This window comes from Klebsiella sp. PCX, assembly GCF_021869705.1.
In the GTDB taxonomy this organism is placed as follows: domain Bacteria; phylum Pseudomonadota; class Gammaproteobacteria; order Enterobacterales; family Enterobacteriaceae; genus Klebsiella; species Klebsiella quasipneumoniae.
The window spans coordinates 2518359-2632981 of sequence record NZ_CP091527.1 but is presented as its reverse complement, the minus strand read 5'-3'; the positions used below and the strand labels follow the sequence as shown (position 1 = coordinate 2632981).

Genomic DNA, 114623 nt, shown 5'->3' with positions numbered 1-114623 from the left:
ACTACCCTGGTCGAGACCGAGGACTGCGGCCCCTTACTGTTATTTGAAGCGGTGAAGCTGCTCGCGCAAAATCAGTCGATTCATACCGGCTCCCGCCGCTACCAGCGGCGTAACAATGGTTTTTTTGCCCGTTTTTTTATGACCAATACCGCGCCAATGCTGTTGATCGATCCTCAGAAAGAGGGCCTGATTGTCGATGCCAATATTGCCGCACTGCGCTTTTATCATTATTCCGATGAGGAAATGCGCAATAAACATACCTGGCAAATTAATACCCTGGGCCGGGATGTGATCCCTATTATGAATAACATTGCCAATATGCCCGGCGGGCATAAGCCGCTTAATTTTACTCATATTCTGGCTGACGGCTCGCTGCGCCATGTTCAAACCTATGCCGGGCCGGTGGTGCTATATAATATTCGGCTGATGTTATGCATCATTCACGATATCACCGAAGAAGTGCTTCTGAAAAAAGAGCTGGAATTTTCCGCCGCCCACGATCCCTTAACCGGACTGCTCAATCGCCGCGAATTTTACCGGCTCGTCGATGCGCCGTCGTTTATCGGCCATGGCTTTTGTCTGCTGTTAATCGATATCGATCATTTCAAAAGTATTAATGATATTCACGGTCATCAAAAAGGCGATGAAGTCCTGTTGGTGATCTCCCGCATTCTGGAAACCTCGGTGGACCGCGAAGATAAGATATATCGCTGGGGAGGCGAGGAGTTTCTGCTCTTTTTGCCTCATTCGCCGATCGCCCGCGCGCTGATGGTGGCGGAGGCTATCCGTCAGGCGATCAGCGAATATCAGACGCTGTCGGTCACCGTCAGCATTGGCGTTGCCGAGCATCATGATGGCGAAGCGATTGATCAGCTGTTTTACCGCGTCGATAAAGCGCTGTATGCGGCGAAAAATGACGGGCGCAACCGGGTAACGCGCTTGCCGTCGGAAAACGTAGCGGCCCATTCCGGGCGGTCAGAATAGAGGTGGCGCTATTTATCGCCGTCTGATGCGCAGGCAGACTCGCCGGCTATACTCAGGGGAGTCCTGCCTGCTGATTTGGGCGGTAATCTTGTTTGCCTGCGGCTGAGGTGGCATGCGACTCATGGTGCGTTTTCTCGTTGTCCTGTCGGTAGTTTTTCTTTCTGCGCCGGCGACGCTGGCGGCGAACGGTCACGCCATCAAGCAGCGTGCCGATGCTGTTCTGACCCTGATGAGCTATACCGTGGTCCCCGACGTGACCGCCAGCGATCTCAATATTGGCTCCGGGAGCAACGACAAACACAACCTGGCCATTACCCAGTTTGGCGGCGGGGCGACCCTGAGCGAGTCGTTTCCTCTCTATCTCGAAGGAACGATGGGCTACAGCCGTTACGACCCGCGTTTTGTGGTCAGCAATGGCGAACAGACGCGGAATGTGCCCACCAAGTGGAACAGCCTGACCACCACCGGCGGCGTCGGCTGGGATTTTTCGCTGCACCGGGATCGCTTTGGCGGCAACCTGGTGCTGCGGCCGATCGTCAATGTGATGCTCGGCACCTTGGCCAGCGATGCGCGCCTCGGCAGCTGGGTAATTGAACGAAAAACCAACGCCGAACTGCAGTTCCTCGACGGCGGTCGGTTCAATGCATTGGGGCTCGGCGGAGCGCTGATGCTGGATTATGAACGCTTCTCCGCCACCCAGGATATTGATGCCGAGCTGCGTTACTCCTATATGCATCTGCAAAGTTTCGGCAGCAGCGCTGAGGTGGTGCAGGGGGAGGCCAGCGCGGAGAATCTCGGTCTGTATCTGCGCCGCCGCGCGCCGATCGCTGACTGGACGCTGCTGGGCAACCCGCTGCGCTACGTGCTGGAAGGGGCGCATACTGCATATCTGGGCGAACAGCGAGGGGCGCTGGGCTTCTCCGGTTTAACGTCGCTGGGGATTGGACTCGAGCTGGACAGCAGTAAATACCCGGTCTTTATCACCCGCACCCGGCTGGTGGCGCGCTATATGTTCGGCAATAACACCACGGGCTATGGCGTTGGACTGGCGATGAGTTTTTGAAGGCCACTAACCCAGCAGCCGCCGGCCAGCGCCTTCTTCCTCCGGGAGAGGCCAGGGCGAAGGGGGTCCATAACCGTCCCCGCAGCCAGACGGTTTCCTCTCCCCCCAGTGTGAGGGCCAGGGTGAGGGTTAACCCTGACACCACACCCGCTCGCCGTTCACCCACGTCTCGCTGATATTGCGCTCATCACCCAGGGTCATCAGTACGAACAGCTGCTCATAAATATCATGGCAGCGGCCCATCCGCAGACGCTGCAGCGGAGTGACCGCCGGGTCAATCACCACAAAGTCGGCCTCTTTGCCCGGCTGAAAATTGCCAATCTTCTCTTCCAGCCGCAGGGCGCGCGCGCCGCCGAGGGTGGCGTGATAGAAGGCCTCGCTGGCGCGCAGGCGATAGCTCTGCAGTTGTCCTACCTTGTAGGCCTCGCCCAGCGTCCGCAGCATGCTGAAGGTGGTCCCGGCCCCGACATCGCTGCCGATACCCATCCGCACCTGGTGCTGCCAGCAGGCGGGCAGGCGAAACAACCCGCTGCCGAGAAACAGATTCGAAGTCGGACAGAAGGCGACTGCGGAACCGGTGTCATGCAGGCACTGCCACTCGGCATCATCAAGATGGATCCCGTGAGCAAATACGCTGCGTTCGCCGGTGAGCTGATAGTGATGATAGACATCCAGATAGCGCGCATGCTCCGGCCACAGCTGCTTAACCCAGGCGATCTCCTCGCGGTTTTCACTGAGATGCGTCTGCAGCCAGGTATCGGGAAACTCGGCCCGCAGGCGCTGCACCGCCTCCAGCAACGCCGGCGTCGAGGTGGGAGCAAAGCGCGGGGTGATGGCATATCCCAGCCTGCCGCGCTGATGCCAGCGGCGGATCAGCGCCCGGGTCTGCTCGTAGCTCTCTCCGGCAGTTTCGCACAGATAGTCGGGCACATGGCGATCCATCATCACTTTCCCGGCGATCAGGCGCATATTGAGGCGCAGCGCTTCGCTGAATAACGCCTCCACCGAGGCCGGATGCAGGGTACAAAACACCAGCGCGGTGGTGGTTCCATGGCTTATCAATTGATTTACAAAAAACTGCGCTATCTCCTGGGCATACTCCGCATTGGCAAACTGGCTCTCCACCGGGAAGGTGTAAGTGGTAAGCCACTCCAGTAGCTGTTCGCCAAAGGCGCCGATCATCTCGGTCTGCGGATAGTGGACGTGGGCATCGACGAACCCCGGCAACAGCAGCTTGCCCCGCAGGTCGACATAGCCCTTCAGCGGATGCAGAAAGGCTTCACCCTCCCGCCATGGCAGGAGCGCGACAATTTTCCCGTCCTGTAAGAACAACAGGCCATCATCGAGATAGCGGGCGTGGGCGGCCACCTCATCCGGGGTCTCCGCCACGCCGGCGATATCAAAAAATGCACCGCGCACCGCGGTCTGGTAATCCATCATCGAACCTGCCTTCTCTTAACGCTCTGGGAATAGTGATAAACAGCAAGATTGGTGCCAGTTTGCAGCCTGCCGCGGCCAGACGCCGCGGCAGAAGGGGAAGGTTACTCTTTTTGCGCCACCGCGCCGGAGCGGAAGGCGGCTTTCGCCTGCACTTCGCGCTCGTCGCGAGCCAGCCAGCGGTAGGTGGTCGCGCCGAGGAAGACGCCGATAAACCAGCTGAAGTTCGCCACTTCATGCAGGGCCGGAATAAAGCTGATAATCAGCCCCAGGCCCACCGATGGCAGCAGGGCGGCAATGGCTTTCGGGTTAAAGCCGTTGCGGTACCAGTATTTACCCTTCGGCGTATCGTCAAACAGGTCGTCCACCGACACCCGGCCGCGTTTGATCAGATAGAAGTCGGCGATCAGGATGCCAAACAGCGGGCCAATAAAGGCGCCCAGCACGTCGAGGGTATAGTGGATCAGCTCCGGTGAGTTAAACAGGTTCCACGGCGTCAGGAGTATCGAGCCCACCGCGGCGATCATCCCGCCGGCGCGGAAGCTGATTTTCTGCGGCGCGCAGTTGGAAAAATCGAAGGCTGGCGAGACGAAGTTAGCCACGATATTGATGCCGATAGTGGCGGTGATCATAGTCAGCAGGCCGATGGCCACCGCCAGATCGTTGCCCACGCGGCTGACGGTTTCAATTGGGTCGGTGATCATTTTGCCGAACAGCGACTGGGTGCCGGAGACTATCACCACGGTGACCACCGAGAACAGCAGGAAGTTGAACGGCAGCCCCCAGCGGTTGCCGCGGCGGATCTCGCCCATGCTTTTGCCGTAGCGGGAAAAGTCGCCGAAGTTAAGCAGCGGCCCGGAGAAGTAAGAGACGACCAGCGCCGTGGCGGTGATCATCTGCCAGGTCTGCTCGCCAGCGCTGAGGGATTTGCTGGCGAGGGTAAAGGAGATCCCATCCAGACCGGTCTTGTATACAATCCAGCCGGCCAGGGCCAGCATCACCACATACACCGCCGGACCGGCGATATCGATAAAACGCTTGATGGCGTTCATGCCGTGCCAGAACACCATCGCCTGCAGCAGCCACATGGTGGCGAAGCACAGCCAGCCGAGCGTCGACAGCCCGAGGAAACTGCTGCTGGTCAGCGCGGCAAGGGAGGGCCAGAACTTGAGCAGGACCAGCATCAGGGCGTTCGCCGCCAGATAGGTTTGAATACCGTACCAGGCGAAGGCGATTAGCCCGCGGATCACCGCGGGGATATTGGCGCCGAAGACACCGAACGCCTGACGACAGATCACCGCGTAAGGCACCCCGGCCATCTGGCTGGGCTTCGCCACCAGGTTAGCGCACAGCTGCACAATACAGATGCCCACCAGCAGGCAGAGCAGAACCTGCCAGCTGGCCAGGCCAAGCGTAAAAAAGCTTGCCGCCACCACGTAGCCGCCCATGCTGTGCACGTCCGACATCCAGAACGAAAAAATATTGTACCAGCTCCAGTTCTGGTCGCGGGTGGGCGCCAGATCGTCATTACATAGCCGCGGACTGTAGCCGGCGGCCGCCTCGTGAGTCTTCGTCTGCTGCGTGTGGGATGAATGTGGCATGAAACCTGCTCCTCTGAATGAAAACCCTTTTGATATGGATTGCTGAGGCTATTGCAGGATCCAGGCCAGAATGATGAATCTTGTATACAAAAAATAAATTTTATGTATACGATCTGCTATCAATAAGTGAAACCGGAGTGGGTTAATGAATAATGAACATCGTCTCCAGGCCGCGCCAGCGCTGCAGGATAAGGACGAAAGCATTTACCAGGCGCTGATGACGGCTATCGTCGAACATCAGCTGCCGCCGGGCAGCAAACTGCCGGAAGAGGCGCTGGCGGAAGTGTTCGCCGTGAGCCGCACCGGCATCAGAAAGGTGCTGCAACGACTCGCCGCTGTGCAACTGGTCACGTTAACGCCCAAACGTGGTGCACACGTCACCAGCCCGAGCGTGGAAGAGTCCCAGGCGATCTTTCGCACCCGGGCGCTGCTTGAGGTCGCGAATCTGCCCGATGTGATCGCGCGCTGTCAGCCGCCGCATCTGGCGGCGCTGGAGAACATTATTCAGCGTGAACAGCAGGCCCATGAGGCGCACGACGGCCCGGCGGCCATCCGCCACTCCGCTGACTTTCATATTCAGCTGCAGGCTATCTCCGGCAACCCGGTGCTCACCGAGATGGTGACCCGCCTCAGCCAGCGCTCCTCGTTAGTGATTGCCGCCTGGGGCGCACCCTGGCGCCAGGGCTGCCGCTGCGACGATCACCAGCAGCTGGTCGGTTTGCTGCGGGATAAAGCCCTGCAGCCGCTCAGCGAGGCGCTGATGCACCATTTTGATCATATTGTCGCCAGCCTGTGCTTCGAGCGCGATGGCGTCAGCCTGCCCGATTTTTCCCGGCTGTTCGCCGGCCACAAGGAGTCGTGATGTCTTCTGTTTGTATACAAGTGATCAACCCCAACACCAGCCTGGCGATGACCGAAACGATAGGCGCCGCCGCGCGCGCGGTCGCCGCGCCGGGCACCGAGATCCTTGCGGTCTGTCCCCGCGCCGGCGTGCCGTCAATTGAGGGCCATTTTGACGAAGCCATCGCGGCGGTCGGCGTGCTGGAGCAGATCAAGGCCGGACGCGAGCAGGGGGTGGATGGACATGTGATCGCCTGCTTCGGCGACCCGGGGCTGCTGGCGGCGCGCGAACTGGCCCAGGGGCCGGTGATCGGCATTGCGGAAGCGGCGATGCATATGGCGACGATGGTCGCCACCCGTTTCTCCATTGTGACCACGCTGCCGCGCACGCTGATCATCGCCCGCCATTTGCTGCACCAGTACGGATTTCATCAACACTGCGCGGCGCTGCACGCCATTGATTTGCCGGTGCTGGCGCTGGAAGACGGCAGCGGCCTGGCGCAGGAGAAAGTGCGCGAGCGCTGCATTCGCGCGCTGAAAGAGGATGGCTGCGGGGCGATAGTCCTTGGCTGCGGCGGGATGGCGACCCTGGCGCAGGAGCTGACCCGCGAGCTGCGGGTGCCGGTGATCGATGGCGTCAGCGCGGCGGTGAAGATGGTGGAGTCGCTGGTCGCGCTGGGCCTGGCGACCAGCAAGCACGGGGACTTAGCGTTCCCGGAGAAAAAAGCGTTAAGCGGACAGTTTCAGTCGTTAAATCCATTTTAAAAGGGGCAGGAGATGGTTGAGAACCAGGAACACTATCCTCGCGATCTGCGAGGTTATGCAGGGCAGCCGCCGCACGCGCGCTGGCCGGGCGCGGCGCGGATCGCGGTGCAGTTCGTCCTTAACTATGAGGAAGGTGCTGAGAACCACGTCCTGCATGGCGACGCGGGTTCGGAACAGTTCCTGTCCGATATCATCGGCGCCGCCAGCTATCCGGCGCGCCATATGTCGATGGATTCACTCTATGAGTACGGCAGCCGGGCCGGGTTCTGGCGCATCCATCGCGAATTCAGCCAGCGAGGGCTGCCGCTGACGGTTTTCGGCGTGGCGATGGCGCTGGCGCGTCATCCGGAGATTGTGGCGGCGATCAAGGCGGCGGATTACGATGTGGTCAGCCACGGCTGGCGCTGGATCCACTATCAGCACATGGATATCGCCGAGGAGCGCGAGCATCTGCACAAAGCGGTGCAGGTGCTGACCGACCTGTTCGGCAAGCCGCCCACCGGCTGGTATACCGGCCGCGACAGTCCCAACACCCGCCAGCTGGTGGTGGAGCACGGCGGCTTTGACTATGACAGTGATTATTACGGTGATGATTTACCCTTCTGGAGCGAAGTGGCCTGCAGCGGCGGCAGCCGCCGACCGCACCTGATCGTGCCTTATACCCTCGACGCCAACGACATGCGCTTTGCCACCGCCCAGGGGTTCAACACCGCGGAGCAGTTTTATACCTATCTGAAAGACAGCTTTGACGTACTGTACGCCGAGGGAGAAACCGCGCCGAAGATGATGTCCGTGGGGATGCACTGCCGGCTGCTTGGGCGTCCGGGGCGTTTCCGCGCGCTGCAGCGATTCCTCGACTATATCCAGCAGCACGACAAGGTGTGGGTCTGCACCCGGCAGCAGATCGCCGACCACTGGCGCGAGGTTCATCCGTATCGCGGGTAGCTTGCTGCCACTCACCAGGCCCTCTCCCCAGGGAGAGGGCATCGCCCGAACGCGGCTGTTGAACCGGTTCACCAGGATGTATTTTGATTATTGAATAAGCATGGCGAGGAGTACCAGGCACAACAGCAGCACATAGATGCGTGCATACCATACATCTGGTACTGCAGGGATAGCCCGGCGGCTAAACATTATCCCGGCCCAGCCGGTCAGGACGAGCAGGCCCAAAATTTTCAGGCTGATAAACCCAAGAAATCCGTTCAGCGGAATGCTGTGCCAGCCAATGACGGCATAGGTCACAGCCCCGCATAGCGCCACGGGCAAAGAAAGCGGGTTGGATGCGCTAACGCACTCCTGCATCGCATACCCGTGTCGCCGTAGCAGGGGCACCGTCATGACGCTGCCACCCACGCCCAGCAATGCGGCAATCATGCCGATAACCATACCGCCGCCAGTGACCACTGGCAGGGACAGCCGACGCCGAGCGCTGCCCGTGAAAAATCCCTTGCGCAACAAACAATCGCTGATGGTTGCCAGCATATAGAGAATAAACAGCGCGCGAACGATATTCTCGCTAAATATCCCCGCCAGACAGGAGCCTGCTACTGCCCCAATGGCAATAAACCATATCAACGGAAACAGCGTCTGTGCGGCAAGCTTGCCCGCCCGCCAGTTACGATAGCTGATCCAGCCGGCGTTAAATATCATCACCGCCGTTGAGGTAGCCACCGCGACGTGCATAGCGTTTTCCGTGAGTTCCGGCTGGCGGAGCATCAGTTGATAGACAAAGGGCACCACCACAAAGCCGCCCCCGAAGCCGAACAGCACCGTGGTAATACCGGTAGTAAAGCCTGCCATTGCAATAATAACGATATCATTCAACAGAATATCCCCGCCCTGAAAATGAGCGAGCAGCTTATACCGGTCGCGTACAGCTTCCCATTTGCACAGCGCTCAATTACCTTTGTAAATCGGTCAAAGGGAGACAGGTGTGCGCAACGTAAAAATTGACGAGGTCGATCGGCTCGATCGCGAAGTGGTGGCGTTAGGCAATGACTATGCGCAAGGGTATATTCTGCCCCCGCACCAGCATCGTCGCGCACAGCTGCTGTACGGCGCGACCGGACTGATGTATGTCACTACGCAGGACGGAGAATGGGTGGTTCCTCCGCAACATGCTGTCTGGATCCCCCCTGAAACCGTGCACGCCGTCAGATTTGCGGGGGTGACCACGCGCAGCTTGTATATTGAGCCAGATTGTGTGGCCGCTTGCATTAAACACCGGCGTTGCGAAGTGATCAGCGTCTCGCCGCTGTTGCGCCAGCTACTGCTGGAGGCTGTAGATTTACCACCGTTGTACGACAGCCCACGCGATCGCATGCTGATACAGTTGATGTTGCTGGAACTGGCCGCCATGCCGGTCCGCGAATTTGACATTCCGTTGCCACAGCATCCGGCGCTGCTGGCGCTTTGTCAGGCTTTTTTGCTTAACCCCACTATCCATGATCCTGCGGCGCGCTGGGCCAGGGCGCTGTTTATGAGTCCCAGTACCTTTCGCCGCCATTTCCTGAAGCAGCTGGGCCTGTCATTTTCCGCCTGGCGACAGCGAGCCTGCGTGGTGAGCGCCCTGGCATGGTTGATAGCAGGGAAACCGGTGAACGAAGTGGCATTATCCCTCGGATACGACAATGCGTCCTCTTTCGCCACCATGTTCCGCCGCGTGACCGGGCAACCGCCGTCGTTTTATCACCCAGCCTGATGCTCAGGGGAAGGGGACTCCGGCAGCATGTGTCGGCAATGAATGTCGCATTCATGGCGTTGATATGCATTAACGCAGCCATAAGACAGACACCTGGCTTGCGTCTTCAGGTACCCCAACATTTAGTGGTGGCTACCTCGATGCGGTTTATCTATTCTGCCTGTAACCGTGAGAAGACCGGAATCTCTCTTTGTGAACCATCTAATCTTTGAAAAAGTCATCATCATCTTCATTCTCGTCCTGTGGGTATTCGATACATTCAGAACCAGGAAAAGAAAACGTTTTGATCCTGCCATTGAAGCGGCTAATGCCAGAGAACGTTATCAATGGCGTTATTTCAGATGGGGTTTTCGGATCATACAAGTGGTAGCGGGAGTGTATATCTTCGTACAGCTGATTCAGGTTTTACTGAGATAGAGGCCGCCGGCAGGGGCTACTGAACATAATCCGTGTCAGCGACACGTGTTCCTGTTTTTCGTTGAGAGCTGAGAACTTGCCAGCATATAAACGGGGTGTTTTTAGTTTGTAACATTTTAAACAACAGCATATGTGACTCTTCAATGATGCAAGTAATACTGGTTCGACACGCGGAAACAGAGTGGAATGTAAAAGGTATTATTCAGGGACACAGTGATAGCGCCTTGACGCTTCGTGGGGAGCGTCAAACAGCAGCCTTGCTGGCAGCGTTTGTAGCGAGTGATTACCGGGTAGAATGTGTTTACGCTTCTCCGCTTGGCCGGGCCTGGCAAATGGGACAGCGCCTGGCTGAGCGTTTTTATTGTTCAGTGATATCTGAACCAGCGCTGAAAGAACAGGCTTTTGGTCAGTTTGAAGGTATGACAACCATAGAGCTCCTGCAGAATAATCCAGACGCCGCAGAAGCGTTATTCAACCTTGATGCAGAGTATTGTCCGCCAGAGGGTGAGTCTCTCTCACATGCTTCGCAGCGAATTATGCATTTTTTAACCAATCTGGAAAAAAAACGTCATCATCGAACAATATGTATTGTGTCTCACGGACAGGTCATTCAGGGTGTGCTTGCGATGCTAAAAAGTGGTGCTGTGGATGATTTTCACCGGTATGCACAACCCAACGCGAGTTACTCCGTGTTCGAACTGATTAATGGAAGATGTACCGCCCTAAAATGGGGGATCGCGACGCATTTACGTCACCTGGATTAAACAGTCCGACTTACCCCAGATTCCTGCTGTTCATGTTTGCTGTTCTTCCTCAGTTTGTCGTTCCCGTTGCGGGTCCTGTCTGGTTGCAATTGCTTGTTCTGGGGAGTATTCAAAAGCGGGCTGGAATGGTTTCCCTGGGTTCAGTCGCATTGGCATCAAGGACGTTTGGAAACGGCTCTTAACACCCGGGCGATATCAAATGGCAGGAACGGTGTACAGGCGTTGTCATCTGCATGATGTTTAGCGGGCCGGCATAGTATCGACATCAGCCCGTTAAGGTATACACAACCTGTAAACCCGCTGTCCGCTTTTCGCTCCGACTGGCTCTTAACCTCAGTTGGTTCATCCGCTCTGTGCCAGGAGCGGACGTTGCATAACATCAGTTATACCCAGGGTATCAGGCACACTCTATTACCGGAATGGATTCAATCTTGCGTAAAGTTCATTCATTATGCGTAATTGATTCTGATCTGCTCTTCCCGCCTGAGTACGAGCCCGGCGCCTGTATATGCCGCCAGAGATTCTCTGATATATAACCTCACATCGCACTCCTGATTAATAAACGTCAGTGATTATAAAAATGTCTGCCTGCCCCATAGGCAGGGGCAGGTTCTGCATTCTATTCCCGCGCGGAAATCGTCCTGCGGGAAGTAACCCGGAATGCCTGCCTGATGTCCCAGACGCTTTCCTCACGTCCCACGGCCAGGGCAAACAGTACTCCCCCCACGATTGAGAACAGACCCAGTACGCTCCATGCGAGCGTCATGTCAGTACCGCCCCCCAGGTGCTTCAGGTAGCCGGCAACAAGCGGTCCGCCAAACTGACCAATAAAGTTGCTGCATGCACCTACAAATGCCACCGCAGGGACCGCTTTCTTTGTCGGGAGGATTTCCGTCAACCGGACGTAAACCAACGGCACAAGCATCTTCATTGTCAGGCCGACAAACATGAACAGGGCTATCTGCACCCAGTAGTAAGACAGCGGAACAAAAGCCGCGGCTGACAACGCGATACCGCACAACACGGTGGGAATAGCGGCATGCAGCCGCCGTTCCTGGTTGTATTTATCTGACCGCCGGGTGATATACCAGATGCCCACCATGGTCATCAGGAAAGGCATTCCGCTGATTAGACCGACTATGAATTCACTGAGCGTTCCATACCCCTTAAGTGCCGTCGGCAGCCAGAGCGTAAAGCCGTATGCCAGCATGCTGTGCAGGGAATAGCCGATTAACATCAGCCAGAGTGCCGGTATTTTGATAATGGTCCACCAGGGGTCAGATTTCTCCTTCACATAGTTTGACTGCTCAGCCGCAAGGTCTTTCTGGATATGATCCCGGTCCTCGGCGCTGAGCCAGCTCGCAGCCTGAATACTTTTAGGTACCAGATAAAACCAGATGATGCAGAACAGCCACGCGGGTGCCCCCTCAATGACCATCATCATGCGCCAGTCATGATGTGCCAGGATCCAGCCCGATATTGGACCGGCCAGAAACGCACCGGCCCCCAGGCTGAGGTTCCAGATACCAAATGCGCGTCCCCTTTCTGGCTTCATAAACCATTGTGCCAGAAACATCGCCGTTGCTGCCTGAATCGGCCCTTCAGCAAGTCCCAAGAAGAAACGGATGGCAACCAGTTCACCAAAGTTACGCGTCAGACCCGTGAGCATGGCGCAGGCACCAAAAAGAAACAGGCTGACGCCAATTATTCTTCGCGATCCAAAGCGAAGCGCCAGCCAGCCAGCGGTAAACTGCGTCGCCACGTAGCCCCATGCAAATGCACCGCCAAGCCAGCCAGCTTCTACCGGGCTGAGCCCCATCTCGGCCGTAATATGGGGCAGCGCCATGCCTATATTCACCCGGTCGAAGAAAGAAATGGTATACATGATAAACACTGCAGGGAGTATTATTGTCCAGCGTTTTTTCCCGATAAGCGCATTACCTTTAAGAGCATTATCACTCATGATAACTTCCTCATTTAGAGCAGATGTAGGGGAGGAAATGCTGATTTCAGGTCCTTTTAAATATCAGTCAGATAAAATATTTTTATTATTTTGAAGCAGCAACGACGTAATTAGTCAGGCGACCAACTGACTCAATTTCGACTTCAATAACATCGCCGTCATTAAGAAATACCTGCGGATTACGTGAACGACCAACACCGCCTGGTGAGCCCGTCAAAATAACATCACCCGGGGATAGCTGTGTAAAGGTACTCATATAACTGATAATTTTGCTTATTGGATGAACCATATTAGCTGTACTGTCCTGCTGAACAATTTCACCATTAAGCCAGGTTTTTAGCTGAAGCTTTTGCGGATCGGGGACCTCATCACACGTAACCAGCCAGGGACCGAACCCACCTGTTTTGCTCCAATTTTTGCCGGCAGTGAACCAGGTATGCTGCCAGTCACGCACGGAGCCATCCATATAGCAGGAATAGCCCGCTATGTATTCTGCAGCGTCCTGCTCAGCGATGTTTATGCCGGATTTTCCGATTATGATTACAAGCTCACCCTCATAATCGAGCTGATCGCTCAGCGCAGGCTTCACGATGTTGCCCAGATGAGCGGTCTGAGAATCTGAGAACCGGATGAATATGGTAGGCGCATCCGAAGTAATACTAAACTCAGTGCGTTTGGCCTGATAATTCATGCCGACGCAAAGTATTTTGCCCGGATTATCAATAACAGGAAGGAAGGTAATATCAGAAAGCTGATAATCCGGCTCATAGCTGATATATCCGTCAGCTGCTGCGATCCCTTTTTCTCTGATAAAACTTTTCAAATCGGGAGTATCAATATCTGTCCGGCTTCTCAGGTCAATAACTCCCTCACCCTGTAAAATACCGTAACTTTTATATCCATCAGGCGTCAGATAACTTAAAAGCTTCATACATTTTTCCCGCTACGCCCTTCCGCATCGCAGAAGGGCGTTATTAAATTAAGCAAGACGAGATGTCAGCAGAGACTTATACAGCCAGCGCGCGCATTTCTTTGATAAGGTCTGATTTACCCTCAAAACCGATACCCGGCAGTTCCGGCATGATGATATGGCCATCTTCCACCTTCACCGAGTCAGGGAAACCGCCGTAAGGCTGGAACAGATCGGGATAGCTTTCATTGCCACCAAGGCCAAGGCCTGCGGCAATGTTCAGGGACATCTGGTGACCCCCATGAGGGACGCAGCGTGACGGTGACCAGCCAAATTGCTCAAGCACATCAAGCGTGCGCAGATATTCAACCAGACCATAAGAGAGTGCGCAGTCAAACTGCAGATAGTCTCGATCCGGGCGCATGCCGCCATAGCGCAGCAGATTTCGCGCATCCTGATGGGAGAAAAGGTTTTCACCCGTGGCCATTGAGCCGGGATAGAACTCTGACAGCGCGGCCTGCAGGGAGTAATCCAGTGGGTCACCGACCTCTTCGTACCAGAACAGCGGGTAGTCACGCAGCATTTTCGCATAGGCAATACCGGTTTCCAGATCGAAGCGGCCATTGGCGTCAACGGCGAGACGCGCTTCGCTGCCAATTTCCTCCAGGACGGCCTCAATACGGCGACGGTCCTCTTCCAGAGACGCTCCACCGATTTTCATCTTCACAACGTTATAGCCGCGATTAAGATAACCGCGCATCTCCTGACGCAGCGCGCTCAGATCTTTACCCGGGTAATAGTAACCGCCCGCCGCGTAGACAAAAACACGCGGGTTAGCCTCAACGCCCTTCATTTCTGCCAGCAGGCGGAACAGCGGCTTGTTAGCAATTTTTGCGGTTGCATCCCAGATGGCCATGTCCAGCGTACCTACCGCAACTGAACGTTCGCCGTGACCGCCCGGTTTTTCGTTGCTCATCATGACGTCCCAGATCTTATGCGGATCCAGATTGTCGCCTTTGGCATTCAGCAGGCTTTCTGGTTCGGCTTCGAGGATACGGTTGCGGAAGCGTTCACGGATCAGGCCGCCCTGACCGTAACGGCCGTTAGAGTTGAAGCCGTATCCCACTACGCGACGTCCGTCTACCTCAACGTCTGTCACAACGGCAACCAGGCTGGCCGTCATCTTGCTGAAATCGATGTAAGCATTACGGATAGGGGAAGCAATAGGCTTGGTAATTTCTACAACGTCAAGGATACGCATGTTCTCTCCGGCAGTTTCCAGTCAAATACGATCTAACTAAATTACCTACGCTATATTTTATGTCATGCCGTATATTTATCGGCATAATGCACTAACGTAGTGTTCAGGGACCTTGTTGTCCTGTCTGATACCATCCTAAGCAGTTAACAAATTTCGTTCTAATGCCAAAGAGGCAGGCTGTAATGCAAAATCGGCATCACTTGGAGTTAACTTGGCTTGAGGACTGTGTTGCGCTGGCACAGTCCCTGAATTTCTCCCGTGCGGCAGCTTCACGATATGTGACGCAGCCAGCATTCAGCCGGAGGATTGTCTCGCTGGAAGAGTGGCTTGGAACGCCGCTTTTTGAAAGAAATCGTCGGGGCGTCAGCCTGACGCGCGCCGGGGAAGTATTCGTTACGCAGATCCCTGAACTTATTCGCGCACTTTATACCTTGAGAAGTGAATCTATAGAGGCCGCAGGAGAAACCAGACCGGATGTTATTTTTTCCGCCACGCACTCTCTGTCATTTTCTTTTTTCCCGGCACTGATGCGTAATAACGAAAAAATCGCCCGCTTCGGTTCTTTTCGCCTGTTATCTGACACACTGAGTGCCTGTGAACGCATGATCGACAAAGGTGACGCGCAGTTTTTGCTTTGTTACTACCACCCTCATATGCGCATCAATCTTGAACAGTCGAAATACTTCAGTGTTCGGCTCGGGCGGGAAACATTATTGCCTTATTCCAGATGCGATCCGGCAACCCGCGAGCCAATGTGGTATGCATCGGGCGGCAAAAAGTTTCCTTTTCTGTCCTATTCGGCTGAATCCGGCCTTGGCCGGATCCTTTCCAACACCTCGCAGGTCAACCGTGCCAGACGCGGAATGGAAATCGCATTCACTGCCGATCTGGCTGCAACATTACTGGCCATGGTCAGGGCCGGTGACGGCATCGCATGGTTGCCGGAAACGCTGGCAGCGCCGGATGTTGATGCCGGTTCCATTGCCGTTGCGGCGAAGAAAGAGAGCGCGCTCTGGGTACCCATAGACATCAGGCTTTTCCGCCCAGCAGCAAAGATGTCCCGCGCTGTAGAAGAGTTGTGGGAAATTTTCGTAGAGGACCAGATCTGACAATCGGAAAATATTCACGCATTTCTTACTGCACCATCATAAGAAAAAAGTGAGAGAACATGAAGCCCATAAGACGTGGCATTGCATGCAGAGCTAGCACTATCCGATGGCCGCTTTTCGCTCATAGCGGACCTTCAACTCAGGTAGCTTGTCTGCTCTGTGCCAGGAGCGGAGACTAAAATCAAAACCGATGGCAAGCTTACCGAGCATGACATTATGCTTGCGCTGCTTTGTAACGTGCTTCCAGCTTATCCAAAAAGCCAAAAAGTACTTGATTCATTTCACTGTAATCGTGCGCCCGGAGCGCTTCAGGCGTGTCAACGAAACGATATTCTGCTGCACGGCTCAGGTCTTTCTCAGAATGAGCGATCAGCCGCTCTACAACGTCCAATGTGAGCTCCATGTGGCACTGGAAACCAAAGACGCGGTCTGAATAGGCAACGATCTGCCGCGGACAGCCTTCGCTGTAAGCAATAATTTTGGCCTCTGGCGTCAAACCCGGCATATCGTTATGCCAATGACCCACTGCCAGTGTTTTCCCAAAGTGAGAGAACATCTCATCCTTCCTCCCGTCTTCGGTCAATGTGATCGGGAATTTACCAATCTCTTTTTCCGGGCTATGAGAGAAGGGCGCGCCCAGCGCTTCACCGATTAGCTGTGAACCCAGGCAAATACCGATCACCGCCTTACCGGTTTTAACCGCGGAAGCAATCAGCGTCTGTTCCGCTTTAGCATTAAAGTGCGGGCACGCTTCAAGCGTTGTGTCCGGATCTTGCGGACCGCCCATAACGATAAGAAAATCGATGCCTTCGGCGTCAGCAGGTAGCCGATCGCCTGCATAGACGCGTGAGTAAGTTACATCATGACCCTGGTTTATTGCCCAGGTTGCATATGCGCCCGGGGCTTCAAAACTTTCATGTACGATAAAGTGTACACGCATGAGGTTAAGCTCCTGTAATATCTTTGATGATCAGAATGATAAGTCACGCACCCATTGCCTAAGGCTCTTCTACGGGTGGTTCCAGTTTCGATATGATAATGGCAGGGGCTAAATCTGAAATGCCAGGTAGTATAGATAAAGCGCCAAGACATGATGAGGCCACAGGCTGGTCCAGTACTGCGATAAGCTATCAGCGCGGCGAGGCAGATCCTCCCCATCATCATGTTGAGGGGCAGCTACTCTTCGCCACCAGAGGGGTTATGCTGGTGCAAACAGAGAGCGACCGGTGGGTGATCCCTCCTCAGCGGGCATTATGGCTACCGCCTCTGCATATCCATAGTTATCATCTGATTTCACAAACCGATCTGAGGGCGATCTATTTCAGCAGTAGCCTTATCGCAGAATGTACGAGCTTTACGAAGAGTCAGCAGGTGCATGTGATCACGGCTACGCCGTTAGTCAAAGAACTTATCGCTGGGCTGTTCAGTGAGGACTACGCCAGACCGAGTCAACGGAAGATAGCTTTGTTGCTTCTGGAAATTCTCAGCGAGGCTCCACCTTTAACGATGGCGCTTCCCATGCCGAATGATGAGCGATTATACAGCGCGGCCAGATCGCTACTGGTCACTCAGCGCTGGGAAGCATCGCTGAGCGAGCTGGCTTTTATGTCGGCCATGTCGGAACGGACCTTTTCCCGCTTGTTTATGAAGGATACAGGCTTTAGTTTTAGAACATGGAAGCAGAGAGCCAGAATTTGCGCTTCGTTGGATCTTCTTGCGAACGGCGTTCCAATCAAACAGGTCGCTTACCAGCTTGGTTTCTCATGCCCGGCGGCCTTTACCGCTGCTTTTCGCTGCATTTTGGGGGCAACGCCGCGCGATTATGTGCCTTAAACCGGGAAACCCTCAAAGCGGTCTTTGAGACTGTCATGGGCATATTACCAGACGCAGAAACCCTGCGAGGGTAGGCGTATCCCGCCTTTGCTGTTGAGAAAGGTAGTTTAATTTGCACCCGACACACTCTCATTGATTAAAGCACGGAGTGGAGATTACTGCGGTCCACAGTTCTGACAAACCGTGAAAGAGAAGGCCTGCGTCAAGAAAAAAGGTGTCGCGATACGTTATGAAATTACCTTATGACAGACCTTGCGGTGATTTACGGCACCGGGTGGATTCCGGACGCTGTGAACCGACTCATTGCTACGAAGCCTGATTCTGCTGTACCTCAGGCCATATGATAGCCTGCACAACAATCACATACCGCCCATTAGTGCGTCCAGGGGAGTACACCCGGGCCCTTGACGTCCCCTGTGTGCCAAAAGCGGAAGTAGGCTGAAGATAAATTAGCATTGCTGTTAGCCGTGGGTTCTGCAGATGGGTAGAAATTGATAACTTAGGATGCAAGTTCGTCCCGCTCTTTCTGCAGTTTTCATCGAGGGGATATTCTCCGGAATAATTGTGCCCATATACAAAGATAGTTCAGAATCGGAATGAGTTAATAATCGGTACAGCAGGCGTTGCGCTCGGGCTGACAATGATCGACCACGAAAAGCAGGAAGTATTACTTTGTCAGTAATACGATATCCTCTCAGAAAAGCGATGTTTCCTTTCTGGCATATTAGCAACCCGGCGCGAACGTCTTTTTCATAGATAATATATACTTCTCTCTCAGAAATATGGTCACACAACTCTTTGTCATCAACTGCTACCAAATTGTTTGCAGAAAGTTCGCGAACTGTCTGCCATGTATGCTTATAGGCATCGCCCAGAGCCTGACAACACCAGTCAAAATCTTCGTATGTCGCCACTTGCAAAGTAAGAGATTTATCATTGAATTCAGGGGGTTCAGAAAAAGAGGTGGCGTATATATACTGGTCGGGAATACCCTGTGGGAAGGACTGGCCGGGTACAAGAATGCGGACATACTGAGCTCTGAGTTGTGACCATTCCTTACTAATGAGTTCTAATGCAGTATGATTTAGGTCAGAATCCATACCTACAATATCAATAAAAGGTTTGTTAATATTTCCGCCCTGATAACGGGGGCCAGTAAGAAATTGCTTTCCATCAATTTTGAGTTTTCGTTGTAAAAAATATTCCTGACATAATCCAGTTTCTCTCCAGGGAAATCGCGCCGAGAAACTTCTGTCTGTACACCTCGATTCCTGCTCTGACAACCATTGTTTTAGCCATGAACGTAGGGTAAATTCAGGCACAGGTAGCCTGGCATATTGAGATAGCATGTAAGATAGCATAAAAAATATTTCGCCCTTGGATGTAAAAATGTTCTTTATAAACAAATCAGAATAGCTCTACTCTCATTTTATTACCAATTATAGCTGGCACGTCCGCTCCTTGCTCAATGCGGACCTTTAGCTCGATAGCTTGTCCGCTCCGCGCCAGAAGCGAACAGTGTTATCAGTGGCGATTGATAAAACGTCAGCCCGTAAACCTTGTCTCACAGCACCTCAACCACTTCAAATTCTTCTGCGATCAACTCCATATCCTCAGAAAAATGACCTTCGGAGCTGAAAAATCTCTGATGCTCTTTCTTCCAGTATTCAAGGCTTAAATCGCCTTCACCTTCTTTGCGGGCGAATGCTTCAGTCACATCACAAAAACGAACCAGCTGCATCGAAATCAGTCTGATCACGCAAACTGGAACATTCTGGCCATCAAGAATAATGTTATAACTCCCTATCCTCGGGGCAGCTTTTTCCTGCTGGTAAGAGGCAAAAGATCCGCAAGAGGCCGTTTTTATCCCTTTTTTGATCAGGTCAGCAAGCTCGTTAGCCAGCTCCGGACTGTCACCCATTTGCCAGGCATCTGCGCCGGGATACTTCTTTTTTATTTCCTCAACCTCAACCATGAAAATCCCTTCGTTATCGTCAATGAAAAGAAATGGCATACCTTTTTAACATGAGCGGTCCCAACATTATCAGCGATATCTTTCTTTAGATAGTGTGGTCCGTTTTTCGCTCAAAACGGACCTTAAGGGCATTGAACGCGTTTGCTCTGCGCCAGAAACGGCAGTTAACTTCAAGACGAACCATAAAGTCGCCTGTCTTATTCAGACTGCCAGTAAAGCGGTGAACCGAACGCGTCGATGTAGTAATCGATAATCGCCCGCACGTTCAGCGGAGGGTGGCGGGCATTCGGATAGATTGCCGCGATATGCTGTGGCTCCGTTTTTATGGACCTATCCAGCTCCGGCAGCAGTTCGATAAGTTCGCCGCTCTTTAGCCGGTCTCCAATCAGCCAGTCAGGAAACAGCACAATCCCCATCCCTCCGAGTGCGGCAATCAGCAGGGTTTCAGCATTATTCGATGACATCAGGGGTGAGACAGGGTAGTGCACCCATTCCTCACCGTGCCGGCGCAGCAGCCATTGGTTTGGTCCTGACGAACCGCGGTAGACCAGGCATTTATGCCGGGCGAGCTCTTCGGGCGATCCCAGCATGCCGTGCCGGCGGATATAATCCGGTGACGCGGCAAGATGATAGCACTGCTGGCCAAACACGCGCGCATGAAATGCGGAATCCGTCAGTACGCCAATCCGGAAAATCACGTCAGCCGGCTCACGGTGCGGATCGATGTAATCATCAGTCAGCGTAAGCTCAATGCTGAGCTTCGGATATCGCTCCGTCAGGCCCGGTAACGCGGGTGCGACATGGCGCTGTCCAAAGAATACGGGTGCGTTTATGCGGACCATTCCGGAAGGCTCAAGCGTTCTCTCGTTGAGTTCCCGCCGCGCCTCCTCCATGCTGCCAGTCATCGCTCGCGCATAGCGGATAAAAAGATGGCCGCTTTCCGTCGGGATTATCGCCCGGGTATTGCGGTAAAAAAGCTGCTGGCCGAGCACATCCTCCATCTGATGGATGACCCGCGATACCTGAGAGGCCGATATCCCTTCCCGCCGGGCCACCACAGAGAAATTCTGCGTCTCATAGACGTCTATAAAAATCAGCAGAGCGCGAATACTGATGTTCCCAAGCTCATTCATTAATGCATATCCTGCACAGGTGTTTATCTCATTATGGCATTTTTCTCATCCATATTAAGCCGTAATCTCCTCCGCCTGGACTACTGGAGATGATTGCTATGCAGCTAATATTGATTTTTATCGTCATTGCCGGGGGCATGGGACTGTCCATAGAGGCAGGATTGCTCGGACCATTGGGTGGGGAGGTCGGTGACCTCTGGGCGACCTTCAGCATATTCGGCGTGGGCGCGGCGCTGACCTTTCTGCTGATGCTTTTTTTCAGCCCGCGCAACAGCCCGTCGTTATTTGCGCAACCAGCGTGGCAGCTGCTTGGCGGCGTGCTTGGCCCGATTTACGTCATCATTCTGACCGTGGTAACGCCGGCAATCGGCATTGCCATGACGATGATCGGCATCCTGGCAGGCCAGGTGTTCAAGAGCCTGATTATTGATCACTTCGGCCTGCTCGGTACGTCGCGCCGAAAAATTGACAGTAAACGTATCATTGCGCTGATTTTCATCATTGCAGCGCTGGTTATGGTTGCACAGGGGTAAAGTAACATTATGACTATTATCATGATTCTGCTCGCCGTCGCCGGTGGCGCCATGCTGAGTATCCAGGCGGCTATCAATGGCCAGCTGGGCAGCAAGGTCGGCGTATTTAAAAGCGCGTTCCTGACATTTTCTGTCGGCGCCCTGGTGACGGGGCTGCTGATCTTTTTCTTCGAACCCAAACACACCCTGACGCTGATGGACGTGCCTAAATGGCAACTGCTGGGCGCAATGTTTGGTGTGCCTTATATCGTTATTATGGTACTGGCCGTCCAGCGTATTGGCGCGGCAGTGGCTACGGTCGCTGTCATTTTTGGTCAGTTGACCATGAGCATGCTGATCGATAACTTCGGCTGGCTTGGCAATGCGTCGATTCCATTCTCGATGAGCCGAATCGGCGCCATTGTCTGCCTGGGTATCGCGCTGTTCTTCATTTACTCCAGCAGCAGGGCAAAAGCTGCCACGGCGAAAATCCCCCGCCAGCCATCGCCGGGGGGGAGCTGACGCTTATTCCCAGCGTTTCAGCAGCAGACTGGCATTAACCCCGCCGAAGCCAAAACCGTTCGACAGCGCATAGCGCATCTTCTGCGGGCGGGCCTGCAGCGCCACCAGGTTCATGCCTGCCGCCTCTTCATCGGGGTGATGCAGGTTCAGCGTCGGCGGCACCACCTGATCACGCAGCGCCTGAATGGTGAAGATGGCCTCAATCCCGCCGGCCGCGCCTAACAGATGGCCGGTGGCGGATTTCGTCGAGGTAATGGCGACCGGATGCGCGCCAAACAGCGTTTTAATCGCCGCCAGTTCACCTTTATCACCGACCTGCGTCGAGGTGGCGTGGGCGTTGATATGGTCAATCTCGTCGACGGTCACCCCGGCCTGGCGAATAGCGGTCTCCATGGCCCGACGCGCGCCGTTCCCGTCTTCCGGGCCTGCGGTCAGGTGATAAGCATCTGCGCTGGTGCCGTAGCCCACCAGCTCGGCCAGCGGCGTGGCGCCGCGCGCCAGCGCGTGCTCCAGCGACTCGATCACGATAAGCCCGGCGCCTTCTCCCATCACAAATCCATCGCGGTCGCGGTCAAAGGGGCGGGAAGCGGCTTCCGGCTGGTCGCTGGAGGCGCTGGAGAGCGCCCTTGCCGCGGCGAACCCGGCAAGGCTAACGCGATGTATTGCCGCTTCCGCGCCGCCGCAGAGGGCGATATCCGCCTCGCCGCTGCGGATCATCCGCGCCGCATCGCCAATGGCCTGGGCGCCCGCCGCGCAGGCGGTGACCGGCGCGCCGATGGGGCCCCGGAAACCGTGGGCGATAGACACATGCCCGGCGGCCAGGTTGGCCAGAAAAGAGGGGATAGTGAACGGCGAGAGGCGACGCGGCCCGCGTTCATCGGTGGTATGTACCGCATTGGCGATCTCGCTGAAGCCGCCGATCCCGGTGGCGATCACCGTGGCGGTACGTTCCTGTTCGGCCGCAGATGCTGGCGACCAGCCGGCCTGGGTCAGCGCTTCACGGGCGGCGACCAGCGCAAACTCGATAAAGCGATCCATCTTTTTGCGCTCTTTCGCCGGGATGGTCGCCAGCGGGTCGAAGCCGTGCAGCGGATCGCTGTCAATGGACGGCACCTGGCCGGCCACTTTGCAGGGAATATCCGCGACCAGCTGCTCGCTGAGTCTGGTGATCCCTGACTTTCCTGCCAGCAGCGACTGCCAGACGTGCTGTACGCCGCAGCCCAGCGGGCTGACAATCCCCATCCCGGTGACGACAATGCGTTTAACGGAAACGCCCATAGTTTACTCTCCTGTAGTATCAGTGTGCCGGCGGCTTTTTCATCAAGGGAACCAGCAGCGCGGCAAGCAAAAAACCCATCATGATGAGGTAGAAAGCATCGGAAAAGGCCTGGGTTCGCGCCTCCCGCAGCGCCAGCGCGGAAAGATTTTTCAGCGCCGCCGTCTGCGCGGCATCCGGCGAGATCCCCTGGACGGTGAAGTTTGCCGCGCTGCGCTGAACAAAATCGCTCATCGCCAGGTTGGCGTTATTCAGATGGTCCGCCAGGCGGCTGTAGTGCAAATTGGTTCTGTCGTTAAGCACCGTGCCGCACAGGGCGATGCCGATAGCGCCCCCGAGGTTGCGCATCAGATTAAACAGCCCGGAGGCCAGCTTCAGGCGCGCGGGCGGCAGGCTGCCTAGCGTCAGGGTCACCGTTGGCGCGACGGCAAACTGCTGCGCCAGTCCGCGAAACGCCTGAGGGAGCAGCAACTGGTCCGCCCCCCAGTCATGGGTTATCGGGACGAAGCTGTACATCGACACCGCAAAGCCGATCAGCCCGGCCATCAGCAGCCAGCGCAGGTCAACGCGGTTGGCCAGCCACGAATAAAACGGAATAGACATGACCTGGAACAAGCCGGTGGAAAATACCGCCAGGCCGATCTCCAGCGCGCTGAAACCGCGCACGCTACCGAGATACAGCGGAGTTAAATAGATGGTGGCGAAGATGCCGACGCCTGCCATAAACGAGAAATAGCAGCCGAGGCTGAAAGTTCGGTCCTGCAGGGCCCGCAGATCCATCACCGGCTGCGGATGGCGGAGGGTGCGGATAACAAAAGCCACGCCGCAGAGCAGGGCGACCCAGGCGGTGGTCGTCAGGGGCGCGTCATCAAACCAGCCCCAGCGAGGACCTTCTTCGAGGGTATATTCCAGGCAGCCGAGGGACACGGCCAGCAGCAGAATACTGAGATAGTCGGCGCCGCGCAGCAGAGTGGGGTCGGCGCTGTCTACTTTCACCAGCAGCGGCACTGCCACCGCGATGTAAATCCCCGGAACAACGTTGATAAAGAACAGCCAGTGCCAGTTGTAGTTTTCGGTGATCCAGCCGCCCACCGTCGGGCCCAGCGTCGGGGCGAGGGAGGCCAGGCCGCCGATTGTCGCCGCGGCAATGACCCGCTGTTTGCCCTGAAAAAAGGCGAAAGCGGTGGTGAACACCAGGGGTATCATCGACCCGCCCGCCAGCCCCTGCAGGGCGCGGAAGGCGATCATACTCTGGATGTTCCACGCCCAGCCGCACAGCAGGCTCATCAGCGTGAAGCCCGCCGCGGAGGCGGCGAACAGCCTGCGGGTCGACATGACCCGGGCCAGCCAGCCGGAAAGCGGGATAATAATGATCTCGGCGATCAGGTAGCTGGTTTGTACCCAGACGGTCTCATCGTCGCCTGCCGACAGGCCGCCGCCGATATCCCGCAGCGAGGCGGAGACGATCTGGATGTCGATAAGAGCGATAAACATCCCCACGCACATGCTGGCGAAGGCAAAGATTTTCTTCGCCGTCGGCATCGACAGACCCTGCGGGGCGGACAGCGCCTGAGCGGTGCTCATCGAGGGCTCTTTTCATTCACGGTAACGATCACCGACAGTCCCGGGCGCAGGACGTCAAGCTTTGCCCCGTCACCTTCCAGCGCAATGCGAACCGGCACCCGCTGCACGATTTTAGTGAAATTCCCGGTCGCGTTCTCCGCCGGCAGAATGCTGAAGCGTGAGCCGGTCGCCGGCGCCAGGCTGGCGACATGGCCCTTAAAGGTATGGTTCGGCAGCACATCGGCGACGATGGTCACCGCCTGGCCGGCGCGCATATGCGCCAGCTGGTTTTCCTTGAAGTTGGCGTCAATCCACAGGCCGTGCGCGGGCACCAGGGAGAGCAGCTGCGTGCCGCTGCTGACGAAGGAGCCGGACCACGCGCGGCGGTTGCCAATCACCCCATCGAACGGCGCGCGAATGTCGGTATAGCTGAGGTTCAGCCTGGCCATCTCGAGGTTAGCCTGGGCCTGCGCCAGGGCAGCCAGGGTTTGCTGCTGGCGAGCATCCAGCACCGCCAGCTGACGTTCGGCCACGGTTTTATCCGCTTTGGCTTTCTCCTGCTCGGCATGCGCCCGGCGATAATCGGCGGAGGCGTTATCGCGGATCTGTGCGGAAATCGCGCTCGACGCGGCCAGGGCGTTATAGCGTCGGTTGTCGTTAGCCAGTTTTTCGGTTGCCGCCGTGGCGGCCAGTAACGAGGCCGTAGAGCCGGCAATGGTCGCCTGCTGTAGCTGGCGGGTAGCCTGGATATCGGCCAGCGCGGCCTGCTGCGCCGCCACTTCTCCGGCGGCTTTCGCAAGGGCGGCGCGGTAATCGCGGTCGTCAATGCGGATCAACAGGTCACCTTTTTTCACCGCCATATTGTCCTGCACCGCCAGCTGCTGGATATAGCCGGAGACTTTGCTGGAGATGGCGCTAATGTCGCCGCCGACATAGGCGTCATCGGTGGTCTGCAGAAAACGTCCGGTTTGCCACCAGTACGCGCCGTAGCTCGCTGCCGCCAGAACGGCGGAGAGGGCCGCCAGGACGAGGACGCTTTTCTTACAGGCCAGCTTCATGGTTGGCATCTCTGTAGGGTTCAGGCTGGAATTTTTGCCCGCTATCGCCTTCGCGTTTGCGCAGCAGATATTCATGACGATATTGCATCAGCGGCGAGGCTGCGGGGCCCGGCACCATGGCGTATTTACCCGGGATGATCTCTTCCCCGGTCGCTTTATCCACCATGACTGGCTCCACCCGGCGCTGGGTGGCGGTTTCCACCAGCTGCATCTGACGGCCTTCGGGGGCGAAGTGGCGGTTACCCCATTCCGCCAGCGCCAGCAATACCATGCGAAAATCGCGGCCGCGTTGCGTAAGGTGGTATTCGTAGCGCGGCGGGGTGCTGCTGTAGCACACCTTCTCCAGCAGGCCGTCGTCGACCAGCGCCTTCAGGCGGCGCGACAGAATATTGGGCGCGACGTTACTGCTCTTCTGGAACTCGTCAAAGCGGGTAAAGCCCGCGAACGCGTCGCGCAGGATCATGATGCTCCAGCTGTCGCCGATGCGGCCCAGGCTGCGGGCGATGGGGCAGGGAGCGTGGCAAAGCGGTTCATTTTTCATGGGCTGTCCAGTAACAAGGTGGCTTTTGCCAGCAAATTGACATAGTAACTATCAAAATGCAAGTGACTATTCATGGCAGCCAGGGGAGAAGCCGCTGCCGTTCCGCTACGTCGTTTCTCCCTTTGAACAGTCTCCGCCGCCTTATATCTGCCTGACCGTAATAAGAGATAACTATCGCTGATGGCAGATGAAACATTTTAATAATGATAAAAATCGATGTGCTGGGTAATGATCTTTATTGGGGGATACGATATAAGGTATGGCGACACTCAAATTAACATTCTCATAACTTTTTAAGGTTAAATAAATGAAGCAGGTGGGTATTGTTGGCTGGCGGGGCATGGTTGGCTCAGTATTGTTGCAGCGCATGATCGAAGAAAATGATTTCGACGATATTTCAGCGCATTTTTTTAGTACCTCCAGTGCGGGTGCCGCTGGTCCGGTTATTAAAGGTAAAAGCGACAAACTGAAAGATGCGAATTCCCTTAGCGCCCTCGCCGAAATGGATATTATTATAACCTGTCAGGGCGGGGATTATACCAAAGCCATCTATCCTGCGTTAATTAACTCTGGCTGGCAAGGGTACTGGATTGACGCCGCTTCGGCGCTGCGGATGGATGACAACGCCTGCATTATTCTCGACCCGGTCAACCGCGATAATATCGATCGCGCGGTGAAAGCGGGTATGAAACTGTTTGTCGGCGGCAACTGCTCCATCACACTGAGCCTGATGGGGCTGGCCGGGTTGATAAAAGCGGGTCTGATCGAATGGATGAGCGTAATGACCTATCAGTCTGCCTCCGGGGCGGGCGCCAAACAGGTGCGGGAATTCATCGCGCAAAGCGCGTATATCAGTCAGCACTTGTCTGCGGATGAACTGACGGTATCAGGTTCCGTGCTGCCTTTAGTCAATAAAGTGAGTGAGTTGATTAATAGCGCCGGCATGCCGGTGGAGAATTTTGGCGTCCCGCTGATGGGCAGCATCATTCCCTGGATCGACAGCGATTTAGGCGATGGAAACAGCCGCGAAGAATGGAAGGGCGAGGCGGAAACCAATAAAATTCTTGGCCTTGCGCCCGGCACCATTCCGGTCAATGGCTTATGTATTCGGGTCGGCGTAATCCGCTGCCACAGCGCTGCCATTACCCTTAAACTGAAACGTGAGGTCAGCGAAGCGGAATTTGCTGAGTTAGTCACCCATTCCCATCCGTGGGTAAACTATATCCCCAATAATAAGCAAGAGAGTGTCAGTAAATTGACCCCGGCTGCTATTAGCGGCTCGCTGCAGGTGGGTATTGGTCGCTACAAGAAAATGTCGCTAAATAATGAACCGATTTATTCAGTATTGACGGTGGGCGATCAGCTGTTATGGGGCGCGGCGGAACCTTTACGCCGCATGTTAAACATCCTGCTGGGCAAAATATAGTTACGGTCATCCGGGGAAAGCCCTCGCGCGCAGGCGGTTAAGACAAATGTTTAACGAAGCGTTTGCGGACTTCCTTATAGCCGTTAGTTTCATAAAATTGATGCGCTCTGGTTCTGTTTTCACTGCTTGAAAGCTCAATATGAGCGCATTGTTTATCGCGGGCGAGGCGCTCTGTGGCATGGAGAAGCTGGTGGCCTATCCCTGAACCCCGTGACGATTCCTCTATCACCAGTGCGGAAATTAATGCCCACAATCGGTTTTCATGTACCGGTAAGATAAAATTGATAACGACCACGCCACACATGGCGTTTTCTGCTTCAGCCACCAGCGTATGCATCATACTTTGGGGTTCAGTGATGCGTTGTTCTAAGATCGCCGTCTCCGTCTGATAGCCCAGCTGCAGAAATAGCGTTTTCAGCGCGTGGATATCTTTTGATTCAGCAGCCCTGATTAACACCATGACCATCGTCTCCTCACGTATTGATACCGGGCGGGTGCGGGCCGGTGGATAGCCACATTCCCCCGGCCCGCGTCAGTGTATGCCTCTCAGTCCATCAGACTGACCTGGGCGGCGACAATCCGCCAGCCGTAGGGAAAGCGCACCCACGTTTGCTGCTGACGCCCAAGGCGCGCGCTGCCTTCGCGGGTAAACTCGGTGCTGCATACCGCCATGTCCGCGCCAAAGGTGGTGATGGTGGTATGGCGCAGGTCGCGGGCCAGACCGGCGGCGGGGCGGGCGGCGCGAAAGGCGCGGATCGCCTCAATGCCATACAGATTTTCGCCGGCCCCCAGCCGCACGGTGCGCGGATCGTGCCAGAACAACGCGTCCAGCGCCTCGATGTTATTGCTGACCAGCGCCTCTTCATACTGATAAAACGCCGCCGTCACCTCGGCGAGGATCGCCGGGCGGTCTACATTGTCCAGATTGATCATGCTGCACTCTCCGCCACTCGGGCATCGGTAACGCCCATCGCTTCCAGCGCTCGCGCGGCGCGAAGACAGGCTTGTTCGTTAAACGGCGCGGCTATCAGCTGCAGGCCAATCGGCTTGCCGCTGGCGGTACGCAGGGGCACGGTCACCACCGGCAGCCCGAGGAAGGAGATCGGCTGGGTCAGCATACCCATGCTGGCGCGCACCGGCAGCGGCTGGCCGTTAATCACCATCTCCTCGGCGCCAATCGGCGTAGCGCTGCATGGGGTGGCCGGGGCGATCAGCACGTCGGCCTGACTGAACAGGGATTTCATCGCCTGACGGGCATGACGGCGGAAGCGCTGGGCCTGCAGATACCACGCCGAGGGGATCATCGCCCCGGCCAGCAGCCGCTCGCGGGAGTGGGGTTCAAAGCGCTCGGGCGACTGGCGAAGATCCGGCAGATATTGATTGCCGCCTTCGCTGGCGCTGATGATAAAAGCCGCCGAGCGTGCCAGGGCGGCATCCGCGAACTGCAGCTCGCTGTCGGCGCCCAGCGCGTGGGCGACCCGATCCACGGCCGCCCGGGCGTCGTCATCGCACCAGGTGGTGAAATAGCCCCCCAGCCGCGCGCAGCGCAGACCCTCCAGCTCCCGATCCAGCAGGTTGCCGGTGCGCTCGCTGGCTTTATCGGCCTGAAAGTCATCGGCCGGGTCGCGCCCCTGCAGGGCGTCATACACCGCGGCGAGGTCGGCCACCCGGCGGGCAAAGGGACCAATATGATCCAGACTGGCGACAAACGGATGGCTGCCGGAGCGGGAGAGGCGGCCGAAAGTGGGTTTCAGGCCAAAGATCCCGCACAGCGACGCGGGGACGCGGATCGAGCCGTTGGTGTCGCTGCCGAGGCTGAAATGGACCAGCCCGGCGGCCACCGCTGCGGCCGAACCGCCGGAGGATCCGCCGGCGATCCGCGACAGATCGTGCGGGTTGCGCGTCGCGCCATAGTGGCTGTTTTCGGTGGTGAAGCCATAGGCGTAGGCATCCATATTGAGCATCCCGCTGAGCAGGGCGCCGGCGCTGTGCAGCTGGCGCACCGCCCAGCTGTCGCTGGCGGCCGGCGGCCGGCCGCTCAGCAGCTCCGCCCCGGCGAGGGTGGTGTGCCCGGCGACATCAAACAGATTTTTCACCGCGTAGGGAATGCCCGCCAGCGGCGGCAAGGGGCGCTTTTCCCGGCGCAGGGCGTCGATGCTGTCGGCCTCCGCCAGCATGCGCTGGGCGGTGACCTCGGTCCAGGCGTTGATCTGCGGATTAACGCGGGCGATATCGTCCAGCGTCTGGCAGGCGATCTCCCGGGCGCTCAGTTCGCCATCGTGCAGCGCACGCTGGATCTCGGCGATGGTGAAATGGTGAAGTGTCATGCTTTATACACCCCCGCAATGTCGTCGCGCGGCCCGAGGGGATAGTCCATCAGCGGCTGCGCCATGGCGGCGATGCGGGAAAACTGGCGCTCCAGCTCCTCACGGCGCGGCGCCTCCAGCTCCAGGCGTAACAGGTGGGTCATCTGCGTCAGATACTCGCTCCAGTCAGGCTGTGTGGTCATGGTCTGCTCCTTAGTATCCGGCGGCGGCGCCGTTGCTGCGTGGATCGGTAGCCCCTTCAAGCAGGCCATTGGGATGGCGGACAATGGCCCCGGCGTGGCCCATCGCCTCGCTGAAATCGGCCAGCACTTCCACCTCGTGCCCCAGCTCGCGCAGACGCGCGATGCAGGCGTGGTCAAAGCGTCCCTCCAGCTTCAGTGAATCCGAGGACTGGCCCCAGGTGCGGCCCAGCAGCCAGCGTGGCCGGGAGATGCTCTCCTGCAGCGGCGCCCCCTGCAGGATATAGCGGGTAAACAGCGCGGCCTGGGTCTGTGGCTGACCGTCGCCGCCCATCGAGCCATAGACCATCACCCGGCCATCGTTCAGGCGCGCCGCGGCGGGGTTGAGGGTGTGGAACGGCTGTTTGCCAGGGGCCAGCGCCAGGAGATGCTGCGGATCGAGGCTGAAGGCCGCCCCGCGGTTTTGCCAGACGATCCCGGTGTCCGGGATCACCACGCCGCTGCCGAACTCGTGATAGATGCTCTGAATGAATGACACCGCCAGCCCGCTGTTATCCACGACGCCCATCCAGACGGTATCGCCCGGTCCTTTGCCGCCGCCCCAGGGAGAAGCGCTGGCGTCGTCGATGCTGTCGGCCAGCGGCTGCAGGGCTTCCGGGGTGAGCAACGCCTGAACATCCACATCCAGATGGCGCGGATCGGTGATATGCGCATCGCGCAGGGCAAACGCCCGCTTGGTGGCTTCGACGATACGGTGCACCGTTTGTGCCTCGTCGGCGTCGGCCATGTTCAGACGGTCGGTGATGCCGAGGATCGCCAGCGACACCAGCCCCTGTGTGGGCGGGGCGAGGTTCCACAGCGTGCCCTGCTGGTGCTGGAGCGTCAGCGGCGCCGGACGCCGGGCGCGGTGGGCCTGCAGGTCGCCGAGGGTGACGGGCATCCCCAGCGCGGCCATCCCCTGCGCGAGACGTTCGGCCAGCGGCCCGCGATAGAAACTGTCGAGACCGTCGCTGGCCAGCATGCGCAGCGTTCCGGCGAGGGCGGGCTGGCGAAAGCGGCTGCCGGTCCGGGGGGGCTCGCCCGCCATCAGCCAGGTTTCGCTGAAGCCTGGCTGATGGCGCAGCTCTTCCAGTTTGCTGGCGGTGGCGTGGGCCTGCGAGGCGGTGACCGGAATGCCGTCTTCGGCATAGCCGATCGCATCGGCCAGCAGGCGCGCCACCGGCAGCGCGCGGCCGGTTAAGTCCCGTGAAATCCGCAGCGCCTCGTCCCAGCCGCTGACGGTGCCGGCGACGGTCAGCGCGGCCTGCGGCCCCCGGTGGGGGATATGCCGCTGACCGGCATAGGCCGCGAGGGTCGCCAGCGACCCGGCCGCACCGCTGGCGTCAATGGCGATGGGGTCTCCCTCAGGCGGCACGATCAGCCAGAAACCATCCCCACCCAGGCCATTCATATGGGGATAGACGACGGCGATGGCCGCCGCGGCAGCCACCATCGCTTCAATGGCGCTGCCGCCCTCGCGCAGGATGGCCAGCGCGCTCTGGCTGGCGAGGTGGTGGGGAGCGACCGCCATGCCGTGGGTCGAAACGTTGCTACTGTGCATAAATTATCCTTTCTGAACGAATCACCCGCAGAACACTGCAAAAGCTGTTCCAGCTCTGAACGTTTCGTTTCATTGATAAAAACAATGACCGGAATTTTCCCGCTGGCACGCTATGTGTAAGGCATAGCAGATACAGTATGATGAGGGATGGACGATGAAACGAAAGTTACAGGGGCGCTATGCAACAACTCGATGAACGACTGAAAGGGCAATACGCCTCGCTGTCGCCGCAGGAACAGCGGGTGGCTGATTTCATCTTTGACCACTTTGATGACCTGATAAGCTACAACAGCGCCGAGCTGGCGCAGCTGAGCGGTGTATCGAAAGCCACCGTCAGCCGGCTGTTCAAGCGCCTGGGCTATGACAAATATAAGGACATGCGCGATGAACTGCGCACCCTGCGCCAGAGCGGGATGCCGTTGACTGACCAGCGCGACGCGGTGCAGGGTAACACGCTGCTGGCGCGTCATTATAAGCAGGAGATGGCGAACCTCACCCAATGGGTCAACGCCCTTGACGCGCGCCAGTTCGCCGAGGCGCTGACGGCGATGGTGGCCGCGCGCCGCATTGTGGTGATTGGTATGCGCAATGCCTATCCGGCGGCGCTGCACCTGCGCCAGCAGCTGCTGCAGGCCCGCGGTCAGGTGCTGGTGCTGCCCCAGCCTGGGCAGAGCCTCAGCGAAGAGCTGGTCGATCTGACCGCCGATGATCTGGTGGTGATGATGGCATTTCGCCGGCGGCCGCGGATCGTCCGCCCGCTCCTGCAGCAGCTGCAGCGCGACGGGGTGCCGGTTCTGTTAATGTGCGAGCCGCAGGCCCACAGTCTGTTCCCGCTCTCCCGCTGGCAGCTCTGCGCGCCGCTGGACAGCGTCTCGGCTTACGACAGCTATGCCTCGGTCAACAGCCTGATCAATCTGCTGGCCAATGCCTTTCTGCACGAAACGCTCGATAGCGGTCGTCCGCGCATCCACGATATCGCTACGCTTTACCAGCAACTGGACGAGCTGGAACAACGGTGATGGGGCGCCAGCGTGGTGCTGTGCATCAATATGGTGCATATTGTTCCGCGTTCTGGCGCCGTCGTTTTTTGTTCTTCGGCTCCTTACTGCCTGTCCTTTCTCACTTTTAGTTTAAATTCCTCGCCAACCCGCGCATCGACCGTATCTGGCACATTAGTTGCAAAAACAGATTCAAAGAATCTTTTGTTTCATGCTAACGTAACGGGTAAACATCATGAAGAAACTGTTGATCGCACTGGCCGGGGCCGCTTGTCTCCTTTCGTCTGTTTCTGCTGCGCAGGCTGACCAGCTCCAGGATATTGAAAAACGCGGCGTCATCCGCATTGCCGTGCCCCAGGATTTTCCGCCGTTCGGCTCGGTGGGGACTGACCTGCAGCCGCAGGGGTATGACATCGATATGGCGCGCTATCTGGCGAAGTCGATGAAGCTCAAGCTGCAGCTGGTCCCGGTGACCAGCGCCAACCGCGTGCCGTATCTGCAGACCGATAAGGTGGACCTGGTGATCTCCAGCCTCGGCAAAAACGCCGAGCGAGAGAAAGTGATCGACTTCAGCCGCGCCTACGCCCCGTTCTTCCTCGGGGTGTTTGGCCCGAAAGGGGCGGAGCTGAAGGACGCGGCCGCGCTGAGCGGTAAAAGCATCGGCGTGACCCGTGGGGCGGTGGAAGATATGGTGCTGACCAGCGTGGCGCCGCAGGCGGCGCAGATTAAGCGCTACGAGGACAATAACACCACGCTGTCGGCCTATCTGTCGGGCCAGGTGCAGTATGTCGCCACCGGTAACCTGGTGGTGGCGGCCATCTCCCGGCAGAACGCTGACAAAGCGCCGGTGCCGAGCTTTATGCTGAAGGACTCGCCGTGCTTTATCGGGCTGAAAAAGAACGAACCGGCGCTGAAGGCGAAAGTGGATACCCTGATCGAGCAAGGCATTAAGGACGGTACCCTCAACGGTTTGTCTGAGAAGTGGCTGAAAGCGCCGCTGCCTGCCAGCCTCGGCGCGTAAGGTCTGTGGATGACGGAGCAACTTCATTTTTCTGAGCTCTGGCCGCACTGGCCGGAGCTGCTGGCCGGTCTATGGGTGACGGTGCAGCTGACGGTGCTGGCGACGATCGGCGGACTGGCGATTGGGATCCTCGGGGCGGCGATCCGCAGCGGCCGCCCGGGCGTCCTCAGCCGGATCTGGGGCGGATATGTGGAAATCATCCGTAACACGCCGTTCGTGGTGCAGCTCTTTTTTATCGTTTTTGGTTTACCGAACCTGGGTCTGAAGATGACCGCCGGCGAAGCGGCGCTGCTGGCGATGGTGGTTAACCTCGGGGCTTACAGCACCGAGATCGTGCGCGCCGGCATCCAGGTGACGCCGAAAGGCCAGTGGGAGGCCGGACGCGTGCTCGGGCTCAGCCGGACGCAAACCTTCGTTCGCGTGGTGCTGCCCCCGGCGCTGCAGCGGATTTATCCGGCGCTGGTTAGCCAGTGCATCATCGTGATGCTCGGCTCGTCGGTGGTGTCGCAGGTCTCCTATGAGGAGCTGACCTTCGCCGCCAACCTGATCCAGTCGCGGACGTTTTTGAGCTTTGAGGTCTATCTGGTGACCACCGGGATCTACTTAGCGTTATCGATAGCGATGCGCCAGCTGCTGATGGCGGCGGGGCGTAAATGGCTGGGGGTGCAGGCATGATGACCACCTTTACCGACTGGGACATTATCCGCAACCTGCTGCTGGCCGGTCGCTGGACGGTGCTGCTGTCGCTGGTCGCGTTCACCGGCGGGGCGCTGGTGACCTTACCTCTGCTGCTGCTGCGCCTGACCGGCGGACGGCAGGTGAAACGGCTGATCCGCGGCTACGTCGAACTGTTTCAGGGGACGCCGCTGCTGATGCAGCTGTTTCTGGCATTTTTCGGCGTAGCGCTGTTCGGCATCGACGTCTCGGCATGGACCGCGGCGTCGGTGGCTCTGACGCTTTATACCAGCGCCTTTCTGCTGGATATCTGGTTCGGCAGCATTCGCGCGCTGCCGAAAGGCCAGTGGGAAGCCTCGCGCTGTCTCGGGCTGAGCTTCGGCCAGACCCTGTACCGGGTGGTGGCGCCGCAGGCGCTGCGCATCGCCATCGCGCCGACGGTGGGGTTCGCCGTGCAGGTGATCAAAGGCACGGCGCTGGCATCGATTATTGGCTTTGTGGAGCTGACCAAGGCAGGAACCATGCTGACCAACGTCACTTACCAGCCGTTTAAAGTGTTTGCCCTGGTGGCGCTGGGCTATTTCATTCTGTGCTATCCGCTGTCCCGCTACAGCCGTTATCTGGAGAACAAATTCAATGCCTCTCATCACCATTAATCAGATGCAGAAGTACTACGGCGACAACCATGTGCTGAAGGGCGTCGATCTGGATATCGACATGGGGGAAGTGATCTCGATCATCGGCCGCAGCGGCTCGGGCAAAAGCACCCTGCTGCGCTGCATCAATGGTCTGGAGGGGTACCAGGAGGGGAGCATCAAGCTCGGGGGCATGACCATCACCGACCGCGATTCCCAGGCCCGGGAGATCAGCCGCTCCATCGGCATGGTGTTTCAGAACTTCAATCTCTTTCCGCACATGACGGCGCTGGAGAACGTCATGCTGGCCCCGCGGCGGGTGCTGAAGAAGTCTCAGGCCGAATGTCGCGAGCTGGCGCAGCGGATGCTGGAGAAGGTCGGTCTTGGCGATCGTCTGGATTACTATCCGGCCAACCTCTCCGGCGGCCAGCAGCAGCGCGTAGCCATCGCCCGGGCGCTGGCCATGTCGCCAAAAGTTTTACTCTGTGACGAAATCACTTCGGCGCTTGACCCGGAACTGGTGGGCGAAGTGCTGAAAGTACTGGAGCAGCTGGCGGCGGAAGGCATGACGCTGATCCTCGTCACCCATGAAATGAATTTTGCCCGCGAAGTGGGCGACCGCGTGGTGTTTATGCATCAGGGGCGCGTCTGGGAGCAGGGCGACAGCAAAACGCTGTTCGCCAGTCCGCAGACAACCGAACTGAAACAGTTTATCTCCTCGGTGCGCGGTCTTAACTAACGTAAGGAATGGCAGATGGATATCACTCAGTTTTCGCAAATTAACCCGCCGCAGCGCCTGCTGATGGGCCCGGGGCCGATCAACGCCGACCCGCGCGTGCTGCGCGCCATGGCGAGCCAGCTGGTGGGTCAGTACGATCCGGCGATGACCCACTACATGAATGAAGTGATGGCGCTGTACCGCGGCGTATTTCGCACCGAAAACCGCTGGACGATGCTGGTGGACGGCACCTCCCGCGCCGGTATCGAAGCGATTCTGGTGTCGGCGATCCGGCCGGGCGACAAGGTGCTGGTGCCGGTGTTCGGCCGGTTTGGTCATCTGCTGTGCGAGATTGCGCGCCGCTGCCGGGCAGAAGTACACACCATCGAGGTGCCGTGGGGGGAAGTCTTTACCCCGGACCAGGTTGAAGACGCGATCAAGCGCGTGCGACCGCGCCTGCTGCTCACCGTGCAGGGCGATACCTCGACCACCATGCTGCAGCCGCTGGCGGAGCTGGGAGAGATTTGTCGTCGCCACGATGTGCTGTTCTATACCGACGCCACCGCGTCGCTCGGCGGCAACCCGCTGGAAACCGACGCCTGGCAGCTGGACGCGGTGTCCGCCGGGATGCAGAAGTGCCTGGGCGGCCCCTCCGGCACCTCACCCATCACCCTCAGCCCACGGATGGAAGAGGTCATCCGCCGCCGCCGCTGCATTGAGCAGGGGATCCGCACCGATGCCCACCACGATGGCGTCGACGAGATGATCTACTCCAACTATTTCGATCTCGGCATGGTGATGGATTACTGGGGGCCGGAGCGCCTTAACCACCATACCGAAGCGACCTCGGCGCTGTTCGCCGCCCGGGAGTGCGCGCGCCTGATCCTTCAGGAGGGACTCGACAACGGCATCGCCCGCCACAAGCTGCACGGCGATGCGCTGCTGAAAGGGATCCAGGCGATGGGGCTCGAGACCTTTGGCGACCTGCGGCACAAAATGAATAACGTGCTGGGGGTGGTGATCCCCAACGGGATCAACGGCGATCAGGTGCGGAAGCTGATGCTGGAAGATTTCGGCATTGAGATTGGCACCTCGTTCGGCCCGCTGCACGGTAAAGTCTGGCGCATTGGCACCATGGGCTATAACGCACGTAAAGACTGTGTGATGCAGACGCTCAGCGCGCTGGAGGCGGTGCTGAACTACCTCAAGTTCACCACCAGCCAGGGCGCGGCGATGCAGGCGGCCTGGGATCACTACCGCAACGAGGCCACCCTATGAGTGATACCGTCCGCCAGCTGGCGGAGAGAGAGGCGGCCGCCAGCCGGGTGATGGCGCGCGCCGACCAGCTGGCCGCCCTCAGCGAAACCGCCGACGCCCTGACCCGGGTCTATCTGTCGCCGGAGCATCTGCAGGCCAACCAGCTGGTGGGCCAGTGGATGCAGGCCGCCGGCATGATGGTATGGCAGGACAGCGTCGGTAATATCTGCGGTCGCTATGAAGGCGTGCAGGAGGGCGCGCCGGCGGTGCTGCTGGGCTCTCATATCGACACCGTGCGCAACGCCGGGCGCTACGACGGCATGCTCGGCGTGCTGGCGGCGATTGAGGTGGTTCAGCGTCTGCACCAGCAGGGGCGACGGCTGGCGAAGGCTATCGAGATCGTCGGCTTTGGCGATGAAGAGGGTACCCGCTTCGGCATCACCCTGTTGGGCAGCCGCGGCGTTACCGGCACCTGGCCCGAAAGCTGGCTGTCACAGTGCGATGCCGACGGGGTGAGCGTCGCCCAGGCGCTGGGGAATGCCGGACTCGATCCGGCGCGGATCGCCCATGCCGCCCGCAACCCGCAGGATATCGCCGCCTATCTCGAACTGCATATCGAGCAGGGGCCGTGCCTTGAGCAGGCGGGTCTGGCGCTCGGCGTGGTGGAGGCGATTAACGGCGCCCGCCGCCTGACCTGCCGCTTTACCGGCGAAGCCGGCCATGCCGGCACGGTGCCGATGCTTCATCGTAAGGACGCGCTCGCCGCGGCGGCGGAATGGATGGTGCAGGTGGAAAGCCTGACCCGGCAGCGCGGCGGCAACCTGGTGGCGACGGTCGGCACCCTGCGCTGTGCGCCGGGCGCGGTGAATGTGATTCCGGGCGAGGTGCAGCTGACGCTGGATATTCGCGGCCCGCAGGATGCACCGCTTGCGGCGCTGCTGGAAGAGCTGCTGGCGCAGGCGCAGGCCATTGCCGGGCGCCGCCAGCTGAGCTTCACCGCCGAGGAGTATTACCGTATCGCCGCCACCGCCTGCGACAGTCAACTGCAGGCGGTGCTGAGCGAGGCGGTGACGGCGGTGCAGGGGCGTTCACTGACGCTGCCGAGCGGCGCAGGGCATGACGCCATCGCCATCGCCGAGCGCTGGCCATCGGCCATGCTGTTTGTGCGCTGCCTGGGGGGCGTCAGCCATCACCCGGCGGAGTCGGTCACCGCCGCCGACGTCGGGCTGGCTATCGACGCGTTCTCCTGGGCGGTAGAGAAGGTAGCTGACGCCTGATCGCGCCGGTTACCGTGCCCCGGCTGGCGGCTTCACACCGCCAGCTGGTTGACTACCTCGGCGACGGAGGCGATGGCATGGATGTTGCCGATCCCCGCCCCCAGCGAGATATACCCCTCATCGGTATTCCCCTCCAGCATGCCCAGCCGCATTCCGCGCAGACCGCCCATCGCCTGGGCCAGCTCGGCCTTTGAGGCTCCGGCCCGGTCCATGGCCACCAGCTTGTCGCTCAGTTTGCCAGGCAGGGCGCGGTAGTAGTCCGGCAGCGTACGAAACAGCCGCAGATCCAGGCCGTTGGCGGCGAGAATTTTCGCTTTCACCGAGTCGGGAACGCGACTTTCGACGGTGCTGATGAATACCGAACCGGCGAAGACGCCTTCCGCGCCGAGGGCGTGAGCAGCGCGCGCTCCCCGGGCGTCGGTGATGCCCCCCGCGGCCATCACCGGAACCCGCTGAACAGCGTCAACGATCAGCGGGACGATAGTGAAGGTCCCCATTGCGGTAGCCGGCAGCGTGCCGCCTTCGTCAAAGCCGGTGGCGACGATGATGTCCGCTCCGGCCTGCTCCGCGCGACGGCTGTTCTCCGGCGTCGGGTTAATATCGCGGTAGATAATGGTGATCCCGGCGGTTTTCAGCTCATCGAACAGCGCCGGTTTTAACGAACCGTCTCCGTAGCCGGTGTAGACCACCACCTTAACGCCTTCCTCTTTGATCACCGGAAGGATCGCCGGCGTCCAGATGTCGTTTTCCGCCGTCGGGATCAGGTTGACGCCAAAGGGTTTCTCGGTCAGCTGTTTGGTTTTGCGGATCTCTTCGCGCATTTTCTCTGCCGTCGCCTCCGGCGTGGAGACGGCGGTTGCCGCCGTCAGGCCGGCGTTCGGGCCCAGCACCCCGAGACCACCGGCGTTGCCGACGGCCGCCACCAGACGAGCATCGGTCAGCCAGGAGAGCGGGCCCTGGACTACCGGTTTTTCAATACCCAAAATGCGGGCCACACGGTTAGTTTGCATGATATTTTTCCTTGTTCGTTAATGAGTTATCAATTTCTTCGCCCCAGCGATGCGGCAATGAGGGCAGTGTAGGCGCCTTTATTGTTTTAAAAAATGAGCAAAAACTTTCATCACTGTTATTAAATTGGTAATAATTGAGACAGGCGAAGAGACGGGGAACGAGCCGTTATGCAGATGAATCTGTTTGAAAATATTAAAATCTTTATTGAAATCGTCGACGCCGGCAGCTTTGCCCAGGCGGCGGAAAATTTGCAGATCCATCGGCCGGCGGTGACCAAAGCGCTGCAGCAGCTGGAGCGGGAGAGCGGTGTCAGGTTGCTGCAGCGCACCACCCGCCGCCTGTATCTCACGCCGGAAGGAGAAGAGTTTTATCGTCGCAGTAAACCGCTGCTCTCCCAGGCCGACGATCTGCTGGAGTCGTTCGCGCCGGACCGGCCGATCCGCGGCCAGCTACGCGTCGATATGCCAATCGCTTTTGCGCGGCTGCTGGTGATCCCGCATCTGGCGGATTTTTATCAGGCCCATCCGGAGGTGGAAATTGTCCTCAGTAGCTCCGATGTACGCCGGGATATGCTGCGCGATGGCCTGGATTGTCTGCTGCGGGTGGGGGATCTGGAGGATGGCGACTATGTGGCGCGCTCGCTGGGGGAGGTGGCGTTAACCACCTGCGCGAGTCCTGCGTATCTGGCTCGCTATGGGGCGCCCGCCACGCTGGAGGAACTGCAGTCGCACCTGGCGGTGAACTGGGTAAACAGCAGCAGCCGACAGATTATGCCCTGGCGATTCCAGACCCCGGAGGGCATCAGGCAGATCGCTATCCCCGGTAAACTGGTGCTGGACAACTCAGAAGTTTTTACCGCCGCCGGGCTGGCAGGGCTGGGCATGCTGCAGGGAATGCGATTCTTTCTACAACCCTATATCGACAGTGGGGAGTTGGTGGAAATTCTGCCGGACTTCCCGGCGCCGCGTCGGCCACTGTCGCTGCTCTATCCGCACCGGCATCTTTCGCACAAGGTGCGGGTTTTTGCCGAGTGGCTGCAGGGGCTGGTGGCGACGCTGGATCGACCGGTGTCGGCTTGACTCTGGTGGCTGAGCGTTTATATATAAAATGTGAATGCTATTAAGGCAATAAATCACAAGGCTGGATAATGACTCAACCTGTAAGGGAATGCTGATGAAACTCTGGAATAAAACACTGCTTGCTTCCGCCCTGTGCCTGACCCTGTTTGGCTGCGACGATGCGTCGAAAGTGGATAACAAACTGGATAAGGCCAAAGATAATGCGGAGCAGATGAAGGATGCCGCGGCGGACAAAGCCCAGGCGATTAAGCAGGATGCGGATAAGCAAATTGATACGCTGAAAAGCCAGGCCGACGCCGAGGCCGATCGTCTGAAGGATCAGGCCAGCGCCATCAAGGCGGAGGCGGACAAGAAAGCGGATGCCATCGCCCAGCAGGCCAAAGCCCAGGCCGATGCGGTGAAGCAGAACGCAAAGCAGGAAAGTGACCGCATAGTCAAAGAGGCGGGTCAGATTAAAGACAACGCCATCGGTGATGCCAATCAGCTTTCGGCGGAAGCGGCGAGCAAAACCAAAGCCATTCAGGACAGTATCACGAAGGATAAACAGAACACCACGCCACCGCCCGCCCAGCAGTAACTCGCGGTGTTTGCCGGGCCGTCGCCCGGAAATATAGGGAGCGGAACCTGGTAGATTGCCCGGCGGCGCTGCGCTTGCGCGGGCCTACGCAGGGGGCGGGTTGGCTGCGCAATGACCGGGCATCACCCTTTTGTAGGCCGGGCAAGGCGACGCCGCCCGGCATATGGACCGCAATAACATCCTGCTGTGGGGTATCTTACGATACCCCTTTTTATGCCCGCCGCGGGTTCAACGGTTTGGCAGCAGGGTGCCTTTCAGGCCGTGTGGCTCGGAGCGCAGATATTGCGAAGGAACGCGAACCTGGGCGCCGAGGCTGGCGGCAGCGTGCCATGGCCAGTGCGGATCGTAGAGCACCGCGCGGGCGAGGGCGATCAGGTCGGCATCGCCATTCTCCAGCGCCGCTTCCGCCTGCTGCGGGTCGGTGATCAGCCCTACGCCAATCACCGGGATGGCTACCTGCTCGCGAATGTCGCGGGCGAAAGGCAACTGGTAGCCCGGCCCGACGGTGATGGCCTGCAGCGGCGACAAACCGCCGCTGGAGACATGGATATAGTCGCTGCCCAGCGCTTCCAGCTGCTGGCTGAACTGAATGGACTGCTCGCCGTCCCAGCCGCCTTCAACCCAGTCGGTCGCCGACAACCTGACGCCCACCGCCATGGCGTTGCCCACCGCCTCGCGGATTGCCTTAAACACTTCCAGCGGATAGCGCATTCGGTTTTCCAGCGAACCGCCATACTCGTCACGGCGCTGATTGCTGAGCGGTGAAAGAAACTGGTGCAGCAGATAGCCGTGGGCGGCGTGCAGCTCAATCAGCTCAAAGCCCAGGCGTTGGGCGCGCAACGCGCTGGCGACAAAGGCCGCTTTGATGCGCGCCAGATCGGCATGGCTCAGCTCGGCCGGGGCGCGGTCGCCGTCGTGAAACGCCACCGCGGAGGGGGCGACGGTCTGCCAGCCGCCCTGGTTGAGCGCCAGCTGATGGCCACCCTGCCAGGGGGCCGCGCAGGAGGCCTTGCGCCCGGCATGCCCCAGCTGGATCCCCAGAGGGATCGGTGACCAGGCCCGGATATCCTCCACCACGGCACGCAGGGCGTTTTCGGTTTCATCATCCCACAGCCCCAGATCCCCAGGCGAGATACGTCCCGCCGGCTCTACTGCCGTGGCTTCCAGAATTAACAGGCCGGCGCCGGAGAACGCCAGCTGCCCGAGGTGGATCCGGTGCCAGGAGGTTGCCTTCCCCTCGTCGGCAGAATACTGACACATGGGGGCGATAACGATACGGTTATCCAGCGTCAACTGACCAATACGCGTCGCGCTAAAAAGATGACTCATGAGTACCTCGTAAATGTTAGACGTGGTCTTGCACGGGGGCGAACAGCCACTGTTTATAGCACGCCTGCTGGCCCCCCTTTATTCGGATATTGCGTTTAAACGTCCTGGTATTCGATAAACCAGAGACGACGCCGCCGGCCAGTTGCCTGCTGGGAGACCGCGCGGGCCATTGCGCTGCCAATCTCGGCGCTGGCCGTCAGCCCCTGGACAAAGGGGCGATCGTGCATCAGCCAGGGAAGAGCGCCGAAGGCGACCCGGCCGCGCACAGCCTCCGGCGCCTGCAGCGTGTAGTCATCGCCAACGTCAGGAATAGCGTCGCCGCAGGCCAGCAGCTGCTGGCGCAGTGAAGGAAAGGGCAGATCCCGGGTTTTCAATGCTTTCTGTCCGCGGGCATCGATAAAGACATCGAATTCACAGCGCTGCTGATGATGGACAATCAGCGTCCGGTCAGACTCGCGCTGCAGCTCGTAATCCTCACCCAGCGCCACAATTCGCAGAATGCCCGCCTGATGCAGGGCCAGCAACCGGCGAATGGACTCCGGCGGGATCGCAGCGTAGTTATCAATAAACACGCGGGCGAGCCCCTGGCGGAAGCGACGGCTGTCCTCGTCGTTGAGCTGCGGCACCACAGTTTCAATCGCCTCGTGCAGGCGGAGAATGGCATAGCGCCAGGGCACCGTGTGGCGCTCGCGCTTATTGCGCTCCACCTCCTGCAGATTGTGCTGCGCCCACTGGAAGGGGTCATGGGTGAGACGGTCGGCAAACCAGGCGTCGGCGATGCTGTCAGGCGTCAGCTGGCGCAGCCCCGTCGCCTCGCACCAGGCCGGGGCGGCATATTCCAGCTCATGGACGATCAGCTGGAACACCCGATCCAGCAGGCCGTCGCTGCCCTCAGCGACGGCCGCCTCAAGGGCGGCGGGGGTGGCTATCTCCAGCGGCTCCCACGGGATCGGGCAGTAAAAATCGGCCTCCGGCAGCACGCCGTTACGTGACATCAGCGTGATCTCCAGCGCGTCGCTGCCGGGATGCAGGGAAAAATGGGTGGTTTTGTCGTGCTCAGTATGGAAAACGCCGTGGCGGGCCACCACCGCCACGGCGGCATCAATCGCGCTTAAGGAGGTCCCGAGGATCCCGACCCGACAGGGGGCGATGCGGGCCTCCATCAGGCCGGTCCACGGACTGGGGAAGTACTGCCGGCTGGCGCGTTCTTCTTCAGGCCACAAATGGCCGGTGGCAATCACCACCAGATCGACCATTACCGGCTGTGCCGCGCCGTCGGTGTGGATGGCGATCCCGACGGGCTGCACCGCAATATCTGTGACCTCACAGGACTCGCAGACGCTCACCACGAAGCCGGCGTCTCTGGCCCGTTGCACAAGATATAGAAAGCGGTCGCGGTAGTACTCGCCGAGGATCACCCGCGGCAGAAACTGGCGCTCATGCAGAGCCTGCCGTTCAAGACCGCGCGCCGCCAGCCAGTCGTCGCTCTGCTGCTGCAGCCATTGCAGATAGGTCAGGTCAATAGGGGGGATCTCAATGCTGGCAATATTGGCCAGCATCTGCGCCGCGGTATTATCGTCGCTATAGGGCATACCCACCCCGGCCTGCGCCTCTTTTTCAAACAGCGCGATCGATAGCGGCTCACCACGCTTCACCAGTTCATACAAGGTGTAAATCCCCGTCGGCCCGGCGCCGACGATGGCGATTCTCTTCATGATTCTCTCCCTTCCTGTGGGTGGATGCGGCATCTGGGGCAGTGCACTGAAGCCAGCCTGTCCTTAATTCTGGTCGAAAATTAGCGAACCGGTGGGCCGTCGCACGCAATTTGAAACAAATTAGCGTGCTAATAAACTTGCCGACGGCTGGAAAAGGGGTGTAATTAACAAAAGAGCAACTTTCTATACAAACAATTTACACAAGCGGTGGCACCAGCCTGCTCTGCCGGACGCCGCGCAAGCTCCCGGCAACGCCGTCGGGATAGGGATGACAAGATGCACGGCTGGACTTCACGACAGCGCAACGCGGCGATCGCCAGTTTTTTAAGCTGGACGCTCGATGCTTTCGACTTTTTCCTGTTGGTTTTTTTACTGAGCGATATCGCCCACTCGTTTCACGTCGACCTTGAAGAGGTGACCCTGGCGATTCTGCTGACCCTGGCCGTGCGGCCCGTTGGCGCGCTGATCTTCGGCCGGGCGGCGGAAAAGTTTGGCCGCAAGCCGATCCTGATGCTCAACATCGTTTTCTTCTCCGCCTTTGAGCTGCTCTCTGCCGCGGCGCCGTCGTTGATGCTGTTTTTTCTGCTGCGGGTGCTGTACGGCGTGGCGATGGGCGGGATCTGGGGCGTGGCTTCGTCGCTGGCGATGGAGACGATCCCTGACCGCTCGCGCGGCCTGATGTCCGGTCTGTTCCAGGCGGGGTATCCCTTCGGCTATCTGCTGGCGGCCGTGGCCTACGGGCTGTTGTTTACTCAGCTCGGCTGGCGCGGGATGTTTGTCATTGGCGCCGCCCCGGTGCTGCTGTTGCCGTTTATCTATTTCTGCGTCGAGGAGTCCCCGGTCTGGCTGGCGGCACGGCAGAGTAAAGCGAGCACGGCTCTGCTGCCGGTGTGGCGTAGCCACTGGAAGCTGTGCCTGTACCTGGTGGTGCTGATGGCGGCCTTTAACTTCTTCTCCCACGGGACGCAGGATCTCTACCCGGTCTTTTTGAAAGTCCAGCACGGCTTCGAGCCTAAAACGGTCAGCATTATCGCGGTGTGCTACAACATCGCCTCGATCATCGGCGGGGTTTTCTTCGGCTCGCTGTCGGAGAAGATTGGCCGGCGCAAAGCGATTATGAGCGCCGCCCTGCTGGCGCTGCCGGTGATCCCGCTGTGGGCATTCGCCAGCGGCTCGCTGGCGCTGGGGGCCGGGGCGTTTCTGATGCAGTTTATGGTGCAGGGCGCCTGGGGGGTGATCCCTACCTGGCTCAACGAACTGGTTCCGGCCAACACCCGGGCAGTGCTGCCCGGCTTCGTCTATCAGCTGGGGAATCTGCTGGCCTCGGTGAATGCCACCCTGCAGGCCTCCATTGCCCAGCACCACGGGCATAACTACGGCCTGGCGATGGCCCTGGTGGCCGGGACGGTGGCGATCGTCATTACCATTCTGACCTTCTTTGGCCGTGAGGGCCGGGTGGCGCAACCTGCCGGGACGGCGCCTCACCAGCCGCTCTCCACCAGCCGTTAAGTGCTGACGCCGGGCGTTGTCAGACGCCCGGCAGACAAGCTAACCGCGCAGGCGAACCGTCGCCGCCTGGCGTTTCTCCAGCGAGCAGATGCCAATCCCCAGCATAATGAACAGCGCGCTGAACAGGTGCCAGGCATGGGGCTGGGTATGCAGGAAGAGGATGCTCAACACCCCGCCGGAGAGCGGGATGATATGGGTGTAAATTTCCCCCCGCGTGGCGCCAATCGTAGCGATACCTTTATTCCAGAAAAGATAGGCCAGCCACGACGGGAAAATCACCAGATAAGCCAGACCGCTAAGGAAAAACGGCTCGCGCCAGGCGGTCCAGTCCTGCGCCGGGTGGCGCATCAGCCAGAAGGCGACGATTGGCAGCAGGAGCAGGGCGCCGAGCAGCGAGCTGACGGCGACAAAGCCATTCGCCGGGATGCGGCGGTCCTTCAGACGTAACAGCGAACAATAGAGCGCCCAGCTCAGCGCCGAACCCATCGCCCACAAATCGCCGACGGAAAAAGTATGCAGCGAGGCGGCATGCAGCGGATTCCCCTGGAATAAGAGGATCATCACGCCAAGAGTGCTGAAGACCACCCCCAGCCAGTTGCGGGCCGATACCGGGTCGCGAAAAATCAGCCGGTTAATCAGCAGCACCATGCTCGGCGTGGCGGACATATAGATGGCGGCGTTGAGGGCGGAGGTAGTTTGCAGACCGATATAGAGCGTGAGCGGGAAACTGACCTGACCGCACAGGGTGAGCACCAGCACCGCCGGGGCGTTTTCACGCAGCAGGTGACGACTGTCAGCAATCTGCCGGCGGTAGAGCAGGCCCAGCAGCAGCGCCGTCAGCGCCCATCGCGCTTCGGTCATCAGGATCGGATCCACGCCCTGAACCAGCACGTGACCGACAACGTAATTCCCGCCCCAGAACAGGGCGGCCAGCGTCAGTAACAGATAGGGCATAGTGATTCCTTGTGTCGTTTGTCACTGTACTAAATGGTAACGTTATTATTTTTATAATATCAATAATATTTTAGTGGTTTTTGTTTTTTGGTTTAAATTCTTTAACAAACAGAATGTTAGTAATATGAATGAAATTTACGTTGCCGCATTGTGAGCGGTACTATACCGTATAGTCGCCATGCATTTCACAGGGATAAATTCATGCGTAATACCGACAATGGGGTCATTGGTCGTGACCAAACCGCGGTGATGGCCAGGCTGGCGCTGGATGAGTTAATTGACCAGCTTCTGCACAGTAACGCGCTGTCGCTGAAGTTGACGGCCAATCCGCAGGTCGCCGACAGAGCCTGGCATCTGGCTGAGAATATCTGCATCCGCGCCTTCTCCGCTGACGACCCGCAGGCCAAAAAGCGCGCGCACCATGCGCTGTTCATCCTCTATCAGTCCTGGCTTGCCGACCCGCTCTCGCCGGCGGCTGCCAATCAGTTTCATCCACTGCTCTCCGGGATCCGAAATTACATTGAGTCTGAGTGGCTGCGGGCGGAAAGCAAACGTTTCCACCGCCAGCGACCGGTGCTCAATGCCGGCAATATCGTCGACGAACTACGCGCTCTATGCCAGCAGCACCCGGCGTCTCATCATCCGCTGTTCGATTTCCTAGCCAGTGAGGCCTCCGCCGCGCAGATCGACTATTTCTTCAAAAGCGACAGCGCGCTGAATCTGCTTTTCTTCGATCTGGTGGCGATGGGGCTGGTGGGCTCGTTGCCGGAAACCCGCGCCGAGATTGCGCAGAATCTGTGGGATGAGATAGGTCAGGGCAGCACTGAGATCACCCACGTCAATCTGTATAAGGATTTACTGAAGCGGCGGAATATCGCCTTACCGGACAATCATTTCGCCCATCTGTACGAGTGGCAGGGGCTGGCCGGGTATAACGCCTTTATGGTCGGCGGCGTAAATCGTCAGCATTACTACAAATCACTGGGGGTGATGGCGATGACCGAACTGCTCGACCCGCCGCAGTATGAAAAACTGGTGGCGGGCTGTCGGCGGATTGGGCTTTCCGAACGCGACGTGCATTACTATGCCGAACATATCACGGTCGATATCGGCCATGCGGACGGTTGGCTGAACAATGTGATTGTGCCGATTGGCAAAAAACATCCGGCGGCGATGGAGGAGGTCTACTTTGGCGCCGCGCTGCGCCTGCAAACCTGCAACGATTACTATGATGGCCTGCTGGCGGCGCTGCAGTCGCTGGACGGCAGCGCATCATCTCACAGCGTACCGCCTTCTGAGTAGATAAGCGCTTTGGCCGCGCTCCAGGCGGTCGTCCCCGGCGGGATCTCCCGGCATTCGGCGGACTCGGCCTGCTGGGCGGCGATGGCGCCATCGATGAGCATCACCATCATCATAGCGACCCGTTCGGCAGGCTCTGGTTTTAATACCAGAGTCAGGATATCGCGGAAAAACTGCCACAGGCGCGACTTGAAGCGGGAGCACTGCTCCCGGATCGCCGGCGATGACGCGCCATATTCGAACAGCGCGCGGGTGAACATGCAGCCGTGGAACGTTTCGCAGGTCAACCAGCACTGATAGTAGTCGAACACGGCGAACAGCTTCTCCCGCGCGGTGGCTTTATCAGCGGTGATCTGCGTCAGATCCTGCATAAACTCGCTCTCTTTTTGCCGGAGGATAGCCAGAATGAGCGCCTCTTTATCGGCATAGTAGCGGTAGAAGGTCATTTTGGAGATGCCGGCATGCTCAGCAATCCGCTCAATGCTGGGGGACTGATATCCTTCGCGATTAAACAGCGCGCTGGCGTGGCGGAGAATGTCCGCTTGTTTTGGCTTCATGCGTTTTCCTGTCGACTGGTTCGCTGTCACGACGGCCGGAGACACGGCCGTCCTGCGACAGCGGTGCATTATGCCGGATATTGCCGCCAGGCGGGAAAAAAGTAAATCAGCCGCACCTTAGCGGCGCCGGTGTGTCTGTTCAAGGTTACAAGGATGAAGAAGAACATTGCCTTTTTTGACTTCGATGGCACGATCACCCACGAAGATACGTTTACCCCTTTTATTTATCAGTCCCTCGATGCGAAAGCCATTCGTCAGGGCAAATTGCGGCTGTTGCCGTATATTCTCGCCTGGAAAATGGGCTGGCTTTCCGCCTCTGCCATCCGGCAAAAAGTATTTCATTATGCTTTTGCCGGGAAATCGCAACCTGAGATCCTGCAGCGCGGGAACGATCATAGCCAGGTATTTATTCCCTATACACTGCGGGAGAACGCGATGCAGCGCATAGCCTGGCATCAGGCGCGAGGGGACACCGTGGTGGTGGTTTCAGCCTCGCTGGATGTCTATCTTCGACCGTGGTGCCAGCAGCATAATCTTGAGCTGCTGTGCAGCGAAGTGGAATTTCAAAACGGGGCAGCGACCGGAAAGTATCAGGGGGGAGACTGCAGCGGCCTGGCCAAAAAGGCGCGTATCCTGGCGAACTACTCCCTGGCCGATTACGAGGAGATCTTCGCCTACGGCGATACGCCGGAAGATTTCGCCATGCTGGCGCTGGCCACCACTCAAATCTATCGCTGGGATGAGGCTCCGCCATGAGCCTGGCAGCGCCAGGCTACGCAGGTTAAGATGGCGCGCGATTGCCCGTCTCACCAGGAAGAAGAGAAGAGATGATGTTACCCCTGACCACGCCCCGGCTGCTGCTGCGCCGGTTCAGAACGGAAGATCTGCCGTCTTTCAGCCATTATCGCAACCTGCCGGAGGTGGCCCGCTTTCAGAGCTGGACCCACTACAGCATGGCAGAGGCGACAGCCTTCTATGAACAACAGCGTTCGCTGGCCTTTGCTGAGGATGAAAGCTGGTTCCAGCTTGCCGTAGCGATCCAGGCCAACGGTGCGCTGGCGGGAGATGTGGGGATCCATTTTTTCGATCGGGGCAGACAGGCCGAGCTGGGGATGACCTTTTCCCCGGCATATCAGCATCAGGGGTATGCCCGGGAAGCCATGCGGGCGGTGATAGCCTTACTCTTTGAGCAGTTAGCCCATCACCGGCTGATAGCGGTGGTAGACACTCGCAATACCGGGGCGATCAAACTCCTGGAAGGGCTGGGCTTTCGTCGCGAGGCGCATTACCGGCAGAATATCTTTTTTAAAGGCGAGTGGGGCGATGAGTATCTGTACGCGCTGCTGCGCAGCGAATATCAGTGAAGTGACGGCATGGCCGTCACTTCTGTCCGGCCGGGCGATCAGCTATGTTGGCGGATAAAGCGCGCGCGCCACGGTTTTAGCACCCACAGCGCGAGGGCGGCGGTGATAAAATCCAGACCAATCGCGCAGCTGAAAACCACATGCCAGCCGTGGGTGTACTGATAGAGCAGCGCCGCCAGCGGACCGCCGAAGATGGACCCGATGCCCTGCGAAATATACAACCAGCCATAGTTGCTGGCGGCATTTTCGCTGCCGAACGTATCGGTGAGCGTCGACGGAAAGAGCGAGAAGATTTCCCCCCAGCCAAAGAACACCACCCCGGAGAGCAGGACAAACAGCAGCGGATCTTCCCGGCACGCCAGCCAGAGCGTCATCGCCACTCCCTCCAGCGCAAAGGCGATAAACATGGTTTGCTCGCGGCCGAAGCGGTCGGAAATAAAACCAAACAGCGGCCGGGTTAAGCCGTTGGTGAAGCGGTCTATCGTTAACGCCAGCGGCAGCGCCGCCATGCCAAACACCACCGCCTGGCTAATGCCGAAGTCCTCGGCGAACACCGCCATCTGCGAGGTGACCATCAGCCCGGAAGTCGACATCATTGCCATCATGGCAAACATCAGCCAGAACAGCGGCTGGCGCAGCATTTCCCGGGAGGTAAACGATCTGCTGCTCTGCGCCACCGTCTGGCTGACGGGCAGTGAGACAGCAGGCGGCGGCAGCTTCAGCCCCTGACTGGCGAGGAAGCCGACGAGGGCGAAAAGGATCCCGAAAGTTGTCAGCGTGTGTTCAAGGCCGTTAGTGGTCAGCGACAGGGAGATGGGGAAAGTGGTTATGATCGCCCCCATCCCGTAGCCCGCCGCCACCGCGCCGGCGGCAAAACCCCGCTGCCTTGGGAACCATTTAACCATCAGGCCGACAACGCCGATATAGACGATCCCGGTCCCGAGGCCGCCCATGCAGCCATAAACCAGCCACAGCGTCGCCAGGCCCTTCACCTGCGCAGAAAGCACCCAGCTCATTCCGGCCATCACCGTGCCGATAGCGATCAGCCGCCGTGGGCCAAATTTTTCCACTAACCGCCCCTGAAAGGGCGAAAAGAAGGTCTGGAGGATGATCAGCAGCGAGAAGGTGACCTGCAGCTCGGGCAGACCGACGCCCAGCCTGGCGGCCAGGGGTTTCGTCAGCAGCGTCCAGACATATTGCGGGCTGGAGATGGCGGCCATACAGATCAAGCCCAGCACCAGCTGGCGCCATTTGTCATATTTCGGGGTAACCAACGGTTCGCTGAGTGTCGTCATGTTGTTCTCCGTTTTCAGTTAGCAGACTTCCGTGAAACGCATTCACCCTGGATGCCTCACGGAAAGGGGAAGGTGGCGACCGCAGAGTGACGACGTGTTGTGGCCATACGGCATACGATCTTGTCCACATCGCGGTATACAAGCGCACAGCATTAAACGTGCCAGTTAAAATAGTGCTTTATATACATGCAGTTAACATGGCGATGCGGGATTTGATGGGCTTCAGTATGGTGAACAGCCGGCACTGAGTCGGTGCAAATGGGTCATCGCTGTGCGCTTCACTTGCTGACTGGCACCAGGTCGATGGTAGGTCTGATGGAAAAATAGACATGGCATTCAAGCGGGGGACAGGAACTCTCCTGCTTATCCTGTTCAGGATCGCTGATGATATTCACGCCATGGATACTGGGGGCGCTAACCTGGCCGGTGCGAACGGCTTTAAATAGCATCCTGGTAAAGTAAAGATAAACCGTGCATAAACATGACGCAGAAAAAAGTGAACAACAAGTTACTGGTAACAATTTTTTAAATTCAAATTAGAATTGTTTTAATGGTTATTTTCTCAATGTGCTGATTTATAGGTTTAAATATATTTGCAGGCTGAATTTTATCAGTGAGTGAACATGGATAATATCATTGATAATACCAATATCATGATCTATGGTAGCGCATGCTTAATAGTGAATTTAATGAGGTTGAAATGCATAACTATATTACGAAAGGTATTGCGCTGGCTGTAGCTATCGCTGCCTCAGGAATGGTGCAGGCTGATGAGAAAAAGAATCATGATCCTTATTTTTCGGGGATCAAGATTTTTGCGCAAAAGGAGTCCACCGGAAGTGAATGGGATAGCGTTACCGGCGAGGCGAAGTATCTGATATTCTATAAAGTTACGCTTGATAATTACTCTAATAAAAGCATTGAACCAGGCAAAGATAACAAAATGTGCTTCTTTTTGTATGATAAAAATGGCAAATCATTTATGAGCACCGGAATTCAAATGGAGATGCTGAAAAAATACAAACCCATTGAAAGCCGAACCGGAAGCGTGTTATTCAGCAGCGCCGATCCTGAAATACTGAATATACCTTTTGTTCGTCTTGCTTTCGGTAAAGAGTGCTTAACAAAATAACCACCATCCAGAGTGTGGATGATCTGCCTTATATGATGTTAGCGTAACACCGGGCGTCAGTCAGGTGTTACGAGACCTTATTATTTACCTGAACATTCCAACTGAATGATGAGGATGCGTGCGAGGCAGAGACCAGTGGTGACAAGCACCGCGCTCACCTGAAGAGGGTCACTCGTATTTCGGTTTTACGCGGAGGAGGTGCGTCTGCCGGGAGGGGGATGCACTGGCCAGTTATTGGACAACCTTACGCGTCTTTTTTGCTCCGCTATCCGTGACGCTCCTGATGATTTTTCTCAGTTGGCATATGCCAAAACTCATAGCAAATTTATTAGGGTGCTTCGGTTTGCTTACTGCACCTGAAAAAAGGGATCGCTCGACAAAACTGCTATCCTGATACAAAACAGTATCAGCGTGTAACTCGCCAGATATCATCAGCACTGTTATTAGCAAAAGGAGAGATCTTTTCATCATTCGTTCTCTGATAGCTTAATTCTGTTGCTATTTATCTGCGCATTATGTGCACCGTTCAGCAATGGCAGTAACCGACCGATGTATATCCGGCGCATGCGGCGCATAATAAAATTCTACCGAAGTCTGCCTGCTGTTGAATTTGCTGATTTCAACCCACGCGACAGCCGTGGTTTCAGTATTTATCAGATTGTACTTATAAACATTTTCAGGGAGAGTGTCATCATATTCCAGTGATAGTTTCTCTTTAGTGGCTGCATAATGAAGGCAATCAACCACCTGGCTTTTTCCCTGATTAACATAGTAAGTTTTTTCTTCCGGATGTATGCCTACATCCCCGAGATCCACACAACCATTTAACAGAATAAGGGGTGGTAACATCAGCAATATTTTCATGGATCCTCTCTGTGTTAAATAACATTGGCGTGATTTTAACTTGTATTTAACAGGCTAATCATGCTGGATTAACGAATGGTGATTTCATTCCGCCCCTCTCCTTCACGTGGCGCAATATTATCATCGTGCGTTAAAACGCACAACCAGGAAATTTAGCGTTAGTAGGTATTCAACATTTAAATGCTTTACCGTCAGGCGGGTCGTACAGGCGGAAAAATAAGGATAACGCCCCCTGGCGACGGGGCAGCGGAGAAGTCCCTGCTACTTCCCAAATATCGAAGCGGCGTAATGGCAAACATTTACCCGCGCAATGATCATTAGTTACAGGACTCATCCCCCATGACCAACGGCCGGTTGTTTGCCAGGACGCGGTTGGCTTTCCCTCTGCACCAAAGCCATGCAATGCCCCACTTTTACTCCCCATTTTTGGGAGGCGATGCCCCGGTTGGCGGTAAATCGCTGATGGAACGGCTATCTGGCTCCTGGCATGGTGCTTGCAAGAACATCGGCAGAAAGCAGCGCAACAGACAATTCAGATCACACAATAGCTGGCTAGGGTTCCGGTTCACCGCGGTGAACGTCTGGTCCGAGAGCTGGCGACCTCGGCGAGGTTACACGGCGGGATAAAAGCCCGGGAGACAGCAGCACCGTTGGGTGTCGCGCTGCTCCGTTTCTCGTGCTAACCAGAGGTCCACCATGAAAACATCGCCGCTCCTCCGCTCACTCGTCCTGTCGCTGACGCTGCTGACCAGCGTCCCGTCCTTTGCCGCCGTCAAAAAAGAGTTCAACGTCTGCTGGACCATCTACGCCGGCTGGATGCCCTGGGGCGCCATCAGCAATGAAAAGATCATTGATAAATGGGCCAGCAAATACGGCATCAAAATCAATATCGTTCAGCTCAACGATTACATCGAATCCATCAACCAGTACACCGCCGGGCAGTTTGACGGCTGCACGATGACCAACATGGACGCGTTGACGATCCCGGCGGCGGGCGGTGTCGACAGTACGGCGCTGATCACCGGCAGCTACTCCGACGGTAACGATGGGGTGGTCCTCAAAGGGGTGGATAAAAAGCTCAGCGACCTGAAAGGAATGTCGGTGTATCTCCCGGAGCTGTCGGTATCCCACTATCTGCTGGTGCGCGGCCTGGAAAAAGCCGGGCTACAGGAAAAAGACGTCAAGGTGGTGAATACCTCCGATGCCGATATCGTCTCGGCCTTCGGCACCAGCGGCGTGCGGGCGGCGGTGGCCTGGAATCCACAGCTGTCGGTTATCAAAAAGACCCCGCAAACCAGCGAAGTGTTTAGCTCCTCGCAGGTGCCCGGCGAGCTTATCGACATGATGGTGGTGAATACCCAGACCCTGAAAGATAACCCCGCGCTGGGCAAAGCCCTGACCGGTGCCTGGTTTGAAATGATGGCCAAAATGAAGGCCGGGGATAGCCAGGCGTTGAGCGCTATGGCCGCCGACGCCGGTACCGATCTTGCCGGCTACCAGGCGCAGCTGAAAACCACCCATCTGTTCTGGACGCCTGCCGACACCCTGGCGTTTATCTCCTCGCCGGATCTGGCGAAAACCATGCAGCGAGTGGCGCAGTTCTCGTTCGATAAAGGCCTGCTGGGTGAAGGGGCGCAGAGCGCGGACTTTATCGGCATGACCTTTCCGGGAAATGTCACCCTCGGCGATGCCGCCAACCGCAAACTGCGCTTTGACGACAGCTACCTGAAGCTGGCCGCCGCGGGCCAGCTCTAATGATTGCCGCCGGGAGACCACGCCATGCGCCACATTAACCGTTATCCCCAAAAGGGGATGCGCCTGACGCTGATGCTGCTGCCTTTTGTCGTGCTGATCGCCGCCTGGTTTATGGGATCGGCGGTGCGGCTGGAAGCCAATCCGCAGGACAAGTTGCTGCCAGGCCTGTCGCAGATGGTGGCAGCCATTGACCGGATGGCGTTCACCCCGGACAAACGCAGCGGCGAGTATCTGCTGTGGGCCGATACGCTGATCAGCCTGAGCCGTCTGCTGACGGGCCTGGCCGTCTCGTCGCTGATCGGCCTCGTCATCGGCATCGCCGCCGGCGTCTTCCCGATGTACCGCGCGGCGCTGTCGCCGCTGCTGACGGTGGTGTCAATGATCCCGCCGCTGGCGATCCTGCCGGTGCTGTTTATCGTCTTTGGCCTGGATGAGCTGTCGAAAGTGATGCTGATCGTCATCGGTATTACGCCGATGCTGGCGCGCGACCTGGAGCAGCGGGCGCAGGAGATCCCGGCGGAGCTGTTTATTAAGGCGCAGACCCTCGGCGCCAATAGCTGGACCCTGGTGCTGCGGGTGGTGCTTCCCCAGCTGCTGTCGCGGCTGATCACCTCCCTGCGCCTGCTGCTGGGCTCGGCATGGCTGTTCCTCATCTCCGCCGAGGCCATCTCCGCCACCGCCGGGCTGGGGTACCGCATTTTCCTGGTGCGGCGCTATATGGCGATGGACGTGATTATTCCCTATGTCATCTGGATCACTTTGCTGGCATGGCTGATGGATCTGGCGCTGCGCCAGCTGCACAAGGCCTGTTTCCCGTGGGCGGAAGGAGGTCGGGGATGAGTTTTATCGACATCAAAAACATCTGGCAGGAGTACGGCGACCACGTGGTGCTGGAGCGCATCAATCTGCAGGTCAAAGAGGGCGAGTTTTGCTCGATGGTCGGCGCGTCCGGCTGTGGTAAATCGACCTTTCTGCGCCTGCTGCTCGGTCAGGAAAAACCGACCCGTGGTGCCATCCTGCTCGACGGCCAGCCGCTGGCGGCGGAGCCGGACCGCAGTCGTGGTGTGGTCTTCCAGCGCTATTCGGTGTTTCCGCATCTCAACGTGCTGGATAACGTCGCCATCGGTCTGGAGCTGCCGGCGTCCCCGCTGCTGGGGCGCCTGTTTGGCGGCAGAAAGCGCGAGGCCCGGCAACAGGCCCAGCGGATGCTGGAGAAAGTGGGCCTGGGACACGCCCTGGATAAATACCCGGCGCAGCTCTCGGGCGGGATGCAGCAGCGGCTGGCCATTGCCCAGGCGTTCGTGATGCAGCCGCGGGTGCTGCTGCTGGACGAGCCCTTCGGCGCGCTGGATCCCGGCATTCGCAAGGATATGCATGCGCTGCTGCTCCAGCTGTGGAGCGAAACGCGCATGACGGTGTTTATGGTCACCCACGACCTGGCGGAAGGCTTCAACCTCGGCACGAGGCTGCTGGTGTTCGACAAAGTGCGCATCGACCCGCAGGCGCCCAACGCCTGGGGAGCGCGTATTACCTACGACATCCCGCTCAATGAAGCGCGGATGGCACAGCTGGCCGCCGGTAGCGACACCAACGTTTACGCATTAAGGAGATAAATTGATGACTGAACTGCTTCACTCCACCCCCAGCCTGCGCGAAGAGCAGCTTCCCGGCGGGGCGCACACCTCGCTGATTTTGCGCAAAGGGCAGATCCTGCGCCTAACCGATATCGACGGCGGGGCGAACGTCAGCATGATGATGCTCAACCCCCATGAGAAAAGTGAGCGCCTTAACCTGCCGGATACCCTCAAGGGGCAGCATACCGCGCGTCTGACCACCGGGCACTGTTTCTACTCCGATATGGGCCGGGTGCTCGCCGGGATCGTCGCCGACAGCTGCGGCTGGCACGATCCGTTCGGCGGGGTCCTTAACGCCGAAGAGACGCACGACAAATATGGCGCCGGACGCTACCAGGAATTACGCAATGGTTTCTACCGCAACGGCGTCGATAACCTTCTGGTGGAGATGGGGAAATGGGATCTCGGTCTGGAAGATCTGCTGATGGTGGTCAACTTCTTCAGCAAAGTCACCGTCGATGACGAGGGGCGCTTTCACTTTGTCTCCGGCAACAGCCGCGCCGGGGATTACGTGGAACTGTATGCCCCGATGGACGTCCTGCTGGTGCTCACCGCGCTGCCGCATCCCCAGGATCCGGCCACCGAGTATGCCCCCCGTCCGGTGCAGCTGAGCTGGTATCAGGCCGACGATGAAGACGCAGCCACCCAGGCGCTCCTGACCCGCGATGAGAACCAGCGCGCGTTCCGCAATACCCAACTTTTTGCCCTGTAAGGAGGCGTTTATGACCCTTATCACCAGTAACCGACGCCCGGAAGAGGCCGTCTATCGCCATGTGATCCCCGCCGGGGAGCCGTGGCTGTTTGAGGTAAAAAAAGGGCAAATCCTGCGCCTGCTCGATCTTGAAGGCAACCAGGCGATTGATACTCTGTTTTACAACGCCGACAACCCGCGCGAGCGCTACGATGCGCAGCGCACGCTGCGCCGCCAGGGTAACGCCTACCTGACCGCCGGCAGCGTGCTCTATTCCAATCTTGGTCATCCGCTGATGACCATCGTGGCCGATACCTGCGGGCGGCACGATACCCTCGGCGGCGCCTGCGCCCAGGAGAGCAACACCGTGCGCTACGCTCTCGACAAGCGCTATATGCACAGCTGCCGGGACAATTTTCTCTGCGCCTGTCTGCACGATGGCCGTCTGCATAAACGCGATATCGGCGCCAACATTAACTTCTTTATGAACGTGCCGGTGACGCCGGAGGGTGGTCTGACCTTCGAGGATGGCATCTCGGCGGCGGGAAAATACGTGGAACTGCGCGCGGAGTGTAACGCCATGGTGCTGATCTCCAACTGCCCGCAGCTCAACAATCCCTGCAACGGCTGGAACCCGACCCCCGCCGAGGTGCTGGTATGGAACTGACCCGCTGGCAGCGCTGGCGTTTGCTGGCCTTTCGGCTGTTCGCCGTTCGCGCCGACCGCCTGAACCACACGCCGACGCGCCACCTTTAAGCGCCGGCTCTCCCGGGGACGACCTCAGGGGAAGACGAATTGTTGCGGGACGACCCGCTTCGCTGTGAGTTCCGCTTATGTTTGATACCTTACTGATTGCTAACCGCGGGGCGATTGCCTGCCGCATTCTGCGCACCCTGCGCGCCATGCAGGTGAAGGGCGTCGCCGTGTACGCCGAAGCCGACCTGAGCAGTCTGCACGTCCGCGAAGCGGATGAGGCGCTCAGCCTTGGCGAGGGGCCGGCAGCGCAAACCTATCTGATGGTAGAGAAGATCATTGCCGCCGCGCTGCAGAGCGGCGCCCGCGCTATCCATCCCGGCTACGGCTTTCTGTCGGAAAACGCCGCCTTCGCCGAAGCCTGTGAGGCGGCGGGACTGGCGTTTGTTGGCCCGACTCCGCAACAGCTGCGAACCTTCGGCCTGAAGCATACCGCCCGCGCCCTGGCGAAGGCGGAGGGCGTTCCGCTGCTGGAAGGCAGCGAACTGCTGGCCGACAGTGAGGAAGCCTGCCGGGCGGCTGAGGCGGTGGGCTACCCGGTGATGCTCAAGAGCACGGCGGGCGGCGGAGGGATTGGCATGCGCGTCTGCCGCGACGCCCGCGAACTGAGCGAGGCGTTTGCCACGGTACAGCGGTTGGGGCAAAACAACTTCAGCGACGCCGGGGTGTTTCTCGAAAAATATATCGAACGCGCCCGCCATCTGGAGGTGCAAATCTTTGGCGACGGGAAGGGGGAAGTTATCGCCCTCGGCGTGCGCGACTGCTCGCTGCAGCGACGTAACCAGAAAGTGATTGAAGAGACCCCGGCGCCAAATCTGCCGGACGGGATGGCGCAGGCGCTGTGTAGCGCGGCCATTGCCCTTGGAAAAGCAGTGAACTACCGCAGCGCCGGGACGGTGGAGTTTGTCTACGACAGCGCGGCGCAGCGTTTCTATTTCCTCGAGGTCAATACCCGACTGCAGGTGGAGCACGGCGTGACGGAGCAGGTGTGGGGCGTGGACCTGGTGCACTGGATGATCGCCCTGGCGGCAGGGGATTTACCGCCGCTGAGCGAGCTGGCCGCCGGGCTACAGCCCCGGGGCCATGCTATTCAGGCGCGAATTTACGCCGAAGATCCTGGCCGCCAGTTTCAGCCTTCTCCTGGACTGTTAACCGACGTCTCGTTTCCATCGGCGGACGGCGCCACCCTGCGCATCGATCGCTGGGTGGAGGCCGGGTGTGAGGTGCCGCCGTTTTTCGACCCGCTGTTGGCGAAAGCTATCGTCTGGCGCCCCAGCCGCGATGAGGCGATCGCCGGCCTGGCGCAGGCTCTGGCGGAGACCCGCCTGTACGGCGTCGAAACCAACCGCCAGTACCTGCAGCAGATCCTCAGCTTTGCGCCGTTTACTGCCGGCGAACCCTGGACCCGCTGTCTGGAGCAGTTGCGCTACCGGGCCGATACCGTGGAGGTTCTGAGCGCCGGCACCCAGACCAGCGTCCAGGATTACCCGGGACGTCTGGGGTACTGGGCGGTGGGTGTACCGCCCTCGGGACCGATGGATGACCGGGCGCTGCGCCTGGGCAACCGTCTGCTGGGCAATGCCGAGGGCGACGCTGCGCTGGAGATCACCCTTAGCGGACCCACCCTGAAATTTAATACCGCCGTACAGGCGGTGGTCTGCGGCGCGCCGCTGGCCGTAACGCTCGACGGCGTCGACCAGGAGATGGACTGCGTATTCACTATTCCGGCGGGGGCGACCCTCAGGCTGGGGGCAATAAGCGGGCCTGGGGTCAGAAGCTATCTTTGCCTGCGCGGCGGTATTCAGGTACCGGATTATTTGGGCAGTAAAAGCACCTTTACCCTCGGTCAGTTTGGCGGCCACGGCGGACGGGCGCTGCGCGCCGGCGACGTGCTGCATCTTGCACCTCCGGCTGAGACCACGGAAAGCGCGGCGCTTACTGCAGGGTTGCGCACTGAGCTTGCGGCAGTGCGAACGCTGCGGGTGATCTATGGTCCCCACGGCGCGCCGGAGTTCTTTGCCCCGGCGTATATGGCGACCTTTTTTGCCACCGACTGGGAGGTGCATTTTAACTCCAGCCGCACCGGCGTGCGCCTGATCGGGCCCAAGCCGGTCTGGGCCCGCGACAGCGGCGGCGAAGCCGGGCTGCATCCGTCGAATATTCATGACAACCCCTATGCCGTGGGGGCGGTGGATTTTACCGGCGATATGCCGGTGATCCTCGGGCCGGACGGCCCAAGCCTCGGGGGCTTCGTCTGCCCGGTGACGGTGATCGAAGCCGATCTCTGGCAACTGGGCCAGCTTAAGGCGGGGGATAAAGTGCGCTTTGTGGCGGTGGACGTCCCCACCGCCCGGCGGCTGGCGGCAGGCCGTCGCGCGGAGCTGGCGACCCTGCAGGCGCAGGACGTTGCCTGGCAGCCTGTGCCGCTTACCTCGCCGGTGGTGATGACCTGCGGCGAAGCTGACAAACGCCTGGTGGCGCGCCTCTCCGGCGATACCCATCTGCTGCTGGAGGCCGGTGAGGCGGAGCTGGATCTGGTGCTGCGCTTTCGCATCCATGCCCTGATGCAGGCCCTTGAGGAGCAAGCCCGGGAAGGGATCATTGATATCACGCCGGGGATCCGCTCCCTGCAGCTGCATTACCAGCCGGAAACGCTGGCGCTGGAGACCCTGCTTGCTTGGGTCCGCGAGGAGTGGGCCACGGTCTGCATGAGCGACGATCTGCAGGTGCCTACACGGGTGGTGCATCTCCCGCTCTCCTGGGACGATCCCGCCTGCCGCAAGGCGATCGACAAATATATGACCACCGTCCGCCCGGACGCCCCCTGGTGCCCAAGCAACCTCGAGTTTATTCGCCGGATAAACGATCTCCCGGATGAGCAGGCGGTGTGGCAAACGGTGTTTGACGCCAGCTATCTGGTGATGGGGCTCGGCGATGTCTATCTCGGCGCACCGGTGGCTACCCCCCTTGATCCGCGCCATCGGCTGGTCACCACCAAATACAACCCGGCGCGAACCTGGACGGCGGAAAACTCGGTGGGCATCGGCGGAGCGTATCTGTGCGTTTACGGCATGGAAGGCCCGGGTGGCTATCAGTTTGTCGGCCGCACCCTGCAGATGTGGAGTCGCTATCACGAGGTGGCTGATTTTGCTGGCAAGCCCTGGCTGCTTCGCTTTTTCGACCAGTTGCGTTTCTATCCGGTCTCGGCGGAGGAACTGCTGGAGATTCGCCGCGATTTCCCGCTCGGACGCTACCCGCTGCGCATCGAGCACAGCACGCTGCGGCTGGCGGAGTACCAGCAGTTTCTCGCTCGCGAGGCGCAGAGCATTAGCGCATTTCGCGACCATCAGCAGCGGGCGTTTAACGACGAGCGCGAGCGCTGGATCGCCAGCGGCCAGGCTCATTTCGACAGTCAGGAGAGCGCGACAGAAGAGGCGGGCGATGCGCCGCTGCAGCCGGGGGAACAGGGGGTGGAAAGCCCGGTATCCGGCAATCTGTGGCAGGTGCAGACCGCGGCCGGCAGCCAGGTACGCGCCGGCGATGTGCTGGTGGTGCTTGAGTCGATGAAAATGGAGATCCCGCTGCTGGCGCCATGCGATGGCAGGGTTCAGCAAGTCAATGTGCAGCCAGGCAGCGCGGTGCGTGCCGGGCAGCGGGTGGCTGTGATTTTTGAGGAGAAGGCATGATGCAGCAGACGTTTGATTTACGCCTGGCGACCCTGGCGGCGAACTATCGTAACGGCAACACCACCCCGCGCGCCCTGCTGGCGGCGATCCGCCAGCGGGCGGAAGCGCTGAATCCCGAGTTTAATCTGTTTATTCATCTCCTGAGCGAAGCGGAGCAGGCGCCGTTTCTGGCGGCGCTGGAAGGCCATTCGCCAGAGACGCTCCCGCTGTACGGGGTGCCGTTCGCGATCAAAGATAATATAGACCTTGCGGAGATCGTCACCACCGCTGCCTGTCCGGCGTTTGCTTACCGGCCGACGCAAAGCGCGACCATTGTCGCTCAGCTGATTGCCCTGGGGGCGGTACCGGTGGGCAAAACCAATCTCGACCAATTTGCCACCGGCCTGAACGGGACCCGTTCGCCGTATGGCCGCTGCCGCAACGCGTACCATCCCGCTTATCCCTCCGGCGGCTCAAGCGCCGGCTCCGCGCTGGCGGTAGCGCTGGGCGTGGCAAGCTTCGCGCTGGGGACCGACACCGCCGGCAGCGGTCGCGTCCCGGCCGGGCTGAATAACCTGGTGGGGCTGAAAGCGACGAAAGGGGTGATCTCTACCGCTGGAGTGGTACCTGCCTGCCGGACGCTGGACTGCGTGACCTTTTTCAGCGCCACCGCCGACGAGGCCAGCCAGCTGCTGGCCCTGGTTGCCCGATCCGATCAGCAGGATAGCTACAGCCGCCGCAATCCCCAGTGGAACAGCCGTCAGGCCTTCGGCAGGCCGTCCGCCGGGTTTCGCTTTGGCGTCCCGCGGGAGCTTAACTTCCTCGGCTGCCGCGTCAGCGAAGCGCTGTTCGCCCAGGCCGTGCAGCGGCTGACGGCGCTCGGCGGCGTGCCGGTAGCGATCGATTTCGCGCCATTTCTGGCCGCCGCCCGCCTGCTATATGACGGACCATGGGTTGCTGAACGCTATGCGGTGGCTGGCCCGCTGATTGAGCAGCAGCCGGATGCCGTGCTGCCGGTCATTCGCGATGTGCTGGCGAAAGCGCCTGATATCGACGCGACGGCGACCTTTAAGGCGATGTATCAGCTGCAGGGGTATAAAGCGCAGTGCGATGCCATTCTCGAGACGCTGGACTGCGTGCTGACGCCAACCGTTCCGCGCCCGGTAACGCTCGACGAGCTGGCGGTGGAGCCCATCGCCCGCAATGCCGACCTGGGCTACTACACCAACTTTATGAACCTGCTGGACTATGCGGCGGTGAGCGTGCCGTGCGGGTTTATGCCCGACGGACTTCCCTCCGGCGTCACGCTGTTTGGCCGGGCCTTTACCGATCAGTATTTGCTGAGCCTGGCCGACGCCTTCCAGCGCGCGGAGCGGCTACCGCTGGCAGGCGGCGCGCGGCTGGAAAGCCCGCCGCCTGCGCATCCCGCGGGTCATGATCGGATGGCTCTCGCGGTATGCGGCGCACATCTGTCCGGCCAGCCGCTGAACGGTCAATTGCTGGCGCGGGGCGGCAGGCTGCTGCAGGCGACCCACAGCGCGCCGCGCTATCGGTTGTATGTCCTTCCGGATGGCAAGCGCCCGGCGATGGTGCGTGACGAGCCAGAGGGGGACGCGATAGCCGTGGAAGTCTGGGAGATCCCCAGCGCCGAGGTGGGGTCGCTGCTGGTCGCCATCCCCGCGCCGCTGGGGCTGGGACAGATTGAGCTGGCCGACGGCCGCTGGGTGACAGGCTTTATTTGCGAAGCCGGAGGGCTGGGGGATGCCACGGAGATCACCGCCTGGGGCGGCTGGCGTCAGTGGCTGGCCAGGTAAACGGGAAACCCTCTGCGGTAGCGCCGCAGAGGGAACCCTCGCTTATAACGGGCTGTTCTCATCGAGCAGGGTGACGCTCCAGACGCGGGCGTGCGTGTCATCGATGCGATAGTAGCTTTTCACGCTTGCCGTACCGCCGATGGCGTAGCCCACCAGAGCGACAATGTTGAGCTGATGCCCTTGCTTATCGGTAAACGCATAATACTCATCCAGCACATAACCGCTGGCGCTGGCCGCTGATTCCAGACGATCGTCCCTGGCTTTCAGGTCCGGGGTATAGTCGGCGATGGTTTTCCCCACATAGTTTTTGGCGACGTCCTGCTTTTCGTCATCGCTGACGATAAACGCCGCGCTGGCAGGAAAGTGCTGAACCACGTCAGCCAGGGTTGGTTTCGGCGCGGCAGAGGGGAATAACGTGTGATCGATGGTGTAGGCCTGTAGCCAGCATGAAAATAACGCCGCTTCCGCCGCACGGCCATCCGGATCGGAAAGTCCGGGCAGCGCGTCGACGGTCTCTCCCGCTTTACGCAGCGCAATGAAATCGGCACAGGAGGAGACCCGTGCCTGATTCTGATCGCTCAGTACCAGCGTCAGGGGAGACTGGTTAATCTCAAGCTCGCCCGCCGCCAGCCCCGGCGTGCTGAACAATAACGTCACCGCCATACCGATAAAATATTTCATCACATAGCCTCCATGAATATCGACGTATCCTGATCCGAGGTGACAGGGAAAGCAAGCGATGGATGATGTCTTTTCCACACGTCCGGGCAATGGCTCATGCCGCCAGCTAGCAGGATCGCGCCTTGTCCACGCGCGGCCATCCGCGCAGAGACCGCTTTGATGGCGGCATACCCGGGTATTTATCGACACGGTATGCCAACAGCTGGCGTCATCCCCGCTGTGGCAGGGCGAGTTGAAGCGATAAGCAGGGGTTGCCGATGGCGCAGAACGTTGATAGCGCAGGGAAGCGCAAGCCTCGATAGGTTTCTGCTGAATGTAGGGACCAATGAATTAATCTTCGGCCAGATAATGCCCCTGCGGACTTTCTTCGTGCAGTAAGAAGGATCAAATCTCTCGAGTTAATAGAGAATATCAAATGCCAATTCGATATTAACGTTTATCAATAAAGCCATTAATATCACCAGTATGGGGGATTTATGAATTTAATTGATAACGTTAAGAATGAAGAGCTACAGAATATTCGTTTTGTTTTAACTGATATGGATGAAACGCTGACTTATAAGGGCAGACTGCAGGCCCGAACCTATCAGAGTCTGGAAATGCTACAACATGCGGGCATCAAGGTGATTCCGGTAACGGCGGCCTCTGCCGGCTGGGCCGATCAGATGGCGAGAATGTGGCCAGTTGATGGGGTCATCGCTGAAAATGGAGGATTATTTCTTACCAGAAATACCATCGAACATGGTATTAACAGGTACTTCTGGCATGAAGACAAATATCTTCTCAATCGAGAAAAAATCAGCCATATTCTTCTCAAGATTCGCCAGAAATACCCCTGGGTTGAAGTGTCTGACGATCAGGATTTTCGCCTGACGAGTATCGCTTTCAAACTTCCCAAAAATCATGAGCAGACCAGACAGCTCATTGACGAATTAGCGGAAAATAAATGCAGCTATACCATTAATAATCTATGGGTACTGGGGTGGTTAGGGGGGTATGACAAACTCGTCATGAGCAGAAAGGTGTTAAAGCATTTTTACGCACTGGAAGAATCAGATGAACAGGCATCGGTTTTCTACAGTGGTGATTCGCTCAATGACGCCCCCATGTTCAGCTACTACAGCAAAACGTTGGGAATGAACACGATCAACGACATAGCGCAAGTTATACCATCATTGCCGCGCTGGATAAGTCAATTTCCAGGTGGTGAAGGGTTTGTTGATGGCGCGAACAGAATTTTAAATGCCAAAAGGGCAAGCATCAGTTAAGTTGCCTTCTCCGCTCTGGCAGATGGCAACCGGATCCATTGGTAGCAACAGGTCCGGTTGTTGTATGCGTTGGATAGAGAGCCTCATAGGGGACTTGCCGTTATCCAGGCGGAACGCCATCCACGTTGAATGGCTCATCATTCTTGTTGCAAAAATGGGAACGCTTCAGTAGCCTTGTCTCTTTCGGAGACAGGAAATGCTCGTCACTGATTCACTTCTTGCTTACACTCTCGCTGCCACGCTGCTTACCCTGACGCCAGGTCTGGATACTGCTCTTATCCTGCGCACGGCGACCGCGGAAGGGGGACGCAAAGCCTTGCATGCCGCGTTAGGCATCGATCTCGGGTGCTTTATCTGGGGCGCGCTGGTGGCCTTTGGTTTGGGCGCGCTACTGGCGGTTTCTGAACTGGCTTACACCTTATTGAAATGGTGCGGCGCGGGCTACCTTTGTTGGCTGGGCATCCAGCTGCTCCTGCGCCCACGCCAGCAATTTAACACCCACCCGACCGAATCCAATTCCACGAGTAACTGGTTCCTGCGCGGGATGTTGGGGAATGTGCTTAATCCCAAAATGGGCGTCTTCTACGTTTCGTTTTTACCTCAGTTTATCCCCGCCGGGCATTCACCCGTCAGTTGGACCTTTCTGCTGGTCACTATCCATGTATTGATTGGGACGCTGTGGTCGTTAACGCTGATTACCGCCACTCGCTATGCCGCGGGCATCCTGAAAAAACCGGCCGTGGTGAAATGGATGGACCGGACGACCGGCTGCCTGTTTCTGATATTCGCCGCGAAGCTGGCGATGAGCCGGCGGTAACCATGCAGGGGCTCGCGCCCCTGTGTCAGTTGCCTTCTCAGCGCATTGGTATCACTGGCTAACTTTTATAAAGCCATTTGGCCAGTCGTTATTTTTTGTCAGTTTATTGAGCAGAAGCATTAGCTCATAATCGTTGCGTAAGTTAAATTTACTCATGACCATATATTTATGCGCATAGACCGTTTTCTCACTGATCATAAGCTCATCGGCAATTTGCGTTACCGACATCCCCTCATATAAACAGATCATGATGCGGATTTGCTGCGGTGACAATTTGGTCGGCTGACAGTCAAAACATGACGCGGGTGACTGTCGATAATTTGTCTGCTGCAGCCGGTGCCAGGCCGTATGTACTGCTCTACGTAACTGTCTCACGGAATGCCGGCGAGAGATAAAGATAATATCCTGAAAGCAAGAGGGGAGCGCAGAGGCTCGCATATCATCATCAACAAAAGCAATCACAATGCCTTTTTTTCGCTTCTGTAGTTCAGGGCAGCAAATAAAACATTCGCCTGGACATAATGCCAGCACAATGACGTCTGCTAGCTGAACGCTTTCTGACGTAAAGTTAAAATTGAAATCAACTGTAGTATTGTGTTGGGAAAAGAAATCACTAAAAAAAAAGGTCAGGCCACATTGGAAGAGGGTATCCGACTCTTTTATTACAATATTAACCATTTACCATACCGAAACATATTTATTAAGCGCTCCTGCATTCGGGTAATGATAGACGCAGCACATTATTTCACCCTGTTAGCTTCCTGAAGGGGATGATGACTAACGCGCCTATGACCCTCTATAGCCAGCGCCCCATCAGTTGTATTGCATTGTTAAAACGACGACGGCGCGAATGGAACCTGGTGTCGGCCTTCCCGCCACGGAGGTCACCATGGCTTTCATCGGTATCGTCGCCGTTCTGTCTTCAGCTATATTTTGCGTGATGCTGGATCCGCTGCCCATCAACAGACCCGTTGTGGCATCAGACATCGCAATGGCCACGCGGGTTGCCGTGCCGCTGTTTTGGTAATAATTCACGCCCGCTTCCGGGTCAGGCGTTCCGCTAAAACGGGTCGTCACGCTCAGCGTGCCCGGCGGACAGCGGGTAAACAGGAGATGAAAAGTAACCGGATCGGAAGAAGACCCGGGGGTGAACATGTTTGTTGCCTGGATATTGCCAAGATCAACATTCATATTTTCACTACCACCGTTAAAGACGCAGGGCGCAGCGATAATACGCCCGGTGACTTTGATATCTACATTGTCTGCGGACATTGCAGGTAATACCATTGCGCATGCCATCAGCAAGATTAGTTTATTCATCTTCATTTAACAGCCTTTATTGATAGGTAAGACTCAGCGTTGCGGACGCATTTGCGATGCCGGTGGTTACCGTTGTATTGGTCTGATAGTAGCGTGCGGTTAACGGGAACATCTCCTGGCCGCCATTGGTTCTCTTCAGAACAAGATTATTGCCAAGGATTAGAGGGGTATTGTTATAAACCAGCTGCACGCCAACCCCCTGTGCGACGCCTGCGCTTCCCTGACCGGTTAACGCCAGCACGGTATTATCACTGACGTCAGGATTCTGTGCGCCGGAGAGCATGACGTTAATATTGGCTCCGGCATCACAGTCCAGAATGAGATTCTGCGTTTTCTGCGCATTAGCGGGGGTTAATCCCACCGTAGAACCAAACTCAGTGACCAAAACGTCACCCAGTTCAAATACCATATTCGATGTTGTCACCGCACATGCCACCTGGGTAATAGATCCGGCCCCTGCATTCACGGGAATCTCAGGCGCTTGTTCTCCGCCGAGATATTGCATCGTAAAGGCGACAAACGATGCCAGTTGCCCCGTTACTGAGCCAGAGGTAATATCACCAATCTTCCAGAATTGTATAACTGGCTGATAATCGTGAATAACCAGTTCTCCAGGGTTTGATGACCAACTGGACATTGAAGCGTTACCGCGGTCAATATAATCGGTGCCGCTAAACGTCGACGCGCCTGCTTTGGAGTTCATGTAAAAGCCAAAAGAAATACCCACCCCAGGCACATTGGTTTGATAAACGCGCCGCGCGCCGTACGTCGCGACATAGGGTAAAATAGCGCTTTTCATTCCTGAGCTTGACCCTTCATTGCCGGTGGTGACGCAGGTATAAGCATGTGCTAAGGAACCATATATCTCATTGCTTATTGCTTGCCCAACGGGAACATCGCGCTGAACAATAATATTGCCATAATCCACGGTATAGGGAGAGCCGATGTAAGTATAATCACAACAGAAGCCCGTCAATGGAAACAACAAAGCCAGCATTAATAATGCAGATCGGAAAAGTCGCATATCTATGCACCTGATTTAAAAATTTGGTTCAACGTTAACGGCAAACAGCATTATCGATAATCACATCGTTATTCTGCTTCGTCATGTTTATCGCGTAATAGACCCTGCAGGTGTTTGCGGATTGATTTCCCCATTTCACGATCAGGTTTACCTGGGGATCGAGCCCCGTCAAATACACCTGTCCGCTATCACCAACGATAAAGCTGCTTGGTTCTGCTCCTTCAATGCTGGCCATTGCGCCAAACGGCACTAACTGGCCGTTTCGCTGGGTCAAGGTCATCAACATGCGAACACCGACGCTTGCCCGATAGTTCGCCCTGACAATCGCGCCACGCGTAGGGACCACGGTTTTGACCGTTTGTTCTAACTCAACGTTAGCCGGTAATGTTTCAGTGATTAATGACACATCATTTTTGCGATAAGGCATTAAGTTAGAGGCAACCGTATATCCGCGATAATCGGTTGTCGCTCCAGTCATATTCTGGATGCCTACGCCGGCAGCCCCGGGGGCGGCAATCAGCACGTTGGTTTCGCCCAATGGTTGAGAGAACGTCACGCCATTGGCATGCGCAACCACGCCTCCCTGAATCCCATAGTTCAGACGATCGGTATTTTTGTCATAGCTGTACCCGGCGGTGATTTCACCATAGGTGCCGCGATAATCACCATTCATGTTGCCGGTATAGGCCACGTCGTGAGTGCCGTAACCCTGTTGAATATTCCAGTTGAGCGCATTATTCGGCAGAGCAACACCATTTAACCCAGCGCTGTGTGTCGTACCGTTATTCTTGCTGGCATTCATGCCATAGTTTGCCCATGTCTGCGGCAACAGTTTTTCCAGTGGAATACTGATATTCAGCGCCAGCATCTGGTTTTTATCGTCGCTCTGGGGTGCGCTGTACGTTCCCGCGCCCCCATTCTTACTCAGAGTCCAGGTCAGGCCATAACTAATACTGTGCCAGTAGTTGTTATACCCAACGCTCCATGATTCCATCGCCTTACCTGAGTTCCAGTAATCTTCACGTGCGGCGTTCAGCATCAACGATCCCAGACGGTCTCCCAGCCCCTGGCTCAGCGTCAGCTCAGCACGGTTGCGGCGTCGGTCCTGAAGCGCATGACTGTCACCGTAAGAATCCAGGACCTCTTGCATGCCATAGTAGCCGCTGGTCGAATAGCGGTAGCCGGCAATCGCGAAGTTGGTGCCCGTTGCGGCAAAATTTTTACTGTATCGAGCCCGCCATGATTGCCCCCTGGTTTTCGGCATATTTTGCGGCGTGGACCAGCCCTGGGTGATGTCGCTGGAGATAGCGCCAAAGTCACCCATGTTTTTACCGACGCCCGCGGCGAGCGACTGGTACTTACTCGACTCCTGCAATCCGCCGTAAAACGTAAAGCCGTAGGGCAAGCCGAGAATAACGCTCATCTGAGCAAAGGGCGTTTTGTCCACGCTGCCGTTGTACGAACGATATTGGCCGCCCGTTAACGCATATTTTATTCGGCCTTCACGCTGTAATACGGGAAGGGAGGCAAATGGCACGCTAAAGTGCTGCTCGCTGCCATCAGCCTCTTTAATAGTGACATCAAGATCGCCGGCGCCTCCGGTAGGATACATGTCCGTGATTTCAAAAGCGCCCGGTGCCACAAAGCTCTGGTATATCTGATAGCCATTCTGGCGAATTATCACCTGGGCATTAGTCCGGGCGATCCCACGCACCACTGGGGCATAGCCCTTGAGGGAGTCGGGCAGCATGTCATCATCGGAAGCAAGTTGTCCTCCCCGGAAAGGCATACTGTCGAACACATCTGCCGGGGCAGAGCTGTCACCCAGCGTGAGCTGAGACTTTAACGGGATTATCGTACGTTGAGCATAGGTATAAACCGTCTTCCACGCATCATGACCCTGTGAATCTCGCGACCAGGTGGTGTAATTTCTTAACCGCCAGGGGCCAATGTTCAGACCAGGACGCAGGTTGGCATACTGATTATCGCTGGTGCTGCTGTTGTTATTTTTGGCCCAGTTATTCGCCCCACTCAGACTGTAGTTGAGCAGGGCGGCGTTAATGCCTTGATCCCAGCGATCCGGTGGCACCGATCCGCGCGCTTGCGCTGAAAGTGCCGCTTGCGGAATGCTCAATACCAGACGTTGCATGGCAAACTGGAAATCCGTACTAGCCTGAGGGATCGCGGACAGGTTCGCACAGGATGTTTCGCCTTTTAACGCGGGAAAAAGTCCAGTCTTCACCCCCCAGCTTTCTAATTGCTCAATGGATAAACAGGGGATTAATTTGTCATCACCGCCAGGCTCTTTCATCAACACAAACCTGATATCGCGGGTATCAACTAACCGATCGTCCAGGACGATATCAACATGATAATCCCCGGGAGCTTGCGCGCCCGATTCAAAACCAGAAAGATCGACTTTTTCTGTCCCCGGATTATCCAGTTCAACCAGTTCTGGGTTAAAAAAATCGCGACTATAGCTATTTTGTGTATTACCGAAGAGCGCGATGGTTATCAATAATGCCAACCGTGGAGACCGTGCTTTTATATAATCCATTGCCATCATCATAAATCCCACTCAGTGTCTTTGCGCCGGTCTACAGACTGGCTTTGTGTTCTGCCCCGGGACTGCCATAATCATTAATAATTTTGAATGTCACTGGCCCGCCCGTTACGCCGGAGGGTAAATCGAACATCGCGGTACTGCCGGGTAATACATAACTGACATCTGGTAATTTTTTACCTGATAGTGAAATCTCGTTAAAATTCATGACATGCTGAGTCGGATTGTTTACCTGTATCTTATTACCAACACGTTGCCAGCGTAGTTTATCGACCTGTTCTTCAGGGGAGGCGCCTTTCATCGCCGCCGGACGGTAGATAAGTTTAATTCTGGTTTTAATGGCAATTTGCAACGTATTGTCAACCTTAGCTGCGGAGGGGATGGCTTTTATATTAAGCCAAAACAAGCTCTCTTTATCCTGAGGTAAGGCTCCGGTGGCAACAATGCGCTCGACGTTTTGTTGACCATTATTTAGTCGATATAGTGGTGGCGTAATGATAAAAGGCGCCTTTTCGCCAGCCCCCCCAGGTGTTTCGATCCACGACTGGATAAGGTAAGGGGTTTTATCAGGGTTATTTATGCCAATCGAGGCTTCTTTTTTATTACCATCAAAAATGACGCGCGTACCACCAATAACGACACCGGCCTGAGCAACGGATACGCCAATACTCAATATCGTGATGGTAAGCAAGATACTGCCAAGAACATTCATTTTAGACCTCTGAAATATGGGGCCGTATCGACCCCATCAGCATTTCTTGAAAGAAAATTAGTTATATACAATGGAGAAGTTAGCAACAGAGTTGGCCGTACCCGGCGTTACTGATGCCGTGGTGGAGATATATTGCGCATAGAATTTCAGCGTATTGTCCTGGGTACTGCTAAGTATGTAGTTATAGCTGTTCTCACCGTGCAAAGGCAGGTCGACTTTATCGGCGGTCATCAGGTTAATCGCCACCCCTGACGCCGCACTGGAGGTTGATGTATCAATAGCCAGCAGGTTAGGGTTGGTCAGATCGGGGGTGCCATCAAAGCGTACTTTGGTCGAAGTCACCGTGGTTGGGCAGTTTTTAAGTACGATATTAAAATCCTTTGCAGCCGCTTTTGTGCCACTGCTCGGAAATTCAGTTTTATAAAAGTTACCGAGATTGACCTGCTGGTTTTGCGATGCCACATCGACTTCACAGGCAGTATCCAGAATATTGCCGACGAAATTCACGGTGCCAGCGGCAGCAAAAGCGTGAGACATAGACAGCGCTGCAGTTGCGGTCAAGGCAACTAAAACAAGACTTTTTTTCATTACGTTGTTTCCTTATTAACTTTGTTTGCCATTTATATTCAGGCAATAGGGTGCCGATGAGCGTTACACTCTTTTTGTACCAGTGCCTTAATTTTCACTGTGCAGCATGGCAGCCATAAATAATTACGGTAAGACCATGAACTGTTCTGCTGACTGGCTAAAATTTATCTAATCATTTTCTTAAACTCAAATGTTTTGTGGGTCTATAAGTAGACTCCCACTTAACGAATAAGCAACATTTCTTCTTTTTTATCATGCTTATTAAGGTCCGGTCTATTTTTAGACTCAAAGGTCATGAGGCACAAAATCAATTACTTAGAGTACATCTTTAGCACGGTCTACTTTTGGACCCTAAACCAATATTTCGCGGTTTCTTCATTTTTAAGATAATTCGTCGGGTCGATCAATAAAGCGATCACCGTAGAGGAATTGAGGCAGCATATGAACACGCGCTTAACCACCCCGGAAAACCAGGACAAATCAATTGCCCTGGAATTAAAACCATTTCGGCACATCGAGACTCTGATAAATCATGTGTTGCCAGCAGCAGAAAGAGTAGTGATCGGCAGAGGTGAGGTCGTGCATTATTATAAAGATGATATCCGGCAATGTTTTTTACTATTGCAAGGTAGCGTCGCGCTGCACCGTCGCGGCGATGGCATTGTATTAAATTCTGAATCATCACCGTTTATTCTGGGCGTGAGTAGTCAGTTTTCCTCAGAGCATCTTTATGTGAGAGCGCTGGAGACGTCAGAGATCGCCCGGGTGTCACTGGATTGTTTTAATCACATCGTGGCGCAACTGGATCTATGGGAGCATTTTTCGAAACTCCTGATTTACACGGCCTCCCGGGTGTATGAACATTGCGCACAAATCTCGCAGATGTCGGCTTATGACATCATCCGCTTTCAGCTGGTTGAGCTTATGCAAGAGCCGGATGCGATACGGCAACAAATTACGGCTGCAACCTATATTAAAAGCCGAACCTATCTTTCACGGAGCGGGATTATGCGGATTCTGGCAGAGCTGCGAACCGGGAAGTACATCACGATGGAACGGGGTATACTCCTTGATATCAACCATCTGCCTCGAAAATACTGACGATGAGGATACCCGCAACAGGAAGTCAGGCTATAATCAGACAGGTCAATCTTAAGGTTATCGGTTATGTCCTCTTCAGCAAAACCTCACAAAGGTTCACCCTACGCGCAAGAGCTGATTTCTCACTTACAGCCATATTGCACGCCACGTAAAACTGAAAGAGGGGAGCAACTGGATTTCAAGGTGAATGGCCAGGGGATGTGTTACCTGATCCTTGAGGGAACCGTAGCGGTTTATCGCCGAAACGATAATATGATGCTGTCCACTGCGCGCAGTCCCGCCGTGTTTGGTCTTGCCAATCTGACGGATATTTACTTCGATGATTACATTAAAACTATCAACTCCTGCGTGATTGGCGAGATCTCCACCGCTCGTGTTCATGACATTATTAAAGAAAAGTCGTTATGGGGGCTGCTCTCAAAGCAACTGATGTTTGTGTATGGCCGACTTTACAACAATGTGATGCCGCAGGGCGCACCGACGGCGTACGAGATGATCCGCCAGCAGTTGCTCAATTTAATTGAAGAAGATGAGAGTTATCGCGCCGCAGTCACAGCGGAACTCTACATCCGCGAGAAAACCCATCTTTCTCGCAGCGGCGTCATGCGCATACTTGCAGATTTAAAAACGGGTGGTTTTATCGAAATGGAAGAGGGAAGACTCATTAAAATCCATAAGCTTCCCGCCAGGTACTAAATTCAGACCCCGTCAGACAAAAAAACGCCCCTCATCTCCATTTAGCGACCACACCAGGGTCAATGATAATTTTTAATGCCCAGGGCAGGGCGCGCCATGTTCTACCCAGTGGTGTGCCGATCGGGCGGGATCGTCCGCTTAGCCAGTTTTTTTTGCAAAATGATGATAATAATTGGGGATCCTGATGCGGAAATTGCACATAGCGCCAGCAACGTGTCCATATTCTGGAGCGCCATGCGATGGTCAGGTAACAGAAAAGCGGACAGGAAAAATGCGGCAGTCGTCATCAGATACATCATGGACGTCTGTAATGAAGAGAATCCCGCTCGTTGGTTGTTATCAGGAAACTGAATCGTAACCGCCGAAGATGAAACCAGACGACTGTAAGCTGCCCCGAGAAATAACGTCATAAACAGCGCCGGATGCGGATAGCCCAGGAAGGGTATCAGCAAGCTCAGAATAAAAACGAGGGTTGACCCGGTCGCCAAACTCAAGGCAGAAAAACGAGAGGTTAATGCCCCTGTCATTCTTGTAGACAGATACCCCGCCAGTCCCCCGCCGAAGAACAGCCAGGGCAGCAGGCCTTCAGAAGCCCCCAACAGCTGCGTCATTAACGGCGCCAGAACAGGAATGATCAGCATTGGACTAAACTGTACCAGCGCATTACCGGAAGCAAACAGTAAAGTATCAACATCGAGGGGCAGCGCGTAAGACGTGTCGAAAGTGACGGGGTCCTGAGGGATGACAGTGACGATGAATGGCAATGCCAACAAACAGAGCGTGCTGATTAACCACAACGCGACATGCCAACCGTAATGAGTACACAAAAATAATATAGCGGGCATCCCCACAACGCTTACCAGCGAAAATGACGCAATCACCGTCGCCAACATTTTTCCGCGCAAGTCAGCCGGCGTGTGGTTTATCAAAATACCGATCCCCACACCCATTGTCGTCCCTCCAACCAGCCCTGCGAAGAATCGCAAGGTAAGAAGAAGAGGAAAACGGGTTATGAATGTTGTCAACAGTGTCGCTATGGCTAGCAGCACCATATTAGCGATAAGAAAACGCTTCTTATTGCAACGGTCAACCCAGTAAAAGGCGATAATTCCCGACAGGACGGCTCCAGAGGTGTACATACCGGATACATAGCCTGAGAAGGAGACGGGAACAGCGAAATCCGCGGCCATAAATGTAAAAACAGGACTGAATATCATATATTCCAGCGCGTTAGTAAACTGCACAAAAGCGATGACCAGCGCTATCCGTATCAGCGCCTTTTGATTAAATGTTGTGGTGACCCGTGGCATAGCAAGCGACCTGTTGATGAAAGATAACCTAGCTTAACTACTATCAAACTTATCGATTAGATGGTAAAAATGGCACTCATTATTATCATATGTGGGATAGTTGATGCGGCCAGTTCTTGATTTTAATGCGCTGAAAGTCTTCATCGCTGTAGTTGAAAGAGACAGTTTTGTTGGGGCTTCGAAAGCCCTTGAAATGCCGGCATCAAATGTGAGCCGTTGCATTGCTCAGCTAGAAGACAAACTGAATCTTCAGCTTATTGAACGCAGTACCCGACATATGAAACTCACTCAGGCGGGGCATCTACTCTATACCCGGGCGAAGCCATTACTGGAAGCGCTTGAGCAAACTGAAACCGAATTAACGTTGCGGCAAATGCAATTCAAGGGGCCACTACGTATCTGTATTCCCAATGAAATCGGTCCTGCACTGCTGGGCGCTATTGTTGCCGATTTCGCCTGTCAGCATCCGGACCTGGAGATAAGTTGCGTCACCAATTTGTCTGGTTATGAATCCCTGCGCGATGATCTGGATCTCGCTGTCATTGTGAGTCGTGGTCAGATGGATGACAGTGACTACATAGCCCGTCATCTGGTGACCATCCCTTGCACCATCGTTGCGGCCCCCTCCGTTATCCAGCGTTATGGCACGCCTTCTCGTATACAGCAATTTGAAGAATTGCCCTGTATTACAACGGTAAATGCGCTTAAAGGCGCTCCCTGGCAGTTTGTGAATAAAAAGGGCGGATTCGAGACGATTAAAGTTAACGGTCGTTATCGGGTCAACAGCGGGGAGATGGCAGGGCGAGCGGCCATCTCAGGCGTCGGTTATGCCATCCTGTCGAAACAAGCCTGCCAGCCCTATATTGACGATGGCCGGTTAATCGAAATTGAATTTGAACAATCGGCGGCCCCCTTGCAATTGTTCGCCCTGTATTCCGATCGGCGTTATTTGCCGGCAAAAACAAGAGGGCTTATTGATTTCATGTATCAGAGATTGAGTCATGAATAAGAGGCCATCATCAGCGCACCTGGATGCGCTGTCCCGTTCAGCCGGCGCTCTTGCCGCTCATCACCTCGACTCAAGCACCATTGAATCACTCCTCGCCGATCGCCAAAAAGCGTCTGTTAAGGAGGCTGTCAGCTTATCTTTTTAGCCATTGCCCTGGCGATGGCCGGGGCGCTTTCTAGGGCAAGCTCAGGCCTTCAAGTCCAGAACGACATGGCTGAATGTTTGATAAGTTTTTTCATCGGGGGCAGGCGGAATTTTGGCGACTTTCAGCGCGGACATCACCTGCGCGCAGAATGGCCGATCGCCGTTCTCGACCGCCGGATCCTGCACCGTCCCGTCACGCTGCAGGGTAAAGCGCACCGAGCATTTTTGCCCTTGCCAGGAGCCCGGCTGGTCTATGTTAGCGAAGATAGCCGCCTGGATCCGCGCCAGATAGCGTGAGGCATTGGCCTGCGGTGACGTGTCTGCACCCGTTTGATAATCGCGAAGTATCTTATCCACTTCTGCCGATATTTGAGCGTCTTCGGCGCTGTCCGGCGCAGAAGCATGACCCGAACAGGCGGAAAGGAGTAAAGAGAGGGTGCAAACGAGCACAGCGTTGATTTTCACGGACATGGTAAGCCTCCTTGCTGGTGGTGAAACATTTCGTGTACGAGGCGGTTATCCTCTGTTATTCCGCGAGATTATTCAAACGCTGAATGCATCATGCTCGTTTTAAGTGACACTGTCACACATTTTTGGCTTTCGTCGCGGACGGTTAGGCCATCCAGTCGCGGATCAGGTCACCGTATAGCCGTTCTGCCTCCGCCAGGCGGCTGAGCAGGCAGTACTCGTCGGTTTGATGCGCCATCGACGGCTCGCCGGGGCCGAGAATAATACAGGGCGGATCGCCCAATGCAGGCAGCAGCAGCGAGGCGTCGGTAAAGTAGGGCACCACGCGCGGCGCAATCGGCTCAGCGTGCAGCGGCTGACAGCGTTGGTAAACCTGCTTAATCCACGCGTGATCCTCCCGGCTGAGGACGGCGGGCAGGTCGACCAGCGTGGAGACGGTGACGCTTTCGCCAAGCAGCGTCGTCAAGCGCTCCCGGATAGTGGCGTGCTGTAAATTGGGCGCGCTGCGGATATCGACATCAAAACGCGTGCGGTCCGGTACGGAATTAATATTGAGTCCGCCTTCTATGCGTCCGACGTTGAGGGTGGGTTGCTTCATTAGCGGATGCGGCGCGCCTGGCGAAAAATGCTGAATCTTACCCAACGCATCCGCCGCAAGATAGATAGCATTGATCCCCAGCTCCGGCATCGCGCCGTGGGCGGTTTTCCCCCGCGTTTCGCAGCGCAGCCAGAGCGCGCCTTTATGGCCGATAACCGGATAGTTGGCGGTGGGTTCACCGACGATCAGCGCGCCCACCTCCGGCAACGTTGCGGAGGCGATCAGCGCCCGCGCGCCGTCGCAGCCGGTCTCTTCTCCGCCGGTTATCAGCAATACCGCGCCGCGTCCGGCGAGGATCGCTTCCCGCTGATGAACGCAGGCGACGGCAAACGCCGCTATCGCCGCTTTCATATCGCTGGATCCGCGGCCATAAAGACGCCCGTCTTCCATCTGCGAGCCAAAAGGATCGTACTGCCAGCGGGCATTTCCCAGCGGGACGGTATCCAGATGTCCGGTAAAGGCCAGCGGTTTACCGCTCTTCGACCCGGGCAGTCTGGCGATAAGATTGCAGCGCCCCTCGCCGAACGACGACAGCGAAACCGCAAAACCGCTATCGGTAAGCCAGTCGGCAAAGAACCGCATACAGTCGGCTTCGCTGCCCGGCGGGTTGATGGTATTAAAGCCCAGCAGCTGCCGGGCGAGCGCAAGGGTAGCGGTCATCAGCGGCGTTCCGTCAGCCAGTCGAGGCAGTTAATCCACAGCTGGCGATAGCCGGGCCATTTGGCAAACTCTTCCGGCAGCCAGTGCGCCGACATATCGCTGGTCCATACCAGCGAGCGCCCCCGCTGATAGTCGCGAATAGCCAGCAGCGGATGACCGGTACCGGCCACGCTCGCCAGCAGTTTGCCTTCCGGGTGCATTTCAACTTCGTTATAGCCCAGCAGCCACGGCCATTCGCCCGGAATATCGTTAAACAGGGGGTGAGACTCCGTCACTTCGGCATAGCAGCCTTCCGGGGTTTCAATGCGGTCGTCCCAGGCCAGGCAGCGTACCGGCAGCACTTTCTCCACCGCGGTATGGCGGTAGCGCGCGCCGCCGTTGATTCCCTGGAAGCTGTAATAGCCGCCGATCATCATCAGCGCCCCCCCGCCGGCCACGTAATCATGCAGGAGCGTTAAACGGTTGGCGGTTCGGCGGCTCTTCAGCCAGGTGTCCGGATGCAGCAGCAGCGTATTGGCGCCAATGTCCGAGAGAATAATCGCATCCCACTCCTGCAGCGCTTCCAGCGTCAGCGGAAAGTCGGTCGCCGCCGCGTGGGCGGGCATATAGGTAATGGCATAGGGACTGTCGGCGAGCGCGGCCAGAAAGTCCGTTGCGCCGGTGTGCCAGGTGGCGGTGGCAAACTGGTCGAAGCCTTTAACGTGCGTTGACGTGCTGGTCCAGGACTCACCGACCAGTAAGATTTTTTTCTGCATGATGACGTTTCCTTTTATCCGCCAAAGACCCGCTGGGGGTTTCCAATCATTAAGGTTTCAAGTTGTTCGCCGCTGACGCCGTGGCGCCGCAGACGCGGAACAAAATGCTTGAGTATGTAGCCATAACCGTGGCCGCCGTAGCGGGTGAGCATGGTTTTCAGGAAGACGTCCTGCGACAGCAGAATTTGCTGGATGTAGCCGTCGTCAATCAGCTCGCGGATCGCGCGGGCGTTCTCCTCGTCGGAGGGCGACTGCGCCGACTCGTCGGCGTAGTAATAGCTCATGCCGATCATGTCGTATTCGAGAAACGCCCCGCGCTGTGCCAGTTCGCGCTGGTAGCGCTTATCGGCAAAGCTGGGATTCATATGGCACAGCACGGTATGGCGTAAATCGGCGCCTTCCTGCTCGAGAATATCCAGCACCCGATGGCCCAGCCGCTCCCAGCCGGGCAGATGGACCTCGATCGGCACGCCGGTCGCGGCGCTGGCCCGACCCGCAGCGCGCAGGGATTTCTCCTCATCCGGCGTAAAGCGGCTGGAGATACCGATTTCGCCGATGAGCCCGGCGAGCACCTCCGGTTTCTCCTCCGCGCCGCCAAGATCGTAAATCAGCCGTTCGGTCAGCTGTTCGACGCTGCTGATTTTTACCCACTCAGGGTGCGAAGCTTCCAGATAGAGCCCGGTACCCATAATGATGTTCAGACCGGTCAGACGCGCGATGCGCGCCAGCGCTTTCGGATCGCGGCCAATGCCGATATTGGTCGGGTCGACCACCGTTTCTCCGCCAAGGGCTCGATATTTAGTCAGCTCGTCAATCGCAACGTCGACATCAAACAGCTGACAGTTATCGCGGCTCATCAGCGGGTTAAGCGACAGTTCGCCAAGGTTTTCCATTTTCACCGGCATTTCGGCAAGATGGCGATCGCTGCAGCAGCAGGGTGGCACCCATTTGCCGGAGGCATCCAGCAGAATATGCTCATGCATCAGAGTAACGCCCATTTCGTTAATCGGTAGTGGGCCAAGCACAGTCATTACATAACCGCTGCTGACGCCAACCGGCAGCGGGGAGGGATGGCGAAAAATTGATCCTTTCATCAGCTATCCTTTTGCCGCGGAGCGCGTCGGGTTGAGAATGCGGGTGTTCAGCCAGATAGCCAGCAGGATAATGGTGCCGGTGGCTATCTGGGTGTAAAACGGCGAAATATGCGACAGGATCAGCCCGTTCTGAATGACCGCAATCGACAGCGCGCCCAGCAGCGTGCCAATAATAGTCCCGAAGCCGCCAAACAGACTGGTGCTGCCTAGCACAACGGCAGCAATGACCTGCAGTTCAAAGCCTTCGCCCTGGTTGGAAGAGCCGCTGCCGAGGCGTGCGGTAATGATCATCCCCGCCAGCGCGGCGGCCATTCCGCTGATGATATAGACCTTCATGGTCACCGCTTTGGTGTTAATGCCGCTGCGCCGCGCGCCTTCGGCGTTGGCGCCGATAGCGGTCACGTAGCGGCCAAAGCGCATATGGTTGAGAACGATATGCCCGATCACCAGTATCATCATGCCGATCAGCGCGGGCATGGGGATACCAACTACCCACGCGCGTCCGATAAAGGTAAACAGGCTGTCAGCCGGTACCGGAATCGAGTAGCCCTGGGTGACCAGCAGCGCGATGCCGCGAACTACGGCCAGGGTGGCGAGCGTGACGATGAACGCCGGAATGCCTTCATAGGCAATAAAGAAGCCGTTGATGGCGCCAACGAATCCGCCGAGCAGCAGGCCGCCGAGGAGTACCACCGGCCACGGCAGCCCCCAGTTATTCAGAGCGATAGCGGAGAGTGCGCCGACCAGCGCCAGGGTGGAGCCTACCGACAGATCGATACCGCCGGTGGTAATGACCAGAGTCATAGCCGTCGCGACGATCAGCAGTGGGGCGCTCTGACGGATAATGTTGAGCCAGTTGGTGCCGGTGAGAAAGTTGCTGGTGATCAGCGAAAACACCACGCAGCAGAAGACGAAAAAGAGCGCGATGCTGACCACGCCTGAGTGGTTATGCAGCAGGCGGCGCGGCAGCGAATGCTGGATCATGCGGGAGCTGCTTAAGTTCATGATACTCATCCTGTTACCTCAATGTGCTGCCGCAGAGCGGGCGGTGAATTTTTCGCCCACAATCAAGTTAACGATATCGCTCAGGCTGGTGTCGGACACCCGTCTGTCGGCGACGTTCGTACCCTCATACATCACCATGATCCGGTCGCAGACCAGGAACAGGTCCTGCAGGCGGTGGGTAATCAGAATCACGCTCACCCCGCGAGCGGAAACGCGGCGAATGAGCTCCAGAACCGCTTCAACTTCCGCGACGGCCAGCGCGGCGGTGGGTTCATCCATAATCAGCACTTTCGGGTCAAAGGCCGCGGCGCGGGCGATGGCTATAGCCTGGCGCTGGCCGCCGGAGAGATTTCGCACCAGCAGGTGAGTATCCGGAATGGAGATCCCGAGCCCTTTAAGCATCTCTCTGGCATCGGCGTGCATTTTGGCCTCGTCGAGAAAGGGGATGCCGAGGACCGATTTCATCGGCTCACGGCCCATAAACAGATTGCCCGCGACGTCGACCGTGTCGCAGAGCGACAGATCCTGGTAGACCATCTCGATATGGCAACGGCGCGAATCGGCCGGATTCGTAAACTGTTGCTGTTCACCGTCGATACGAATCGTGCCGCTGGAGGGGATCACCGCGCCAGAGAGCACTTTGGTCAGGGTGGATTTCCCCGCACCGTTATCGCCCACTAAGCCCAGCACTTCGCCCGGGGCCAGCTCAAGGTTGACTCCGCGCAATGAGCGTATCGACCCGTAGGTCTTGGTGATATTGATCATCTCTACCCTTGGCGGGGTAGTTTGTGGCTGCTGCATCTGATAACTCCCATCGCTGTGACCGGGAAAATGTTCGCCATCCTGCGGGAGGGACTCTATCCGACACGGTTTACAATCTAGTAAACCGGTTTACCTGCGGAATAGAGCACTCGCCAGGGCAGTCAGGACAAACGCTATGTAAGATATTTGTTCGCCAGTAAGAACGTTGCAGCATCCGTGCCAGGGCAGGAACCACACAGCAGCCCTGTAACTTAACCTTATGTATTCAATAAACTTAATTGAATAAAATCCGGTAAACCGGTTTACTGATTATAGTGAATAAATTGTTAATTGATCGTTTTTTGCGCCAAAAGCGGGCGCTTTTGCGCCATTTTGGAACGGGCTTAACAGATCTTGATCGAGTCGCGGCCAATCCATTCAACCGGCAGGCGGGTTTCCGCAGGGATATCCGGATCGTCGTTTAGCAGGCGCATCATGATGTTCACCGCGGTACGGCCCAGTTCGCGGGCGGGCTGACGGATAGTGGAGATCCGCGGCTGGGTAAAATCGGCGTAGTTGGCGTCATCGAAGCCGACTAACGAAAGCGCCTCCGGCGCCTGGAGCCCGCTGGCGCGCAAGCCATCGAGCAGGCCGAGCACCAGATAGTCGCTGGCCGCGAAGACGGCGGTGGGGCGAACCGGTTGGCTGAACAGGTACCGCAGCGCCTGCTGGCCAAACTCGCGCTGGTAGTCGCCATACATCACCCATTCGGGCGGCCAGCTCAGGCCCGCTTGCTCCATCGCGGTGCAAAAGCCCTGATAGCGCTCACGGACGCTCATCAGCTTGTCCGGGCCACCGACGAAAGCGATATGGCGATGCCCGGCGGCGATCAGTTTTTCGGTGGCGATCCGCCCGCCCTGGACGTTATCGGCAAACACTTTCGGTACCTTACTGCCGGGAATATCTTCATCCAGCAGGACAATGCGTTCGTGACGCTGGACTTCCTTGCGCAGCAGGCCATTATCGGGGCGGTTGGTGGTGAACAGCAGACCGTCGACCTGGCAGGTATCCAGCCAGCGAATGAACTGGCACTCTTTTTCCGGGTTGTTGCGGGTGATACACAGCACCAGGCTGTAGCCGCTGGCAGAAGCAGCCTCTTCGGCAGCGTCGGCCAGTTCGGCAAAGAAGGGGTTGGTAATATCGGGAAGCACCAGGCCAAGCGTTTCGCTGCCGCCTTTGCTAAGACGACGTGCCAGGCTATTGCCGCGATAGTCCAGTTCGCGAATGGCGTTTTCGATGCGGTCGATGGTGTCCTGCGGCAGCACAATACTGTTGTTCATATAGCGCGACAGGGTCGCTTTCGACAGCCCCGCCAGCTTTGCCACATCAGATAACAATACGCGTTTTATACTCATTTCCTGCGCCATGTCTGCCAGAATCGGCTATCTGTAACATAGTTAAGCGCGGTGGATACAGCAATTTCTCTGCGAACAATCACCAAAAATAAATGCTTGACAAATTTTAATCTGCGGAGAATTGTATAGGCAGTTTACCGCATCATCCGGGAATTCATTCCCAACCCCGTTTAAGTCATTCCAGTCGCGCACCGACACGGACCGGTTGCCGGGATGACATTAAGCAGGTATCCGCCGAACGGTCGATGATTGTTCTGGCCATATAGACGATATTTGCCCGCCAAAAAATAATCCTTCTGCGTTCGCATGCGGCGCGGAACTCTGCTGGCTATCAACTATTCCCGACGAGGATACTGATGATGTTATTTCACACCGGAAAATTGCGTTTACTTGCTGTCGCCACGACGATGTTGGCATCGATGAGTTTTATTTCTGCCGCCAGCGCTGCCGGTCCGACTTATGCGCTGGTGCAAATCAATCAGCAGGCGCTGTTCTTTAATCTGATGAATAAAGGCGCGCAGGATGCGGCTAAGGCCAGCGGCAAGGATTTAGTTATTTTCAACTCTAACGATAATCCCGTGGCGCAAAACGACGCGATAGAAAACTATATTCAGCAAGGCGTTAAAGGCATTCTGGTCGCCGCTATCGACGTTAACGGAATTATGCCAGCGGTAAAAGAAGCCGCCGCCGCTAACATTCCGGTGATTGCGATTGATGCCGTATTACCGGCCGGACCACAGGCGGCACAGGTCGGCGTGGACAATATTGAAGGCGGCAGAATTATTGGTAAATATTTTGTGGACTACGTGCAGAAAGAGATGGGTGGCAAGGCGAGGGTGGGGATTGTCGGCGCGCTGAATTCGGCCATCCAGAACCAGCGGCAAAAAGGGTTCGAAGAGACGCTGAAAAGCAATCCGAACATTACCATTGCTAACGTGGTCGACGGGCAGAATGTGCAGGATAAAGCGATGACCGCGGCGGAAAACCTGATCACCGGCAACCCCGATCTGACAGCAATCTATGCCACCGGCGAACCCGCGCTGCTCGGCGCTATCGCCGCCGTAGAAAACCAGGGGCGGCAGAAGGATATTAAAGTGTTTGGCTGGGATCTGACGGCGAAGGCGATTTCCGGTATTGACGGCGGCTACGTGACCGCCGTCCTGCAGCAGGATCCGGAAAAGATGGGCGCCGAAGCCCTGAATGCGCTGAACAGCATCACCTCGGGAAAAACCGTGCCGAAAACCATTCTGGTTCCGGCGACGGTGGTGACCAAAGCGAACGTCGATGCTTACCGTCCGCTGTTTAAGTAGGTCAACGCGCGCCGTCCTGGGTTAACAGGGCGGCGAGCTCATGGCTGCCGGGAAACGCACTGAGCGTTCCCCGGCGGCTAACGGTTATGGCGGCAGCGCGGCTGGCGTGCGCCAGCGCCAGGTCATCCGGCGCGACGCCGCGCAGCAGGGCGGAGGCCAGCATGACGGCGAGGAACGTATCGCCTGCGCCGGTCGTATCGAGCGCCTCGGCGGGCACGGCGGGACAAAACTGGCGCTGTCCCGCCTGAACCAGCCAGGCGCCAGCGGCGCCCTGGGTTATCACTAATGTTTTCACCCCATAGGGCTGAAGCAGCTCGGCCTCGGATTCATTGACTACCGCGATGTCGATGAGCGGCCACAGATGGCAAAAGTCAGGATTGACGGGCGAGGGGTTGAACACCGTGGTCATGCCGAGAGTTTTGGCGTACCGGAACAGCGCCCGCGTTTTATCGAGGGAGAAATTGCCCTGCTGCAGCAGAATATCGCCGGCGGCGGCATCCGCCATATGCGGAATAATATCCTCAAGGCTGAAGGCGTCGGCAGCCGCCGTAGTGGTAATGATGGCGTTGTCGCCATCAGCGCTATTTAAAATAATCGAGGTATCGCTATGTTGATTGAAATGGCCGTCGGGTAGTAGCGTCAGTGGTTCATTTTTTATCTGCTGGCGGATCCACGCGCCGTTGCTGTCATTTCCCGTGGCGGCAATTAAACGCGTCTCTATTCCGCAGCGGGATAATATAATCGCCTGGTTCGCGCCTTTACCGCCGATATCCTGCGACACTTTAACGCCGTGAATGGAGGCTCCTTTTTTCGGTATATCCGGAATGGACCAGGTTTCATCTACGGTAATATTACCAGTAACGTAAACACGCATAGTGTTCCCTTAACAGGATGGATAAGATGGTTGCTATCTCAGCAGAAAAAACGAATGCAATACAAGCTATTTTTTCACGAAGCAAGGCTGTTATTGGTGTTATTCATTGCGACCCATTTCCTGGCTCGCCAAAATATCGAGGAAAATCAGTCTCGGATATTGTTGAACGTGCGCTTCGTGATGCTGAAAATTATATTTCAGGCGGTGTTCATGGTCTGATTATTGAAAACCATGGCGATATTCCTTTCTCTAAACCTGAGGATATCGGCCATGAAACCTCAGCGCTGATGGCGGTCATTACCGAGAAAATTCGTGAACGTTTTGCTGTGCCGCTGGGCATTAACGTTCTGGCTAACGCGGCGATCCCGGCAATGGCGATCGCCCTGGCGGGAGGCGCCGATTTCGTCCGCGTCAACCAGTGGGCCAACGCCTATATCGCCAACGAAGGATTTATAGAAGGGGCGGCCGCTAAGGCGCTGCGCTACCGCAGTATGCTGCGCGCTGAACATATTCGCGTTTTTGCCGATAGCCACGTTAAGCACGGTAGCCATGCCATTGTCGCCGATCGTTCGATTCAGGAACTGACGCGCGATGTCGATTTCTTCGAGGCTGACGCGGTGATCGCCACCGGCCAGCGTACGGGCGATAGCGCCACGATGGCGGAAATTGACGAGATCCGCGCGGCGACGGAACTACCGCTCCTGGTGGGCTCCGGGGTGACACCGGCTAACGTGATGCAGATCCTCGGGCGGACTCAGGGGGTCATTGTGGCCAGTACAATGAAGGTCGATGGCGTCTGGTGGAACGATGTTGAGCTGGCCCGGGTGAAACATTTTATGTCGGTCGCGCAGGCCGCGCTGGAGGAAGCTTAATGGAAGCGTTTAGCGAACGCCTGCTGCGCGAACATCAACCGGCGTGGCAGGCGATGCAGCAGCACCCGTTTGTGACTGATATCGAACAGGATCGTCTGCCGACAGTCGTCTTCAACCGCTATCTGGTGTTTGAGGGCAACTTTGTCGCGACGGCGATCGCGATTTTTGCCCTCGGGGTCAGCAAAGCGTCGGGTATTCAACAGCAGCGCTGGCTGATTGGCGTGCTGAATGCCCTGGTTGATATACAGATCGCGTGGTTTGAACAGGTGTTGTCAGCGCGGCAGATCGATCCCGCTGAGTACCCGGATGATTTGCCCGGGGTACGGCGCTTTCGCGACTGTATGCTGCGGACCGCCCACGAGGGCAGCTATGAGCAGATTGTGACCCTGATGTTCGGTGCGGAATGGATGTACTATTTCTGGTGCCGACGGGCGAGCGAACATTATCAGAGCGATGCTGATTTACGACGCTGGGTGGAAATGCACGCGGAGGACGAATTTTATCAGCAGGCTCTCTGGCTAAAAAACGAACTCGACCGCTGCGCCATGGCGCTGAGTGAAGACGAAAAGCAGGCGTTATCGGCGCTTTACGGCGAGGTGCTGCAGTGGGAAATTGATTTCCATCACGCGGCGTACGAGGAGTAGCCGCGAGGTGGATCACAGGGGGCGCCGGACGCGGCGTCTCCTGAATACGGGTTATATCTCGACGTTCTGCGTCTTGTTGGCGAAACTTACCATTACCGTTAATGCCGATTCTTATTTCACATTTTTATCTTAATAAAGTCGGAGGGTTAATTTAGCTGCCTTCTGACTCTTTTGAGAGAAATTATAGAGGGCGAGCATTTATGTTATTTTATTCGGGCCTGTAGCTCGGGGCTCTCTTTTTTCTTTTCTTCCCACCTGAAGAAAAAGCTATTTTCAGAAATAGATATAAATTATCCATCGTTACTCGACGGCGGCTCTCCCCCTACAATGGACTTTAATTGCCAGATATTTAACAAAAACCAGGCCAAGGAAAAGGGATGAAACGAAGCATTTATTCACAGAACAGTTTATTGCGCATCAGTCTGCTTTCCGCGCTAACGCTTACTGCCAGCTTCACCACTCACGCACAGGATAAACCTGTCGCGGGGGGTGTGCTGACGGTCGCTCTGGGCAGCGATACCCCGATTATTGACCCCTCTATTACCGCTTATTCCGTCACCGCTCTGGTTACGCGTAACGTGGTGGATTCTTTGGTCGGCCAGGCGGAAGATAACAGCTTTACACCATGGCTGGCGGAACGCTGGGAAATTAAAAACAATAACCGCGAATACACCTTCCATCTTCGCAAGGATGTGACTTTTAGTGATGGCACGAAACTGGATGCTGCGGCGGTAAAATATAACTTTGAACGCATACTCGATCCGAAAACCACCTCCAGTTACTCCAAATCGTTGTTGGGGCCGATTGACGCGATCACTACGCCAGATGAGTACACCGTGGTGATCCGCTATAAAACGCCTTTCGCACCGCTGCTGCAGGGGCTGAGCTTGCCGTATCTCGGTATTCAGTCACCGGCTTATCTGCAGAAAACGGCGAATACCAGCAATACCGTGGTCGGTTCCGGTCCCTTTATCCTCGAATCGTTTGTCAAAGGCAGCGGGAGTAAACTCAGCAAGCGCGCCGATTACAACTGGGGTCCGGGCTATGCCACCCATAAAGGCCCGGCATGGCTGGATAAGATCGAATTTAAGTACCTGCCGGAGTCAGCGGTACGTCTTGGCGCGCTGAATAGCGGGCAGGTACAGGTGATCGATGCCATTCCGCCGGTGAATTATGCGCAGGTAAAAAATAACCCGAAGCTGGATGTGATCACCAGGGAAAACCCCGGCGTTCCGCGCGTCCTTTATTTGAATAGCGACACAGGGATCTTCAGCGACCTGAAAGTGCGGCAGGCCTTCCAGAGCGCCATCGATCGCACTACTGCCGTTAAAGCCGCGTTCTTTGGCATCCTGAAACCTGCCGACAATATTCTTGGACCCGCTACGCTGGATTACGATCCGGCCATTGCCAGCCAGTGGGGGTTTGATCTGCAAAAAGCCCGCCGTCTTCTGGATGAAGCCGGCTGGCAGCAAACCGATAGCGAAGGCTACCGGGTCAAGGAGGGTAAACGCCTTACTGTGCAATTTACCTATTCTTCAAACGATGTCGAAGCCGCTGACGTGACGCTGTTCCAGGCAATTCAATACCAGGTAAAACAAGCCGGTTTTGAACTGAAACTCGATCCGGTGGATTCAGGCATTCTCAGCAGCCGCACGGCGGCTAACCAGTACGACATTATCTCGAACTATTTTGTTCGCCCGGAGCCGGACATCCTGCGTACCGTTTTCCATTCCAATTATATTCCGCCGAAGGGGAACAACTTCAGCCGCGTTAAAGCGCTGGATAGCCAACTGGAAACCGCTGTCGGTGCCAGCGAAGCCGAGCGTAAACGCATCTACTATGCCATCCAGCACCAGATTATCGATCAGGCCTGGGCGGTGCCAATTTACATCCCGGCATATCAGTTAGGGAAAGCCAAACAGGTGCAGGGCATTAGCTGGGCCACGAACGCGAAGCCGAATTTCTATGATGTCTGGATCCAACGCTAAGCTGCTGGCAGCAGGCAAGCGCCTGCTGACCATTTTCGCCGTGCTGTGGGGTGCGGCAACGCTGACCTTTGTTGCGGTAAAACTGATCCCCGGCGATCCTGTGGCAATTCTGATAGGCAGCGCCAACAGCGTTGTGGATGATAGTTTTCGCGAGACACTGACCCGCCAGTTCGGCCTGGATAAGCCACTGTGGTGGCAATATTTGCGCTACTGTGGCGAGGCGCTGACGGGCAACCTTGGCGTGAGTTATCAGTATCGCCAGCCTGTTGTGCAGGTGATTAGCGCAGCGTTGAAAGAGACGGTGCCGCTGGCCGTCAGCGCCCTGGCGCTGGCACTGGTACTGGCGGTATTTAACGCATTACTGACAGCCGGACGTCATCCGCGTCTGCGGTCTCTGCTTGCCGGGTTGGAGCTGATGCTGCTTAGCACACCGGTGTACTGGATCGGCATCGTGTTGTTGAGCATTTTCAGTTTCAAACTGCAATGGTTTCCGGTGACCGGTAACGATGGCTGGATCGCCCTTGTGCTGCCGGTGGTGACGCTCAGCCTGCCGCTGGCTGCGACACTCAGCCAGGTGCTGCGTGATGGGCTGGAGGAGGCGCTTTCGCAGCCGTTCGCCATGACCGTGCGTACGCGAGGGGTGAGTGAAACTGCGCTGCGCTTACGGCATGCGTTGCGCCATGCCTCGCTGGCGGTGTCGACGCTGACGGGGACGCTGCTGGCCAGCGTATTAGGCGGCTCAATTCTGACCGAAACAGTATTTGGTCGGGCGGGGCTGGGGCAAATCACTCTCGGTGCGATTGAGAACCGAGACATGCCCCTGGTGCTGGGGGTGGTGATGTTCTCCGCGCTGTTGTTTGTGGTGATTAACCTGCTGATTGATACCCTTTATTTACTGATCGATCCCCGTCTACGTCTGCGAGGGCATGCTGATGAGTGATCTTTTACTGCGGGTGGCCCGCCGCGACGGGGGGCGCTATCGTAACCCGTGGCTGGCGCCGGGTACCAGCATTCCGTTGTTACTGGTGCTACTGCTCGTGGTGGCGGTGTTTTTTCCATCGCTATTCACGCCGTACACCCCCGAACAGATGGATTTCAGCGCGATTTTGCAGCCGCCGGACCTCAGACACTGGTTCGGTACTGACCAGTTGGGGCGTGATGTGTTTACCCGCGTGGTGTATGGCACCTCGCTGTCGCTGAGCATTGGGGTCGGCGCGACCCTGATTGCCAGCGCGGGCGGTATTGTGCTGGGGACACTGGCAGGTCTTGCGCCCAGGGCGGTACGGCAGTTACTCGTACGGCTACTGGACATTATGCTGGCGTTCCCCGATTTGCTGTTGGCGCTGCTGGCTATCACGGTGTTGGGGCGTGGGCCAGAGAATACCCTGCTGGCGGTCGGATTGGCCGGCATTGCTGGCTATGCCAGGCTGGTGCGCGCGCAAGTGTTGCAGGTCAGGTTATCGGGGTATGTGCAGCATGCGGTGGCGTTGGGAGAGCCGCCAATGGTGATTATTTTGCGCCATATTGTGCCCAATACGCTGCGCCCGCTGCTGGTACTGGCAACGGTGGGGATAGGGTATTCCATATTATCCGCCTCGGCCCTCAGTTTCCTTGGACTTGGGGTGACTCCGCCGACGGCGGAGTGGGGCGCATTGCTCTCTGAGGGACGTAATTTTCTCGATAGCGCCCCATGGGTCAGCCTGCTGCCCGCCAGCGTTGTCGCGCTGTCGGTGATTGCCATTACGCTGCTGGGCCGACGTGTTCAAACCCTTATTGCCAAAGGCGGGATCGCATGACTTCAGAGACCTTCCAGCAACCGCTGTTACAGGTGGCGCAACTGAGCGTCAGCTTCCCCTCGCCGCAGGGGCTGATTGAGGCGGTTAACGCCTTATCGTTTGACGTGCATGCCGGTGAAGTCCTGGCTTTGGTAGGCGAGTCCGGTTCGGGTAAATCCGTCACGGCCCGGACGCTAGTCGGGCTGGCGGGGGCAGGGGCGGCTGTTCGCGCCGAGTCCCTGATATTGCATGGGCACGATGGCCTGTCGCAGAATTTACTGGCGTGCGATGCCCGCCGTTGGCAGCAACTACGCGGGCGCGAAATTGGTTTTGTTTTGCAGGATGCACTGACCTCGCTTGACCCGCTGCGCCGGATTGGTCAGGAAGTCGCGGAGCCGTTGTTGACGCACCGCCTGGAACGGGGGGCGGCAGTTCGCGAACGCGTGGCGGAGCTGTTAACGCAAACCGGCATCCCCGATCCGCATAACCGGATGGCGCAGTACGCACATGAACTCTCCGGTGGCTTGCGCCAACGAGCGCTCATCGCGTCGGCGCTGGCGGCGGGGCCGCGATTACTCATTGCCGATGAACCTACTACCGCGCTGGACGCCACCGTACAAAAACAAGTTTTGAATGTATTCAGGGCCCTGGCGGATGCCGGGCATGGCGTGCTGCTGATCACCCATGATTTATCGGTGGTGGCGGATATTGCCGACCGTGTGGTGGTGATGCGGCAGGGCAAAGCAGTGGAGAGCGGCAAGGTGCGACAGGTGCTGCATGCGCCGCAACACCCTTATACCCGCCGTCTGCTGGCGGCCATTCCCTCTGCCGGTACGCGTGGGACGTGGTTAACAGGAAACGATCCGCTGGGTCAAACGGTAGTGCGGGAGAACATCAGTACTGACAGCACCACACCCGTGCTGGCTGCCGATAACGTATCACTGGCGTATGTTCTGCCGGATGGCCGTCGCTTGCAGGCCGTCAATCAGGTGACGTTAGAGGTCGCGCAGGGCGAAACGCTGGGCATTGTGGGCGAATCCGGTAGCGGGAAGACCACGCTAGGCAAACTGGCGCTGGCGCTGCAGGCACCGCAACAGGGCGAGATCCTTCTCGCTGGGCAACCATGGAGCAGGCTGACAGAACGTCAGCGGCAGCCGTTGCGGTCGCGTATCCAGACGATTGTGCAGGATCCGCTGGGTTCATTTAATCCGCAATATAACGTGGCGCAATTGCTGCAACAGCCTCTCCGCCTGCATACGACGCTCACAGCCGCGGACCGGTTGTCACGTGCGCAGGCGTTGCTGGCGCTGGTTGGTTTAAGTCCTGATCTGCTGACGCGACGTCCGGCCACGCTTTCCGGTGGGCAGCGGCAACGTATCGCCATCGCCCAGGCCCTGGCCTGCGAGCCGGATATTCTGATTTGCGACGAGCCGGTGTCGGCGCTGGATGTCACCACCCAGGCGCAAGTGTTGGATTTGCTGGTAGCGCTGCAACGCCGTTTGCATCTGTCAATGCTGTTTATCTCTCATGATCTGGGCGTGGTGCAGCATATGAGTCATCGTATTGCGGTGATGAAAGACGGCGAGGTAGTCGAAAGCGGCAGTGTGGATCAAATTTTTCGGGCGCCACGCCACCCGTGGACTCGACAATTGTTATCAGCTGTTGGGCAGACGCCGTTGCGATATAACTGAGCAGTAAACGTCAAACCAAAAAACTCCGCCGCATGAGCCGTCATCAGAATCTATCGATGCTGAATCTACGAGTAACTTATCCAGGAGAAAACCTAACAACTCAGCCACCACAATCCAAGTGCGCATAATGTATATTATGTTAAATAGAATATCAGGACGCGTAACCCAACCATAGTTACAACTCTACCCCATGAAATTCATAGGCTCCATCTTGTCCTCCACCGGCTGCTTACTCGTTTGTATATGACTCGCGCTGTTTTCACTCACGGTACTCTGATGCCGACCGTGCACCACGTGTCCAACAACTTCCCGCGGACCAGCGATGGCGTTTTTCATAAACTCCTCCGGCACGCATATGGCGCGCTCGATCGTCGTTGGGTTCATTAGGCGAACGCCCGACGGCGACACGCTGACCGCACCCGGCTTTCCGGCGCGGTTAACATCAGGTCTCGCTTCTGGTTGCCTATCTGCCAGACAATGCCGACTCACTCAATTTTGACCTTTCCCGGCAAAACGCACGCCATACTTTCCGACCTAAAATGTCCATGTGACAGCTGCTGTCAGTGCCGCCTCGTTACGTCGTAACACGATCGGGCTTTCATTAGCATGCTCCCCAAGCCAGGTATAGTCAGCACTCAAAACCGTGCCCCAGTGGGCATCAAACTGGTGGCTCCAGACCAGACTGTTGTCTATGCCATAAAATCCCCCCGGTGCTGAATAGCGGCTATAAGCTGAGCGCTGGCTCTGCTGCAAATTCACGCCATACCAGGTATTCAGGTAACGCTTGTCGCCAAACAGGGCCGCCGTTTGAAAGGCGAACGTGTCCTGGCCAGTTTGTACGGGAATCAACGTGAAGGATGCCTGGTAGCTTACCCCCTGGCTGTCCGTTAAAGGCAGCGTCGCTTTACCTTCAACACTGAGCCAGGAAAAAGCCTGCCAGCCGACGGCAAGAGCTGTATTCAGGGAAACATCAATATCTCCCATCCCTTTCAAATTATTTGCCCCTGCCCGCCAGCTGGCGTTTTTATCCTTCCTTCCCAGATCGTACCCCAGCGTATGTTCGAAGTACCAGCCGCTGGTGTTTTGCAGGTCATACCCTACCCCTTTCTGCGAATCAATAAAGAAAGCGCCGTTACGACCCTGCAATACAGGAACCACCTGCCATACCTGCTTGTCTGAACCTGAATATCGCGGAGCGTAGCGCCCTCCCAGCCCGATAGTGAAAGAGCCGGAAGAGGCGTTATCATTTGCCTGTACGCAGGATGTGATGACCGTCAAAAGCGGTACGGTCATATACAGGGCTTTTTTTATCGCTATCATACTGTTCTCCTAACAGATGCCGGCTTCTCCTGAAGCAGGAGCTGCCACAAAATGTTGGCGCAGTATGCTTTGGCAAAATCAATGAATCGTCGGGATAGTGTTAAGAAACGGTCAAGGTGAATGGATGTTGTCCAGAAGAGTGCTGATTATTGAAGATGACGCCGATGCGGCTGGCGTGCTCGAAGCCTATTTACGCCGTGAAAATTACGATGTCGTCATTACCGGAGATGGGCTGTCCGGGCTGGATATGGCGCACCGGTGGAAACCCGATCTGATCCTGCTGGATGTGATGCTTCCGGGGCTTAACGGCACCGAAGTCCTGGCTGGCCTGCGTCGCAAAAATGATGTTCCGGTGATCATGGTCACCGCCATGGGCGATACTCCCGATCGTATTGGCGCCTTGCGCTATGGCGCCGATGATTATATTGTTAAACCTTACCATCCGGGAGAAGTTGTTGCTCGGGTACAGGCGGTACTGCGCCGTAGCAATAAAAAAGAAACAAAGGAAGAGATCCTTCGCTGGCAATCACTTGAAGTGGATGTCACGGCCATCGTGGCGAGTATTGTCGACGGGAACAACACACCGCGGACGTTAGACCTCACCCCAACCGAATTTTCGCTACTGACTACGCTTATGCGCTCTCCTTCACGACCTTTTTCCCGCCAGCATTTACTGGAGCACTGTTTGCCGGAAAGTGAAGCCCTGGAGCGCGTGGTGGATACCCATATTTATAACCTGCGTAAAAAACTCGAGGCGGCGGGTATTTCCGGCGTGCTGGTTAACGTTCGCGGCGTAGGCTACCGGTTCAGACAACCATGACAAAAAATCGCTACTCCTCCCTGTGGCGCTGGATTTGCGCACGTATATTAGCGCTGGCCATCGGAAGCGTAATTGTCATTGCGACCTGTATGTGGCTACGTTATGCGGTGCAGAATTACTGGAACCTGGGCAGAATGCCGGTATCGGTCCGGCAAGAGTTTCTTGCGCTCAGCCAGAACCCGCAGGCCAACCCGGCGCGCTTCCATCAAATCGTCGATACCTGGTGGGGGTTGAGTTATTCAACCCCATCCATCGCCTCGGCGGACTGGGTCACCGTGGCGTTACTGGTCCTGGTCATGATCCCTTTTATTGTGGTGATGGGGTTGAGATATGCCAGGCCACTGGCGCTGCAGTTCAGCCGGTTGCGTGATGCGGCAAAGGACGTCGCCGAAGGGCAATTTGGCCGTCAGGCAGAGCTCATCAGGAATGCGCCGGCTGAAATGGTCAGCTTTGCCAGTGACTTTAATACCATGACGGGGAAACTGGCCCGCTATGAAAAAGAGTTACGTACCTCTCATGTGGCCATGGCGCATGAGCTTCGCTCCCCACTGACTGCCGCTATCGGACGTTTGCAGGGCATGCTGGATGGCGTGTTTGATGCCAGCCCGGAGCAACTGGCCATGGTAATGAAACAGCTTCAGCACCTGAATCGCCTGACCGATGAACTTCATCTGCTCTCACTGTCTGATGCCGGGAATCTGGTTCTGGAAAACGAACCCTTTCGTCTGGATGAGCTGCTTAAGGAACGGGTGACATGGATCATGCCCCAGGCTGATGCACATCGTTTTACCATCAGGCTTCATCATTCTCAGGCGTGTCCTTTCAAAGGCGATACGTTCCGTATGGGCCAGGTGTTTACTATCCTTATGGAAAATGTCCTCCGTTACGGGCGTGATGGCGGCTTTCTTGATGTCACGCTGCACTACGCCAGCGGGCAATATTGCCTCGAATTTCGCGATGACGGCCCGGGGGTATCCTCCCGGTTCCTGCCGGAAATGTTCAACCGTTTTAGCCGGGAGGAGCAGTCGCGTGCCCGCCACTCCGGCGGCAGCGGTCTCGGTTTGTCGATTGCTCGCGCGATTTGTCAGGCCCATGGTGGCAGTATCAGCGCGTCGTTACCTGAAACCGGCGGACTCGCAGTCAGCATTTTGTTACCCTGGACGTCGTCTGAGATGGAAAATAGCCGCTCTTGATAATACCTTGACGAAACGTCGAATCTTTCTCGACTAAGCGCGCATTTAATAACGCCGTAACCTATATGGAGCGGCGTTATGTCAGATGAATTTTTACTCTCCCTCCGCCACAGTCTGCACCATTTGTACGACGTGGCGCGCACCCTTTCCTGGCTGCACTTTCTCCCTCTGACCCTTCTTTCGGTAGTGATTTTTCTGCTGCCCGGATGCGGGGACAACCATGGTAATACGACTGATCCTGTGCGAACGGTGCGCTACGTTGTCGTTGGCTCAGCGCAAACCCTTCCCGCGCTGGAAAGAACCGGAGAGATCCATGCGCACGATGAAACGATTCTCAGCTTTCGTACCGGCGGCCGGATAGTGACGCGTAGCGTCGATATTGGCGATCGGGTCAATGCAGGGCAACTGCTGGCCACGCTTGAAAATACAACCAGTCAGAATCAGCTCGATGGCGCACAGGCTGATTATGAAGGAGCCAAAGCCGCTGCTCAGGTTGCTGCACTTAACCTCAACCGAATGCAAAAGCTCATGCCAACAGGCGCGATTGCCCGCACGCAGCTCGATACCGCCCGCGCAGACTGGCTTGTCGCCCGCGCGCGTTTAAAAAACAGCGAGTCCGCATTGCGTAATGCCCGGGAAAGCCTTGGCTGGACGCGTTTGATGGCGCCGCAAAGCGGCGTGATCACCGAAGTAAGCGCCTCTGCAGGTCAGGTGGTCAGTGGTGGTCAGTCGGTGTTGACGCTGGCGACCGGTGAAGCCCGCGATGTGGTGTTTGATATCGCTAAACCCGATGCGATCCCGCCACAGGAACAGGCTGGCTTGCGAGTGTCCCTCCTCAGCGACCCGTCGGTGCAAGCGTCCGCCGCGCTAAGAGATATCAGCCCGCAGGCCGATCCTCAGACCCGCACATGGCGCGTCAGGGCTACTCTGCAAAACCCGCCGCTGGCAATGGCGTTGGGCGCCAGCGTCACCGTCACGTTACCCGCAACCGGCCCGCATGGATACGCCCTTCCCGCTTCAGCGCTGAGTCGCGTCGGCGACAAACCGGCAGTTTATGTAATTAATCCGCAGTCGCAGGCACAGCTTCGCGTGGTGGTGCCAGCATACTATACCGCCACCTCGGTCATTATCTCCGGCGGCCTTGAACCAGGCGACCGGGTAATTACCGCCGGCGTGAGTAAATTACGCTCCGGCGAGCCGGTGATTGCCGGGGAGTGCGAATCATGAAACCAGTATTGAATGAGAAAGTTAACCTCTCCGCCTGGGCGCTAAATAATCAACAGATGGTCAGTTTTTTCATGCTACTGATCATTGCTATGGGCGCGTTCTGTTATGAGAAGCTGCCACGTAATGAAGATCCGGCGTTTACGATTAAAACGGCTGTCGTTTCCGCGCAATGGCCCGGGGCATCCGTAACGGATACCACCCGACTGCTGACCGATACGCTGGAAAAAAAGCTGCAGGAAACCCCCTGGCTTGATTATCTCGAAAGTGAATCCCGTGCCGGGAGAACCGTTATTTATGTCAATCTTCGTGACGATACCCCGCCGGAAAAGGTGCCGGATATCTGGTATCAGGTACGCAAGAAAATGCAGGACATTGCCCCGTCGTTGCCAGAAGGCGTTCAGGGCCCCGCCGTCGACGACGAGTTTGATGACACGTTCGGTACGATTTATGGCTTTATACCTGAGGGCTATACCCTACGGGAGGTCCGGGACCAAGTTGAGACCATTCGCCGGGAACTCATGTCGTTACCGGATATCGGAAAAACCACTCTGCTGGGTGAGCAGCAGGAACAGATAGTCCTCTCTTTTTCTCCAGCGCGTCTGGCAGGTATGGGGCTGAACATCCAGCAGATAGCGGATGCCCTCAGAGCACAAAATGCGGTTGTCCCGGCAGGTATAATCCGCACCGGACAGGAAAATATGGCGATAAAGGTCAGCGGGGAGCTGACATCTGAAGCGAGCTTACGTGCCGTCACGCTGCATATTAACAATCGTTACCTTCCTCTGACGGATATTGCCACCGTTAGCCGGGAAAACGGCGAGCCTCCCCAACCGGTTTATCGGGTCAACGGCAAACCCGCCATCGGGCTGGCTATCTCGATGGCGCCGACGGGTAATATGCTGCGTTTCGGCGCCGCACTGAATGCAAAAATGCATGCCATCAGCGTCACGCTGCCGCGCGGTATTGAGATGGTCAAGGTTGCCGATCAATCAGCGGTGGTCAGCGACGCCGTAAGCGGGTTTATCCGGGTGCTTATCGAAGCCGTGGCGATCGTCCTGGCCGTTTCGTTTGTCTCACTGGGTTTACGAGCTGGACTGGTCGTGGCTGCGGCCATCCCCCTGGTTCTGGCCATGACCTTTACGGGAATGATGCTGGCAGGAATAGGTCTGCAGCGTATTTCTCTCGGCGCATTGATTATCGCGCTGGGCCTGCTGGTCGATGACGCCATGATCACCGTGGAAACCATGGTCTCTGGTCTGGAAGCCGGGGATTCCCGCCGGCAGGCGGCTACCCGGGCTTTTAAAACGACCGCATTTCCGATGCTGACGGGCACCCTTGTGATGATTGCCGGGTTTATTCCCGTGGGATTTGCTGCGTCCAGCGCCGGTGAATATTGCTTTTCCCTGTTTGCCGTGGTGCTCATCGCCCTGCTGTGCTCATGGGTTGTCGCGATCCTGTTTTCACCGTTAACCGGCACGTGGCTGTTATCTGACAACATCAGACAGAAGGCGAAAGGTCCTGGATGGATGGCCCGCGGATACCAGTGGCTACTGCGCAAGGCGTTGCGTCACCGCTTCGCCACCGTGTGTATTGCCCTCATTGTGCTTGGTCTGTCCGTATACGGAACAACCTTTATGCAGGGGGAGTTTTTCCCCGCCTCCGACAGGCCAGAATTGCTGGTAAGCCTGACGCTACCGGCAAATGCCTCGCAGTCGGAAGCGCAAAATAGGGTTGAAAAGCTGGAGAAGGCCCTGGCAGGCAACCGCAACGTTGAGCGCTTTTCGACATACGTTGGGTCGGGAGCGATCCGTTTTTACCTGCCTATGGATGTGCTTCTGGCAAATGAAAATATCGCCCAGATGGTGGTGGTGGCTAAAGATCTTAAAGCGCGGGATCGTCTTCATCGACAGTTAAACAGGATACTGGCTACGCGCTTTAGCGACATCATCACGCGCGTATCGCCCCTGGAACTTGGGCCCCCGGTCGGGTGGCCAGTCAAATACCGGGTGAGTGGGCCTGACTATCTGAAGGTCAGGTCGATCGCGAATCGCCTGAGTGATGTCATTGGTCGGTCTCCCTCTTCCCGCGAGGTTAATCAGACGGCAGGCGAGCCGGAGAGAGTCATGACCCTCAAGGTCAATCAGACCGCCGCCCGGGCTGCGGGTGTGTCGTCAGAAAGTCTGGCCCGGATGCTCAATACCGTCTGGTCCGGCAGTATAGTCACGTCGGTTCGCGAAAATGACCGCCTTGTTGATGTAGTGCTCCGGGCCAGGGACAATGAGCGTCTTAACCTCGCCACCTTCTCTTCGCTGACTATTCAGGGGAATGACGGTAAACAAATCCCCCTCAGCGCCTTTGCCACACCAGTCTGGGGCGTGGATGATCCGGTGATCTGGCGTCGACAGCGTTTGCCTTTCATCACCGTGCAAACTGACCTCGCACCGGGACTTCGCGCCGAAGCAGTATCCGCAGCGTTGCGACCAGCGGTAGACAGGTTGCGCGCGGAACTGCCTGAAGGCTACAGCATTGAAGAAGGAGGCGCGGTTGCTGAATCGGAAAAAGGTAATAGTTCGGTCTATGCGGTTCTGCCGGTGACAATGGTCATCATGCTCTTGCTGTTGATGCTCCAGTTGCGCAACTATTCCCGTATGGCGTTGGCTATACTGATGGCCCCGTTTGGTTTACCGGGTATCGTACTGGCTATGTTACCTGGCGGAACACCGATGGGATTTGTCGCTCTGCTTGGCGTGATTGCGCTCGCTGGCATGATCATTCGTAACGCCGTCATACTAATTAGCGAGGTTGACAGCAATCTTGCTCAGGGGATGGCAAGCGATGCCGCCATTATTGCGGCCGCAGAGCATCGTGCGCGCCCCATCTGCCTGACTGCGTGTGCCGCCATTCTGGGGATGATCCCCATCTCCCATCAGGTATTCTGGGGACCGATGGCCTATGCGATTATTGGGGGGCTACTGATTGCCACGCTGGTTACACTGACCGTTTTACCTGCATCGTTAAGCCTGTTGTTACACCTGAGAATGACGTCCTCAGGCGAGACTTGTGAAAAATGAGTGGCGTGCCGTCGTATCCTCGTCTCAGGGGGTTGCCAGGTTATTCGCTACAAGTCAAAGAACTTGCTCACCTGCTGCTGCAACGCCTGGGTAACAGGAAACCTAATAAAAAGTAAATCTCCCTGACCATGTTTATTTATACTCAGAAAACATGTCATTAAGAAAGGAAGCTACGCATTGAAATGGCTAACCTGGTTAAAACGTATCGTGTTGTCCCTGCTGCTGTTGATCGTTGGCGCTCTGGGACTACGCCTTTATGACATTCAGCGCGGGCCCGATCTGCAGCTCTGGCATACCTGGGTTCCGCATGAGATGGACGCGGATGAAATCGACAATGCTGACTGGAACGATTACATCAAAAAAGAGAATGCGCTCTTCAGTGAGGTAAAACGCCAGGTTACCGATAAGCTGGACGCTTCGCAGCAAACCGAACTGAATCGTTACTACAGTCACAGCCCTATCTATCCGGACTCGTTTCCCACCAACTGGAATCGGTCATACATCATGATGCCGGATGGTAAACCGCAAGGTGCCGTGGTGTTGCTGCATGGTCTGACGGATACGCCCTACAGCCTGCGGCATATCGCCGAAAATTACCGCCAACAGGGTTATGTCGCCATCGGTATCAGATTACCGGGCCATGGGACGGTTCCCGCCGGGCTGACCGACGTGGACTGGCAGGACTGGCTGGCCGCCACGCGCCTGGCGGTGAGAGAAGCGAAACGACTGACGGGTAAAGATGCGCCCCTGCATATCGTCGGATTTTCCAACGGCGGCGCGCTGGCAATGAAGTATTCGCTGGACGCGCTGGATAATGCCGAACTGGCAAAACCCCAGCGGGTGATCCTGATTTCTCCGATGATCGGTATTACTAGCTTCGCGCGTTTTTCCGGCCTCGCGGGCTGGCCCGCGTTTCTTCCCGCCTTCTCGAAAGCCGCATGGTTAAACATCATGCCCGAATTTAATCCGTTTAAATATAACTCCTTCCCGACGAACGCCGCCCGGCAGTCCTTCCTGCTGACCAAAGCGCTGCAAAAGCAGATAGTGGCTGACGCGAGGAATCAGAAACTTAACAGCTTACCGCCGGTATTGACCTTTCAGTCCGTCATGGATTCAACGGTCAGTACGCGGGCGATCGTGACGGCGCTGTATAACCGCTTGCCGGATAATGGCAGTGAAATTGTCCTGTTCGATTTAAATCATGCGGTCAGGTTTAATTCATTATTACGCCGGACGTCTTACACCGCGCTGGCGCGGTTGCTGCCCGCAGCGCCGCGAGCTTATCAAACCACGATCATCACTAACGCCAATTCCGCCAGTACAGAGATGGAGATCCGAACAACACCTGCCGGGAAAACAGACACTACGGTGGAGAAGCTACAGGGACTGCATTATTTACCGGACGTGTATTCGCTTTCTCATGTCGCGCTTCCCTTCCCCTTGAGCGATTCGCTGTACGGACGCTATCCCCATCCGCTGAATCAATACGGGATCAGCCTCGGCACGTTTGCAGCTCGCGGCGAGCGTTCTGTGCTGGTAGTGGGCCTGGACTCGCTGATGCGCCAGTCTTCCAATCCGTTTTTTCCCTATATGATCAAGCGCATTGACGAAGGGATCGACACTCGCCCGGCTCTCTCCGGGAAATAACTCTTCTCTGGATAAGTGGCCACCACGGCCACTTTTTCCTGAGGATGCGGTACTACGCTTTCGCCGACGTCGACAGCCACTGATATATCGAGGACAAATCCTGCCCGGCATATCCTGCGTCCGCCGCCTGCTGCCACAGTTCGGCGATGTTATCCAGCCCCGGCATGGTGTGCGGCTCGGCCAGGGAAAGCGCCAGCCGGGCATCTTTCAGCGCATGTGCCAGCTGCATCTGCGGCACGAATTGCTCATTGGCGATGGCGTCCAGTTTGACTTTGACATACGGTGCGGCCAGCGGGCCGCCTTCCAGGGCGCTCCACAGCTGGTCGGGAGTAAAGCCCAGCGTCTTCGCCAGCTGAGCGCTTTCCGCGATGCCCTGCATCATCGAAATCAGCCAGGCATTGAGGACCAGCTTCATTTTCTGGCTGTTGCCCGCCTCACCAAACCACTGCGTCCCACGTGAGATAGCGGCAAATATCTGCTCCGCCGCGCCACATTTTTCACGCTCCCCGCTGGCGAGCACCAGGATCTGCGCCTTCTCCGCCGGGGCTTTGGTCCCTGAAACCGGAGCATCGACGAAGGTCATCGCCGGCTGAAGCTCCCGCAGCAAGGCGATAGCCTGCTGCGTCTCCGGCAGGCCAATGGTGCCCATCTGGCAATAGATCGCCTGCGGCTGACAGGCAGGCGCAATTTGCGCCAGTACCTCCAGGGTAGCCTGACCGTCGGCGAGCATACTGATGATCACCTCAGCATCGGCCACCGCCTGCTGCGGCGTGGCGTGCAGAGATAATCCCTGCGCCTGTAAATCCTCGCCGCGCGCTGGCGAACGGTTCCAGCCCGCGACGGTAAAGCCCTTCTTCAGTAGATTGCTGGCAAAAGCGTGTCCCATGGCGCCGAGTCCCAGCACCGCGACCTTTGGTAATGTACTCATCTTGTCTGTCCTGATTCGCGTATTAATAAATGGCGGACGTCTACTATCGCATCTCTGGCACGGAAGTCAGTAGCAATAACCGCCATAAAAAGTGACACTGTCACTACGTGATAGCCATGTTTATAGCGGCTCAGGGCTGGCGGAGCCACTCCAGCAAGCGGCGCATTGCTGGCGACAGGCGGTCGTCATCCTGATAGCACAGGCACAGCCGACGCAGCGCCCAGCGATCCTGTAATGTGATAACGGTGAACCGGTAGCGCGGCTGATAGCGTTCGGCAATAACCCGCGGCAGGATCGCCCCGCCGGCACCGTGAGCCACCATCTCGCAAAGCCCTTCAAAATGGCTCATCCTGATGCGGACGTTCAGCGCCTGGCCGAGCCCGGCGGCCTGCTCTTCGATATGCTGCTGCAGTGCGCTGGTCTGATAGAGCGCGACCAGCGGCTCATGGATAATCGTCGCGAAAGCCACTTCGGCGGTTTCACGCAAGGCATGGGCCGGCGGCACGATCAGCACCAGGGGATCCTCCGCGACGGGCTCCAGACGCAACGGCCCGGGATCGACCGCATCGGACACCACCCCGGCCTGCGCTAAGCCCGCCAGAATGCTGCTGACAATATCCGCGCTGGTGCGCTCTTCGGTGTCGATCTGTATCCCGGGATGCGCTGCCATCCACGCGGCGAGTTTGCCCGGCAGAAAAGCCGACATCGCCGAGGTATTGGCAAACAGGCGCAGCGTTCCCTGCTGACCGCGGGCGAAGGCGTGCATCGCCCGGCGCAGACGCCGCTGCTGTTCTAACAACGGACGAGCATGGCGTGCCAGCACCTCCCCGGCCTCGGTCGTTGTCACTCCCCGGGCATGACGGTGCAGCAGCGGCACACCGACCTCCGCCTCCATTTTGCGCAGCCTTTCGCTGGCGGAGGCCAGCGCCAGATGGGCCGCCGCCGCCCCGCCGGTAATGCTGCCGGTATCCACGATGGCGATAAACAGCCGCAGATCGGCGAGATCCAGTCGCATGACGCCCTCCTTCCCTTCGGTTTTACCGTAGCCTTTGGGCAACATACCGCATTGTCCCTCCCGCGACCAGCTGTTTCAATGCCCTTCTCTGAGCCGATAGGTGAGCCATGATGTTTGATCTCCACACTCTCTGTTTACTGCTGATTTTTATCGCCGCCGGCCTGGTCAAAGGGGTGACCGGTATGGGGCTGCCCACCGTGGCGATGGGCCTGCTTGGCCTGCTGATGCCGCCACCGGCCGCGGCGGCCTTGCTGGTGCTCCCCTCGCTGTTGACCAATCTCTGGCAGCTGCTGGCCGGCCCCGCGCTGGCGCAGATTGCGCGTCGCCTCTGGTTAATGATGACCGGGATGATTATTGGCACGCTGGCGGGATCGTCACTGCTCATCCATCTTAACCCGCGGTGGTCGGCGCTAGCGTTGGGCGCCGTGCTGATAGCTTATGCCGGATACGCGCTCCGTGGTCCGGCGGTGCAGGTTTCTGCACGCATGGAAAAGCGCCTGTCGCCGCTGATGGGCGGACTGACCGGAGTGATCACCGGGGCGACCGGGGTATTTGTTATTCCGGCGGTGCCCTGGCTGCAGGCGCTGGGCTTTCGTCGCGACGAGCTGGTCCAGGCCCTGGGATTGTCGTTCACCCTGTCCACTCTGGCGATGGCGGCCGGCCTCTCTCTGCACGCTGGCTGGCGCGCAGATTCGCTGCTGCTGTCGGCGCTGGCGCTGGCGCCCGCGCTGCTCGGCATGTGGCTGGGACAGCGGATCCGCTCGCGTCTAAGCCCGGAGCGCTTTCGTCAGGGCTTTCTGTTGTTCCTGCTGGCGCTGGGGCTGGAGCTTGTCCTCCGAGGGTTGCTGGCGGAATCATCCTAGCGGCGGGTAATGTGCTTCACATTGTATTTACTGGTGTTCTGGTAGATCTCTGAGAAATCAACGATCGCCCGGTTCTGGGCGTAGCTGACAGACTGCACCCGTAGCAGGAGGCTGTTAGGCGCCACCTGCAGCAGCTCCGCCTGCTCGCGGGTCGCCAGCACCGGGATATAGCTGCGGTGGCTCTCAATAATGGTGATATGGCACTCTTTTTTGAAATAGTTGAACTTAGACTGCTCAAGGTTACCCACGCTGAGCCACGGAAAAGCGGCGTAGGGAATGTAGCTGTTCTCCACCAGGATCGGGACCTCATCAATCAGCCGCAGCCGCCTGACGTAGTAGACTTTTTCTCCCGGCTGGATCTTTAACTGCTGGGCAATGGCCGGCGGGGCGTCAAGCAAGGTGAACTCAATAACCTTATTGCGGTAGTTGGTGACCCCCACCACCTGCATCTGGTAGTTAAATCCCTCCAGCTCTCCGCCATGATAGTTACTTTTACGCACAATGCAGGTTCCGCTGCCGTGCCGCCGGGCGATCAGCTTTTCCTCCTCGAGTAACGCCAGCGCTTTGCGCAGCGTCATCACCGAGACCTGCAGCTCCGCAGCCAGCGCTTTTTCGCTGGGCAGCATATCGCCGACGGCATAGTCGTCGCTGTTGATGCGGGCCTTCAGTTCTGTGGCAATCTTTTTATAAATCACTTTTAGATGTCTCACCGAGAGGAATGACGTCAAATGCATCTGCATTTAATGCATTGTATTTATTCATAAAAATTAATTTTCACGCGCCATAAGCAGCGTTAACTCATCTATAAAAATGGCTATATTTATATATCTCTCCTGCAACAATATATATGACTTTCGTCACAGATGGCCTTTTTCCTGCTCGGGATCCCGGTGGTCTGCTCCTAGTCTGATAAGCCTATTGATCAGGTGATGACAGCGGGCGATGAAGACGAGAGGACAACCATGATTGGCGTGAAAAAGCTTCAGGACTTTTCCAAGGCGATGATCGGGCCGGTGCTGTATCTGCCGGCTATCGGCCTGTTGATCGCCCTGTTCAGCATGACCACCAACCGGCTGTGGGTGGATGAAAGCAGCGGAATCTATCTGTTGGGGAAATTCGTCTCCAGCATGCTCTGGGCGCTGATGAACAATCTCGGGTTTCTGTTCTGCCTCGGACTGGCCAGCGGTCTGGCGAAAACCCGCAAAGCCGAAGCCGCTTTCGTGGCGGCCATGACCTGGCTGGTCTATCTGGCGGCGAACAACAGCTGGCTGACCCTGACCCATCGTCTGGCGACCGGAGCCACCAACGCGCAACTTTATGGCAGCGGACAAACCTATATCTTCGGTTTTCAGGTCATCGATATGGGCGTGTTCCTCGGTATTATCCTTGGCTGCGCCGTCGCCTTTGTTCACAATCGCGTGGTTGGCATTGAGTTTCGCGGCGCGCTGTCGATCTACGGCAACAGCAAGCTGGTGCTGATCGTGATGCTGCCGCTGGTGGGCCTGTTTGCTATCGCCACCGTCTATCTCTGGCCGGTGGTGGAGCTGGGTATCTCGGCGCTGACCGGCTTTATGAAATCCTTTGGCGCCATCGGGGTCTTCCTGTACGGCTTTCTCAACCGGTTCCTAATCCCCACCGGGCTGCATCATTTGATCTGGTCGCCGTTCGTCTTTACCTCTATCGGCGGTCAGTTGCTGATTGATGGCCAGACCGTCATTGGCGCCAAGCCTATTTTTCTCGCCGAAATCGCCCGTCATCCCGTTGACACGCTCAGTGATTCCGCCCGGTTTTTGACCTATGGGATGGTGAAGATTTTCGGCACCGCCGGTATGGCGCTCGCTTTCTATCGCACGGCGAAACCGGAGAATAAACAGCGGCTCAAAGTCACGCTGATCCCCTTAATTGTCACCTCCGTGCTGGTGGGGATCACCGAACCTTTTGAGTTTCTCTTCATCTTCACCGCCCCGCTGCTGTGGCTTATCTACTCCCTGCTGGACGGTTTTTTCCAGATGCTGGCCTGGCTGCTTCACGTGCGGGTCTGCGCCACCAACGGTCTTATCGATTTTGTCGTCTATAACCTGCCCGCCGGCGCTAGCGTGACGCGCTGGCCGGTGTTTGTCGCCCTCGGGCTGCTGGAGACCGCCACCATGTACCTGGTCGGCACCTTCTGTATTACCCGCCTGCGAATGCTTACCCCGGGGCGCGAAGCCGCTGCCGATGCGGTGCGTTCCCCACAGACGGATCCGGCAAATGGCGAGTCTGACAAAGGTGCGATGGTGATTGCGGGGTTGGGCGGCAAAGAAAATGTTTGTGCGGTGGAAAACTGTTTTACCCGCCTGCGGGTCGATGTGCGCGACCCCGCACTCATCCAGCAGACGCTGTTAAAAGAGAGCGGAGGGAGCAGCGTGCTGATTAAAGGCAATCATGTTCAGGTGATCTACGGCCTGGGGGTTAACAAAATTCGAACGGCGGTCAACGCCAGTCTGGGTGTAACTGAATAACGAGGTGGTAAATGAAAGATAACTTTGTGGTCACGATTGCCGGTGGCGGTAGTACCTATACGCCGGGGATTGTCATGATGCTGCTGGAAAATATGGCGCGCTTTCCCCTGCGGGAGATCCGTCTGTACGATAACCATCACGAGCGTCAGAAGACCATCGGCGACGCCTGCGCCATTCTGGTGGCGGAACGCTTCCCGCAGGTAAAATTCAGCTATACCACCGATCCGCAGGCGGCCTTCACCGACGTGGATTTTGTGATGGCGCATATTCGCGTTGGCCTGTATGAGATGCGGGAAAAGGATGAAAAAATCCCGCTGAAATATGGCGTGCCGGGTCAGGAAACCTGTGGACCGGGAGGGATCGCCTACGGTATGCGCTCGATTGCCGGCGTGCTGGAGCTGGTCGATTATATGCAGCAGTACGCCCCTGGGGCGTGGATGCTTAACTACTCCAACCCGGCGGCCATCGTCGCGGAAGCGACCCGTCGCCTGCGGCCCGACGCGCGCATCATCAACATCTGCGATATGCCGGTGGCCATCGAGGGGCTGTTTGCCGATATCCTCGGTCTGCCGTCGCGTAAGGCGCTGAACGTCCGCTACTATGGCCTCAATCATTTTGGCTGGTGGACCAGCATCACCGATAAAGCCGGTAACGATCTGATGCCTGCGCTCAAGCGTCACGTGGCGGAGCAGGGTTACAGTAGCCCAAAAGAAGATTTTCAGCATAAAGCGCCGAGCTGGATCGAAACCTTTAAAAAAGTGAAGGATGTGTTTGCCCTCGATCCCCTGACGTTGCCTAACACTTATCTGAAATACTACCTCTATCCTGACTACGAGGTAGCCCACTCTGACCCGGACTTTACGCGGGCTAACGAAGTGATGGCCGGACGTGAAAAAGAGGTCTTCGATATGGCCCGGGAGATCACTCGTCGCGGCACCGCGGAAGGCGCGCATTTCCATGCCGGGGCCCATGCCACCTTCATCGTCGACCTCGCCTGCGCCATCGCCTTTAACACCCAGGAGCGGATGCTGTTGATCGTGGAAAACAACGGGGCGATCGCCAACTTTGACGAGACGGCGATGGTGGAAGTCCCCTGCCTGGTGGGCGTCAACGGCCCGGAACCGCTGGCGATGGGAAAAATCCCTTCGTTCCAGAAAGGACTGATGGAGCAGCAGGTGGCGGTGGAGAAGCTGGTCGTTGACGCCTGGATTGAGAAAAGCTACCAGAAACTGTGGCAGGCCATCACCCTGTCAAAAACGGTACCCAGCGCCGCGGTGGCGAAAGCGATTCTCGATGAGCTGATCGTCGCCAACGAAGGTTACTGGCCCGCGCTGCACTGATTTTTTGCCACAACCCTGCCGTGAGAGCCCCTCTCGGCAGGGTTATCGCCGGCATCCATCCCGCGATACCTCCTTCCATAGCCTCCCTCAGCGCCAACGCGTCAATGGCCTGCGCGACGCCAGGCCAGACTGACATCACAGCATCGCCAGCCACTATTTTCCCTGAACAGAGTAATGAAATATAAATTCTATTCTTCGATATTATGGCGTAAAAATGTGATCTGTGTTGTATTCTCTGCGTTACATTAACCCACTGAAAACAACATCATTATTACTAACTCGCAAATTTAACCCGCATTTCATAGGGATATACTGCCGCATGCCATTGTGATTGGCTTCATGTATTTACCTTCCTGCAACACCAGTTTGAAATTAAATTTTCATAATGTGATCTTGTAGCATGCTCATTCCATTTCTTTGTGCCATATTCTTAGCACGGTAAATCGCCGGAACGACAGCAACGTGCCACACCAGGGCGCTGTCCTGCGGCCAACGTCGGCGCTGCCGACGCACTGAAGACCGCTAACCCGAAAAGGAGAACGGATATCGACGACATCCATGCCAACACCAAGCCGTAAACCTCTTTGACCGCCATTGCTTAGCGTACCCTGCCTTGTGCTGAGCAATTACACAAAGAAGAAAATCATTTAATTCAGTTAGATACGACAACACAGGCGTGATAAATCCTGACTGGGGAGATGTATTTTTATCTTGTGTCGTTCAACAAAATAAAGGGACTACCATGTCATTTATAACAAACCTGAACCAGCAACAGAGAAAACGACTTCATCAGATCACCTTAGTGGCCACCTTCGGCGGCCTGCTTTTCGGTTACGACACCGGCGTTATCAACGGCGCCTTTTCCTCACTGAAGCAGTACATGGCGCTGACCCCGACCACCGAAGGGCTGGTAATGAGTGTCCTGCTGATCGGCGCCGCGCTGGGCAGCGTGTTTGGCGGTAAGTTCGCCGACTACTTCGGCCGGCGCAAATACTTGCTCTTCCTCTCCTTTGTTTTTCTTATCGGCGCCCTGCTTTCCGCCGCGGCTCCCGATATCACTACCCTGCTGATTGCCCGCGCCCTGCTGGGCTACGCCGTCGGCGGCGCCTCGGTCACCGCCCCCACCTTTATTTCTGAAGTGGCGCCCACCGAGATGCGCGGTAAGCTGACCGGCCTGAATGAAGTCGCCATCGTTATCGGCCAGCTGGCGGCGTTTGCCATTAACGCGATCATTGGCATCATCTGGGGCCATCTGCCGGACGTCTGGCGCTATATGCTGCTGGTGCAGGCGATCCCCGCTATCTGCCTGTTTGTTGGCATGTGGCGCGCGCCGGAAAGTCCGCGCTGGCTGCTTAGCAAAAACCGCCACGAGGAAGCGCTGCATATTCTCAAACAGATCCGCCCGGCGGAACGCGCGCAGAAAGAATTCGACGACATCTCCACCCTGATCAAAATTGAAGCCGGCAATAAGTACAGCACCCAGAACACCTTCACCACTATCCTCAAAACGCCATGGATCCTCAAAATTTTGCTGGTGGGCATTACCTGGGCCGCGCTGCAGCAAACCACCGGGGTGAACGTGATTATGTATTACGGCACGGAAATCCTGAGTGCCGCCGGCTTCTCAGAGCGTACCTCGCTGATCTGTAACGTGCTGAACGGCGTCTTCTCCGTCGGCGGTATGCTGATTGGCGTGCTGTTTCTCGTCGATCGTTTTAAGCGTAAGACGATCATTATCTACGGCTTCGCCATTATGGCCACGCTGCACCTGATTATCGCCGCGGTCGACTACACCCTGGTGGGCGACCTCAAAGCCACCGCTATCTGGCTGCTGGGCGCGCTGTTCGTCGGCGTGATGCAGGGTTCGATGGGCTTTATCACCTGGGTGGTGTTAGCCGAGCTGTTCCCGCTGAAATTCCGCGGATTGTCGATGGGGATCTCGGTATTTTTCATGTGGATCATGAACGCGGTGGTCAGCTACCTGTTCCCGCTGCTGCAGGCGAAACTGGGCCTTGGGCCGGTCTTCTTTATCTTCGCGGCCATCAACTATTTGGCGATTCTGTTCGTGGTGTTCGCCCTGCCGGAGACCTCCAATAAATCGCTGGAGCAGTTAGAAGCGGAGCTGTCAGCGAATCATGAGGATAAAAAATCTACTCGTCTCACCAGGGAGGTTGGCTATGATCGATAACATCACGCTGGATAATCTGCACATCGGCTGCAAGGCCAGTAATAAAGCGGAAGTCATCGCCATGATTGGCGCAGAGTGTAAAGCCAAAGGCTATGTCAATCAGGAGTGCGTTCACTTTCTGCTGGAGCGTGAACATCAGGTTTCCACTTTTTTGGGCAATGGCATCACCCTGCCGCATCTGCCGAAATCAGCGACGGATATCATTCTTAAAACCGGGATTGAGATCTATCAGTTTCCTGATGGCGTTATCTGGGATCGCGGCAACGTGATGTTTATTGCCATTGGCGTGATTGCGAAAGAGAAAGAGCATATTGACGTGCTCAAAGAAATTGCCTCGATATTCAGCGATGAGCTGATCGCGAATGCGTTGTCATTAATCTCCGACAAAAATGACTTCCTGAAGATCCTCCAGCATAACGCGCTACCCCGTTAAGTGCCCACCGGCCGGGGCTTTGCCCCCGGCCATCGCCTTATTTTATTGGTCTCGCAGAAAGCAAGCATTACGAAAAATCTAATTTTCTCCGTTATCACGTCACTCACAATAATAACCGGGGAAATTAACGCATATCGAATGGCTATCAACTCTATTTATTATGCGACAGCTCTTATTCAATATGGGGAAATAACCAATAAAAACAGCATGTTAACCATTAAAAGTCTTTGCATCCTTTGCTTTGCTGTTCAGGCCGTGAGTGCCGCGCGCCAGTGATTCCTGCGCTATCCCATTAGTTTTGATTTATATCAATACTGCCTCCAGCGTTAAAATGCATTTTACAGCGCGATTATTTTGGAAAGGTGTATACGACATTGGTTTTACGATTTGGATATTTATTTAGCCGGCCCGCAAGCCTGTGGGGATGGCTGATGTGTAACGCGCTTAATGGTATCGCGATCGTCCTCTGCTTTCGCGGGATAAGCATCGTGACAGGCTATCGTCAGGCGGTCTGGCAGGTCATCATCACGCTGGCTATTATTATATCGACTTGGTATAGCGCTAATTATTTCGCCGCCCTGGAAGCGCGACGCGACAGACGACGCTTTCTGCTGCTGGCCTGGGTGGTGATGACCATTCTGCTGAATTTCATTCACCTCAGCGGCGCTGAATACCGTTATTAAAGGAGCATGCCCATGACGCTGGCGATGCTGTTGGTGCTTATCAATCACCATAAAGGTCTGACTATCTTATTGATTGTCATTATTGCGCTGCTGTTTATGGCGCTTACCCCGCTGGTCAAAAAACTGCTTAGCACCCTTCACGATCGGTCCTGACTTTTCTCTCACGGCCGCCGACAGGCGGCCATCTCTCCTCCTGTTAGACTGATTCCGCCACCAGCCTTAGCGGCATGCAGCCTGCTACAGCGCGCATGAAAAGAAATGAGAACCATTATCAATGAAGCTATGCTAACGTGTCAGCCCAGGCAAAACGCCAGATGACAGAAAACAGGGGGACAGACGAGGTGAAGCAGGATTCAGGGATCATCACAGCGCGGCAGGCGCACGGATTGCTGACGCTGGCGATAGGCGCCGCGCTCTTCTACAGCAGCGGCAGTTTCGCCCGGCCGGATCTGCAGCCGTTGGGGCCGAATATTGCGGATAAAGGGTCAGCTTTCTACCATTTTACCCAGCGCCAGTACGACTCTGCCGATGGCGAACGCCATTACCGGGTGTGGACCGCGGTGCCGGATAAAGCGCCGCCCGCCGCCGGTTATCCGGTGCTGTATATGCTGGACGGCAACGCGGTGATGGATAAACTCAACGACGCGTTCCTGCAACAGCTCTCCGCTGGTTCCCCGCCGGTCATCGTCGCTATTGGCTACCAGACGGCGCTGCCCTTCGATACCGCCGCCCGGGCCTGGGATTACACTCCGCCGTTGAAGACGCATCAACCTCGCGCCGGAAAATCCGCGCTGCCGCCGCGAAAAACCGGGGGCAATGACCTGTTTCGCCAGCTGCTGAGCGACACGATGGTTCCGCAAGCAGAAGCTAACCTGAAAATCGATCCCCGCCAGCGGGCTATCTGGGGCCACTCCTACGGCGGACTGTTTGTGCTCGACGCGTGGCGTAAGAGCGCCCTGTTCCACCTCTATTATTCCGCCAGCCCGTCGCTTGGCCAGGCACTCGAGTCTCCGCTTAAAGACAGCAAAAACATCGATGCCGCCGCTTTCGCCGGGAAATCGCTGTATCTGCTGGAGGGGGATGGCAAAGCCCCTGGCGAGCCGTCCGGGCACGTGGCCTCCCTGGCGGTTTTGCGTCAGACCCAACAGCAGCTGGCGGACAACGGTTTGCGGGTGGCCTTCTGGCGCTACCCTGGGCTGACCCATGGTCAGATGTTCGAGGTCTCACTGCGCTCGGCGCTGCTGCACCTTTCCGGGCAGGCAGCCCTTGCGCATCAGTGATAACCTTGCGCCCACCAGCGGACGGTGGGCGATTCAGCGCTGATCGGGCAGGTGTTTAATATCGACCGGCTTGCCGAACAGGAAACCCTGCATTTCGTCACATCCCTCCTCTTCGAGGATCTGCAGTTGCCCTGCGGTTTCCACCCCCTCGGCGATAAGCGGCGTATTGATCGAGTTGCCCAGCGAAATAATGGCCCGCACGAATGAGCGGACCTGGGGATTGCTCTCCACATCCAGCATAAAGCTGCGGTCGAGCTTGATGACGTCGAAATGAAAATCGCGCAGCATGCTCAGGGAGGAGTATCCTGTGCCGAAATCATCCAGTGCGATACTGATCCCCATCTTTTGCAGATGATGCAGGACGCTGAATGCCAGCTGCTTGTTCACGATAAACGCCGTCTCGGTGACCTCAAACTCCAGCAGGCTGACCGGATAAGCGGTACGCATCAGGATCTCGCGGACTTTTTCGATAAAGCTGCGATGACGCAGCTGCACCGGCGAGATATTGACCGAAATTTTTCTGTTGAGACCTTTTTCCAGCGCTTCGTTACACACCTGCTCCAGCACCCAGTAGCCTAACGGCACGATGGCGCCGCTCTCTTCGGCAATGGGAATAAACACGTCCGGCGGAATAGCGCCCAGCTGAGGATGCTGCCAGCGCAACAGCGCTTCATAACCGGTGATGCGACGATCTTTAATATTGCGGATCGCCTGATAGTGAAGCGAAAACTCCCCCGCCTGAATACCGCGGCGGATGTCGGCGGCCATCATATTCCGCTGCCGCGTCTTGTCGTCCATCTCGCGTTCGTACCAGCAAATTTTGTGGTCGAGACTGCTCTTTGCCCGATACATGGCCAGATCGGAATTGCTCAGAACCGTATTAATATCCGTCCCGTCCTCCGGGTAGACGGAGATACCCATGCTGGCGGAAAGGATCACTTCCGTCGCGGCAAACGTCTGCTTACCGCTGAAGCAGTGCCAGAGACGGGCGGCAAAGGCGTCCACCTCGCTTTCATCGGCAAAAGGTTTGACGGCCACAAACTCATCGCCACCGAAGCGGGCGACCATTTCCTCCTTCTGCAGCGTTTTGAGTACGGCGCCTGCCACGCGCTGCAGCAGTTGATCGCCAATAAGATGGCCCTGCAGATCGTTAATCTCTTTAAACTTATCTAAATCGATGGTGAAAACGGCAAAGCGGCGGGCGTCATTCCCGGTGATTAGCTTTTCCACCCGCTCAAAGAACTCCACCCGATTGGGTAAACCGGTCAGCGCATCGTAACGCGCCATCCACGCGATGCGGTCATTGATCGCCTTCTGTTCGCTGATGTCGCGGGTAATTTTGGCAAAGCCCAGCAGGTTATTTTGCTCATCGCGGATGGCATTGATCATGACATGCGCCCAGAACCGGGAGCCATCTTTACGATACCGCCAGCCTTCGCCTTCGAACTGCCCGCTACGCAGGGCAATTTGCAGATTATTCGCCGGCACCCTGGAGAGTTGTTCGGCTTCGCTATAGAAGAGACCGAAGTAGCGACCGATGATCTCATCGCTCAGGTACCCTTTTGCCCGGCGGGCGCCCTCATTCCAGCTAATGACCGTCCCGTCGGCGCTCAGCATATAGATGGCATAATCTTTAACACTTTCAATAAAGTG

The 114623-nt window shown here is 56.9% G+C and carries 105 protein-coding genes, 3 pseudogenes and 1 riboswitch (2 of these 109 cut by a window edge); of the genes and pseudogenes, 60 read left to right on the top strand and 48 right to left on the bottom strand.

Going from position 1 to position 114623, the window contains the following annotated elements; all coding sequences use genetic code 11:
• Both GQR96_RS12455 and GQR96_RS12450 read left to right on the top strand, forming a co-directional pair.
• On the top strand, positions 1-984 hold the 3' portion of the coding sequence (locus GQR96_RS12455) for a sensor domain-containing diguanylate cyclase (protein ID WP_004202549.1). Its footprint begins 267 nt before the window's first position; only the last 984 of its 1251 coding nucleotides appear in the window; its start codon lies off the left edge, out of view; it ends in the stop codon at positions 982-984.
• 121 nt (positions 985-1105) lie between these two features.
• The gene (locus GQR96_RS12450; RefSeq protein WP_049115345.1) at positions 1106-2047 is read left to right on the top strand and encodes a hypothetical protein; all 942 of its coding nucleotides are present in this window, start codon (positions 1106-1108) and stop codon (positions 2045-2047) included.
• A 129-nt stretch (positions 2048-2176) separates the two neighbouring features.
• Here GQR96_RS12450 and guaD read toward each other — a convergent pair whose 3' ends face one another.
• A complete protein-coding gene (guaD, locus tag GQR96_RS12445; protein ID WP_069135701.1) occupies positions 2177-3487 on the bottom strand; it encodes a guanine deaminase in 1311 nt (436 codons plus the stop codon).
• Between the two features lie 101 nt (positions 3488-3588).
• Positions 3589-5085 carry an NCS1 family nucleobase:cation symporter-1 gene (locus tag GQR96_RS12440; RefSeq protein ID WP_023318315.1) on the bottom strand — a complete coding sequence of 499 codons (1497 nt, stop codon included), beginning with the start codon at positions 5083-5085 and terminating at the stop codon, positions 3589-3591.
• Positions 5086-5230: 145 nt separating this feature from the next.
• Between GQR96_RS12440 and GQR96_RS12435 the strand changes: the two genes are divergently transcribed.
• From GQR96_RS12435 to puuE, 3 genes and pseudogenes are all read left to right on the top strand, one after another.
• The gene (locus GQR96_RS12435; protein WP_002905523.1) at positions 5231-5947 is read left to right on the top strand and encodes a GntR family transcriptional regulator; all 717 of its coding nucleotides are present in this window, start codon (positions 5231-5233) and stop codon (positions 5945-5947) included.
• Positions 5947-6812, top strand: a pseudogene (hpxA, locus tag GQR96_RS12430) (allantoin racemase). The gene GQR96_RS12435 and the pseudogene hpxA overlap by 1 nt, the downstream one beginning before the upstream one ends.
• Positions 6736-7635 (top strand): allantoinase PuuE, encoded by a 900-nt coding sequence (gene puuE, locus GQR96_RS12425; RefSeq protein ID WP_227524526.1) that lies wholly within the window; start codon positions 6736-6738, stop codon positions 7633-7635. The pseudogene hpxA and the gene puuE overlap by 77 nt, the downstream one beginning before the upstream one ends.
• An 87-nt stretch (positions 7636-7722) precedes the next feature.
• Here puuE and GQR96_RS12420 read toward each other — a convergent pair whose 3' ends face one another.
• Positions 7723-8514, bottom strand: coding sequence for a sulfite exporter TauE/SafE family protein (locus tag GQR96_RS12420; protein ID WP_065904296.1), 792 nt, complete (start codon positions 8512-8514; stop codon positions 7723-7725).
• 109 nt (positions 8515-8623) lie between these two features.
• On the opposite strand from GQR96_RS12420, the gene GQR96_RS12415 reads away from it, so the two are divergent.
• The 4 genes and pseudogenes from GQR96_RS12415 to GQR96_RS12400 form a co-directional block, all read left to right on the top strand.
• Positions 8624-9391: an AraC family transcriptional regulator gene (locus tag GQR96_RS12415; RefSeq protein WP_023318310.1), complete on the top strand. Its 768-nt coding sequence runs from the start codon at positions 8624-8626 to the stop codon at positions 9389-9391.
• A 192-nt stretch (positions 9392-9583) separates the two neighbouring features.
• The gene (locus tag GQR96_RS12410; protein ID WP_048324274.1) at positions 9584-9808 is read left to right on the top strand and encodes a hypothetical protein; all 225 of its coding nucleotides are present in this window, start codon (positions 9584-9586) and stop codon (positions 9806-9808) included.
• A 143-nt stretch (positions 9809-9951) separates the two neighbouring features.
• Positions 9952-10572 (top strand): histidine phosphatase family protein, encoded by a 621-nt coding sequence (locus GQR96_RS12405; RefSeq protein ID WP_071845746.1) that lies wholly within the window; start codon positions 9952-9954, stop codon positions 10570-10572.
• A pseudogene (locus tag GQR96_RS12400) lies at positions 10569-10849 on the top strand (LysE family translocator); the annotation flags it as partial. The gene GQR96_RS12405 and the pseudogene GQR96_RS12400, both read left to right, overlap by 4 nt.
• Before the next feature lie 342 nt (positions 10850-11191).
• Here the strand turns inward: GQR96_RS12400 and GQR96_RS12395 are convergent.
• The 3 genes from GQR96_RS12395 to GQR96_RS12385 form a co-directional block, all read right to left on the bottom strand.
• Positions 11192-12535 (bottom strand): MFS transporter, encoded by a 1344-nt coding sequence (locus GQR96_RS12395; protein WP_004202526.1) that lies wholly within the window; start codon positions 12533-12535, stop codon positions 11192-11194.
• A gap of 85 nt (positions 12536-12620) precedes the next feature.
• The gene (locus GQR96_RS12390; protein WP_004202524.1) at positions 12621-13466 is read right to left on the bottom strand and encodes a fumarylacetoacetate hydrolase family protein; all 846 of its coding nucleotides are present in this window, start codon (positions 13464-13466) and stop codon (positions 12621-12623) included.
• A gap of 76 nt (positions 13467-13542) precedes the next feature.
• Positions 13543-14706, bottom strand: a complete 1164-nt coding sequence (locus tag GQR96_RS12385; RefSeq protein ID WP_004202520.1) for a mandelate racemase/muconate lactonizing enzyme family protein — start codon at positions 14704-14706, stop codon at positions 13543-13545.
• A gap of 182 nt (positions 14707-14888) precedes the next feature.
• Between GQR96_RS12385 and GQR96_RS12380 the strand changes: the two genes are divergently transcribed.
• Positions 14889-15815, top strand: coding sequence for a LysR family transcriptional regulator (locus GQR96_RS12380; protein WP_004202518.1), 927 nt, complete (start codon positions 14889-14891; stop codon positions 15813-15815).
• A 214-nt stretch (positions 15816-16029) separates the two neighbouring features.
• Here the strand turns inward: GQR96_RS12380 and GQR96_RS12375 are convergent, their stop codons facing one another.
• Positions 16030-16755 (bottom strand): type 1 glutamine amidotransferase, encoded by a 726-nt coding sequence (locus tag GQR96_RS12375; protein WP_048294885.1) that lies wholly within the window; start codon positions 16753-16755, stop codon positions 16030-16032.
• Between the two features lie 92 nt (positions 16756-16847).
• Here GQR96_RS12375 and GQR96_RS12370 point away from each other — a divergent pair, with 92 nt between their 5' ends.
• Positions 16848-17648, top strand: coding sequence for an AraC family transcriptional regulator (locus GQR96_RS12370; protein ID WP_172970834.1), 801 nt, complete (start codon positions 16848-16850; stop codon positions 17646-17648).
• Positions 17649-18109: 461 nt separating this feature from the next.
• Here GQR96_RS12370 and GQR96_RS12365 read toward each other — a convergent pair whose 3' ends face one another.
• From GQR96_RS12365 to GQR96_RS12355, 3 genes are all read right to left on the bottom strand, one after another.
• On the bottom strand, positions 18110-19009 hold the full coding sequence (locus GQR96_RS12365; RefSeq protein WP_074384557.1) for a GNAT family N-acetyltransferase: 900 nt from the start codon (positions 19007-19009) through the stop codon (positions 18110-18112).
• Positions 19010-19212: 203 nt separating this feature from the next.
• Positions 19213-19569, bottom strand: a complete 357-nt coding sequence (locus tag GQR96_RS12360) for an ASCH domain-containing protein (RefSeq protein WP_074194074.1) — start codon at positions 19567-19569, stop codon at positions 19213-19215.
• A 251-nt stretch (positions 19570-19820) separates the two neighbouring features.
• Complete coding sequence (locus tag GQR96_RS12355) at positions 19821-20756, bottom strand: LysR family transcriptional regulator (RefSeq protein ID WP_002905496.1); 936 nt, start codon at positions 20754-20756, stop codon at positions 19821-19823.
• Between the two features lie 98 nt (positions 20757-20854).
• On the opposite strand from GQR96_RS12355, the gene GQR96_RS12350 reads away from it, so the two are divergent.
• Positions 20855-21289, top strand: a complete 435-nt coding sequence (locus tag GQR96_RS12350) for a DMT family transporter (RefSeq protein WP_065904294.1) — start codon at positions 20855-20857, stop codon at positions 21287-21289.
• A gap of 9 nt (positions 21290-21298) precedes the next feature.
• A complete protein-coding gene (locus GQR96_RS12345) occupies positions 21299-21790 on the top strand; it encodes a DMT family transporter (RefSeq protein ID WP_064177806.1) in 492 nt (163 codons plus the stop codon).
• Between the two features lie 3 nt (positions 21791-21793).
• Here GQR96_RS12345 and fabF read toward each other — a convergent pair whose 3' ends face one another.
• The 5 genes and pseudogenes from fabF to GQR96_RS12320 form a co-directional block, all read right to left on the bottom strand.
• Positions 21794-23068 carry a beta-ketoacyl-ACP synthase II gene (gene fabF, locus GQR96_RS12340; protein WP_065904292.1) on the bottom strand — a complete coding sequence of 425 codons (1275 nt, stop codon included), beginning with the start codon at positions 23066-23068 and terminating at the stop codon, positions 21794-21796.
• Positions 23069-23087: 19 nt separating this feature from the next.
• On the bottom strand, positions 23088-24650 hold the full coding sequence (locus tag GQR96_RS12335) for a DHA2 family efflux MFS transporter permease subunit (protein ID WP_069734163.1): 1563 nt from the start codon (positions 24648-24650) through the stop codon (positions 23088-23090).
• Positions 24647-25687, bottom strand: coding sequence for an HlyD family secretion protein (locus GQR96_RS12330; RefSeq protein ID WP_064187211.1), 1041 nt, complete (start codon positions 25685-25687; stop codon positions 24647-24649). The genes GQR96_RS12335 and GQR96_RS12330 overlap by 4 nt, the downstream gene beginning before the upstream one ends.
• On the bottom strand, positions 25671-26228 hold the full coding sequence (locus GQR96_RS12325) for a winged helix-turn-helix transcriptional regulator (RefSeq protein WP_064187212.1): 558 nt from the start codon (positions 26226-26228) through the stop codon (positions 25671-25673). Before GQR96_RS12325 ends, GQR96_RS12330 begins: the two co-directional genes overlap by 17 nt.
• Positions 26225-26344, bottom strand: a pseudogene (locus tag GQR96_RS12320) (hypothetical protein); the annotation flags it as partial. The gene GQR96_RS12325 and the pseudogene GQR96_RS12320, both read right to left, overlap by 4 nt.
• A 191-nt stretch (positions 26345-26535) precedes the next feature.
• Here GQR96_RS12320 and asd point away from each other — a divergent pair.
• Positions 26536-27654: an aspartate-semialdehyde dehydrogenase gene (asd, locus tag GQR96_RS12315; RefSeq protein WP_069734164.1), complete on the top strand. Its 1119-nt coding sequence runs from the start codon at positions 26536-26538 to the stop codon at positions 27652-27654.
• Positions 27655-27691: 37 nt separating this feature from the next.
• Here asd and GQR96_RS12310 read toward each other — a convergent pair whose 3' ends face one another.
• The 5 genes from GQR96_RS12310 to hpxW all read right to left on the bottom strand — a co-directional run bounded on the left by GQR96_RS12310 (position 27692) and on the right by hpxW (position 31760).
• The gene (locus GQR96_RS12310) at positions 27692-28114 is read right to left on the bottom strand and encodes a GNAT family N-acetyltransferase (RefSeq protein ID WP_065905173.1); all 423 of its coding nucleotides are present in this window, start codon (positions 28112-28114) and stop codon (positions 27692-27694) included.
• Positions 28115-28200: 86 nt separating this feature from the next.
• On the bottom strand, positions 28201-28587 hold the full coding sequence (gene hpxZ, locus GQR96_RS12305; RefSeq protein WP_002905421.1) for an oxalurate catabolism protein HpxZ: 387 nt from the start codon (positions 28585-28587) through the stop codon (positions 28201-28203).
• Positions 28584-29981 (bottom strand): AtzE family amidohydrolase, encoded by a 1398-nt coding sequence (locus GQR96_RS12300; RefSeq protein ID WP_004151874.1) that lies wholly within the window; start codon positions 29979-29981, stop codon positions 28584-28586. The genes hpxZ and GQR96_RS12300 overlap by 4 nt, the downstream gene beginning before the upstream one ends.
• Positions 29978-30163 carry an oxalurate catabolism protein HpxX gene (gene hpxX, locus GQR96_RS12295; RefSeq protein ID WP_002905357.1) on the bottom strand — a complete coding sequence of 62 codons (186 nt, stop codon included), beginning with the start codon at positions 30161-30163 and terminating at the stop codon, positions 29978-29980. Before hpxX ends, GQR96_RS12300 begins: the two co-directional genes overlap by 4 nt.
• Positions 30164-30173: 10 nt before the next feature.
• Complete coding sequence (gene hpxW, locus GQR96_RS12290) at positions 30174-31760, bottom strand: oxamate amidohydrolase (protein ID WP_065905123.1); 1587 nt, start codon at positions 31758-31760, stop codon at positions 30174-30176.
• A 179-nt stretch (positions 31761-31939) separates the two neighbouring features.
• Here hpxW and hpxU point away from each other — a divergent pair, with 179 nt between their 5' ends.
• From hpxU to hpxK, 7 genes are all read left to right on the top strand, one after another.
• Positions 31940-32779: a MurR/RpiR family transcriptional regulator HpxU gene (gene hpxU, locus GQR96_RS12285; protein WP_004176115.1), complete on the top strand. Its 840-nt coding sequence runs from the start codon at positions 31940-31942 to the stop codon at positions 32777-32779.
• Positions 32780-32993: 214 nt separating this feature from the next.
• The gene (locus GQR96_RS12280) at positions 32994-33779 is read left to right on the top strand and encodes a transporter substrate-binding domain-containing protein (RefSeq protein ID WP_004143665.1); all 786 of its coding nucleotides are present in this window, start codon (positions 32994-32996) and stop codon (positions 33777-33779) included.
• Between the two features lie 9 nt (positions 33780-33788).
• Positions 33789-34454 carry an amino acid ABC transporter permease gene (locus GQR96_RS12275; protein WP_002905296.1) on the top strand — a complete coding sequence of 222 codons (666 nt, stop codon included), beginning with the start codon at positions 33789-33791 and terminating at the stop codon, positions 34452-34454.
• Positions 34454-35110 carry an amino acid ABC transporter permease gene (locus tag GQR96_RS12270; RefSeq protein ID WP_002905295.1) on the top strand — a complete coding sequence of 219 codons (657 nt, stop codon included), beginning with the start codon at positions 34454-34456 and terminating at the stop codon, positions 35108-35110. The genes GQR96_RS12275 and GQR96_RS12270 overlap by 1 nt, the downstream gene beginning before the upstream one ends.
• Positions 35091-35828 carry an amino acid ABC transporter ATP-binding protein gene (locus GQR96_RS12265; RefSeq protein ID WP_002905293.1) on the top strand — a complete coding sequence of 246 codons (738 nt, stop codon included), beginning with the start codon at positions 35091-35093 and terminating at the stop codon, positions 35826-35828. The genes GQR96_RS12270 and GQR96_RS12265 overlap by 20 nt, the downstream gene beginning before the upstream one ends.
• A gap of 15 nt (positions 35829-35843) precedes the next feature.
• Complete coding sequence (locus GQR96_RS12260; RefSeq protein WP_065905125.1) at positions 35844-37085, top strand: pyridoxal-phosphate-dependent aminotransferase family protein; 1242 nt, start codon at positions 35844-35846, stop codon at positions 37083-37085.
• Positions 37082-38341: an allantoate amidohydrolase gene (hpxK, locus tag GQR96_RS12255; RefSeq protein WP_065905127.1), complete on the top strand. Its 1260-nt coding sequence runs from the start codon at positions 37082-37084 to the stop codon at positions 38339-38341. Before GQR96_RS12260 ends, hpxK begins: the two co-directional genes overlap by 4 nt.
• 32 nt (positions 38342-38373) lie before the next feature.
• Here the strand turns inward: hpxK and GQR96_RS12250 are convergent, their stop codons facing one another.
• Complete coding sequence (locus GQR96_RS12250) at positions 38374-39351, bottom strand: NAD(P)H-dependent flavin oxidoreductase (RefSeq protein ID WP_017900276.1); 978 nt, start codon at positions 39349-39351, stop codon at positions 38374-38376.
• 174 nt (positions 39352-39525) lie between these two features.
• On the opposite strand from GQR96_RS12250, the gene GQR96_RS12245 reads away from it, so the two are divergent.
• Both GQR96_RS12245 and GQR96_RS12240 read left to right on the top strand, forming a co-directional pair.
• A complete protein-coding gene (locus GQR96_RS12245; RefSeq protein WP_074384556.1) occupies positions 39526-40431 on the top strand; it encodes a LysR family transcriptional regulator in 906 nt (301 codons plus the stop codon).
• An 88-nt stretch (positions 40432-40519) separates the two neighbouring features.
• Complete coding sequence (locus tag GQR96_RS12240) at positions 40520-41008, top strand: E3 ubiquitin--protein ligase (RefSeq protein ID WP_065905129.1); 489 nt, start codon at positions 40520-40522, stop codon at positions 41006-41008.
• A gap of 228 nt (positions 41009-41236) precedes the next feature.
• Here GQR96_RS12240 and GQR96_RS12235 read toward each other — a convergent pair whose 3' ends face one another.
• Both GQR96_RS12235 and GQR96_RS12230 read right to left on the bottom strand, forming a co-directional pair.
• Positions 41237-42337, bottom strand: a complete 1101-nt coding sequence (locus GQR96_RS12235; RefSeq protein WP_023318288.1) for an NADH:flavin oxidoreductase/NADH oxidase — start codon at positions 42335-42337, stop codon at positions 41237-41239.
• Positions 42338-42432: 95 nt separating this feature from the next.
• Entirely contained in the window at positions 42433-44052 is a 1620-nt protein-coding gene (locus GQR96_RS12230; RefSeq protein WP_065905131.1) for an FAD-NAD(P)-binding protein, read from the bottom strand.
• A 276-nt stretch (positions 44053-44328) separates the two neighbouring features.
• Between GQR96_RS12230 and GQR96_RS12225 the strand changes: the two genes are divergently transcribed.
• Positions 44329-45561: an MFS transporter gene (locus tag GQR96_RS12225; RefSeq protein WP_065905133.1), complete on the top strand. Its 1233-nt coding sequence runs from the start codon at positions 44329-44331 to the stop codon at positions 45559-45561.
• 39 nt (positions 45562-45600) lie between these two features.
• Here GQR96_RS12225 and GQR96_RS12220 read toward each other — a convergent pair whose 3' ends face one another.
• Positions 45601-46515, bottom strand: coding sequence for a DMT family transporter (locus GQR96_RS12220; RefSeq protein WP_049004074.1), 915 nt, complete (start codon positions 46513-46515; stop codon positions 45601-45603).
• A 201-nt stretch (positions 46516-46716) separates the two neighbouring features.
• Here GQR96_RS12220 and GQR96_RS12215 point away from each other — a divergent pair, with 201 nt between their 5' ends.
• Positions 46717-47817, top strand: coding sequence for an iron-containing redox enzyme family protein (locus GQR96_RS12215; RefSeq protein WP_069734166.1), 1101 nt, complete (start codon positions 46717-46719; stop codon positions 47815-47817).
• Here the strand turns inward: GQR96_RS12215 and GQR96_RS12210 are convergent.
• Complete coding sequence (locus GQR96_RS12210; protein WP_004205853.1) at positions 47793-48371, bottom strand: TetR/AcrR family transcriptional regulator; 579 nt, start codon at positions 48369-48371, stop codon at positions 47793-47795. The two genes, GQR96_RS12215 and GQR96_RS12210, sit on opposite strands and share 25 nt — an antisense overlap.
• Positions 48372-48524: 153 nt before the next feature.
• Between GQR96_RS12210 and GQR96_RS12205 the strand changes: the two genes are divergently transcribed.
• Together GQR96_RS12205 and GQR96_RS12200 are read left to right on the top strand one after the other, a co-directional pair.
• On the top strand, positions 48525-49127 hold the full coding sequence (locus GQR96_RS12205) for an HAD-IB family hydrolase (RefSeq protein WP_032456071.1): 603 nt from the start codon (positions 48525-48527) through the stop codon (positions 49125-49127).
• Positions 49128-49198: 71 nt separating this feature from the next.
• Positions 49199-49735 carry a GNAT family N-acetyltransferase gene (locus tag GQR96_RS12200; protein WP_065802327.1) on the top strand — a complete coding sequence of 179 codons (537 nt, stop codon included), beginning with the start codon at positions 49199-49201 and terminating at the stop codon, positions 49733-49735.
• Between the two features lie 38 nt (positions 49736-49773).
• Here the strand turns inward: GQR96_RS12200 and oxlT are convergent, their stop codons facing one another.
• Positions 49774-51030, bottom strand: coding sequence for an oxalate/formate MFS antiporter (gene oxlT, locus GQR96_RS12195; protein ID WP_048324235.1), 1257 nt, complete (start codon positions 51028-51030; stop codon positions 49774-49776).
• A 700-nt stretch (positions 51031-51730) separates the two neighbouring features.
• Here oxlT and GQR96_RS12190 point away from each other — a divergent pair.
• A complete protein-coding gene (locus tag GQR96_RS12190) occupies positions 51731-52162 on the top strand; it encodes a DUF4354 family protein (RefSeq protein WP_017900286.1) in 432 nt (143 codons plus the stop codon).
• A 513-nt stretch (positions 52163-52675) separates the two neighbouring features.
• On the opposite strand, the gene GQR96_RS12185 is transcribed toward GQR96_RS12190, so the two are convergent.
• Positions 52676-53026, bottom strand: a complete 351-nt coding sequence (locus GQR96_RS12185) for a hypothetical protein (RefSeq protein WP_064183385.1) — start codon at positions 53024-53026, stop codon at positions 52676-52678.
• A 541-nt stretch (positions 53027-53567) separates the two neighbouring features.
• Positions 53568-53666: riboswitch (guanidine-I (ykkC/yxkD leader) on the top strand.
• Between the two features lie 56 nt (positions 53667-53722).
• Here GQR96_RS12185 and GQR96_RS12180 point away from each other — a divergent pair.
• The 7 genes from GQR96_RS12180 to atzF all read left to right on the top strand — a co-directional run bounded on the left by GQR96_RS12180 (position 53723) and on the right by atzF (position 63338).
• Positions 53723-54781 carry a putative urea ABC transporter substrate-binding protein gene (locus tag GQR96_RS12180; RefSeq protein WP_023318281.1) on the top strand — a complete coding sequence of 353 codons (1059 nt, stop codon included), beginning with the start codon at positions 53723-53725 and terminating at the stop codon, positions 54779-54781.
• A gap of 24 nt (positions 54782-54805) precedes the next feature.
• Complete coding sequence (locus tag GQR96_RS12175) at positions 54806-55621, top strand: ABC transporter permease (protein WP_043519578.1); 816 nt, start codon at positions 54806-54808, stop codon at positions 55619-55621.
• A complete protein-coding gene (locus tag GQR96_RS12170; protein WP_004205863.1) occupies positions 55618-56394 on the top strand; it encodes an ABC transporter ATP-binding protein in 777 nt (258 codons plus the stop codon). Before GQR96_RS12175 ends, GQR96_RS12170 begins: the two co-directional genes overlap by 4 nt.
• 4 nt (positions 56395-56398) lie before the next feature.
• Positions 56399-57127, top strand: coding sequence for an urea amidolyase associated protein UAAP1 (locus tag GQR96_RS12165; protein ID WP_065905137.1), 729 nt, complete (start codon positions 56399-56401; stop codon positions 57125-57127).
• Between the two features lie 10 nt (positions 57128-57137).
• Positions 57138-57773: an urea amidolyase associated protein UAAP2 gene (locus GQR96_RS12160; protein WP_065905139.1), complete on the top strand. Its 636-nt coding sequence runs from the start codon at positions 57138-57140 to the stop codon at positions 57771-57773.
• Positions 57774-57939: 166 nt separating this feature from the next.
• The gene (uca, locus tag GQR96_RS12155) at positions 57940-61545 is read left to right on the top strand and encodes an urea carboxylase (RefSeq protein ID WP_065905141.1); all 3606 of its coding nucleotides are present in this window, start codon (positions 57940-57942) and stop codon (positions 61543-61545) included.
• Complete coding sequence (gene atzF / locus GQR96_RS12150; protein ID WP_065905144.1) at positions 61542-63338, top strand: allophanate hydrolase; 1797 nt, start codon at positions 61542-61544, stop codon at positions 63336-63338. Before uca ends, atzF begins: the two co-directional genes overlap by 4 nt.
• Positions 63339-63380: 42 nt before the next feature.
• Here the strand turns inward: atzF and GQR96_RS12145 are convergent, their stop codons facing one another.
• Positions 63381-64019, bottom strand: a complete 639-nt coding sequence (locus tag GQR96_RS12145) for a hypothetical protein (protein WP_065905146.1) — start codon at positions 64017-64019, stop codon at positions 63381-63383.
• A gap of 476 nt (positions 64020-64495) precedes the next feature.
• On the opposite strand from GQR96_RS12145, the gene GQR96_RS12140 reads away from it, so the two are divergent.
• Together GQR96_RS12140 and GQR96_RS12135 are read left to right on the top strand one after the other, a co-directional pair.
• Entirely contained in the window at positions 64496-65287 is a 792-nt protein-coding gene (locus tag GQR96_RS12140; protein WP_065905148.1) for an HAD-IIB family hydrolase, read from the top strand.
• Positions 65288-65483: 196 nt separating this feature from the next.
• Entirely contained in the window at positions 65484-66104 is a 621-nt protein-coding gene (locus tag GQR96_RS12135) for a LysE family translocator (RefSeq protein ID WP_064189632.1), read from the top strand.
• A 51-nt stretch (positions 66105-66155) separates the two neighbouring features.
• Here GQR96_RS12135 and GQR96_RS12130 read toward each other — a convergent pair whose 3' ends face one another.
• The 6 genes from GQR96_RS12130 to GQR96_RS12105 all read right to left on the bottom strand — a co-directional run bounded on the left by GQR96_RS12130 (position 66156) and on the right by GQR96_RS12105 (position 72311).
• Positions 66156-66782, bottom strand: coding sequence for a helix-turn-helix transcriptional regulator (locus GQR96_RS12130; RefSeq protein ID WP_236948506.1), 627 nt, complete (start codon positions 66780-66782; stop codon positions 66156-66158).
• Between the two features lie 135 nt (positions 66783-66917).
• Positions 66918-67430 (bottom strand): fimbrial protein, encoded by a 513-nt coding sequence (locus GQR96_RS12125; protein WP_032456063.1) that lies wholly within the window; start codon positions 67428-67430, stop codon positions 66918-66920.
• 10 nt (positions 67431-67440) lie between these two features.
• Entirely contained in the window at positions 67441-68448 is a 1008-nt protein-coding gene (locus tag GQR96_RS12120) for a fimbrial protein (RefSeq protein ID WP_065905149.1), read from the bottom strand.
• 34 nt (positions 68449-68482) lie between these two features.
• On the bottom strand, positions 68483-71017 hold the full coding sequence (locus GQR96_RS12115; protein ID WP_077258593.1) for a fimbria/pilus outer membrane usher protein: 2535 nt from the start codon (positions 71015-71017) through the stop codon (positions 68483-68485).
• 28 nt (positions 71018-71045) lie between these two features.
• Entirely contained in the window at positions 71046-71723 is a 678-nt protein-coding gene (locus tag GQR96_RS12110) for a fimbrial biogenesis chaperone (RefSeq protein ID WP_065905150.1), read from the bottom strand.
• Between the two features lie 57 nt (positions 71724-71780).
• Entirely contained in the window at positions 71781-72311 is a 531-nt protein-coding gene (locus GQR96_RS12105; RefSeq protein ID WP_064183388.1) for a fimbrial protein, read from the bottom strand.
• Positions 72312-72752: 441 nt separating this feature from the next.
• Between GQR96_RS12105 and GQR96_RS12100 the strand changes: the two genes are divergently transcribed.
• Both GQR96_RS12100 and GQR96_RS12095 read left to right on the top strand, forming a co-directional pair.
• Positions 72753-73412: a winged helix-turn-helix transcriptional regulator gene (locus GQR96_RS12100; RefSeq protein ID WP_065905154.1), complete on the top strand. Its 660-nt coding sequence runs from the start codon at positions 72753-72755 to the stop codon at positions 73410-73412.
• A 66-nt stretch (positions 73413-73478) separates the two neighbouring features.
• Positions 73479-74108, top strand: a complete 630-nt coding sequence (locus GQR96_RS12095) for a helix-turn-helix domain-containing protein (RefSeq protein ID WP_049092259.1) — start codon at positions 73479-73481, stop codon at positions 74106-74108.
• A gap of 101 nt (positions 74109-74209) precedes the next feature.
• Here the strand turns inward: GQR96_RS12095 and GQR96_RS12090 are convergent, their stop codons facing one another.
• Positions 74210-75418, bottom strand: a complete 1209-nt coding sequence (locus GQR96_RS12090; protein ID WP_049092258.1) for an MFS transporter — start codon at positions 75416-75418, stop codon at positions 74210-74212.
• A 103-nt stretch (positions 75419-75521) separates the two neighbouring features.
• Between GQR96_RS12090 and GQR96_RS12085 the strand changes: the two genes are divergently transcribed.
• Complete coding sequence (locus GQR96_RS12085) at positions 75522-76427, top strand: LysR family transcriptional regulator (protein ID WP_049092257.1); 906 nt, start codon at positions 75522-75524, stop codon at positions 76425-76427.
• A 186-nt stretch (positions 76428-76613) separates the two neighbouring features.
• On the opposite strand, the gene GQR96_RS12080 is transcribed toward GQR96_RS12085, so the two are convergent.
• The 7 genes from GQR96_RS12080 to GQR96_RS12050 all read right to left on the bottom strand — a co-directional run bounded on the left by GQR96_RS12080 (position 76614) and on the right by GQR96_RS12050 (position 83319).
• The gene (locus tag GQR96_RS12080) at positions 76614-77042 is read right to left on the bottom strand and encodes a cell envelope integrity TolA C-terminal domain-containing protein (protein ID WP_065905156.1); all 429 of its coding nucleotides are present in this window, start codon (positions 77040-77042) and stop codon (positions 76614-76616) included.
• A gap of 142 nt (positions 77043-77184) precedes the next feature.
• Complete coding sequence (locus GQR96_RS12075) at positions 77185-78297, bottom strand: M20 family metallopeptidase (protein WP_065905158.1); 1113 nt, start codon at positions 78295-78297, stop codon at positions 77185-77187.
• On the bottom strand, positions 78297-79052 hold the full coding sequence (locus GQR96_RS12070) for a glutamine amidotransferase (RefSeq protein ID WP_065905160.1): 756 nt from the start codon (positions 79050-79052) through the stop codon (positions 78297-78299). The genes GQR96_RS12075 and GQR96_RS12070 overlap by 1 nt, the downstream gene beginning before the upstream one ends.
• Positions 79053-79066: 14 nt before the next feature.
• A complete protein-coding gene (locus tag GQR96_RS12065) occupies positions 79067-80146 on the bottom strand; it encodes a phosphotriesterase family protein (protein WP_032417129.1) in 1080 nt (359 codons plus the stop codon).
• Between the two features lie 3 nt (positions 80147-80149).
• Positions 80150-81151 carry an ABC transporter permease gene (locus GQR96_RS12060; RefSeq protein ID WP_016161045.1) on the bottom strand — a complete coding sequence of 334 codons (1002 nt, stop codon included), beginning with the start codon at positions 81149-81151 and terminating at the stop codon, positions 80150-80152.
• Positions 81152-81169: 18 nt separating this feature from the next.
• Complete coding sequence (locus GQR96_RS12055; protein WP_074186512.1) at positions 81170-81916, bottom strand: ATP-binding cassette domain-containing protein; 747 nt, start codon at positions 81914-81916, stop codon at positions 81170-81172.
• A 380-nt stretch (positions 81917-82296) separates the two neighbouring features.
• Positions 82297-83319 carry a LacI family DNA-binding transcriptional regulator gene (locus GQR96_RS12050; protein ID WP_065905162.1) on the bottom strand — a complete coding sequence of 341 codons (1023 nt, stop codon included), beginning with the start codon at positions 83317-83319 and terminating at the stop codon, positions 82297-82299.
• A 344-nt stretch (positions 83320-83663) separates the two neighbouring features.
• On the opposite strand from GQR96_RS12050, the gene GQR96_RS12045 reads away from it, so the two are divergent.
• On the top strand, positions 83664-84617 hold the full coding sequence (locus tag GQR96_RS12045; protein ID WP_023289707.1) for an ABC transporter substrate-binding protein: 954 nt from the start codon (positions 83664-83666) through the stop codon (positions 84615-84617).
• Between the two features lies 1 nt (position 84618).
• On the opposite strand, the gene GQR96_RS12040 is transcribed toward GQR96_RS12045, so the two are convergent.
• Entirely contained in the window at positions 84619-85491 is an 873-nt protein-coding gene (locus GQR96_RS12040; protein ID WP_065905163.1) for a PfkB family carbohydrate kinase, read from the bottom strand.
• Between the two features lie 26 nt (positions 85492-85517).
• Here GQR96_RS12040 and GQR96_RS12035 point away from each other — a divergent pair, with 26 nt between their 5' ends.
• The 6 genes from GQR96_RS12035 to GQR96_RS12010 all read left to right on the top strand — a co-directional run bounded on the left by GQR96_RS12035 (position 85518) and on the right by GQR96_RS12010 (position 92461).
• Entirely contained in the window at positions 85518-86363 is an 846-nt protein-coding gene (locus GQR96_RS12035) for a BtpA/SgcQ family protein (RefSeq protein WP_065905165.1), read from the top strand.
• The gene (locus tag GQR96_RS12030; RefSeq protein ID WP_065905167.1) at positions 86363-87007 is read left to right on the top strand and encodes a TenA family protein; all 645 of its coding nucleotides are present in this window, start codon (positions 86363-86365) and stop codon (positions 87005-87007) included. The genes GQR96_RS12035 and GQR96_RS12030 overlap by 1 nt, the downstream gene beginning before the upstream one ends.
• A gap of 377 nt (positions 87008-87384) precedes the next feature.
• Positions 87385-88995 carry an ABC transporter substrate-binding protein gene (locus GQR96_RS12025; RefSeq protein ID WP_008804870.1) on the top strand — a complete coding sequence of 537 codons (1611 nt, stop codon included), beginning with the start codon at positions 87385-87387 and terminating at the stop codon, positions 88993-88995.
• Positions 88973-89935, top strand: a complete 963-nt coding sequence (locus tag GQR96_RS12020) for an ABC transporter permease (RefSeq protein WP_008804871.1) — start codon at positions 88973-88975, stop codon at positions 89933-89935. The genes GQR96_RS12025 and GQR96_RS12020 overlap by 23 nt, the downstream gene beginning before the upstream one ends.
• Positions 89928-90791: an ABC transporter permease gene (locus GQR96_RS12015; RefSeq protein WP_012968221.1), complete on the top strand. Its 864-nt coding sequence runs from the start codon at positions 89928-89930 to the stop codon at positions 90789-90791. The genes GQR96_RS12020 and GQR96_RS12015 overlap by 8 nt, the downstream gene beginning before the upstream one ends.
• Complete coding sequence (locus tag GQR96_RS12010) at positions 90788-92461, top strand: dipeptide ABC transporter ATP-binding protein (protein WP_012968222.1); 1674 nt, start codon at positions 90788-90790, stop codon at positions 92459-92461. Before GQR96_RS12015 ends, GQR96_RS12010 begins: the two co-directional genes overlap by 4 nt.
• A gap of 534 nt (positions 92462-92995) precedes the next feature.
• On the opposite strand, the gene GQR96_RS12005 is transcribed toward GQR96_RS12010, so the two are convergent.
• Positions 92996-93781, bottom strand: coding sequence for a MipA/OmpV family protein (locus GQR96_RS12005; protein WP_032456049.1), 786 nt, complete (start codon positions 93779-93781; stop codon positions 92996-92998).
• Positions 93782-93905: 124 nt separating this feature from the next.
• On the opposite strand from GQR96_RS12005, the gene GQR96_RS12000 reads away from it, so the two are divergent.
• From GQR96_RS12000 to GQR96_RS11980, 5 genes are all read left to right on the top strand, one after another.
• Positions 93906-94601 (top strand): response regulator, encoded by a 696-nt coding sequence (locus tag GQR96_RS12000; RefSeq protein ID WP_004205879.1) that lies wholly within the window; start codon positions 93906-93908, stop codon positions 94599-94601.
• Entirely contained in the window at positions 94598-95794 is a 1197-nt protein-coding gene (locus GQR96_RS11995; protein WP_065904733.1) for a sensor histidine kinase, read from the top strand. The genes GQR96_RS12000 and GQR96_RS11995 overlap by 4 nt, the downstream gene beginning before the upstream one ends.
• A gap of 78 nt (positions 95795-95872) precedes the next feature.
• Positions 95873-97021, top strand: a complete 1149-nt coding sequence (locus tag GQR96_RS11990) for an efflux RND transporter periplasmic adaptor subunit (protein ID WP_065904734.1) — start codon at positions 95873-95875, stop codon at positions 97019-97021.
• The gene (locus tag GQR96_RS11985) at positions 97018-100092 is read left to right on the top strand and encodes an efflux RND transporter permease subunit (protein WP_065904735.1); all 3075 of its coding nucleotides are present in this window, start codon (positions 97018-97020) and stop codon (positions 100090-100092) included. Before GQR96_RS11990 ends, GQR96_RS11985 begins: the two co-directional genes overlap by 4 nt.
• 177 nt (positions 100093-100269) lie before the next feature.
• The gene (locus GQR96_RS11980; protein WP_065904736.1) at positions 100270-101739 is read left to right on the top strand and encodes an alpha/beta hydrolase; all 1470 of its coding nucleotides are present in this window, start codon (positions 100270-100272) and stop codon (positions 101737-101739) included.
• 52 nt (positions 101740-101791) lie between these two features.
• On the opposite strand, the gene GQR96_RS11975 is transcribed toward GQR96_RS11980, so the two are convergent.
• Together GQR96_RS11975 and GQR96_RS11970 are read right to left on the bottom strand one after the other, a co-directional pair.
• Complete coding sequence (locus GQR96_RS11975) at positions 101792-102667, bottom strand: NAD(P)-dependent oxidoreductase (RefSeq protein ID WP_017900395.1); 876 nt, start codon at positions 102665-102667, stop codon at positions 101792-101794.
• A 130-nt stretch (positions 102668-102797) separates the two neighbouring features.
• Entirely contained in the window at positions 102798-103682 is an 885-nt protein-coding gene (locus tag GQR96_RS11970; RefSeq protein ID WP_065904737.1) for a LysR family transcriptional regulator, read from the bottom strand.
• A 110-nt stretch (positions 103683-103792) separates the two neighbouring features.
• Between GQR96_RS11970 and GQR96_RS11965 the strand changes: the two genes are divergently transcribed.
• Complete coding sequence (locus GQR96_RS11965; protein WP_032456042.1) at positions 103793-104545, top strand: sulfite exporter TauE/SafE family protein; 753 nt, start codon at positions 103793-103795, stop codon at positions 104543-104545.
• Here GQR96_RS11965 and GQR96_RS11960 read toward each other — a convergent pair.
• Positions 104542-105240, bottom strand: coding sequence for a GntR family transcriptional regulator (locus GQR96_RS11960; protein WP_065904765.1), 699 nt, complete (start codon positions 105238-105240; stop codon positions 104542-104544). The two genes, GQR96_RS11965 and GQR96_RS11960, sit on opposite strands and share 4 nt — an antisense overlap.
• Positions 105241-105507: 267 nt before the next feature.
• On the opposite strand from GQR96_RS11960, the gene GQR96_RS11955 reads away from it, so the two are divergent.
• The 7 genes from GQR96_RS11955 (at position 105508) to GQR96_RS11925 (ending at position 112970) form a co-directional block, all read left to right on the top strand.
• Positions 105508-107046: a PTS transporter subunit EIIC gene (locus GQR96_RS11955; RefSeq protein WP_043519560.1), complete on the top strand. Its 1539-nt coding sequence runs from the start codon at positions 105508-105510 to the stop codon at positions 107044-107046.
• Between the two features lie 11 nt (positions 107047-107057).
• A complete protein-coding gene (locus GQR96_RS11950) occupies positions 107058-108386 on the top strand; it encodes a 6-phospho-alpha-glucosidase (RefSeq protein ID WP_004205902.1) in 1329 nt (442 codons plus the stop codon).
• Positions 108387-109128: 742 nt separating this feature from the next.
• Positions 109129-110574 carry a sugar porter family MFS transporter gene (locus GQR96_RS11945; protein WP_065904738.1) on the top strand — a complete coding sequence of 482 codons (1446 nt, stop codon included), beginning with the start codon at positions 109129-109131 and terminating at the stop codon, positions 110572-110574.
• Positions 110564-111007, top strand: coding sequence for a PTS sugar transporter subunit IIA (locus GQR96_RS11940; protein ID WP_004205906.1), 444 nt, complete (start codon positions 110564-110566; stop codon positions 111005-111007). The genes GQR96_RS11945 and GQR96_RS11940 overlap by 11 nt, the downstream gene beginning before the upstream one ends.
• A gap of 431 nt (positions 111008-111438) precedes the next feature.
• Complete coding sequence (locus GQR96_RS11935) at positions 111439-111690, top strand: hypothetical protein (protein ID WP_004205908.1); 252 nt, start codon at positions 111439-111441, stop codon at positions 111688-111690.
• 12 nt (positions 111691-111702) lie between these two features.
• The gene (locus GQR96_RS11930) at positions 111703-111843 is read left to right on the top strand and encodes a hypothetical protein (RefSeq protein ID WP_004205909.1); all 141 of its coding nucleotides are present in this window, start codon (positions 111703-111705) and stop codon (positions 111841-111843) included.
• Positions 111844-112031: 188 nt separating this feature from the next.
• Positions 112032-112970, top strand: coding sequence for an alpha/beta hydrolase (locus tag GQR96_RS11925; protein WP_065904743.1), 939 nt, complete (start codon positions 112032-112034; stop codon positions 112968-112970).
• A 33-nt stretch (positions 112971-113003) separates the two neighbouring features.
• Here the strand turns inward: GQR96_RS11925 and GQR96_RS11920 are convergent, their stop codons facing one another.
• Positions 113004-114623: the 3' portion of a putative bifunctional diguanylate cyclase/phosphodiesterase gene (locus tag GQR96_RS11920; protein ID WP_065904744.1), read on the bottom strand. It continues 36 nt past the right edge of the window; 1620 of the gene's 1656 nt are visible here — the last part of the coding sequence; its start codon lies beyond the right edge, outside the window; its stop codon occupies positions 113004-113006.

What these genes read in the sequence shown, in the direction of transcription:
- GQR96_RS12115 (WP_077258593.1), bottom strand. Translation starts at nt 71,017, where the DNA reads ATGATGATGGCAATGGATTATATAAAAGCACGGTCTCCACGGTTGGCA.
- GQR96_RS11940 (WP_004205906.1), top strand. Translation starts at nt 110,564, where the DNA reads ATGATCGATAACATCACGCTGGATAATCTGCACATCGGCTGCAAGGCC.
- GQR96_RS11965 (WP_032456042.1), top strand. Translation starts at nt 103,793, where the DNA reads ATGTTTGATCTCCACACTCTCTGTTTACTGCTGATTTTTATCGCCGCC.
- GQR96_RS12240 (WP_065905129.1), top strand. Translation starts at nt 40,520, where the DNA reads ATGCTGATGAAACTCTGGAATAAAACACTGCTTGCTTCCGCCCTGTGC.
- GQR96_RS12000 (WP_004205879.1), top strand. Translation starts at nt 93,906, where the DNA reads ATGTTGTCCAGAAGAGTGCTGATTATTGAAGATGACGCCGATGCGGCT.
- GQR96_RS12435 (WP_002905523.1), top strand. Translation starts at nt 5,231, where the DNA reads ATGAATAATGAACATCGTCTCCAGGCCGCGCCAGCGCTGCAGGATAAG.
- GQR96_RS12260 (WP_065905125.1), top strand. Translation starts at nt 35,844, where the DNA reads ATGGATATCACTCAGTTTTCGCAAATTAACCCGCCGCAGCGCCTGCTG.
- GQR96_RS11995 (WP_065904733.1), top strand. Translation starts at nt 94,598, where the DNA reads ATGACAAAAAATCGCTACTCCTCCCTGTGGCGCTGGATTTGCGCACGT.
- GQR96_RS12370 (WP_172970834.1), top strand. Translation starts at nt 16,848, where the DNA reads ATGATAATGGCAGGGGCTAAATCTGAAATGCCAGGTAGTATAGATAAA.
- GQR96_RS12390 (WP_004202524.1), bottom strand. Translation starts at nt 13,466, where the DNA reads ATGAAGCTTTTAAGTTATCTGACGCCTGATGGATATAAAAGTTACGGT.
- GQR96_RS12160 (WP_065905139.1), top strand. Translation starts at nt 57,138, where the DNA reads ATGACCCTTATCACCAGTAACCGACGCCCGGAAGAGGCCGTCTATCGC.
- GQR96_RS12215 (WP_069734166.1), top strand. Translation starts at nt 46,717, where the DNA reads ATGCGTAATACCGACAATGGGGTCATTGGTCGTGACCAAACCGCGGTG.
- GQR96_RS12045 (WP_023289707.1), top strand. Translation starts at nt 83,664, where the DNA reads ATGATGTTATTTCACACCGGAAAATTGCGTTTACTTGCTGTCGCCACG.
- GQR96_RS11935 (WP_004205908.1), top strand. Translation starts at nt 111,439, where the DNA reads ATGTGTAACGCGCTTAATGGTATCGCGATCGTCCTCTGCTTTCGCGGG.
- GQR96_RS12090 (WP_049092258.1), bottom strand. Translation starts at nt 75,418, where the DNA reads ATGCCACGGGTCACCACAACATTTAATCAAAAGGCGCTGATACGGATA.
- GQR96_RS12200 (WP_065802327.1), top strand. Translation starts at nt 49,199, where the DNA reads ATGATGTTACCCCTGACCACGCCCCGGCTGCTGCTGCGCCGGTTCAGA.
- GQR96_RS12165 (WP_065905137.1), top strand. Translation starts at nt 56,399, where the DNA reads ATGACTGAACTGCTTCACTCCACCCCCAGCCTGCGCGAAGAGCAGCTT.
- GQR96_RS12360 (WP_074194074.1), bottom strand. Translation starts at nt 19,569, where the DNA reads ATGGGTGACAGTCCGGAGCTGGCTAACGAGCTTGCTGACCTGATCAAA.
- GQR96_RS11975 (WP_017900395.1), bottom strand. Translation starts at nt 102,667, where the DNA reads ATGAGTACATTACCAAAGGTCGCGGTGCTGGGACTCGGCGCCATGGGA.
- GQR96_RS12405 (WP_071845746.1), top strand. Translation starts at nt 9,952, where the DNA reads ATGATGCAAGTAATACTGGTTCGACACGCGGAAACAGAGTGGAATGTA.
- hpxX (WP_002905357.1), bottom strand. Translation starts at nt 30,163, where the DNA reads ATGACCACACAGCCTGACTGGAGCGAGTATCTGACGCAGATGACCCAC.
- GQR96_RS12070 (WP_065905160.1), bottom strand. Translation starts at nt 79,052, where the DNA reads ATGCAGAAAAAAATCTTACTGGTCGGTGAGTCCTGGACCAGCACGTCA.
- GQR96_RS12055 (WP_074186512.1), bottom strand. Translation starts at nt 81,916, where the DNA reads ATGATCAATATCACCAAGACCTACGGGTCGATACGCTCATTGCGCGGA.
- GQR96_RS12375 (WP_048294885.1), bottom strand. Translation starts at nt 16,755, where the DNA reads ATGCGTGTACACTTTATCGTACATGAAAGTTTTGAAGCCCCGGGCGCA.
- GQR96_RS12035 (WP_065905165.1), top strand. Translation starts at nt 85,518, where the DNA reads ATGGTTGCTATCTCAGCAGAAAAAACGAATGCAATACAAGCTATTTTT.
- uca (WP_065905141.1), top strand. Translation starts at nt 57,940, where the DNA reads ATGTTTGATACCTTACTGATTGCTAACCGCGGGGCGATTGCCTGCCGC.
- GQR96_RS11945 (WP_065904738.1), top strand. Translation starts at nt 109,129, where the DNA reads ATGTCATTTATAACAAACCTGAACCAGCAACAGAGAAAACGACTTCAT.
- GQR96_RS12395 (WP_004202526.1), bottom strand. Translation starts at nt 12,535, where the DNA reads ATGAGTGATAATGCTCTTAAAGGTAATGCGCTTATCGGGAAAAAACGC.
- GQR96_RS12145 (WP_065905146.1), bottom strand. Translation starts at nt 64,019, where the DNA reads ATGAAATATTTTATCGGTATGGCGGTGACGTTATTGTTCAGCACGCCG.
- GQR96_RS12010 (WP_012968222.1), top strand. Translation starts at nt 90,788, where the DNA reads ATGACTTCAGAGACCTTCCAGCAACCGCTGTTACAGGTGGCGCAACTG.
- GQR96_RS12005 (WP_032456049.1), bottom strand. Translation starts at nt 93,781, where the DNA reads ATGATAGCGATAAAAAAAGCCCTGTATATGACCGTACCGCTTTTGACG.
- GQR96_RS12105 (WP_064183388.1), bottom strand. Translation starts at nt 72,311, where the DNA reads ATGAAAAAAAGTCTTGTTTTAGTTGCCTTGACCGCAACTGCAGCGCTG.
- GQR96_RS12060 (WP_016161045.1), bottom strand. Translation starts at nt 81,151, where the DNA reads ATGAACTTAAGCAGCTCCCGCATGATCCAGCATTCGCTGCCGCGCCGC.
- GQR96_RS12015 (WP_012968221.1), top strand. Translation starts at nt 89,928, where the DNA reads ATGAGTGATCTTTTACTGCGGGTGGCCCGCCGCGACGGGGGGCGCTAT.
- fabF (WP_065904292.1), bottom strand. Translation starts at nt 23,068, where the DNA reads ATGGGCGTTTCCGTTAAACGCATTGTCGTCACCGGGATGGGGATTGTC.
- GQR96_RS12350 (WP_065904294.1), top strand. Translation starts at nt 20,855, where the DNA reads ATGCAGCTAATATTGATTTTTATCGTCATTGCCGGGGGCATGGGACTG.
- GQR96_RS12220 (WP_049004074.1), bottom strand. Translation starts at nt 46,515, where the DNA reads ATGCCCTATCTGTTACTGACGCTGGCCGCCCTGTTCTGGGGCGGGAAT.
- GQR96_RS12085 (WP_049092257.1), top strand. Translation starts at nt 75,522, where the DNA reads ATGCGGCCAGTTCTTGATTTTAATGCGCTGAAAGTCTTCATCGCTGTA.
- GQR96_RS12125 (WP_032456063.1), bottom strand. Translation starts at nt 67,430, where the DNA reads ATGAAGATGAATAAACTAATCTTGCTGATGGCATGCGCAATGGTATTA.
- guaD (WP_069135701.1), bottom strand. Translation starts at nt 3,487, where the DNA reads ATGATGGATTACCAGACCGCGGTGCGCGGTGCATTTTTTGATATCGCC.
- GQR96_RS12030 (WP_065905167.1), top strand. Translation starts at nt 86,363, where the DNA reads ATGGAAGCGTTTAGCGAACGCCTGCTGCGCGAACATCAACCGGCGTGG.
- GQR96_RS12280 (WP_004143665.1), top strand. Translation starts at nt 32,994, where the DNA reads ATGAAGAAACTGTTGATCGCACTGGCCGGGGCCGCTTGTCTCCTTTCG.
- GQR96_RS12440 (WP_023318315.1), bottom strand. Translation starts at nt 5,085, where the DNA reads ATGCCACATTCATCCCACACGCAGCAGACGAAGACTCACGAGGCGGCC.
- GQR96_RS12380 (WP_004202518.1), top strand. Translation starts at nt 14,889, where the DNA reads ATGCAAAATCGGCATCACTTGGAGTTAACTTGGCTTGAGGACTGTGTT.
- GQR96_RS12175 (WP_043519578.1), top strand. Translation starts at nt 54,806, where the DNA reads ATGCGCCACATTAACCGTTATCCCCAAAAGGGGATGCGCCTGACGCTG.
- hpxW (WP_065905123.1), bottom strand. Translation starts at nt 31,760, where the DNA reads ATGCACAGTAGCAACGTTTCGACCCACGGCATGGCGGTCGCTCCCCAC.
- GQR96_RS12170 (WP_004205863.1), top strand. Translation starts at nt 55,618, where the DNA reads ATGAGTTTTATCGACATCAAAAACATCTGGCAGGAGTACGGCGACCAC.
- GQR96_RS12385 (WP_004202520.1), bottom strand. Translation starts at nt 14,706, where the DNA reads ATGCGTATCCTTGACGTTGTAGAAATTACCAAGCCTATTGCTTCCCCT.
- GQR96_RS12140 (WP_065905148.1), top strand. Translation starts at nt 64,496, where the DNA reads ATGAATTTAATTGATAACGTTAAGAATGAAGAGCTACAGAATATTCGT.
- GQR96_RS12180 (WP_023318281.1), top strand. Translation starts at nt 53,723, where the DNA reads ATGAAAACATCGCCGCTCCTCCGCTCACTCGTCCTGTCGCTGACGCTG.
- GQR96_RS12310 (WP_065905173.1), bottom strand. Translation starts at nt 28,114, where the DNA reads ATGGTGTTAATCAGGGCTGCTGAATCAAAAGATATCCACGCGCTGAAA.
- GQR96_RS12225 (WP_065905133.1), top strand. Translation starts at nt 44,329, where the DNA reads ATGCACGGCTGGACTTCACGACAGCGCAACGCGGCGATCGCCAGTTTT.
- GQR96_RS12245 (WP_074384556.1), top strand. Translation starts at nt 39,526, where the DNA reads ATGAATCTGTTTGAAAATATTAAAATCTTTATTGAAATCGTCGACGCC.
- GQR96_RS12130 (WP_236948506.1), bottom strand. Translation starts at nt 66,782, where the DNA reads ATGGTTAATATTGTAATAAAAGAGTCGGATACCCTCTTCCAATGTGGC.
- GQR96_RS12365 (WP_074384557.1), bottom strand. Translation starts at nt 19,009, where the DNA reads ATGCTATCTTACATGCTATCTCAATATGCCAGGCTACCTGTGCCTGAA.
- GQR96_RS12250 (WP_017900276.1), bottom strand. Translation starts at nt 39,351, where the DNA reads ATGCAAACTAACCGTGTGGCCCGCATTTTGGGTATTGAAAAACCGGTA.
- GQR96_RS12040 (WP_065905163.1), bottom strand. Translation starts at nt 85,491, where the DNA reads ATGCGTGTTTACGTTACTGGTAATATTACCGTAGATGAAACCTGGTCC.
- GQR96_RS11990 (WP_065904734.1), top strand. Translation starts at nt 95,873, where the DNA reads ATGTCAGATGAATTTTTACTCTCCCTCCGCCACAGTCTGCACCATTTG.
- GQR96_RS12110 (WP_065905150.1), bottom strand. Translation starts at nt 71,723, where the DNA reads ATGAATGTTCTTGGCAGTATCTTGCTTACCATCACGATATTGAGTATT.
- GQR96_RS12190 (WP_017900286.1), top strand. Translation starts at nt 51,731, where the DNA reads ATGCATAACTATATTACGAAAGGTATTGCGCTGGCTGTAGCTATCGCT.
- atzF (WP_065905144.1), top strand. Translation starts at nt 61,542, where the DNA reads ATGATGCAGCAGACGTTTGATTTACGCCTGGCGACCCTGGCGGCGAAC.
- GQR96_RS11930 (WP_004205909.1), top strand. Translation starts at nt 111,703, where the DNA reads ATGACGCTGGCGATGCTGTTGGTGCTTATCAATCACCATAAAGGTCTG.
- GQR96_RS12450 (WP_049115345.1), top strand. Translation starts at nt 1,106, where the DNA reads ATGGTGCGTTTTCTCGTTGTCCTGTCGGTAGTTTTTCTTTCTGCGCCG.
- GQR96_RS12185 (WP_064183385.1), bottom strand. Translation starts at nt 53,026, where the DNA reads ATGAAAATATTGCTGATGTTACCACCCCTTATTCTGTTAAATGGTTGT.
- GQR96_RS12330 (WP_064187211.1), bottom strand. Translation starts at nt 25,687, where the DNA reads ATGAAGCTGGCCTGTAAGAAAAGCGTCCTCGTCCTGGCGGCCCTCTCC.
- GQR96_RS12095 (WP_049092259.1), top strand. Translation starts at nt 73,479, where the DNA reads ATGTCCTCTTCAGCAAAACCTCACAAAGGTTCACCCTACGCGCAAGAG.
- GQR96_RS11955 (WP_043519560.1), top strand. Translation starts at nt 105,508, where the DNA reads ATGATTGGCGTGAAAAAGCTTCAGGACTTTTCCAAGGCGATGATCGGG.
- GQR96_RS12265 (WP_002905293.1), top strand. Translation starts at nt 35,091, where the DNA reads ATGCCTCTCATCACCATTAATCAGATGCAGAAGTACTACGGCGACAAC.
- hpxU (WP_004176115.1), top strand. Translation starts at nt 31,940, where the DNA reads ATGCAACAACTCGATGAACGACTGAAAGGGCAATACGCCTCGCTGTCG.
- GQR96_RS12120 (WP_065905149.1), bottom strand. Translation starts at nt 68,448, where the DNA reads ATGCGACTTTTCCGATCTGCATTATTAATGCTGGCTTTGTTGTTTCCA.
- oxlT (WP_048324235.1), bottom strand. Translation starts at nt 51,030, where the DNA reads ATGACGACACTCAGCGAACCGTTGGTTACCCCGAAATATGACAAATGG.
- GQR96_RS12020 (WP_008804871.1), top strand. Translation starts at nt 88,973, where the DNA reads ATGATGTCTGGATCCAACGCTAAGCTGCTGGCAGCAGGCAAGCGCCTG.
- GQR96_RS12335 (WP_069734163.1), bottom strand. Translation starts at nt 24,650, where the DNA reads ATGAGCACCGCTCAGGCGCTGTCCGCCCCGCAGGGTCTGTCGATGCCG.
- GQR96_RS12270 (WP_002905295.1), top strand. Translation starts at nt 34,454, where the DNA reads ATGACCACCTTTACCGACTGGGACATTATCCGCAACCTGCTGCTGGCC.
- GQR96_RS12205 (WP_032456071.1), top strand. Translation starts at nt 48,525, where the DNA reads ATGAAGAAGAACATTGCCTTTTTTGACTTCGATGGCACGATCACCCAC.
- GQR96_RS12050 (WP_065905162.1), bottom strand. Translation starts at nt 83,319, where the DNA reads ATGGCGCAGGAAATGAGTATAAAACGCGTATTGTTATCTGATGTGGCA.
- GQR96_RS12075 (WP_065905158.1), bottom strand. Translation starts at nt 78,297, where the DNA reads ATGACCGCTACCCTTGCGCTCGCCCGGCAGCTGCTGGGCTTTAATACC.
- GQR96_RS12025 (WP_008804870.1), top strand. Translation starts at nt 87,385, where the DNA reads ATGAAACGAAGCATTTATTCACAGAACAGTTTATTGCGCATCAGTCTG.
- GQR96_RS12325 (WP_064187212.1), bottom strand. Translation starts at nt 26,228, where the DNA reads ATGAAAAATGAACCGCTTTGCCACGCTCCCTGCCCCATCGCCCGCAGC.
- GQR96_RS12345 (WP_064177806.1), top strand. Translation starts at nt 21,299, where the DNA reads ATGACTATTATCATGATTCTGCTCGCCGTCGCCGGTGGCGCCATGCTG.
- GQR96_RS12355 (WP_002905496.1), bottom strand. Translation starts at nt 20,756, where the DNA reads ATGAATGAGCTTGGGAACATCAGTATTCGCGCTCTGCTGATTTTTATA.
- GQR96_RS12135 (WP_064189632.1), top strand. Translation starts at nt 65,484, where the DNA reads ATGCTCGTCACTGATTCACTTCTTGCTTACACTCTCGCTGCCACGCTG.
- GQR96_RS12275 (WP_002905296.1), top strand. Translation starts at nt 33,789, where the DNA reads ATGACGGAGCAACTTCATTTTTCTGAGCTCTGGCCGCACTGGCCGGAG.
- GQR96_RS11970 (WP_065904737.1), bottom strand. Translation starts at nt 103,682, where the DNA reads ATGCGACTGGATCTCGCCGATCTGCGGCTGTTTATCGCCATCGTGGAT.
- GQR96_RS12300 (WP_004151874.1), bottom strand. Translation starts at nt 29,981, where the DNA reads ATGACACTTCACCATTTCACCATCGCCGAGATCCAGCGTGCGCTGCAC.
- GQR96_RS12210 (WP_004205853.1), bottom strand. Translation starts at nt 48,371, where the DNA reads ATGAAGCCAAAACAAGCGGACATTCTCCGCCACGCCAGCGCGCTGTTT.
- GQR96_RS11950 (WP_004205902.1), top strand. Translation starts at nt 107,058, where the DNA reads ATGAAAGATAACTTTGTGGTCACGATTGCCGGTGGCGGTAGTACCTAT.
- GQR96_RS12100 (WP_065905154.1), top strand. Translation starts at nt 72,753, where the DNA reads ATGAACACGCGCTTAACCACCCCGGAAAACCAGGACAAATCAATTGCC.
- asd (WP_069734164.1), top strand. Translation starts at nt 26,536, where the DNA reads ATGAAGCAGGTGGGTATTGTTGGCTGGCGGGGCATGGTTGGCTCAGTA.
- GQR96_RS12235 (WP_023318288.1), bottom strand. Translation starts at nt 42,337, where the DNA reads ATGAGTCATCTTTTTAGCGCGACGCGTATTGGTCAGTTGACGCTGGAT.
- GQR96_RS12230 (WP_065905131.1), bottom strand. Translation starts at nt 44,052, where the DNA reads ATGAAGAGAATCGCCATCGTCGGCGCCGGGCCGACGGGGATTTACACC.
- hpxK (WP_065905127.1), top strand. Translation starts at nt 37,082, where the DNA reads ATGAGTGATACCGTCCGCCAGCTGGCGGAGAGAGAGGCGGCCGCCAGC.
- GQR96_RS12065 (WP_032417129.1), bottom strand. Translation starts at nt 80,146, where the DNA reads ATGAAAGGATCAATTTTTCGCCATCCCTCCCCGCTGCCGGTTGGCGTC.
- GQR96_RS12080 (WP_065905156.1), bottom strand. Translation starts at nt 77,042, where the DNA reads ATGTCCGTGAAAATCAACGCTGTGCTCGTTTGCACCCTCTCTTTACTC.
- hpxZ (WP_002905421.1), bottom strand. Translation starts at nt 28,587, where the DNA reads ATGATCAATCTGGACAATGTAGACCGCCCGGCGATCCTCGCCGAGGTG.
- GQR96_RS11985 (WP_065904735.1), top strand. Translation starts at nt 97,018, where the DNA reads ATGAAACCAGTATTGAATGAGAAAGTTAACCTCTCCGCCTGGGCGCTA.